Here is a 115,343-nt window from a genome sequence, read left to right as displayed (position 1 = left end):
GTTTCCTTGATGTCGGCGATGAGGGTCGCGCCGGGCCCGATCTTGACGAAGATCCGGGCGCCCAAATGAGCGGCGCGTTCGATTCCCTCCTTGAACTGAACCGGTTCGCGAACGTTCCGCCACCAGTACAGCGCGTCGAGTTCGGGGCCGGCCAGGACATCAGCTTCGACCGTGGAAATGAAAGTCACGCGGCTCCGCATTGGCGCCAGTGTCGCGAGGTCGTCATAAAGCGGCGCCTCGACGGGGCCCATGAGGTCGCTGTGAAACGGATAGACGAGGTCGAGACGCCGCACGCGCGCCTTATAAGCGCGGCTCGCCCTCGCCAATTGTTCCAGAGCGTCAAAAGGGCCTGAAATTGTGAAGTTCCGCGGCGAATTATGCGCGGCGATGACGAGTTCGGGAATTTCCGCCACCAATGCTTCGGCGGCGTCCCTCGGGCCGAACAAGACGGCGAGGCCGCCGGCGTCCCGGACCAGCTCTTGATGATGGCTGCGGTAATAGATCACACTGACGGCGCTGGCGAGGTCGAGGATGCCGGCGGCCTCGGCGGCGGCGACTTCGCCCATGCTGTGCCCAAGCGTCATCGCCGGACGCAAACCCAGGCCGGTCAGGCAATGAGCCGTCGCCGCCTGGATCGCGAAAACCAGAGGCTGCGCGATGCTCGTTCGCGCGAGATGCATTGCGATATTGGCATCGAACATCATCGCCGCGAGCGACCAGCCGGACAATGGTTGGAACAGGGCGTCGATGGCGTTGAAGCGATCGCGAAACGCGGCGTTTGCCTCGTAGGCGTGTTGGCCCATGCCAGGCCACTGACTGCCATTGCCGGAAAAGACGAAAGCGACGGGCGCGTCTTGTTCGATCGCCGACCCCAGGACGATATGCGGCGAGGCCAGTTGCCGTGAATTGTCAGCCTGTTCCGCCGCCGCATCAAGCGCCTGGATGACGGCTTTCGGCGCCCCGAGAGGAATGACGAGCCCCTCGGCGTGACGTTCGCGCCGATGCCCCGTCGCGGCGACGATTCGTTGAAAAGAATTCGGTCCAACGCCGGCGAGCCGGATCGAATAGTTCCGGGCGAGTTCTGCGAGAGCGCTTTCGGACTGTGCCGACAGGAAAAGGAACTGTGGCGCCTTGGCGGGCGCGCCGCGAGTCAGAACGGGAGCCGCGTCGGAGAGGATGACATGCGCGTTGGTGCCGCCAAAGCCGAACGAGCTGACGCCGGCGTAACGAGGGCGGCCATCGCGGGCCAGCGCGACGGGTTCGACGCTGACGGAGAGGTTGAGGTCATCAAAGGCGATGTCTGGATTGAGTTCGCTGCAATGGAGCGAACGCGGCAATTCGTCATGCTCCAGCGCCAGCATGGCTTTCATCACGCCGGCGAGACCGGAGGCCGGCTCGATGTGGCCAATATTGCTCTTGATCGATCCGATCGGCAGCGGCTGGCGTCGCCGTCGCCCGAGGACGTCGCCGATCGCGCCGGCCTCGACAGGGTCGCCGACCCGCGTCCCGGTGCCATGCGCTTCGACGAAGGCGACGTCGTCCGGATCGACGCCAGCGTCTTCGTAGACACGATCGAGCAGGGCGCTCTGATGCTTTTTCGAAGGCAGTGAAATGCCGCTCGTGCGCCCGTCGGAATTGACGCCCGAGGCGACGATCAGGGCGTGCGGCCGATCGCCTTCAACGCGTGCACGGCGAAGAGCGCGCAGGACGAGAACGACGCCGCCTTCCGCGCGCACATAGCCGTCAGCCTTTGCCGAAAAGGCGCGGCAGAGACCTGTCGGCGACAGCATTGTGGCTTGCGAAAAGCTGATGAAGCCGAAAGGACTGACCAGCGCATTGGCGCCGCCGACAATGGCCGTATCGATCGAGCCGCTCCGGATGGCGGCGACCGCGGCGTCGAGAGCGACGAGCGAGGACGAGCAAGCGGTGTCGATGGTAAAGCTCGGCCCATGCAGGTCGAACACGTAGGAGATGCGATTCGAGAGCACGGCCAGCGTATTGCCGGTCGCGAAATAGGCGTCAGCCGCCGCCGGATCGTGCAGCCGCAGATTGCCGTAGTCGAGCGAGGAACCACCGATGAACACGCCTGTGTGCGTGCCGGCGAGCGAGGATGGCGCGATTCCAGCATCCTCGATCGCTTCGAACGCGAGTTCGAGGAGGAGCCTTTGCTGCGGGTCCATCTGTTCGGCTTCGCGCGGCGAAATGCCGAAGACCGCTGGATCGAAGCCCCATGGATCATCGAGAATTCCCGCCGCCCAAGTATAGCTGCGCCCGCGCTCCTTGGGCTTTGGATGGCCAAGCCGCTCTAGCGACCATCGGTCAGCCGGCACTTGCGATATGGCGCATCGTCCCGAGGACAGCAAATCCCAAAGTGTCTCAGGAGAATTAGCGCCCGGAAGTCTGCAGGAACGTCCTATGATTGCGACTTCCGCGTCGTGTTCCACCGTTGGCGTCAGTCGGTCGCCCTCGCGATTTCTCATAAATGCTGCCAGACTCCAATACGCCCTTCTCGGGCCGAGCGAAGCTCTTCAGGAGAGCATACATGGAATTAAAGGTGCGATGATCTGCAATAATAACCTTTTTGCCCCAGTGACTCTGCAAGCGTCAAGGGCAAAGAAAGGACAAATTCCGGGCTTACCAACGAGCTTGATTATCACTTTAGCGCCGGCTTTGATGGTTATAGTGGTTTGATCCCGGAGAGAGGGAAGGAGTCGGGAGACAAAGGGCGATTCATCATCTATTATCAGTGTTATGCAAGGTTCATGCGACAAGCCGATAAAGCGTCCTGGAGCAGATCAGAAATTCAGTTGGCCAGTCAATCTGAAAGGCGCAGATCACGTTGTCATATCCGATCAGGACAGAAGCGTGCAGCATAGGAAAAATCCGGGCGATTTTCAGGCGCCGCGCCTGTTTTGTTCATCATGGCGCGGAGCGCATCGCAATCTGCGCAAAATATTCTAATGCAAACCGTCGATGAGCGTGGACGAAATGATTCTCTAATCACGCATTGTTAATGGAAGAGTAAGATTTTGTGTTCAGCAGGAAGCCTCTGCTTCGCCGGTTCTCGCCGCGAGCTTCTTGATCGCGTCGCGCAAATGTCCTCTGTCGCGAGGCGGTAGTTCCGCATGACGTCCGAAATCAGGCAAGACGCCGTTCGTCAAAGGCTCCCCGGCCCGCGTTTGGCCGTTGGCGCGATTGACGTCGGGGCAGGCGTCCGCCAATCGGTTCGGCAAATCGCCGCCATCGCCATCAAAGCTGCTGCTCTTCGGGCGCGATTGGGCTCGCGCGCAGCCGGCGCCGGCGCGAAACCCATCGATGTGGACGATGACGGACCCTGGTTTTGGCGAAGCTTTATCATCCTTGTCGTTCTGCCAGTCGCCGCGAGCTTCATTTATTTTCAATTCATCGCGTCCGATCAGTTCATTTCCGAGATGCGTTTCGCCGTCCGGGGCACGACGGAGTCGCTGCCCGGCAGCGACGCGCTGGCGGCGTCCGGTCTTGGCACGCTCGCATCTCTAAACACCAGTCAGGACGTCTTTATCGTCGCGGATTATATCCACAGCCAGACGATCATCGACGACCTGTCCAAGGCTATTGATCTGCGCGCCATATTCAGCGCGCCCGGCGCCGATTTTATTGCGCGATTTAATCCGTCAGGATCGCCGGAGGATTTCTTGCGTTACTGGCGCAAGGCGGTCGATCCATCGGTGGAAATCGCTTCGGGAATTCTGACCGTCAAGGTCAAAACGTTTTCACGCCAGGATTCCGTGCGCCTCGCAACCGCCATCCGCGCGCGTTGCGACATCGTCGTCAACGAGCTTCTGGACCGCATGCGGCGCGACATGACCGAGCGGGGAGAGGCCGAGGTCAAGGCTGCGATGGACAAGCTTGCCGTTTGGCGCGCGCGCGTCGAACAGTTCAGAAATACGCGAATGTCGATCGATCCACTCGATTCCGCCCATTCGTTGAGCGAAACCATTGGGGAATTACGGCGCGATCTCGCCGAAGTCGAAGTGAAGCTGGCGATCGCGCGCACCTCGCTCGGCGCGGACGCGCTGCAAATCAAGATCCTCCAATCGGACCGGAACATCCTGTCCTCCCAGATCTCCGCGCTCGAATCGAGGATCACGGGCGCAGGCGCCAACGGTTCGACCGCATCGGCGGCGCTGGCGGACTATGATCGGCTGGACGTTGAAAAGAAACTGGCCGAAAAAAGGGTCGAGCTGGCCGAAAAGCTGTTGGATAATGCGCGCTCGGACGCGAACAGCCGCCATATCTATCTGGTTTCCATCGAGGATCCGACAACGCCGCAAAGCTCTCTGTTTCCGCGCCGCGGCTTCGCCATCTTGGCGATCCTTATCGGCGCTTTCACAGCATGGGCGGTGATCGCGCTGACCGTCGCCGGCGTCCGCGATCACGCAAGATGAACGGGTCGGGGCAGGCGATCTTCTCATGAGCGAGACGCGTCTTGAAAGCAGGCCGGAGGATCGGGCGACCGGAGAATCTGCGGTCGAGCACTTTGTGCTCCGCGAGGATTTGCGCCGCGTCTCCGTGCCGATTGATCAATTCGGGTCATGGCGTTGGCATCAGATTTCCTTCGCTCTTTGCGTTATTCTGCCTGTTCTGATCGCCAGCCTCTATTATGGATTGATCGCCGCCGATAAATATGCCGTCGAGTTTCGCTTCAGCATCCGCTCGGCCAGCGACCTTGTCGCCGAACAAAGCATTGTATCGACGCTCATGCGCCGTGGCGGACAGAACGATATCGGACGTTTGCCTTACATGGCGGCGGACTATTTGCGAAGCCGCAATCTCGTGCGCGAACTCGACGCCGACGGCTCGCTGCGCGCGATGTTTTCGCGGCGCGAAGCGGATTGGCTTTCGCGCTTCGATGCGTCAACGAGCGATGACGCTCTGTGGCGCTATTGGCAATCGATGATTTCGGTTACTGTCGATCGCGTATCGGGGCTGGTGCTCGTGCGCGTTTTAGGCTTTACGCCCGATGACGCGCTGGCTATCGCGCGGGCCGTCGAAAAAGCCACGGAACGCATGGTCGATAGCGTCGCCGCCAGAGCGCGCAAGGACGCCCTCGCCATGGCGGAGGACGATATGCAGCGAGCCGGCGCGCGTTACGCCACCGCTCTCACCGGCCTTAGAGACGTGCGAAACAAGGAAGGAACGGTCGATCCGCAGCAGACGATCGATCTCGCGGCGGCGAGGCTCCTTGGCGTCGTAAAGGAAAAGCTGTCTCTGGAGCGCCAACGAGACGCCAATCTCAGGATTATGGCGTCGAACTCGCCGCAACAGAAAATCCTGTCCGACCAGATCGCGGCTCTTAACGCCCAGATCTTGGCGCAGACCGAGGCCCTGACCAGTCCGAAAGGCGAGGCCAAGACGGCCGCCCGAACCATCGCGCAGTTCGAGCAGCAGGAGTTGGAGCGGCGTTTTTCGGAACGTCTTCTCGAAGTCGCACAGGCAGCCTACGAGAAAGCGCGCGAGGAATCCGAGCGCCAGCACATCTATATCGCTCTTTTCGTCCCGCCGGAAAAGCCGGACGTTGCCGAATATCCGCGCCGCGCGAGATCGGTCGCTTTCGTCGGCATATGCGCCTTCGGACTCTGGGCCGTGGCGATGCTATTGATCGCCGGCATTCGAGATCGCAGGCACATCGATTAGGAAGCCGCTTCGGGCGGCCGCGCAGCAACCGGGGAGCCAATGTTATTCAGCATCGACGAAGATGTCGGCGAAAGGATCATCGGCTGGCTGATGCCGGACAATCCGGCAACGACGCCGCGAGTGATCGTTCATCTTGATGCTGACCATCATGTCGCGGTCGAGGCTTTCGTCTATCGTCCTTTGCTCAAGGAGCAGGGCCTGCACAACACCGGCATTTGCGGCTTTGTCGCCGATGAATCAAATTGCCCTGGAATTGGCGCGGCCGCGAAGCTCGAGATCACGGACGGCGAAAATAATGTGTTGATCTATCGGCGCGGCGCCGGCGGCGATCTGATCCAGCAGAAATTCCTGCGTCTTGAAACGCAATTGTTTCGGTCTTTCGCGCTCGATGAGGAGATGCTTCACCGCTTTCAGATGTCCTACCGGGCGATCGAGCTTCTTCCGGAGGAGACGACAAGATCGATTTTCGCGATGCCCTTTACGAACTCGATTTACGCGTCAGGCCGCATTTTCTGGCGGGTCTGGGAGCCGCTGCTGCACGATCGCGGATTCAAAATGGGCATTTTGCTGCGTGATCCGTTCGAGGAGATGGCGGAGCGTCTTTTGATCCTGAAATGGGCGTCGACGCCCGAGGCGAGCTCCAGCGCCAATTCCTTGATGCCCATGCTGCAGACCTGCACCGGCGCCGTTCGCGATCTCGATCTTAGCGATGCAGCTGCGCTGGAGGCGCTCTTGTCGCGCCCCTCCGACGAATTACGGACGCTGCTCTATAATCCGCTCGTCTATCAGCTCGCCGCGCCCAACGCCTTCGATCCGCCACCTTCCCCCGCGGTCGCGGCTGCCCTTGATTCGCTCGCGGAAATCGACGCCGTCGGGCTGCGCGACGATCCAGACTCGTTCCTCGCCCTCGTTGGGGCCGTGCTCGACCTGCCTCGGACCTTTGCCCCGATTTCACTCGGCTCCAGCAAGACAGTCGCAGGTTTCGCCAATATCCTGCGCGAGATGGGTTCCGCGCGCGGCTTGATCGAACAGGATCTTGAGGTCTATGCGGAAGCAAGGCGCGTTTTGACGCCGGCTTCGGTCGAGACGGTTTGACCGCAGGATGGACCCCGTCTCCGCTCGCGTCGCCGAATCAAAGCGGACGATCGTTGATTTGGTTCCGGCGCTGGACGCCGAAGGTCAGGCGCCGCACTTCGAAGCCTTGAGCACGCGGCCGTGGCTTACGATCGCGGCGCAACCGCGCCTTCCTCGTTCGCGCTGGTTCAAAATACGCTACCGGCTCAGCCTCTACGATCGTCCGGCGCGTCCGATGATCAGCTTTCGGCGCGGCTCGCAGGAAATCAGCTGGCATCTGCTGCCGGGGCCCGTGCTCGGGCGCGGGGAGGGCCTTGCCATTGCGCCCGATGAAACAACCGATATCTGGATATCGCCGGTCGCGCAAAAGGGACGGTTCAGCTTCCTCATCGAGGCGATTGAAATTCTCGATGTTGCCGAGGTTCTGCGCCTGGGGTGGCGCGGCGATAGAGGCCGGTTCATCAGCACGCTCGCGACTTTCGCTCTCGGATGGAGACCCGAAGCGGAGATGAACTTCCGTTGGGCGACGCAGCATGCGCCTCTGTCCTCTTGGCCGAGCTATCAAAAAAGACTTTCCGTCGCAGCTGATCTTGGTGGCCCGGAGCTTCCGCGCCGCGATTGGGCGAACGCGCCCATGGTGAAGCTTGTTGCGCGCCTCGATGACACAACGACGCCCGCGAGCATTGACGGCGCGATAGAGGCGTTGCGGGCGCAGATTTTTCCGCGCTGGACGCTTTTGATTGCGGGAGCGGCGGGGCAGGTCGCGCCGCTGGCAGCGAAAGACGCGCGAATCCGCCGCCTCGATGTCGATGCGCTAGCGGGCGAAGATCGTGACCTTCTTGGATTTATCGCGTTCGGCGATCGCCTGAAGCCCCATGCGCTCGCCTGTTTCATTGAGACGATGGAGCGCGCCCCAGACGCCGTCGCCGCTTATTGCGACGAAGAGATGGACCTTGCGCCGGTCTTCAAGCCGGACTGGAGCCCCCGCTTTGAAGCGCGCCGGCCCTATGTCGGCCGGTTGCTGCTCGCTCGGCTTGGATTTGCGCGCGGCCACGTTCCGCCTGCGCCCGAAGCAATCGAGGAAACCAGCTTTGCGCGCAAAATCCTGTTCGATCTCGGCCGCAAAGAGGTTTTGCACATTCCGCGTCCGCTCATCGAGACGCAATGGCGGGATCCGCTCATTTTGCCGGGCCCGCCGCGTGACAAAATGACCAGCGCGCCGCGTGTCACGATTGTCATGCCGACGCGTGATCACGCCGCCATGCTGCGTCGGAGCGTCACGACCCTGCTGGAGCGAACCGCCTACCCTGCATTCGATCTTGTCATCGTCGATAATGGCAGCACGGATCCGGCGGCTCTCGCCGCTTTGGCCACGATGGAACGCGATCCCCGCGTGACGCGCATCGACGTAGCTGGACCCTTCAATTTCTCCCGGCTCTGTAATCTTGGGGCGGCGAGAGCCACGGGTGAGGTGTTGGTGTTCTTGAACAATGACATCGAGATCACGGAGGGCCATTGGCTTGACGAACTGGTTGCTTGCGCCTGCGAACCGGCGACGGGGGCCGTCGGTTGCATGCTGCTTTACCCGGACGGGCGCATTCAGCACGCGGGGATTGTCGTCGGAATGGGCGAAGGCGGCGGCCATTGCGACGCTGGCCTTGCGGCCTCTGCCGGCGGCTGGCTTCAGCGCAACGCGGTCGTGCATGAGATCTCGGCGGTGACGGGCGCCTGTCTTGCTGTCAGGCGGGAGAAATTTCTCGCGGCGCGAGGCTTCGACGAGCTTCGATTACCGATAGAATTCAACGACATCGACCTCTGCCTGCGTCTCGAGGAGCTCGGCTATCAGACCGTCTGGACGCCGCTCGCGCGCCTGACGCATTTTGAATCGGCGAGCCGCGGAAAAGCGACTTTCCGGCGGCTTGACGCCCACGCAAAGGAGCGCGCCTATTTTCAGAGCCGTTGGGCGGATCGGCTGCGCGATGACCCCTTTTATCATCCGGGGCTGTCCCTGTTCAGTCTCGCTTGCGCTCTGGCCTGAACAGGCGGTTTGTTGATCTCACGGCCCAAAGGCGCTATCTGACCGCTTTGCCCCTCGGCTTTGCCGGTCCGATCGATCCAGCGACGGCATGGAGGAATGATTGGCCGAATTCGCCGCGAGCGCCCGCGCCAGCGAAACGCCGGCGTCGCCGCCCCAGGACGCCGCCTTTGACGACCCGATGCGCTGTGCCGCTGATGAGGCCGCGCGCGAGCGTCTCGCGCTAAAGCGCGACCTCATGATGGTGCAGGATCATCTCGCCGACGTCGAGGCGCGGCTTGCGCGGTTGACCCCTTTTTTGCGCGCGGCGTCCTTGCTGCGTATGGCGGTCAAGTTTCTCATCGGCGCATGTCTCCTCGTCTGGAAGGCCGTGACCTTTATCTGGCGTTGGCCTGCGACGGGAAAGCGGATTGAAGAAGCCACTTTCCAAAGCCAAAGGCTGACGTTCGACGCGGAGCGCGGCGAGTGGACAAAGCGTATCCGCGTCCCGGCTTTATGGCGAAATCTGCGCCGCTCGTTCGGCCTGTTCCAGCCGCCGCCCTATGCAGTCCGGCTTCGTCAGAGAATCGGTCTGGCGCGGCGTCCGCGCGTGTTGCACGCGATCGCCAATGTCTGGGTTGGAGGCTCGACCCAGCTCGTCGTCGACCTGCATGATTATCTTGGCCATCGGATCGAGATGGAGGTCATAACGTCTGCATTGCCGGCGCGCGGCTCGCACAAGGGAATGACCATCAGATTGGTCCCGCAGCCGGCCTCGTCGCATCTGGTGCGCAGCGTCTTCAGCCGCTTCCGGCCCGACATCGTCCATGTTCATTATTGGGGCGACGTCGATGAACCGTGGTATCGCGTGATCTTTGAAATGGCCGCCGAATTCGGATGTCTCATCGTGCAGAACGTCAACACGCCGGTGGCGCCTTTTTCCGATGCGCCCGTGGCTCGCAATGTGTTTGTCTCTCAAAGCGTTTTCGATCAATTTATCTCCACTGTTCCGGCGACGGTCATTCATCCGGGGATTGATCTTGCACGTTTCGCTCCGCGCTTGAGCGAGACGCCTGGGGCTTTTGATGCGATCGGCATGATCTACCGTCTGGAGAACGACAAGCTCAACGCCGATGCGATAGAGCTGTTCATCGCGGTCATCAGGAAGCGCCCGGCGACTCGAGCGATCATCATAGGCGACGGCTCCCTGTTCGCGCATTTCCGCAGCCGCGTCGAGCAGGAGGGACTGCTGCCCCATTTTGAATTTACCGGCTATGTTCCTTATGAGGAATTGCCGGCGCATCTTGCGCGCTTCAAGACATTCGTTGCGCCGGTGCGGCAGGAGAGTTTCGGCCAGGTCATCCCCTTTGCGATGAGCGCCGGGCTCGCCGTCGCCGGCTATCGCGTCGGCGCGGTGCCGGAAATTCTCCAGAGCGACGAAACCCTTGGCGAAACTCTCGAAGAAACGGCGGCGCTCATCGTTTCGCTGCTCGATGACCGCGATCGTCTCAAGGCGCTCGGCCGACGCAACCACGCCATCGCGCAAGAGCGTTTTTCCGTCGAGAAGATGGCCGTCTCCTACCACAATCTCTACCGGGATGTCGCACCGCGTGATTTTGATATGACGCCCGGACTTCCGGACGCGATTGTTTTTCCGTTGTAGGGGCGCCGCGATCATGACGGGCAAAGCCCTCGTTACCGGCGCCAGCGGTTTTCTCGGGCGAGCCCTGGTTCCAGCACTGCTCGCCTCGGGTGAAACCGTGATCGCGGCCGGACGCAAGACTAATCCCTTTGCGCCGCATCCGCGCCTTATATGGCGCCAGATCGACCTCATAGATCCAAAGGCGCCTTTGCCGGAGATCCTTTGCGGGATCGACGTGATCTATCATTTGAGCTGGTCGACGATTCCCGCCGAGGCGTCTCTCGCGCCCTCCGAGGACGCCCGCGAAAACATTGTCGGCTCCTTGCGGCTTATCGAGAGCATCGCGCCTGGAGCGGCCCTGCGTTTCGTCTTCGCATCCTCCGGCGGCGCGATCTATGGCCCTCTGCAACAGGCGCGCGCTACGGAAGATCATCCGCTGAATCCGATCTCGGCCTATGGCGTCTCGAAGCGCACCGTTGAGGCCTATCTTGATCTTTTTGCCGCCTCAAACACCATTCGTCCCGTATCGCTCCGCATTGGAAATCTCTTCGGTCCCGGACAAAACCCGGAGCGGCTTTTCGGCGCCGTCACGCAATTCAGCAAGGCGGCGTTGAGCGGCGCGCCGATCGTGCTCTTCGGCGACGGCTCGACGGTGCGGGACTATGTCTATATCGACGACGCCGTCGACGCGCTCATGCGCGCCGCCCGCGCCGGGGATTCATCTTTCGCTCTCAACATCGGCAGTGGAGAAGGGCGTTCATTGAACGACATTATAGCCATCCTCGAGCAGCATCTGCAAAGACCCGTCAAGGTCGACCGGCGTCCGGCGCGCGCGTTCGACGCGCCCTTTTCTGTCCTCGACCCTTCGCGCGCCACGCGCGAAATTGGCTGGTCGACGCGGGTCCCGTTTGCCGAGGGGATCGCGCGAACGCTCAAGAGCCTGGCAGAGCGCGCGTGAAGGATCGCTCATGAGAATCGCGCTCTACGTTCACTGTTTTTTCCCGGCGCATTTTTATGGCACCGAGGCCTATGCTCTGACGCTCGCCAAGGAGCTGATCGCTTTAGGGGAGGAGCCTGTCGTCATTACCGCGACGCTCGCTGGCGAACCGGCGCAAAAACGGCTCATCGAGGAGCGGGTCTATGATGGCGTCCGCGTCATTTCGATCGACAAGAATCTTTTTCCGAACCGCAGCGTTCGCGACACCTATGAGCAACCCTCGCTTCGTAATCTGCATGAGCGTCTGCTGCGCAAGATCCAGCCCAACGTCGTTCACGTCTGTCACCTGATCAGCCACACGACGGCTCTGCTCGACGTCGCGCGCGCCATGGGGATTCCGGTATTTGCGACGCTCACGGACTTCTTCGGCTTTTGCTACAACAACCGGCTCGAGAATGCGCAGGGAGAACTCTGCGCGGGACCCGATGAAGCCCGCGCCAATTGCATCGCCTGTTTCCTCCAGCTCGTCGGCGCGCGTCCCGACGCGAAGCCGTTAACCCGCCTCGGCGCTGACCGGCGTTTGCGGCCGTTCGTGGCAAAAGGGCTCGCACGGCTCGGCCGGCGCGAGGAAAACCCATTCAGCATCAGCGGTTTTGAGCCGAACGACATTGTCGTGCGGCCCGATATTCTGCGCCGCGCGATGGGCGTCTATTGCGAAGCGATCGCGCCGACACTTTTCTTGAAGCGCGCTTATGAGGCCAATGCGTTTCCGGCGCCGATGCACATCAGTCATTTTGGTGTCGAGATTGATCGCAGTCCCAAGCCGGCGCGCGCGCGCGGGGACAGCGTCAGACTGGGATTCATCGGGCAATTATTTCCCCATAAGGGCGCGCATCTTTTGCTCGACTCCCTTCGTGCGAGCGGACGGCAAAATCTCTCGCTGCAGATCTGGGGTCCAGATGACCAGGACCCGGCCTATTACGCGACGCTGCGGCAAAAGGCCGAGGGACTCCCTGTTCGATTTCAGGGGACCTTGCCGCGCCAGGAACTCGCCGGCGCGCTGGCGGGCCTCGACTACCTCGTCATCCCTTCCACCTGGTACGAGAACAGCCCGCTCGTGTTGCTTCAGGCGCTCGCCACCCATACGCCCGTTATCATTTCCGATGTGCTGGGCATGACGGAATTTGTGCAGGACGGCCGCAATGGTTTCCATTTTTCACGGGGGGATGTCGCCAGTCTGACGGCGGTCTTGCACAAGGTCGCCGATGATCCGGAGCTTGCAGCCCGCCTCAGCGCTGCGACGTCTTACGATCGCGCGCCAGCGGATATGGCGAAAGATGTTCTCGCCATGTATCGCGCGCATGCGCTCGGCGGCGTCGATGCGGCGGAAGCCACGGCCGCGCCGATCGAAACGGAAGGTGCGGATCAATCCGGTTCAAATCCGGCGCAGCTCGGCGTCGAGGGACCGCTCGACTCCTGGCTGGCCTATAATGAGGGCGCTCTGCACATTGATTCCGCGGAGGCCTCGCATATCGCGCCTTTCCCGCCGCTTGCATTGATGACCGCGACCTCTGGACTAAGCCGCACGGAGGATTTCACCCGGCATGGCGTCGATATCATGCGCGCTCTCGCCGCAGCGAGCCCGGCGCCGCTGGCCTCCTATCGCGCCTGGCTCGATTTCGGCGTTGGCGCCGGGCGCGTGGCGCGGCTCTTCAAGGGCTATCGCGGCGTCTATGTCGGCGTGGACGTCGACCCTCACATGGTTGAATGGGTGCGCGGCAATCTGCCGTGGGTCAAGGCCCTGCAAACTGCGCCGCGTCAACCGCTTCCCTTCGCGGATCAACGTTTCGACGCGGTCGTCAGTATTTCCGTCTTCACCCATATGAATGACGAGGATCATCGTTTTTATCTCAATGAATTATGGCGGGTGACGCGCCCTGGCGCGATTTTGATGCTGACAGTCCATGGCGATCGGGCTATCCAGCGGGCCAGCGCCGAGTCGAATATTCTTGATCTCCTATGCATACCCGCCGATGCGCTCCAGGGCGCAGGCAAGGCTTTGGCGGAAGGCGATGGATTTCACTTCACGCGCCAGAGCGGGCACCTTACGTCCTCGCTTTATGATTACGGCGTCACTTTCGTGAACAGGCGATGGATCGACGCCGTCTGGACCAAATGGTTCGATATCGAGACTATCGTTCCCGGCGCCATTCATGACTTCCAGGACATCGTGGTGGCGCGACGCAGATAACCGCGCCGGAAAAATCACGCCTCCCGCTTCGCTATCACTCTCAGCTCGGTGAGAACGCGGGCGACGAGCGCCTCACGGGCGGCCTTGTCGAGACCAGTCGAACTTTCGGCGAGAGCGCGCACATACAGCGAAACTTCCTCTTGATGCGCGAAATAGTGAGGGCGCTGCCGGCCTATGACGACCGACATTTCATGAAGAGAGTTGGCCAGAGCCTCATTCGCCGTGAAGGCCGGGCGTCCTCCCGCCAGCGCCAGCGATCGCATCTCATATTCGAACACTGTTTGAGCCAGGCTGAGCCAGACCACGCGGTTCGTACATTGAGAATGAGCGAAGATATCCTGTTTGATGACGAGCGCCTCCTGAACGCCTAAGGTCGCGCGTTCGCCGCCCTGCGTCACGCCGCCGGGTTCCTGCCTGTGCCTGTTCAACGCCTCAGGGCGAAAGGCGATCTTGCCCTGTCGCAAGCACGCGAGATAGGCCCGCCAGTCGCCGCAATATCGAAAATCCTGGATTTGTCTGATGGCGTCAACGAGCGCCGTTCGTTTGAACACGGCCGAGCTGACATTCGGAATCGTGTTCTTGATCGCGAGCGTCGTCAGGATCTCGCTAGCTCCGCTCTCGACGTATCCGGTGAGCCATTTGAGCTCGTCGAGCGTGTCGGTATAAAATCTATAGCTTTGCGCCAGGATTTCCCCCCGTGTTCCGATCACCTCTGAATCGCTATAGGCGAGAACGACGTCGGGATCCGTGAAGCTTTCCGTCATGCGTTGCAAGAAGCGAGGATCTGACGAGTCGTCGCTCTCGGCGATCCAGACGAGATCGCATTTCGCCTGCGAAACGCCTTTCGCCCATTGTTTGAACGGCGAGCCGCTGTTGCGTGGATTGGTCAAGATAGCGAATGGGATTTTCGATCTGGCTTTCGAGGCTCGCGCAATGGCAAGGCTCTCGTCATCCGACGCATCGTCGAGGAAGATAATTTCATCAGGTGGAGACTGTTGGGCGAAAATCGACTTCAGCCGCTCGTCGAGATAGCGCGCGTGATTGTAATTCGGAATGATGACAGAGATCGTCGGCCTTGGTAGCGCGCAATAGCCCGTGCGGGTATGTAGAAGTTCAGTCCACTCAGCGGTTGAACGCGCGGTGTCAACGTCAAGTCGATAATAGGGAAGGTTGAGCGCCGCACATGTTTCCGGAAGCTGTGGAATGGCGTTTTCCGCCTCGATGACGAGTGCGCGCGGGTCGCGAAATTTCAATGCGCGCAGCAGGCGGTCCACGACGACGGCGTGGTCGAGTGAGGCGAACTCGGAACGTGAAAGATCAAGCGTTGCGCCGGCGGCCTGCGCAAAGCCCGGCGGCGCGTTCGTTAATATGTGGACATCGAGTTGCGGCAAGGTGTTGAGCGCGCGGCAAAGCTCGATGTTGCGCGCTCTGGCCGATGGCGAGGGAGCAAGATCGACGATGAGAACCCGAAAGGGCGCGTCAAATCGCTCGCTCCGCGAGCCTGGGTGGCGCCATGGGAACTGTTCAAAGGCCGCGACAGGCGAATCGGGCGGCGGCAGGAAGGCATGGCTGCTTCGCCATTGCTCGCGGCCGACCTCTGCATATTCGACCAATGCGTTTTCTGGCGTGACGAGCGGATCGGATGCCTTGGCGGCATAAAAGGCGGGATCGAAACGCTCATGCGGTTTGCGGCCTTCGGCGGCGCCAAAGGCGAGATAATGGGGCAGGGGCTCAAAACCTCCATCTCGAACGTCGGCATTCTTCATGCGATACCAGGATGCATCAAAGAGCGGCCCCGGGGAGCGTCCATCGCGTGAGCCGGATGCAACGAAATGAAGGAACGGATCGAACCCGGCCTCGCGGACGTCGGAATTTTGGGAGAGGTACCAGTCGCGGTCAAAGAGGAGCGTCGGCGAGACCCCGCGCGGCAGGCCATGGGCGATGAAATGGCCGAGGGGGGTCAGGCCGCGAAGATCGCCAGCGAGCTTGCGATAATAGGAGGATGAAAAATATGGGGACGGCTCGAATCCCTCGGCGGCGCCATATTTGATGTAATCGAGCAGAGGGTTCTGGTCTCTTTGGGTCGGCGCTCGGCTTCGACGATACCAGACTGGATCGAAGAGGATGTGTGGGCGCGCCCCCTGCCGCGCGCCTTCCAGCAGATAATGAACGAGGGGACTAAAGCCTCGGGCGACGCTCTCGGGGTATTCCGTTTTGTACCAGTTCGCGTCGAAAATGCGGCTGCGCGCAATCAGCAAGAGACTTGCAAGATGGGGCGCTGCCTTAAGATTCCCGATTTTCAGCGGCATAGGCATAAGGAGTCCAAGCAATTGACATTAACGATGTTATGCCTCCCGTCAGAGTTTCCGTCGACTTTCATGCCATTGTCCCATTTTGAGATGAAGCGTCGCATGGCGAATTTTATTGGATCAAGGGTTTGTTGTGACCTATTCGCTACACCCTCAGGATAAGAGTTGTCCGGCGAGCCTCGGGGATGGCACCGAGGCGGCAGGAATGATAACGCTGAGGCTAATATGGATGGGTCGTGAATGCGGAATGATTTCTTGAATGTCGCAGGCATTCTGCTTTCCGGCGCGGCGTTGCTTGCCCTGACCGGCTGTGGGACCCTTCTCAGCGGATCTGGTCCCAGTACGGATGACGTGATCGCTCAGTCCACGTCGCCCGGCGTGCAGCGCTATGAAATTGTCGACATCAATTCTTCAGTGCTCGATATATTGCGGCATCGCGGTCCGGATAGTTTCCTCACACATTTCGGGGATTACAGGCCCTCAGTCGAGCCAAAAATCGGCGTTGGCGACACGGTTTCCGTGACCATATGGGAAGCCGGCGCCGGCGGATTGTTTTCCGCGCCGCTCGTCAGCGACAGGTTCAGCACGGGCTCAAAAAGTTCGACGATACCGGATCAGATTGTAGGCCGCGACGGCTCCATCAGCGTTCCCTACGCTGGCCGGATCAAAGTAGCCGGACGCACGACGCAGGAGGTACAGGGCATCGTCGAACATGCGCTCGCGGGAAAAGCGATCGAGCCGCAGGTTCTGATCAATATGCCGAAGTCGGTCAGCAATAGCGTCACCGTTACGGGCGAAGTCGTCAATGGCGCGCGCGTGCCCTTGAGCGTCAGGGGCGACCGGGTCATGGACGTCATCGCGACCGCGGGCGGCATCAGGGCGCCGGTGAACGAGACCTATGTTCAACTTTCGAGAGGTCAGGAGACGGTTCGCGTCGCAATGAGCCGCGTCTCCTCGGATCCGAAGGAAAATATCTATTTGCGCCCCAACGACGTGCTGACGTTGATCCGGGACCCGCAAACCTTCATCGCTTATGGCGCGACGGGCAAGAACGCCGAGATCCCGTTCGATGCCGAAGGCATCAGTCTGTCTCAGGCTCTCGCCAAGGCCGGCGGACTTATGGATTTCCGTTCCGACCCCGCCGGCGTTTTCATATTCCGCTTCGAGCCCGAGAGCGTCGTCCGCGCGTTGGCTCCCGGCTCAACGCTCGCTGCACATAATCGGGTGACGCCGGTCGTCTACAGGCTGAACCTGCGCGATGCGGCGAGCCTCTTCATCGCCCAGGGCTTCCGCATCCAGAACAGAGACCTGCTCTATGTCTCGAACGCCCCGATCACGGACGCTGAGAAAGTCATGCAAATCGTGAGCATGATATCGAGCCCGGCGCTGACGGGGCTCAGCGCCTGCGCCTATATCAAGTGTTAGTGAGTGATCTCGCGCTCTGACGGCCGGTGCGCTCATGACTTGAAATGGTCGAGCAGACGGCGGCCATATTTCGTCTTGCCGAGCTTCATTGCGAGTTGCGCGAAATCATCCTTGCTGATCCATTCGTTGAGATAGGCAATCTCTTCCGGCGCCGAGATGAGCTGGCCCTGCCGGTGTTGAAGGACGCGAACGAACTCCGCCGCCTCCATCAGGGAATCATGTGTGCCGGCGTCGAACCAGGCAAAGCCTCGACCTAGCCTTTCGAGCTTCAACCGTTGTTGACCAATATAGAGATTGTTAAGGTCGGTGATTTCGAGTTCCCCTCGCGCCGAGGGACGCAGACTGTGGGCAAGATCGACGACGTCGGCGTCGTAGAAATAGATGCCGATCGCGGCCCAGTTGGACTTCGGCTGTTGCGGCTTCTCCTCGATCGATAGCACATCGCCCGTCTCGTTGAATTCGATAACGCCGTAGCGCTCCGGTTCGTCGACGGAATAGCCGAAGACGGTGGCGCATCCGCTCGAGGCGTTGGCGCGCTGCAACGTTTCCGACAGGCCGTGGCCATAGAGGAGATTGTCGCCGAGGATCAGACATGCAGGATCGCCATCGAGAAAATCCGCGCCGATGAGAAAGGCTTGCGCCAGTCCATCGGGAGACGCCTGGACCGCATAGTCGATGCGCAGGCCCCATTGGCTTCCATCACCGATAAGATGCCTGAACGCGGCTTGATCCTGCGGCGTTGAGATGATGAGAATGTCGCGGATTCCAGCCAGCATCAATGTCGACAGCGGATAATAGATCATCGGCTTGTCATAGACGGGCAGGAGTTGTTTTGACGTCACCAGCGTCAGCGGATGTAGGCGCGTCCCGGAACCGCCCGCCAGAATGATGCCTTTACGCATGACCAATCGCCTTTTTCCGCCGCCGCCCTTGAACCGTATGGCTCCCAAAGGAACCGTATGCTTTCTTTAAAAATTCAGGCTTCATCCGTCGCCGGTGAGCAGCTTGACGATCGCATCGGTTTCTTCGCTCCAGGAATGAGCGCTAAATCCAAAGCTACGCTCGAAAAGGCCGCAATCGAACACGGAATTGGCGGGACGGCGCGCAGGCGTTGGATAGTCCGCGCTCGTTATGGCGACGACGCCAGGACGCCGCCCTGTGATGGGCGCTTGCGTGTCTACGATGCGGTTCGCAAATCCGTGCCAGGTCGTCGCTCCGGCCCCTGCAAAATGATATATGCCATATAAATTGGCGTCGGAGGCGATCCGGGGCGCGATGCGCAAAATCGCATCGGCGATATCGCGCGTCGACGTCGGACATCCACGCTGATCGGCCACCACGCGCAGCTCGTCACGCTCCCTAGCCAGTCGCAGTATGGTCTTCAAAAAATTATTGCCGAATTCCCCATAGACCCAGGAAGTGCGCAAAATAATATGATGGTCTGTCGCTTCGCGAACGGCCGCTTCGCCCGCGGCCTTGGTGCGGCCATAGACGCCGAGCGGCGAGATCGGATCGCTTTCCACGTAAGGAGCTGACTTCGCGCCATCGAAAACATAGTCGGTCGAGATGTGGATGAGCGGCGTTCGCTCTGCGGCGCAGACTCCTGCGATGATCCCCGGCCCGATCTCATTGCCGAGCCGCGCGGCCTCGATCTCTTTTTCGGCGAGGTCAACCTTGGTGTAGGCGGCGGCGTTGACGACGACGGTCGGTGTGGTTGCGTCAAGGGCGCGCGCGACGGCGCTGGCGTCGGCGATGTCAACCTCGGCGTGCGAGAACGCTCTGTGAGGAACCGCCTTGTTGGATGCGCTACGCTGAAGTTCCTGCCCGAGTTGTCCGCCGGCTCCCAATATGAGGATCACGCGACAACCCCGAGGCGTTCGCCACGATAGACGCCGGATCTGATGCGGTCCCACCAGGCGCGATTTTCAAGATACCATTCAACGGTCTGGCGCAATCCAGACTCGAAGGTTTCGCGCGGACGCCAGCCAAGCTCCACGGCGATCTTGCCCGGATCGATCGCATAGCGAAGATCGTGACCCGGACGATCCGTGACGAAAGTGATGAGCCCGGCGCGGCGTTCGATCGCAGGATCAGGGGCAAGCTCATCGACTAGCGCGCAGATCGCGTGGACTACGTCGAGGTTGCTCTTTTCATTATGTCCGCCGATGCAATAGGATTGACCGACTGCGCCTTGCGTCGCAACCGTCAGCAGCGCGCGCGCATGGTCCTCGACGAAGAGCCAATCGCGAATATTGGCGCCCGCGCCATAGACCGGCAAAGGCTTGCCTTCGAGCGCATTGATGATCGTCAGCGGGATCAGCTTTTCAGGGAAATGATAAGGGCCGTAGTTGTTCGAGCAATTGCTGATGATGGTCGGCAGCTGATAGGTGTGCCGCCACGCGTTGACGAGATGGTCGGAGGAAGCCTTCGAGGCGGAGTAGGGCGAGTTCGGACTATAGGCCGTCGTCTCGGCGAAAAAGCCCTCGTCGCCGAGCGAGCCGAAGACTTCATCGGTCGAGATATGATGAAAGCGAAATGCGCTTTGCTGCGGCTCCGTCAATGAGCGCCAGAAACCGAGCGCCGCCTGCAGCAGGGTGAAGGTTCCAACGACATTGGTTCGGATGAATTCGCCGGGCCCGTCGATCGAGCGGTCGACATGACTTTCGGCTGCGAGATGCATGACGATGTCGGGCCTGAAGGCGGCGAAAATCTCGTTCATGAGCGGGGCGTCGACGATGTCCGCACGGATGAAGGAATAGCGCGGATCGTCGGCAACGGGCGCAAGCGAATCGAGATTGCCGGCATAGGTCAGCTTGTCGACGACGAGCACGGAATGCGGCGTATGGCCGATGATCTCGCGCACAACCGCGGAGCCGATGAATCCGGCTCCACCGGTGACGAGAATGCGTCTGGCTGCGACAGTCATGGTGAGGCGGCCTCGTAGCGGAAGGGCGAAGCGAAAGCTTTGAAAGATCCGAGCTTCGCGTCCTTGTCCGAGAGGATCACGGAAGCCGGATCGATTGGCCAGTCGATGCTGAGGTCAGGGTCGTTCCAGATGAGCCCGCTGTCGCATTTCGGCGCATAGAAATCATCGACCTTATAGGCGACTTCGGCGTCGTCCTCCAGCGTGCAGAACGCATGCGCGAAGCCGCGCGGGATCAGGAGCTGTTCCCCGCCGCTGGCGGTCAGGGTTTCGCCGATCCAGCGCCCGAATGTGGGCGAGCCCTGACGCAGATCGACGGCGACGTCAAAAATGCTTCCGCGCAAGGCCCTGACGAGTTTCGTCTGCGCCGCGGGCGGCAGTTGAAAATGCAGGCCGCGGATGGTCCCAGCCTTCGCCGAGAAGGACTGGTTGTCCTGCACGAACTGGGCGCTGACGCCGGCTTCGGCAAGGCCGCGCTGGTTATAGGTTTCAACGAAGTAGCCGCGCGAATCGGCAAAGCGGCGCGGCTTCAACACGAGAACGCCGGGCAGAGCTGTTGTCTTGACTTCCATTCATCCCCCATAGCCGCGCCGGATGGTTTCCGCGATCATGGATCGTCTATTGGGCAGGTTTTGCGCTATTCGTCTACTGGTCGGCGCAAATGATCCGGCTGAAAAGCCTTGGGCGCCACGCCCGATCACGGCTTATCTCTTTGATTTGCGGCATCATCTTGTCGAAATATCGCAAGCCTCGTTTTAAGTGTGGCGGCCCGCGTTGACGGCGGCTTGCGAATGAGAAGCGTAATTTCGGGGGTTTTTGATCGCTTCTCTGATAAAAGCATTTGTGAAAACAATCCGATAAGGCGCAGGTGCGATTCTTTTGGAGCTATCATGCGCGGGAAGGAGGAAACGTGAGCGACGATCCTGGCCCCGGTAATCCTGCGCAGCAGGCGCTCAAATATGCGGTCGTCGCAGGCTCGCGGGGGCCCCGCCGCGATTTCAAGGTCACCGTCGGCCTGCGCGAGGGCTGGGACGCTGAGGGCCGCGTCTATGACATTTCGGAAGCGGTGCGGACGGCGCGCGGCTGGATGCGCCGGCGGGTCGAGGCGGGGCTGCCCGCGCTGTCAGGCATGTTCACCAGGGGCGAGGTGACCTACGCCTGGCCGCGGCCGGATGGCTCGGTCGGCTCGGACCGCGAGCCGGTGGCGATCTTCTCCGGGGAGGCGGTGCACGCCTATCTTGGCGGCCTGCTCGATGCGGAAATCGAAATAATGCTGAACGAACTCGCGGCCGAACTCGGCGCTGCGCTCGGTCAGGAGCGACTCTATGTGTCGTTTTGCGACCGCGCCTGGATTCTCGACGCGGGCGCGGAAGACTGACGGATCATGCGCCAAGGCGGAAGCCCGCGACGCGGCGACTACTCTCGTCCGTCGATGGCAAGATCGAAGGTGCTGAAGCCTTCTGCGTTCATCGGACGCTCAAGCACCTCGGGATGCCGCAGCGTTCGCACAGTGTCATTGTAGCCGGCCCGCCAGTGCTCCTCCATCGTCTGGCGGGAGAATTCATAGTCCTTGCAGGAACTCTCATATCGGCTCGCATGGTAGATGAGATGGACGATATTATAGACTTTCTCATCAGCCTCGTCTTCGAGCAGCTTCCATTCCGGATCGTTGCGGCGATCGCCGGGCAGCTGTTTCAGAAGGCCGTAGACGGCGCGGCGGAGCTGCTGTGATTTCCTGAACTGGTCTGTGCCTTGCCTGGTCCGGCTTGAGAAGCGGATCTCCTTCGCCCTGAGGTCGACCTCGGCGATGTCGCGCGGCATATCTCCCCGCGCGCTCCAGAGATCCACCTGGAAGGCGAGCGTGTCCGCGCGCGGCCGACTGTCGAGCACCCACTGCAGCGGCGTGTTCGAGACAATGCCGCCGTCCCAATAATACTCTCCCTCGATCTCGACCGGCGGAAAACCCGGCGGCAGCGCGCCGCTGGCGATAATGTGCTCGGGGCGTATCTCATGCGTCGTCGTATCGAAATAGGCGAAATTTCCAGTGCGCACATTGGTGGCGCCGACGCTGAGCCGCATCTCGCCCGCGTTGATCCGATCGAAGTCGACCAGGCGCTCGAGCGTCGCGCGGAGCGGCGTCACGTCATAAAAGCTTAAAGCTTCGAGCGCGCCGGGCGGATGCAAGAATGGCGGCAGGGCCCGCGGCTTGAAGAAATCGTTCGCGCCGGCAAGCATGATGCCGACTGCGCGAAGCTGATTGAGAGCGCTATGCACATAGTCGCCCTTCGGCTTGAAGGATTGCATGAAAGGGATGCTGAAGGGCGACGTCGTGATCTCCTCCCAGAACTGGCGCAGCCGCGCGACGCGCAACTCAGGCGCGTTTCCCGCGATCAAGGCCGAGTTCATCGAACCGATCGAGATTCCAGCCACCCAGTCGGGCTCAACATTGGCTTCCGACAGCGCCTCATAAACCCCGGCCTGGTAGGAGCCGAGCGCGCCGCCGCCTTGCAGCAACAGAGCGATGCGGTCGAATGGCGGGCGGTCCTTGGCGATGTGCGACTTCAGCTTCGGGGCGGGGATGGGCGGCATGGCGGCGCTCTTTTCATGGCGAATGGATGTGAGACAGAATGGCGCCTGCGCACCGGTGCGAATAGCGGCGGGCCGCTATCCGGGGATCGCCCGCCCAATGCTTCCTCACATTTAGCGTAAGCGTGGCTAAACTATCACAGCTTTGCCGTCCAAGGTGATGTTAGCTGTCGCAAACAATCAAACGCTGCAATCGGGCCGTTGTCCAGTGACTCACATCATCTGCGCCGCGGCGCGCCGCGACCGAAGGATGGCCACGCCCGCCGAGGCTGACATGGCCAAAGACGGCGCCCGCTCGCTCAATCGGGCGCTCCGCCGCGCGCTCGCAGCCGCATTGCTTCCCTGTTTGGCGGGCTGCGCCGTCGGGCCCGATTTCGGCCCTCCCGCGGCGCCCGTCGCCGATCACTATCTTGAGGCGCATAACCGCGCCATTGGGACAGGACGCCAAGACTACCGCGATTGGTGGAAGGTGTTTCACGATCCGGTGCTTAACCGGCTGATCGAGATCGCTTATGATCAAAATCTCACCTTGCTGAGCGCCGGAACGCGGGTGCTGCAGGCGCGGGCCGAACTCGGCGTCGCCATCGGCGAACTTTATCCGCAGCAGCAGCAGGGCGTTGGCCTCACAACCTACAACCGGCCGAGCCATGCCGACGCCGCCTCCGATCCGCAGTTGCAGCTGAATAATTTCTGGCAATCGCAGCTTGGCGCCAGGGCTGCGTGGGAGCTCGATTTCTGGGGCAAGTTCAGACGCGGCGTCGAATCGGCCGACGCCGCCTATCTCGCCACGGTCGCCAGCTATGACGACATTCTCGTGACCTTGCTCGGCGATGTCGCAAAGACCTATATCGGCATCCGTACGCTGGAAAAGCAGATCGCCATCGCAAGAGCCAATATCGTGCGCCAGAAGGAGGCGCTGCAGATCGCGCGAGACCGGTTCAGCGGGGGGACGGCGACCAAGCTAGACGTCTACCAGGCAGAGAACGTTCTCGGCCAGACCGAGGCGTCGATTCCGCAGCTGACAATGCAACTGCAGCATGGGCAAAACGCGTTGCGCGTCTTTTTGGGGATGACGCCGGAGCCGCTCGATCCCCTGCTGGCCCGATCGACGGGCAAAATACCCGTCGCTCCGGCGAAAATTTTCGTCGGCATACCGACGGATCTTCTCCGCCGCCGGCCGGACGTGCGCGCCGCCGAACTGAAGGCCGCCGCGCAGAGCGCGCAGATCGGCGTCGCGCAGTCGGAGCTCTATCCTGCGATCAGCCTCACCGGGCGGATCGGCGGCTCCGCCAGCACCATCAACGGCGCAAGGCTCAGCTCCATCTTCACGCCGGCGGGCCTTGCCTATTCCTTTGGTCCGTCGTTCCAATGGAACATCCTGAACTACGGCCAAATCACCAATAATGTGCGCTTGCAGGACGCCACCTTGCAGCAATATCTGGTCGATTATCAAAACACCGTGCTGAAAGCCCAGCAGGACGTCGAGAATGGCGTCTCCACCTATCTGCAATCAAAGATCGCGGTCGAAGCGCTCCGCCGCAGCGTCGCCGCGGCAAATGGCGCGCTCGGAATCTCCCTTCTGGAATATCAGCAAGGCACGCGCGATTACACCTCGGTGCTGACCTCCGAGCAGAACTTGCTGCAGGCGCAAAACGATCTCGTCATCGCCGAAGGAAACGTCCCGCTCGGCGTCACCATGGTCTATGAGGCGCTCGGCGGCGGCTGGCAGATTCGCGACGGCAATGATTTCGTGCCGCCCGCGACGAATGCGCAAATGCGGGCGCGCACCGATTGGGGCGACGTGCTGCCGCCCGCGGGCGCTCCGAAGCCCCCGCCGCCGGCGCTCGCCGCGCCGACGCCAGGCCTGCCCGGACCCGAAAACGAAGGCCCGACGGTGCGGGCGCCGGAATTTTAAGTCTTCAATTTGCAAAAGGGCGTTTCGCCATGAAGCCGAGGTCGATCGAAAATCAGCGCGCAAACCTTGGAAGCGAAGCGAGGGCCGGGTCAGCGCGCCGCATCGGCGCCTTGGGCGCGTTGCTCGCAGCCTGCTGCTGCTGGCACGCGCTGGCGCATGCGGCGACCAGCCAAAGCAGCAATTCCCAGCCGCCCGGCGCGTCTGCGGGGCCGGCCTATGCGGCGGGCGCGCCCGAAATTCCCGTCGTGCAGCCAAAAGTCCAATCGGTGACCGACTATGTCGAAGTCACGGGCACGGCCGCGTCTACCAATGTGGTGAAGCTTATCGCGCGCGTTGAAGGCTATCTCGATCAGATTCATTTCGCCGACGGCGCGATCGTCAAGAAAGGCGAACTCCTCTTCACGATTCAACAAGCTCAGTATAAGGCGCAGCTGCAGCAGGCGCAGGCTCAGCTGCTGTCGCAGCAGGCGGCTCTCGCTTATGCAAAGATCGAGGTCGTTCGCTACACGGCGCTGTTTCACAAGAACGCCGCGACCGCCACCGAAGTCGACAAATGGGTCTATCAGCAAAAGGCGGCGGAGGCTGGCATCCTCGGCGCGCAGGGCCAGATTGAAGTCGCTCAGCTTAATCTCGATTACACGGAAGTGCGGGCGCCGTTCGACGGATTGATGGGCAAGCATCTTGTCGACCCCGGCAACGTTGTCGGCGGCCCCGGTCAGCAGACGGCGCTGGCCGAGATCAACCAGCTTGATCCGATCTATGTGACTGCAACGTTGAGCGAACAGCAGGTTCTCGATATCCGCGCCAACCTCAATCAGCGCCGGCTTACGCCCGCCGAACTCCTCAAGATCCCGGTCGAGGTCGGTCTCGAAAATGGGACCGGCTTCCCCTATCATGGCTTCATCGAATTTGTCGCGCCACAATTCGATCCGACGACTGGCACGCTGCAGGTGCGCGGCATTTTGAAAAATCCCGACCGCAGCCTGCTGCCCGGCCTGTTCGTGCGCATGCGCCTGCCGAAGGGACGTGTGGCGCAGGGGGCCTTATTGGTTCCGGCCCGGGCCATTGGGGAAGACCAGGGCGGCCTCTATCTAATGTTGGTCAATAAAAATGACGTCGTTGAGCAACGTTATGTCAAGACGGCGCAGCAGGTCGGCGATCTGCGCGTCATCACCTCCGGCCTCAATCCCGACGATCGCATCGTCGTCGGGGATCTCTGGCGGGTCTCCCCCGGCCTCAAAGTCGTCCCCAAGCTGACGAGCATCGACGCTCAGTAGGACCTTAGGCCATGATATCGAAGTTTTTCATCGAGCATCCGGTCCTCGCCAATGTGCTGGCGATCGTCATTGTGCTGATTGGCGCCGTCGCCGTCTACACGCTGCCTGTGTCCGAATATCCGAATGTCGTTCCGCCCACCGTGCAGGTCACGACGCGCTATCCGGGAGCGAGCCCTCAGACGGTGATCGACACCGTCGCTTTGCCGATAGAATTGCAGGTCAATGGCGTCGACCGCATGCTCTATATGCAGTCGACCAGCGCCGCCGACGGCACCTATGTGCTGACGGTGACCTTCGACATCGGCACCGATCCCAACATCGACCAAGTGCTGGTGCAAAACCGCGTCAACAGCGCGATGGCGTCGCTGCCTCAGGCGGTGCAATCGCAAGGCGTTACGATCCAGAAAAAGAATACCGCGATCTTGCAGATCGTGACGCTGGATTCGCCGGATGGGCGCTATGACAGCCTGTTCATGAGCAATTATGCGACGATAAACCTCGTCAATGAGTTGTCGCGGCTGCCGGGCGTCGGCAACGTCACCGTGTTTGGCGCCAGCAATTACGCCATGCGCATCTGGCTCGATCCGGAAAAGCTCTATTCTTTCGGCTTGCAGCCGAAGGACGTCATCATGGCCGTGCGCGAGCAGAGCCAGGAAGTCGCCGCCGGCCAGGTCGGCATGCCGCCGGCGCCGAAAGATCAGCAATTCCAATACACGATTGACATCCAGTCGCGGTTGAACGATCCGGCCCAGTTCGGCGAAATCATCATCAAGGACCAGACCGCGCAGGGCGGCCGCCTCGTCCGGGTGAAGGACGTCGCCCGCGTCGACCTCGGCGCGCAAACCTATTCGCAGGATTTCAAGCTCAACGCCCGGCCCGGCGCAGGCGTCGCTATTTTTCAGACGCCCGAGGCCAATTCGATCGCCGTCGCGAAAGCGGTCAAGGCGAAAATGGAGCAGCTCTCGGCGCATTTCCCGCAGGGCCTGCGATACACCATCCCCTTTGACACCACGATCTTCGTTCAGGATTCGATCTCGGAAGTCTACACGACGCTCTACCAGGCCGGCATCCTGGTCCTCATCGTGATTCTCGTCTTTTTGCAGAATTTTCGCGCGACGCTTGTGCCGGCGACGACGGTTCCCGTCACCATCATCGGCGCTTTTGCCGGCATGGCGGCGCTCGGCTTCACCGTCAACCTTTCAACGCTGTTCGGCATCGTGCTCGCGATCGGCATCGTCGTCGACGACGCCATCGTCATCGTCGAGGGCGTCTCGAAATATATCGAGCGCGGCATGTCCGGCCATGACGCCGCGATCCGGGCGATGGACGAATTATTCGGACCCATTATCGGCATCACGCTGGTCCTGATGTCGGTGTTCATTCCAGCCGCTTTCATGCCGGGGCTCACCGGCAAAATGTTCGCTCAGTTCGCGCTGGTGATCGCCGCGACGGCCCTGATCAGCGCGATCAACGCGGCGACGTTGAAGCCGACGCAATGCGCCCTCTGGCTGCGTGAATCGACGCCGCCCGACCAGCGCAATTTTTTCTATCGGGGCTTTAATTTCGTCTACCAGAAGATGGAGAACGCCTATGCGGCCCTGATCGGCCGGATGGTGAGGCGCAGCGGACTGATGGTTCTGATCGCGATAGGTCTCGCGGGTCTTGGCTTTTGGGGCATCGCCCGCCTGCCGACGGCCTTCATCCCCAATGATGATCAGGGCTATGCCATGATCGCCGTGCAATTGCCGGACGGCGCCGCCCTGGGACGAACGACAGCCGCGCTCGCTCGCGCGACGGAGATCGCGAAGGCGACCCCGGGGGTTGAGAATGTGATCGCGATTTCAGGCGAATCCGTTCTCGACAATAATGCGACGCTCGCCAATGCCGGCGTCGAATATGTCATTTTCAAATCCTACGCCGAGCGCGAAAAAGCCAAGGGTCAAGACCTCATATCAATTCTGAAGCATATTCAGGGCGAACTCAACGGCCTGCCTGACGGAAGGGGAGTTGTGCTGGTGCCCCCGCCAATTCAAGGCATTGGTCAGGCAGGCGGATTCCAGATGCAGGTGGAACTGCTCGGGGGCAGCTTCAACTATACTCAATTGGATGAGTTGACTCAGCAGATCGTCAAATCAGCCTCCGCGAATCCTTCCCTCCAGCGCGTTCTGACGACGTTCCACCCGACCGCGCCGCACGTTGGCGTCAGCATCGACCGCGATCGGGCGCAAACACTGCGCGTTTCCGTCGGCGACGTTTTTTCAACGCTGAGCACCTTTTTGGGTTCGACCTTCGTCAATCAATTCAACAAGTTCGGCCTGACCTACCAGGTCTATGCGCAGGCCGACGCGAAATTCCGTCTGCAGCCGGAGGACATTCTCAATTTCTATGTTCGCAATACCGAACAGCAGATGGTGCCGATCAGCTCCGTCGCCTATCTCAATCACGAGGTGGCTCCGCCGCTGATCACGCTCTACAATCTGTTTCCGTCGGCGACGATCGTCGGCTCGCCGGCGCAGGGCTTCAGCTCCGGCCAATCAATGGCGACGATGGAGCAAATCGCCAAAACAACCTTGTCGAAGGACGCCGGTTTTGAATGGTCCGGCATGTCCTATCAGGAGAAGCTCGTCGGCAATCAGATCGTTTTTGTCTTCGGCCTCTCGATCCTTCTCGTCTATCTCGTCCTCGCTGGACAATATGAAAGCTGGATCCTGCCGCTCGCGGTTCTTTCCGCCGTGCCTCTCGCCTTGCTGGGCCCCGTCGTCGCCTTGACCAGTCTCGGAGTCGCCAACAATCTGTATACGCAGATCGGCCTGATGCTGCTGATCGCGCTGTCGGCGAAGAACGGCATTCTGATTGTCGAGGTGGCGAGGGAAGAGCGGGTCAAGGATGGCAAGCCGATTCTCGAAGCCGCGGTGGACGCGGCGCGGTTAAGGTTCCGCCCTATTCTCATGACGTCGTTTGCCTTCATTCTCGGGGTCGTGCCGCTCGTTACAGCGACGGGGGCGGGGGCGAACGCCCGCCGCTCGCTCGGCATCAGCGTGTTCAGCGGCATGATCGCATCGACCTGCCTTGCGGTGCTCTTCGTTCCGTCTTTCTTCACTCTCCTGCAAGGGTTCGAGGAGGGCCGCAAGGCGCGCAAGGCCAAGCCGGCGGTGCAGGCGCCGACGCCGGCCGAATGAAGGCGCTTTGGAAGCGGCGTCTTTGCGGCGAAACAGCGGGCGCGCGGCTTGCCCGGGGCGTTGGAAAATGAAGCGGTTTAGCTTGGATTATTCACTGAACGGCACAAATTATGGCTATGTGTCGCTTTGATCCTGAAGGGCCTGACGGCCATGATGATCAGCCGAAGGTAAGCCATGCGTCTGACAGCGATCATCGAGACGGCCCAATCGTCTGATTACGCGGAGATTGTCGGCTTCCTGCGCGCCGCCGAGGACGAGAAACTGTTGCCGCGTCCGGCGGACGACTATCGCCGCGCCATAGAATCCGGCCTTTTCTGCGTCGCGCGCAGCGAGGGGCGGCTCGTCGCGCTCGCCGGCGCCTTTGTGCTGAGCAAGGCTGAGCCGATCTTGATCGAAATGGGGAGCTGCTATGTCGCGCCAGCATTTCGCGGGTTCGGGCTACAAAAGCTTCTGGTCCGCGCGCGCATCGCCGCCGTTATTTCTCTCATTGACCCCGCGGCGCGCATCCTCACCGCCATCACGCCGCAAAATCTAGGCTCACGCGCGTCCATCCTGAAAGCCGGCTTCGAACCGCTGACAGAGGACCACCGGCTGCTGATGGAGCTCTGCGCCTATTGTGCGGCGCGCCCGGGCGAGGCCTCCGACCGGCTGTGTTGCTGTGATTTCTTCTATATCCCGCGCAGCCGCCAGCGCAGCGAGATCGCTGCGCTTTTGGAAGGCGGTCCGGTCACGGTTTCCCGCGCGAACGGCGATTCTTTATTGGTCACAATCGACATTGACGCCTTGCGGGGACTCCGCCGCGCTGCGCTCGAAGCATTTGCTGACGCGCGAGAACGGTCGGATCATGTCGGCGCCTAGCCGGGCGAGCGCTGCAAAGACGCCGCGGGCGGGGCTTGTGCGGCTTCGGAAGCGCGTTCGGGGCAGGCGGACATGAGCGCCGAGGAAGTCAATTTCGACGGGCTGGTCGGACCGACCCACAATTTTGGCGGCCTTTCGGAAGGAAACGTCAAATCGATCGAAAATCGCGGACGCGTGTCCAATCCGCGTGCGGCGGCCCTGCAAGGTCTGGAGAAAATGCGCCTTCTGATGGCGCTCGGCATCCCGCAGGCGGTTTTGCCTCCGCATGAACGGCCAGACACTGGCGTTTTACGGCAGATGGGCTTTTCAGGCTCGGACGCCGCCGTGCTGGAAGCGGCGTGGAAGGCCGATCCGGCGCTGGTCACAAACGTTTCCTCAGCGTCTGCGATGTGGGCCGCCAATGCGGCGACTGTTTCGCCGAGCGCGGACGCCGCCGATGGACGATTGCATGTGACGCCCGCCAATCTGGCGAGCAAATTCCATCGCTCGCTCGAGAGCGCTTTCACGGCCCATGTGTTCAAGACCATTTTCCTCGATTCCGCGCGTTTTGCCGTTCATGAACCGCTGCCGAAGGGGGGCCATTTCGGCGACGAAGGAGCAGCCAATCACATGCGGCTTGCGCCGTCTCACGGACAGGCGGGCGTCGAGATCTTTGTTTTTGGGCGCTCGGCTTTCGAGGACGGCTTTCGGCCGCGCCGCTTCGCGCCGCGGCAGTCGTTTGAAGCCTCAGAGGCGGTCGCGCGGCTGCACAAGCTCGAACCCAGGCGGACGCTGTTTATCCGGCAGGCGCAAAAGGCCATAGACGCCGGCGCCTTTCATAATGATGTCGTCGCGGTCTCCAACGGGCCGGTCATGCTGGCCCATGAGTTCGCGTTCGAGACAGGCAGCGCGGCCTTTGAGGCGATCGAAAAGGCCTGCTCCTTCGAGGCGTCTGTGATCGTTGTGCGCGAAGCGGAGGTGCCGCTCGAAGAAGCCATTCGATGCTACCTCTTCAACAGCCAGCTTGCGACGCGTCCAGGCGGCTCCGGGAGCATGGTTCTGATCCTCCCGGAAGAGGTGAAGTCGTCTCCAAAAGCGCTGGCCTTCGCAGAAAGGCTCGTATCCGGCCAAACCCCTATCGACCAGCTGATTTTTGCGGACATCCGGCAAAGCATGTGGAACGGAGGAGGGCCAGCCTGCCTTCGTCTGCGCGTTGTTTTGACGCAAGCAGAGCGCGACGCCCTCAAGGGGCGCGTCCTTTTGGATGAGTGTCTCGCCGGTCGGCTCGAAGACTGGGTGCGCCGCCATTATCGCGACCGTCTGACGGGCGCCGACCTTGGAGATCCCGCTTTGATCGAGGAAGGCCGCGCGGCGCTTGATGAACTGACCGGGATTTTAGACCTCGGCCCGATCTACGCTTTTCAAAGGCGGTAAGCGCACTGAAATCGGCGCGGCCAACGCAGTCTTGCGCGCATCGTCGAAACGAGAAGCGGGCCGGGCCATCGCGCGCGGACCCAGGCTGCTTCATCAGGACTTCAGGAGAGTATGATAACTATCTCTCCTGACGCCGGAACTGCCTATTTCCAGGGCGTGATCGGAGGCACTTTTATGCCTGGCGGAGGAGCTGCGTCCACCGTGCCGAAGTCGGCGGGACCAACGATTTCCAGATATTCCATATCCGGCGAATAATCGAAGAGATAATGCGTAATGCCTGGCCGCTGATGGACGCAATCGCCCGCCTGGACAAAGGTTTCCTTATCTTCATACATGAAGCGCGCCCATCCCTTGGTCATCAGCACGATCTGGAAGTCTGCGATGTGCCGATGCCAGCCGGTGCCTTCTTCCGGCGGATTTTTGGCGCGGACGAGATGGGCGATCACCTTTCCATTGGTCGCGTCGGCGATTCCGAGATCTCGATACTCGAAGAAATCGCGTAGCCCATCCCCATGGAATTGCGTGTCGCCCTCTTTGACATGAGAAAACTTGGTCGGGGCCGGCTCCTCAGCGTCAGCAGGCTTTTTGAGATCGACAACGCTCATGATTTTATCTCCTTCATAAAGCGAATGGGATCGCAGTTTGCTTCTAAGCGCGTTCTACAAGCGAAAAACGTGACAGTTGGCTGTCGCCGTGTGACGTCCTTCGTGGCGAGGAAAACGCGCCGTGCTTCGGGTCATCGCTTTCGCGCCACGGCGGCGGATCCGCATCTTTCCGCCGAGCCCGGACGCGATTTCTTCGCGCGCGCCCGCTTCCAGGCGGGACAACCGGCCGCCGATGAGAATAGAGGCGGCAGATGAAAGTGCAACCACGGCCGTTCGCGATCGCTCCTTCGGTGCCTGTGTGCACAAAACTTAGCTCTTGCGCCCAATATGAATGCGACGGGAAATGTGACGCCGCCGATTGTCGGAGCGCCGGCCGCAACGCTGCAATCCCTCCGCTCAAAACTCGACTTCGAGCTCTTCAAGATCGTCGGGCTCCGTTTTTGCCGCCTCGATCCATTCTTCCAGTTCCGGCATCGCTCTAATCGTTTTGCAATAAGCCGCGCTCTGCGCGTCGACCTTGACGTGATAGGTCAAAAGCCTTGTCACGACGGGGGCGTACATCGCATCGGCGATGGACCGCTCTCCGAGGAGGAAGGGGCCGCCGTAAAGATCGAGATGTTCGCGCCATATCGCGGTGACGCGGTCGATATCCGCCTGCGCGCGCGCCCATACCTTAAAATTGGGGAAATCTCCTTTGAGATTCATCGGCAAGGCCGCGCGCATCGGGCCGAAGCCGGAATGCATTTCCCCGCTGATCGAACGGCAACGCGTACGTCGCTCCAAATCGGTTGGAAGTAATTGCGCTTCAGGCTTGATTTCGTGGAGATATTCCCCAATGGCGAGCGTGTCCCATATCTTCAGGCCATTGTGCGTCAAATTCGGAATGAGGAAAGAGGACGACAGGAGGAGGAGTTCCGCTCGCATGGCCGGGTCGTCCGGCGAAATGACCTTTTCGACGAAAGGCAGGCCGGAAAACCTGGTCATCAACCACCCCCGGAGCGACCACGAGGAATAGTTCTTGCTGCTGATGGTGAGAATGGCCTCGCTCAATGAACACCTCTTCAACCGTGGACGGAAACCGTGGACTTGGGTTCTCTTGCGTATCTCGAAAAGACTGCATAGCCTTGACCTTAAGGCCCGAGCATATTGCATGCCGCGCGCCGTCGATAAATTTCTCCCCGATGGTGTATATTTCTCCAGATTTGGTGCGACTCAATGATGTACGAAGCCTATGGAGCCCAGGCTAGCATCCTCGACTTTTTCCGGCCCATAGCGGCGGCGGCTGGGGCGCTCATGCGGCAGCCCATGCCATTTTTCGGGCAGCATTTTTCCGTCCGTAAATTTGCTGGCGTGCTCGAAACCTTCGCGAACCTCGCGATCACGCATTCGCGTCTTCCCTTCGATGTCACAGAAGTCTCCGACGGCGGCCGCGTTGTGCCGGTGACGGAAGAAGTGGTTGCCTCGACGCCCTTCGCATCGCTGTTGCGCTTCAGAAAGGACGTGGACGCTCCGCAACCGCGCGTTTTGATCGTCGCTCCAATGTCGGGCCATTTCGCCACTTTGCTGAAGGCGACGGTGAAGACCATGCTGGCGCATCACGACGTGTATATTACGGACTGGCACAATATCCGCGATGTGCCGCTCGCGGCCGGCGAATTCGGCTTCGACACTTACGTCGATCATGTCATCGAATTCTTGCAGGTCATGGGGCCGGGCTCCCATGTGGTTGCTGTCTGCCAGCCCTGCGTCGCGGTGCTCGCCGCGGTCTCCATCATGGCCGAGAACGGCGATGCGGCGCAGCCGCGCAGCATGACTCTCATGGCGGGGCCGATCGATACGCGCGTCAATCCGACGAAGGTCAATGAACTCGCCAAGACGAAGCCGATCGAATGGTTTGAAAAGAATCTGATCGCCGATGTGCCTGTGGCTTATAAGGGCGCGCGCCGCAAGGTTTATCCGGGCTTCATGCAGCTTGCCGCCTTCGTCAGCATGAATCCCGACCGCCATATGCAGTCTTTCAAGGATATGGCGCAGGCGCACGCCGATAATGACATGACCAAGTTTCAGTTCATAAAATCATTCTACGAGGAATATTTCGCCGTTATGGATTTGCCAGCCGAATTCTACCTGCCGACTGTACAGATGGTTTTTCAGGATCATCTGCTGCCGCTCGGCAAGCTCAGGGTGCATGACCGCGCAGTGAAGCCGGCCGCCATCCGGCGCACCGCTTTGCTCACCATAGAAGGCGAGCGTGACGATATCTGCGGCCTCGGCCAGACGCTCGCCGCGCAAGACCTTTGCACGGGTCTGCGGCAATATATGAAGTCGCATCACGTGCAGACGGGCGTTGGGCATTACGGCACATTCAGCGGCCGCCGCTGGACGAATGAAATCTATCCGAAACTGCGCGACGTCATCGAGATGACGAACAACTGAGGGGTGGACGCGCAACGCGATCCGCCTCCTCAAAGCGCTCCTGATCGGCTCAGAGGCGGGCGAGCAGCTCAGTTTTTTTGGCGGCGAACTCCTCCTCGCTGAGGATGTTCTTCTGGCGAAGATCCGCGAGGCGTTCGATCGTTGCAAATATGTCGGCGGACGCGGGCGCGGGCGGCGGCGCCTGATTGATCCGGGATTCGACCGGCGTGAAGGAAGCGCTTGGCGGCGGCGGCGCGGAAGGTTTCGCGCTTTGCTCGGGTGAAGCCACCGGCAAGTCGCTGAGGCGAACGACGCCATACTGGCTGGTGAAAGTCAGCGTCTGGTCGCCGCCTTGCTGCTGCGAAACGCCCGAGATGTTGTGATCCCCGGAATCAAAGATGGTGATGCGATCGGCTTGCTTGATCGCCAAGCGATGAGCGTTCGGAAAATAGGCGTATTGCAAATCGTTTTGGCTCCCCGATGAAGAGGCCGCGCCGAGCCCCTCGGGCCACCAGTTTCTGCCGAAGCCTTGCGCGAACAGGCTGACGCGGGCGCCGGAGACATTATAATTTTGGGATTGCCAGGAGCTGGAAGAATTCGAGGCCGAATCCTTTTCCGGGTGGACGAAGATATGCCGGTGATGCAGCACGCCGGCGAGCTCATCGCACAGCGCGGCGACGCGCTGTTTCAGGCCTTGATTAAACATATCGCCGATCATGATCATGCCGCCCTGAGACCATTGTCCCATGCCGCCGAGTTCCGGATGATTGAACTGCGCCTGCGCGCCGTTTCCGAGCGCCAGCGCGTGAAAGAGGCTCATGACCGCCTCGCTGCTGAAGCCGCCGCGGCTGGCGATGTCGTCGATGATCCGTTGGCCCTCGGGGGTCAGCCCCTGCATCTTCGCCTCTCCAATTGTCTGAGGAATTTTGACGCGCTAACGCGGCGGCAAGCCGGCGCCGGCTTGCCCGCGAAATCCTAGCACATCGCGCGTTCAAGATTACAACATCTATGTCCGGGAGCCACCTCACTCGCAGACGTTAAGGAAGTCCAGCGCTAGAGTCGGCGCACGCCGGAGCGATGACGCGGCGGTAGAGGCGCCAGGTAGCGTGCCCGAGGATTGGCGTCACGATCGCGAGGCCGACAAGAAGCATCAGAACGCCAAGGGCGAGTGCGACAGCGACGATCAATCCCCAAAGCGCCATGACCAAAGGATTGATCAGAACAGCTTTGACGGAGGTCCAGATCGCAACCGCGGCGCCGACGTCGCGGTCCAGCATGAGCGGGAAAGAGATAACGCCGATGCTGAACGCGACGACGGCGTAGATGAAGCCTATTCCGCCCCCGAGCAAGAGAAGTCTGTGGCCCATTTGCGTCGCAACGAGCGCGTGCAGAAAATGGCTGTAGGATTGCGGCGCCCAGACGCCGAATGATGACTGATACAGCGCCTGCGCCGTCGTCAGCCACAAGAGAAAAATCACCATCAAGACGAAGCCCACCGCGAGGATCGACGGCATGGCTGGTGAACGCAACACGTCGAAGGCGTCGCGCCATCCGTGCGAAAGCCCCAGTTCGCGATTGCGGCTTACCTGATAAAGTCCGATGGCGACGAAGGGCCCGATCAGCGCGTAGCCGGAAAGAATGGGGAAGAGCAGGGGAAGCGCGTTGTCGCCCGACGTCGAGGGATAAAGCAGAACGCCGATCACGAGGTAAATAAGCGCCAGAAACAAGAGATGGGACGGCATCGCGCGAAAGTCATCGAAGCCCGCAGCCAGGGCATGTCCAATATCGGCGATTCGGATCTTTCGGACGACGGGATAGACGGGGGTTTCGGCGCTCCCCGCGATGACGTGAAAATGTGTCATGGGCGTTCCCTTCGCTGCTTCATCGTCGCCTTCAACGTTTCGCGACGCGTCGAAGCAATGTCAGATTCCGGCGTTCGCCGGTCGTCGGGCTGGTCAAGAGAACGCGTTGGCGCCGCGGTTTGTTCCGGAACTATCGGGCTTCAATCAAGGGCTCGCCGTTTGAGCATAATCTGAACAATTTCAGCGTGGCCGCCGCTGCGGCTTCTTAGCGCGGAATGGAATTGACGAGGCTCGCCGTAGGGCTAATGTACCGCGCGTCGGGCGCGCGCTTGATGAGACGCTCCTGGTACGGAAACGGCCGGCGCCGCCGCCCCGAGGTGGCAAGACGGGCGCAGGCAACGTCGTCCAGCTGTCTCATGGGAGCGTTAGGCTTCGGACCATTAAGCTTTTTCGAGGCGCGTCGAGCGCGGCGGCAAGCGAGCGGTTATGACTGCGCCACATTGTGGAGGAATGGCATGTTTGACGCAAAGCAGCTTTTGGACATGCTCGCCGGCGGGCGGCTCGGTCAAGGCGGAGACGCCGCCGTGGCCAGCGTGAATGACGCGATCGAGCGCGGCAAGTCCGCGGCAAGCGACGCCGCCTCCGTCGCCATGGATGCAACGACACAGGCGGCCAACCAGACGGCTTCAACCCTTTCGAGCGTTCTCGGCCAGGCTGAAGCCCAACTTCAGGGCACGCAGGCGGCCGAATATGTCGGAAAAGCCAAAACGCTTGTCGAACAAAATCCCGTCGGCACGCTGGCGACGCTTGGCGGATTGGCGGCGCTCATGCTCGGCACGCAAGGCGGCCGGGCGGCCACGGGCGGTCTTGTCAAGCTTGGCGGGCTCGCCGCGATCGGCGGCATCGCCTACAAGGCGTTGCGCAATTATCAGGAGGGCAAGCCGCTTACGCAGGGCGTGCCCGGCCTCGAGCAATTGACCGCGGCCCCGGAAGAAACGGCTTTCGGCGCGGGGGCGCACACCCATGACACGGCTCTGCTTCTGGTGCGTACGATGGTCGCGACGGCCGCCGCCGATGGCGATGTCGACGCCGGACAGCGGGCGCAGATCGTCGGAGAATTGAAAAACGGTGGTCTCGACGCCGAGGCAGTGCAGTTTCTGGAAAATGAAATTCATCATCCGGCGAGCGCCGCTGATATCGCGGCTGCTGTCGGGTCCTCGAAGGAGCTGGCGCTTCAGACCTACGCCGCCGCCCAGCTCGTCGCCCGCAGCGCCCCCGAAAAGGCGTTCCTTCAATCCCTCGCTCAGGCCTTGGCGCTGGATCCGGCGCTGATCGCTCACATCGACGCGACCGCGACGGCCCTCGCGCCGCCTGCGAAGTAAACCACCGGCATTCGGCGCCGGGCGGTAGCCATTCCGCTTCGAAGGATGCGGAACGGGGAGCGCCCGGCAGCGTTTATGTTGGCTTATGAGATCGACTCGGAAGCAGTTGGAGACTCCTCGAATGGCTACTTCAAGCAAGGCGGCGCGCGCCGACGACACAACCATCGCGGCCCTCGGCACCCCTTCGGATTTGGGCGGGAACGCCACGGCGGCGATCGCAGCCGAAATCAACAAGCTCGCCGCAGACGCGTTCGCGCTTTACGTAAAAACAAAGAATTTCCACTGGCACATGAGCGGACCCCATTTCCGCGACTATCATCTGCTGCTTGACGAACAAGGCGCACAGATTTTTGCGACGATCGATCCATTGGCTGAGCGCTCGCGCAAGCTCGGTCAGCCGACACTGCGCTCCATCGGCGATATAGCCAAACTTTCCCGCATCAAGGACAATGACGCGGAGTTTGTGTCGCCAGCCGATATGCTTGAAGAACTAGTCAGCGATAACAAAGCCTTTACTGCTTCGCTTCGTGCAGCGCATGAAGTTGCATCAAGCCATAATGATTCCGCGACGACGAGCATTCTTGAAGTTTATCTCGACGAATCGGAACGGCGCACCTGGTTCCTTTTCGAAGCGAGCCGCGGCGCCGATCGCACCGGCCACTGACGTTTGAGACAACCCTGAAAAAAGGCCGGCCGAAACGCCGGCCTTTCTTTTATGGTTTCAAAGAAGCGTATGAGCGGAACATGCGAATCGGGATTGATCTCGGCGGCACAAAAATCGAAGTCATAGCCCTCGACGCTTCGGGCGCGGTCCTTTTGCGCCATCGCACGCCGACACCCGCCGGCGACTATGACGGGACCCTCGCCGCCATCAGGGCGCTGGTGGATCTCGTTGAGGCAAAGACAGGGCGGAGGGGAAGCGTCGGCGTCGCAACGCCCGGCGCGCTTTCCCTGAGGACGGGCCTCATCAAAAACGCAAACAGCACTGTCCTCAATGGCAGGCCGCTGGACCGCGACCTGGCGGACTGCCTCGGACGGCCGGCGCGGATCGAAAACGACGCCAATTGCTTCGCCCTGTCGGAAGCCGCTGACGGCGCGGGCGCTGGCGCCCGCACAGTCTTTGGCGTCATACTTGGAACCGGCGTTGGCGGCGGCCTTATCGTCGATGGGCGGCTTGTTTCCGGACGTCATCACATCGCGGGCGAGTGGGGCCATAACCCGCTGCCCTGGCCAACCGACACCGAACGGCCGGGACCCGCCTGTTATTGCGGCAAGTCCGGCTGTATCGAGACATTTCTGTCTGGCCCCGCCTTCACGCGGGAATTTTTGAACCATTCAGGCCGCGATCTCAGCCCGGGAGCGATCGCTGAAGCCGCCAGCGGGGGGGACGCGGCGGCGGCATCCTGCCTCGCCCTTTATCGGGACCGTCTTGCGCGCGGGCTGGCCTCTGTCGTCAACGTGATCGATCCCGATGTCATCGTCCTCGGCGGGGGGCTTTCCAACATCGCCGCGCTCTATGAGGGCTTGCCTGCTGTGATCGCGCTCTACGCATTCTCAGACGGCGTGGATACGCCGGTCCGGCGCGCCGCGCATGGCGATTCGAGCGGCGTTCGCGGCGCGGCCTGGCTCTGGCCCGCCGGTTCGGATTGACCGCGCCAGGCATTGAACGGGCGCCGAGCAGTGTATAGCGCGCCTTCACGCCGCCAATCAGGGCTGATTCTTTTGTGAGCCGAATCATAGGCGGCTGTAAATGCGCCCGTTTTGCTGATCGGTATCACGCCTTAAAAGAAAGGCTTAAAGAGCGAAATGCGATTCCGCTTAAACGCGTTCCGCGCATGGGAATGGTGGAGCCAGACGGAATCGAACCGACGACCTCTTCAATGCCATTGAAGCGCTCTCCCAACTGAGCTATGGCCCCACTTTTCAATTTCTCATGATCCGGTTGGGCCGGACCATCGGCGCGGCCTCAAACCGCGCCGCCGCCTCGAACATTTGGCGGGGAGGGCCGCTGTATAGCCGCATCCCCGGCGCCGCACAAGCCGAAAGATCACGGTTCTTCGTCATCCTCGTGGACGTCGTCGATGAGATCAACGACGTCATCGCCATCTTCTTCCTCCTCTTCGAGGAATGTGTCGTCGGCGACTTCGATTTCGACATCCTCGTCAACGACGACGGCGAGCTTCTCGGCGTCGGCGTCGGCGTCCTCGAGAGAGACGAGTTCGACGGCGCCCCCGGGCTCTTGATCGTCGTCGTCCGCCGCGGCGGCCCTATGGGCTGCGCGCGACAAAGGCGCAGCCTGAAAAATCGTGCCGCATTTTGGGCATGTAATCGGACTTTTGTTAAGATCGAAAAATCTGGTGCCACAATTCTGACATTGATGTTTATTGCCAAGTTCTGGTTTTGCCACGGACCTACCTCTTGAAGGGACAGCAGCTGTTGGGCACAGGACGCCGTCGCAACTTTTGGTCCGGTTAGTGATCGAGCGCCCGCATGTCAAATGGAAGTTGAGCTTTGGGCTTGGCTTTGATGACAAAGCGCGGCGTAGCGTGCTACCAGCCAAAACGCGATGGCAAATTGATTGGAATGCTTTTTTCCTTGTACAACGATCCAGCACAAGAGGTTTTGATGGAGGTTTCGGCGCAACGCCTGACGGCGCGTAAGGGCGGGCCGTTGCGTGGCCGGATCAAGCCGCCGGGCGACAAATCGATTTCGCACCGGGCGCTGATCCTCGGTCTTCTCAGCGTCGGCGAAACCGCCATCGAGGGGCTGCTTGAAGGCGATGACGTTCTCCATACCGCCGATGTCTGCCGCGAGCTTGGCGCCGACGTCGTGCGGACGGGAGAGGGATGCTGGCGCGTGCGCGGCTGCGGCGTCGGCTCGCTCCTCGCCCCGCGTAAAACCCTCGACTTCGGTAATTCGGGCACGGGCATGCGTCTGATGATGGGCGTCGTCGGCGGGCACGGGATCACCGCCTCTTTCGACGGCGATGCGTCGCTGCGCAAGCGGCCGATGCGGCGCATCCTCGATCCGCTGCTTCTGATGGGGGCCGAGGTTCTGAAGCAGGCCGAGGGAGGCAGGTGCCCGCTCGTGCTGAAAGGGGCGAGCGAGCCGATTCCGATCGAATACCGGACGCCGGTCGCCTCGGCCCAGATCAAATCCGCGGTCTTGCTCGCCGGCCTGAATTCGCCTGGCCTCACGGTGGTGATCGAGCCGGAGGCGAGCCGGGATCATACCGAAAGGATGCTGAAATATTTTGGCGCTGGGATCGAAGTCGAATCTTTTGGCGAAAACGGCCGGAAAATTTCGCTTGAGGGCAGGCCGGAGCTGCGCCCGGCGCCGATCGCGGTGCCGGGCGATCCATCTTCCGCGGCGTTCGTGCTGGTCGCCGCCACAATCGTTCCGGGGTCCGACGTCATTATCGAATCGATGATGATGAATCCTTTGCGCACCGGGCTGCTGACGACTTTGCTCGAAATGGGCGCCGATGTCGAAATCAATGACCGTCGCGAGGAGGGCGGCGAAGAAGTGGCCGATCTGCGCGTCAGGGCCGCCGAACTCCGCGGCGTCGACGTGCCTGCCGGCCGCGCGCCGAGCATGATCGACGAATATCCGATCCTCGCCGTCGCCGCGGCGTTCGCCCACGGCCAGACGCGGATGCGCGGCCTCAACGAATTGCGAGTGAAGGAATCCGATCGTCTGGAGGCGGTCGCGGCTGGCCTCCGCGCAGCCGGGATCGAGCCCCGGATCATCGGCGATGATCTTATCGTCGAAGGGCGCGGCGGCGACGTTCCGGGCGGCGGCCTTGTCGCGACGCATCTCGACCATCGCATCGCCATGAGCTTTCTTTGCCTCGGGCTCGCCTCTCGCCAGCCGGTCGAAATCGATGACGCCAGCATGATTGCAACGAGTTTTCCAACCTTCAGGCCCCAGATGGAGCGTCTTGGAGCGCAATTCGCATGATCATCGCGATTGATGGTCCGGCAGCCTCGGGCAAGGGCACACTGGCGCGCCGGCTCGCCGGGCATCTCAAGCTGCCTCACCTCGACACGGGCCTTCTTTATCGCGCCACCGCGCGTGCGCTCATCGAACACGGCCACGACCTCGCCGACCGCGCCGCCGCGGTCTCGGCCGCGCGCAGCCTCGCCCTGACTGATTTCGACGAAACGCTGCTGCGCGGCCGCGAGATGGCCGAGGCGGCGTCCGTCGTCGCCGCCATTCCCGAGGTGAGGGCCGCGCTCATCGATATGCAGCGCAGCTTCGCGCGCCGTCCGGGCGGGGCTGTGCTCGATGGCCGCGACATAGGCACCGTGATCTGTCCAGAAGCAGACTGTAAAATCTTCGTCACCGCAAGCGACGAAGCGAGAGCGACGCGGCGAGCGCTGGAGTTGCGGGGGCGGGGCGAAAAAGTCGACTACGCCGCCGTAGTGGAGGACATTCGCAAGCGCGACGAGCGCGACAGCAGCCGCTCCACGGCTCCCCTGAAGCCGGCAACGGACGCCGTCATGCTCGACACCACCAAGCTCGACGTCGAGGCGGCCTTCCGGGCCGCGCTGGCGATCGTCGAGACGACTCCGGAGCAACAGCTGACCAGCCAGACCATCGCCTCGACGTAATTTCTCATTGTTGCCAGCTTTCAGTCATATTACGCGATGCTTTCGCTTCTTGAATGAATCGATTTGAGCGAAGTTGTTTGGCAGTGAATTTTTTTGCAACGGGCCGTGACGCAAGGCGCCTTTGGCCACCTTGCCCGGCCGCCTCCATATTTGGCGAGCGCGGCGTTTCGGCGGCGCCAAAAATGCTCTAGGGATGACAATTCAGTTTTTAAGGGCAGTTTTGACGCATGGAGTTGACGCCCGAGCTTCTCGACCCCGACGACCGAGAGCGAAAATCGCGCGCCGCCAACGCAGGGGCCGGCCGTCCGCGCAGCGATGATTTTGCCGCCTCTGAGGCGCTGGACGCGGACTGGAAAAACCTCGAGGCCGCGCGCGCCCGCTCGCGTCCTTACGAGCTTTGCGCTCCCGATAGAACAGCGCTGAGCGACTGTGGCCCGCCAGCGGCGCCCGTCGATCTGCCCCGCGCGGATGATCCTGAAGCGCGCTCCAATCTGGTCATCGAAGAACAAGAGCGGATTTTTGAGCCGCGATTTGGCCCGACCCCACTCGAGCGCGGCTTGCTATGGCTCCTCGCCGCGTCTTTGGCGGCGCATATGTGCCTGTTCTTGTTGTTTGCCTGGTTCAGCCCGAAATCGACCGCGGCTCAGCAGGTCAAGGAAACGCCCGTCGAGGTTGTCGTTGAGAAACCTCCGGAGCCGTCCAAGGCAACGGAAAACGCCCTGGGCTCGAAGGTGGAAAACACGTCCGAGGCCAAGGCTGCCGATTCGAAAGCATCTGATTTGCAGGTGGCGCAACAAAAGGCTGCGGAGCAAAAGGCTGCCGAGGAGAAGGCTGCTGAGCAAAAGGCCGTTGAGCAGAAGGCTGCCGAACAGAAGGCTGCGGAGGAGAAGGCTGCCGAGGAGAAGGCTGCCGAACAGAAGGCTGCCGAGGAGAAGGTTGCGGAGCAAAAGGCCGCCGAGCAAAAGGCCGCCGAGGAGAAGGCTGCCGAACAGAAGGCTGCGGAGCAGAAGGTCGCCGAGGAGAAGGCTGCGGAGCAAAAGGCGGCTGAACAGAAGCGCGTCGACAAAAAGGCGTCAGCCCAGGCGAAAGGGCGATCTCCTTCCTCGACGGCTACGGGGCAGAAGACGCCTTCCGGCAAAAGCGCGACAAAGGCGGCAGCCGCCAAACCAGCGCCGGCAACGAGCGCGGTCAATCAATCCGGCGCCTCTGGCAGCCGCTTTGGGACGCAGGCAGGACTGCAGCTGCCATTCGACAACGGACCCGATATTTTCCGCGCGGTCGCCGTCCCCTTGCCGACGGAAGGCGGCGACGAGCTGCTGAGTTACAAGGAGATCGTTTTCGGTCTTCTGGAACGCGCCAAGCAATATCCGCAGAGCGCGCGCGAGCGGGGCGCGCATGGCAGCGCCGTCGTGTCTTTTACGCTCAACGACGCGGGTGACCTCACTAATGTCTCGCTGTTGCAATCAAGCGGCGAGACGGATCTCGACATCGAAAGCCTCGCCCTTGTCTCCAGGGCGGCGCCTTTTCCAAGGCCTCCATTGGGGGCGCAGCGTAGCTTCGCGGCGGAGATTACGTTTGGGCTTGAAAGGAACGATTGAGCTTGGAAGTAGGCTATCGCGTTTACGCCTCGGCCCTTGAGCGCAAAGAAAACGCTGCGATACGCCGGCTTGCGAGCCGCTGGAATCAGACAGTCTCAACGTAAATCGCCGCATTCCCGCGAAAATGCTGAAGAGCATATTTGGTCGGAGTGAGAGGATTCGAACCTCCGACCCCCTCGTCCCGAACGAGGTGCGCTACCAGGCTGCGCTACACTCCGACGTAAGGCCAACGAGAGGTTGGCCGCTTCTGGTGGAGGTCTTATAGCGGCGTCGTCCCCTGCGGGCAAGGGCCGGACGCCGTCTTAATTTGCCTTTCCCCCGACTCGTTCCTTATTGGAAAGGAAGCGCGACAAAGCGCATTTCGCCCTGTCCATTGGCGACAAGAAGCAGCGCCGATTTCTTGCCGTCGTTCTTCAGGGCAGCGATTTTTTTCGCGACGTCCAAAGGCTCTTTGACCGGCTCCTGATTGATCTCCAAAATCACTTCGCCGCTTTGGATATGCTTGTCGGCGGCCCCGGAGTCAGGATCGACGCTGGTCACGACCACGCCCGAACCAACGCTCGACTTGATCGAATATTTCTCCCGCGCGCCGTCGCTGAGGCTGGAAAACTCCATGCCCAGCGCCTTTTCGACCGTGCTGGTCGTCTTCGGTTTGTCCGCGTCGTTCTTTTGCACGGTCAATGACGCCAGTTGCTTTTCATTATCTTCAAGGCGTCCGAGCTTGATCGTCTTTGTGATCTGTTTTCCCTGCCGCAACAGGACAATTTCGACGTACTTGCCGACGGGGGCTGAAGCGACGATCTTTGGCAGATCGTGCGACTCCTTGATATCGATCCCGTCGAATTTCAAGATGACGTCGCCGGCCTCAAGTCCGGCCGCTTTAGCTGGCCCCTTTTCATCCGTGCCGGCGATGAGAGCGCCGCGAACCGAGCCAAGATTCAGCGTCTCCGCGATCGTATCGTCGACGTTTTGAATGCGCACGCCGAGCCAGCCGCGCCGGGTTTCGCCGTATTTCTCAAGCTGGTCGATGACTGGCATCACTGTCGCAGCCGGCGTCGAGAAGCCGATGCCGATCGAGCCGCCGGATGGCGAGAGAATCGCCGTATTGATGCCGATGACCTCGCCGTCCATGTTGAACAGCGGGCCGCCGGAATTGCCCTTGTTGATGGCCGCGTCGGTCTGGAAATAATTATCGTAAGGCCCTGAGTCGATATTGCGGTTGCGCGCCGAAATGATCCCAGCCGTGACGGTTCCGCCAAGGCCGAACGGATTGCCGACGGCGACCACCCAGTCGCCGACGCGCATCTTGTCGCTGTCGCCGAATTTCGCCGCTTTTAGCGGTTTGTCGGGCTTCACGCGAAGAACGGCGACATCGACTTTCTCATCCTTGCCGACGACTTCCGCTTTCAGCTTTTGTCCATCGGTGAAAATGACCGTCACTTCATTGGCGTCGGCGATGACGTGATTATTGGTGATGATGAGGCCCGACGGGTCAATGACGAATCCTGAGCCGAGCGAGTTCGACCTCCGCTCATGCGGGGTGCGCGGCGCTGGCTGGTCAGGACCGCGTTGGCCCTGCTGACGGCGGCGGAAGAATTCTTCAAAGAGATCGTCGAAGGGCGTGCCGGGCTCCATCTGTGGCCCATTGCCGGCGCGTTTTTCGTCCATCGTCTGGGTCGCGGAAATGTTGACGACGGTGTCGCTAATGTTGGCGGCGAGGTCGGCGAGTGAATCCGGCCCCTTGGCGAAAGCCGAGGGCGTTTCCAGAACCGGCAGAATGCCGCCGCCAGCGCCAAGCGAGAGCGCGCCCGCAAGAGCCAAAGCGGAACAGGCTTTGAGCGAAAGCGACCGAACCCGGGGCGCAGGAACGAAGGCGCGGCGCCGTATATTCTGGATCAATCCCATAAAAACTCTCTCCTCCAAAGGATCGCGCGGGACGGCTATCAGGCAGCTGATCAGGCGGCGGATGAGAACATTATCCCGGCGGATCGACCATTTAACGTAATGGATCGGAAACGCGTGCGGAAATCTAGCAAAACTTCGTGAACGGCGCGCGTTTGCCGGGCCGAATTGCCTCGTTCGGCAGCGTTTCAGTCGCCCGGCGACGTTACGGATGCCGACCCCGGCAGTCGAGCGCAGAAGGAGTTCGCCTCCTGCCGCTGAAAGGCGCCTCTTCATCCAATCCGGGCATCGGCCTTCGCAGGCTCCTCCGGCAGACCTGTCGATTTGGCGATCGAGCGGACGAGGCGGGCGTGGTCTCGATCAGTCAGTATGGCATAGCTCATGGCGAAGGACGCGAGCGCCTCGTCGATCATTTCGCCTTTCCCCATGTAGCCGGCGATAAGGACGGGATCGCCTGTGCGGGCATGCGCTCGCGCCAGCGTGCGGCCGCAAAGATTTGCGTAAGCCTCCAGCGCCCTCGCCTCGATCACTTCGCCAATCGAGCCAAGGTGACGGTTCTTGAGCTGACGCACGTAAAATTGCCGCCCGCTCGCTTCGTCGCGTGTCCAGCCAAGGAAGAGATCGCTGGCGGCCTGCAACGCGCACTGGCCCTCGACGACGCGCTGGCCCTGCTCGGGAAGATCGGGCGGTGGCGCGACGATTTTCTCAAGCACCGATTGCAACGCCTGCTTGACCTGCAGGAATAAAGGCTCGCCGTCGGCCGTCAGGAAGAGGCCGACGGCGCAATAAGTTCCGACGCTGCCGACGCCGACGACCTTCATTGCAAGATCAGCGAGAACATACCGGTCAACCAATATGCGCCGCTCGGGCAGAAGCGTTTTCTGATAGGCTGCGAAAACGGAAGGAGCGTCGATCTTTTGGGCGTGCGCGGCGTCCGAGTCGAAATGATAGATCAGCGGCGGGCGATCCTCGATATGGGCCGCTCCGCCCTTCGTCGACGCGAGATGCGGAAAATTGTCGTCGGCTGCCAGGTCTTTTTTCGATTTGATCAAAAGCGACAGCAGTTGATTGCGCAATCTCTCATCGTCGATCCTGCGGACTTCGCGGTCGACGTCGATACGTGAATGCCAGACTTCAAGCGGCGGCTCTTTGGCGAGTTCGCTGAGGAAATCGCGATAGGCCTTGGCGGCGCCGCGCGCCAGGATTTTGGCCTTCTTATCGGAAATTCCGGCGTCTCGGGCGGCGACCGCGACGCTCGTGACGAGCCGCTTCAGATCGACGGTGAAGTCGACGCCGGGGAGCGTTTCATCGAAATCATTGATGTCGAAAAGCACGCGTCCTTCGGGCGTGCTGAAGGCGCCGAAGTTCATCAAATGGCAATCGCCGCAAGCCTGCACGTGAACGCCAAGCTGCGGCAGCTCCGCGAGGTCATGCGCCATCACTGCGGCCGCGCCGCGAAGAAAGGTAAAAGATGACTGCGCCATGCGCTTATAGCGGATCGGCAGCAGATTAGGCAGGCGCTGAGCATCTGTTTCGCCGAGGATTGCGACAGGATCGCGCTCCGACCCCGGCGGGCAATCCGCATGGCTTTCACGCGAAACGATATCGCGCAACGCTTTGCCGGCGCTGTAGCGTTCAGCCCGCGGTGCGGAGATTGCTGTTCCGCCTTGGGGATGCAGGTTGGACATGCGCGACCCGCTTCAAATCAGCCTTGCCGTCTCCAGAAACAAGCCAGCCTAGCCGGAACCCGATTTGAGATAAAGCGGAGCAATTGAATTGCGGTTGCGCCGGCGATCTCAACAGACCGCCGGCGGCATTGAACATCAGGGAACAGCGGCGGCCGGGACGTCGGTCGCGGCGGCGGCCGGAGCAGGGGCCGGCTCGCCTTTGGCTGAGCCGAAGAACCGGAAGAAATCCGATTTTGGGCTGAGCACCATCCTTGTATCGCTCGATTTCAGCCCGGTTTCATAGGCTTGCATCGAACGGTAAAAGGCGAAGAAACCGGGATCCTTGCCATAGGCTTCGGCAAAGATGCGGTTGCGCTCGGCGTCGCCGTCGCCGCGTGTCTGATCGGCCTGCCGCTGGGCGTTGCCTCGCAGCACGACGACGTCGCGATCGGCCGCGGCGACGATCTTTTGCGCCTGTTCCGAGCCTTGCGCGCGATATTCGGCGGCCTCGCGCGCGCGTTCCGTCTGCATCCGGCTAAACACCTTTTCCGAGATCTGCTTCGGCAGATCGGCGCGCCGGATGCGTACGTCTACGGCGTCGACGCCGAGGCGTCCGCTCTCCGAATTCACCTGATCGCGGATCTTCGCCATCAGACTTGCGCGGTCATCGCGAACGATCTGGGTGAGATTGGCTTCGCCCAACACACGACGAACGGCGGAGTTCAGGACAAAGCCAAGCTGGCTGTTCGCGCGATCGATCGTGCCGACCGTCTGATAGAATTTCAGCGGATCAACGATTTTATAACGCAGGAAAGAATCCACCTCGATCCGCGTGTTGTCGGAGGCAAGAACCTCCTGCTTCGGCGCTTCGAGATCAAGGATGCGGTTGTCGAGATAGACGACATTCTCGATGAACGGCAGTTTGAAATGAAGCCCCGGCTTAGTGATCAGCCCGCGGCCCTGGACCGGCTCGCCGAAGCGCAGCACGAGGGCCTGCTCCGTCTGCGACACGGTGAACGTCGAGGCCATCGCCACGATCAGGAAAACGATCGCGCCGGCAAGGATGGCGAATGTCGAGGCCGCCTTCATTTGCGTGATCCGTCTGAAGGCTTCGACGATAGGGCGCCAAGCGGCAGATAGGGAACGACGCCCGTTCCCTGCGCGCCCTGATCGACGATCACCTTGTCCATGCCGCCATAAACCCGCTCCATCGTTTCGAGATACATACGTTCGCGGGTCACGTCGGGCGCTTTCTTGTATTGTTCGTAGATCTTGTTGAACCGCGCGGCCTGTCCCGTCGCCTCGGCGACGGTCTGAAGCCGATAGCCTTCAGCTTCCTGGATCGTTGCGGCCGCCTTGCCCCGGGCTTCCGGCACAACGCGGTTGGCGTAGGCTTCGGCCTCGTTGCGCATCCTGTTTTGGTCCTGCTGCGCGGCGGTGACGTCGCGGAAAGCCGCGATCACTTGCTCGGGCGGATCGACAGACTGCAATTGCACCTGCAGGATCAGCACGCCGGCCTTGTACTGGTTCAGGATCTTCTGCATCAGCTCCTGCACGGCGGGCTCGATGACTTTGCGCTCGGCGGTGAGAATGCGCTGGATCTGGCTGCGGCCGATGACTTCGCGCATCGCGCTTTCGGCCACCGCCTTCACCGTTTCGCGCTGATTGGCGATATTGAAAGCGTAATCTTCCGGATGCACCGGATCGATCTGCCAAATGACGACGAATTTGACATCGGCGATATTTTCATCGCCGGTCAGCATCAGGCTTTCTTCCGGTAAATCGATCGACGTCTGCGCGTTGGGCGCGCGCATGTCCGGCCGCTGGGCGAATCCGACGTTGATGGTGTTGCGGTTAGTCACCTGCAGCTTCTGCACTTCGCCTATCGGATAGGGCAGGTTGTAATTCAGGCCGGGGCCTGTTTTGCCGGTGTACCGCCCGAATATCTTGTTCAGCCCGACTTCATTGGGCTCGACCGTATAAAACCCGGACAGCAGCCAGAAGATCACGCCGACAAGAGCCAGGGCGATAACGCCGCGCGCGCCGCCAAACCCGCCGCCGGAGCCTGGGATCCACTGCTTCAGCTTCTCTTGCCCGCGCCGGACAAAATCCTCGAAATCAGGTTGCGGCGAGCTCGGCTTTTGGCCCCAGGGTCCCCCATTGCTGGGCTTCCATGAGCCGCCATTTCCGCCTTCATTGATCCACGGCATGAAACCTCGTTTCGAAAATAGAGCCGTCCCGCTCCAACCCTTATAGGAGAGCGCCCGCCTCAGCACAAATGGGAGGCGGCGCCGCGCGCCGCAACGCCGCGGCCGCCGAATTGCCCGGAAAGCGAGCGGCTTACTGGCAAAATTTCGATTCGCCGTTCCTGCCGCGACTTTCGAGGTCGAGGTGCCAGTGGCTTGCGTGAAAGGCGTCAGCGCCAGGACCAAGAGCCGTATGGAAATAGCCGCAGGCGGCGGCGCGGACGGCGTGGTCGAAGCCCCGCTCCGCTTCATCGGCCAATTTGCCGACGTGGTAAACGCGTCCGCCAGCGAAGGTAATGCTGGCGATGTCGATCGCCAGACCATTGGCATGTTCGCTGAGTTTCGCTCCGGCGATATGGTCGCGCGTTCTGCATTCAAACCCGGGCCCCGTTTCTAGCGCAACCATCGAAGCGTTGAACGTTCCTTTGACGAGAGGCTCCAGCGCCTCGTCCACGAAATGGGCGAGGGTCTGCGCGACGGCACAATCGACAGTCGGACGATCCGGCAAATCGACGCGCTGGCCGCCTCGCAAGGCCAATGATTCAATCCTGACAGGATCCGCGATGGCGCAGCGGGAATCGCTTTGCGCCCCCATCGTTACTTTGTTCAGCGTCGCGCCTTCAGCGAGGAGAGACGCGGGGCAGTCGTTTACCGTCGCGCCGGACTCCGGCGCAGGCGGCTGCGGAAGGCTGACGGGAGCCGGGGCGAGCTCGGCGGGCCGAGGCGGCGGCAGGGGCGGCGGCAGGGGCGGCCCTGCGTCGCGCGGCGCCTCCGGCGGGGTGGCCTTCGCGGGCGCCATGGCAAGAATCCCGAGCGGCAGAATCAGCAAATAACGCCGCAAAAGAATTTGCGCGTAAGGCTTTGCGCCTGCGCCGGATACGCGTTTCGCGCCGGATTTTTCATGAATTTCAGTTATTATGGCGTTTCTCCTGATGCGGTCTGCAATGCCGCCCGGGAGAAATGGTTCGTTTTCTTGAGGGCAGAAAACGCGCCTCAGCGATCACGGGCCGATTGAAGCCTTTGAAATTCGACGAAGGCAAAGCTCGCCTCATCGGCGGGATGGGGCGGCGGGCGAATGCGCGCGCGCTCCACCCATTCCGACCAATCGATGTGCGGAAAACGCACATCGCCAGGCGGCGCGAGGTCAACCAGCGTCAGATACATTCGATCGACGCGGGTGAGCAGCGCGCCATAGAGATCACCGCCGCCCGCCAGAATGACTTCATCAGCGCCCATGGCTTCCGCGCGTCGTTGCGCCAGGGCCAGAGCCTCGTCGAGACCATAGGCGACGTGAACGCCGCTTGCGGCCACGCTGAACTCGAGGCCGCGCGTAACGATGATGGTCTCTCGCCCAGGCAGTGGGCGCCCGATTGATTCGAAGGTTTTGCGGCCCATCAGCAGGGGCTTGCCCCAGGTCAGCGCGCGGAAGCGCTTGAGATCGCTCGGCAGGCGGAAAGGCAGGCGATCGTCCGCGCCGATGACGCCGTTTTGACCAATCGCAGCGACGAGGGCGAGAGGGACGCTCATGCCGGGGGCTCAACGCCGCCAAGCTTACGAAGCGCTTCGTCTTCGACGCGGCAGATGCGCCATTGCTCCATCAGCCGCGCGCCCATGCCCTTGTAAAATCGGATGGACGGCTCGTTCCAGTCGAGCACGGACCATTCGAAGCGGCCAAGGTTCTCGTCGACGCAACGCCGCGCGACATGCCGAAGCAGGGCCTTGCCAAATCCCCTGCCGCGAAAGGCGGGGCGGACATAAAGATCCTCCAGCCAGATGCCGTGACGGCCGCGAAAGCTCGAAAATGTGTAGAACCACAGAGCGAATCCGCTGGGTTCGCCGCTAACCTCGGCTATGTCGCAGAATGCGCGAGGCGCCGGACCGAAGAGGGCCGCGGCGATGTCTTGTTCCGTCGCGAGGAGTTCGGCGGAAAGATGCTCATAATCGGCGAGTTCCGCGACGAGCTTGAAAATCAACGCGGCGTCGGCTGGCTTTGCGGCGCGGATGCGCGCGTTGGTCAGGGCGGTCATTCTTTATGTGCTCCGTCGCGATCGCGGGCCTAAGAAGATCGACAGACCCGCCGCAACGATCAGGCCCGTTCCGATCATCGTCCGCACCCCCGGAATTTCCGCGAAAATGACAACGCTGAACAAGGTCGCCCACAATAGCGCGGTATAGCCGAAAGGCGCGACGACATTGGCGGGGGCCGCGGCAAACGCCCGGATCATGCAGAAATGGCTGGCGACGCCAAGGCTTCCAAGAAAGGCCATCAGCGCGAGATCTGCGGGCTTTGGCGCGACGCCCACGAAAGGCAGAAAAGCGGCGCAGAAAATGGCGCCCACGAGCGCCGTATAGAATAGCGTCGTCAGCGGCGCGTCGCTCGTATGCAACACGCGCGTCGCGATCTGGTAGAGCGCGTTGCAAAGGGCGGCGAGCAGCGGAAACAGCATCAGGGCGGAGATATGGATGCCGCCCTCCGCGACAATGACCCAAACGCCGGCAAGGCCGATGAAAACGCTGAGCCACCCGCGCCAGCTGACCTTTTCTCCGAGGATGACGACCGAGAGAGCGGTGACAAGCACCGGCGCGACCCAGACGACGGCGGAAAAGTCGAGGAAGGGCATGACCTTCAATGCCAAAAGGCCAAAAAGCGTCGTACCGAGCAGCAGGGTCGACCGCAACATCTGCAAGACCGGCCGGCGCGAGATCATAAGCCGGGGCGCGCGCCAGGCGAGAAAACTCGCGACCAGAAGAATGTGCACGAAATAGCGCGCGAAGGCGACCTCCGTCGGCGGATAGGAGGCAAGCAAAATCCGCGACGTCGAATCCTGACACACGAACAGAAGAGTCGTGGCAAGCATCCATAAAACGCCCGCCGTGATCGAGGCTTGTCCGCCGGGAAGGAGCAGAACCTCGGGCCGATCCTCCTTGGCCGATGCTGGGTGGGTCATGACTTGCTGGGAGCCGCGAAAATTCCAAAGTGGCGCGGCGACCTATAGCGTATCGGGCGCGGCGAAGCGAATGGTCCTGCGACGATCGAGGCCCGCGTCTCACACGGCGACCGGCGCCTTGATCGCCGGGTGCGGATCGTAATTTTCGAGCACGATGTCTTCGTAGCGGAAATCAAAGATCGATTTCACCGCCGGGTTCAGCCTGACCGTCGGCGGATTTCGCGGCGTTCGCGTCAGCTGCAATCGGGCCTGCTCGAGATGATTGAGATAGAGATGGGCGTCGCCGAAGGTGTGGATGAAATCGCCTGCCTTGAGGCCGCACGCCGCCGCCAGCATTTCGGTCAGGAGAGCATAGCTGGCGATATTGAAAGGCGCCCCGAGAAAAGCGTCGCCGGAGCGCTGATAGAGCTGGAGATCGAGGCGTCGTGCTCCGTCGGCGTCGTCGCGGACGTTGAACTGAAAAAGGCAGTGGCAGGGCGCGAGCGCCATCTCGGCCAGATCGGCTGGATTCCAGGCCGAGACGATAAGGCGGCGCGAAAATGGATTGTGGGCGATCTCATCAATCACATTTGAAATCTGATCAATCGTGCGTCCGTCCGGCGCCTGCCAGGAGCGCCATTGCCGGCCGTAGACGGGGCCCAGATCGCCATTGGAATCAGCCCACTCGTCCCAGATGCCGACGCCATTTTCTTTCAGGTAAGCGATGTTGGTTTCGCCGCGCAAAAACCAAAGAAGTTCGTGCACGATCGATTTCCAGTGCAGTTTCTTGGTCGTCACCAGCGGAAATCCGGCGCTGAGGTCGAAGCGCATTTGATGTCCGAAAATCGAGCGCGTGCCCGTTCCCGTGCGGTCGGGCTTCTGAACGCCCTCCGCCAGGATTTTGGCGAGCAGATCGAGATAGGCTTGCATAAGAGGTCCTCGATTTCGGCGCATTTGGCCCGCGCGAGGATCGACAAGCGGTCCCCGCCGGTCAAGTCCTCGCGAAATCAGGCTGGGGATAAACGGCGGGCGGAGAAATTGTTCCTCTCCGTTTCGCGAACGGCGTTTGTAAATCCGCGTTTGGCGCTTATATTGGTTTTTGCAGCGTTCGCGCGGCTATGGCGATAAACGGCGTCGAAATAAGCTCTTCGGACCCGGGGGCGGTACCCGGCGCCTCCACCAAAATCCGTATTGAATCAAGCGGATTTTGGCGGGGGCGAAATAGGTTCGACGGGGAGTGTAAAGGACTGTCTTTCGCTCGGCATGGTACCGCCGTTATCGGGCTAAACCTTATAGTTGCCAATGACAACTATGCTCCGGTGGCCGTTGCTGCGTAATGCGGCAATAGTACCGAAATTAAAGCCCTTGGGGGTAGCACTCTAAGGCGGGGTTCGGAGGCACCTGGCAACAGAAGCCTCCACTTTTCAATCGCCAGCTTTTTGTTTAATCCGTATCGGCACGCTTTTCTAAGTCGCACAGAATCATACCGGGGTTTTTATGGCTGTGGATTTGATCCGGTATGATGTTCTCGTCCAGGACGCCTTGCGCGGCGTCGTCCGGAAGGTGCTGGGCGACATGGCCCGCGACGGTCTCGTCGGCGAACATCATTTCTACATTACATTCCGCACGCGTGGGCGCGGCGTCAGATTGTCGACCCGCATGCGGGAGCAATATCCGGACGAAATGACCATCATCCTTCAGCATCAGTTCTGGGATTTGAGCGTCACGGAGCACGCCTTTGAAGTTGGGCTCTCCTTCAAGAACGTTCCCGAAATGCTGCTCATCCCGTTCGACGCCATCACGCGTTTCTCCGATCCCGCCGCCGGCTTCGATCTTGAATTCAAGCTCGATGACGAGGCCGCCGAAACAAGCGCCAATGACGCCGGCTCCCCTGCCGATCTCGCGGGGGCGGCTCCTGAAGGCTCGCCGTCCTTGACCACGATCGAGCCGGCGAGGCCAAAGGATGGAGAGCCTTCACGCAGCGGCCTCCGGCCAGGTCCGATCGAGGAAGCCGCGCGGGGCGATGCGCAGGACAAGATCGTTTCGATCGACGCCTTTCGCAAGAAGACCTGATGGGCGACATCGTCAACCTGCGGCGCGCCCGCAAGAAACGCGCAAGGGATGCTTCCGAGGTCGACGCGGCTGCGAACCGGGTTGCGTTCGGTCTCGGTCGCGCCGAGCGTGCGGCGGCGAACAAGCTGCGCGGCCTCGAGCAGGACCGCCTCGACGGCCACGAGCGCGTCCATCGGGATTTAGCACCCGATGATCAATCCGAATGACGCGAGCTGCGCGGCCGGGAAGATCGTTAAGCACTCGCTGACCATCGCGGGGCACCGCACCAGCATCTCGCTGGAGCGCGCGTTCTGGGACAGGCTGAGAAGGCTCGCCGCGGAACGCGGAACATCGCTTGCGATCGTGGTCGCGGAGATCGACGCGCGGCGAGGCGAAGCCAATCTGTCTTCCGCCATTCGCGTTTTCGTGCTCGAATCGGCGCCTTGGCCGGCTCCCCCGCAAGGATAGCGCTCAATCCGCCGGCCGCGGCGGCGTTTGCGCTGCGCCCGCGTCTTCGGCGGCCTGGTTGCGCTCCCTTTCCCGGCGTCGCTCGGACCGGAGGCGTTGATAGAAGAAGGCCCGCTCATGCGCGTCGAATTCATAGGATTCAATGCGCGCGCTCTCGCGCAGGATCGCCCGGCTTGAGAGCGCGTTCGCCAGCGCCGCCGCATCGATCTGCACGCCAGGAGCCGATAGAGGCCCTTTGATGACCACGGAAACGTCGGGCGCGGGTCCGCTCCAGTCTTTAGGCAGCGCACTCAGGACGAAGTTCAGCCGCTCGGTCAAGATCGCCTGACGAAGATCGAAGGAGCCGGCGACCGTCGCGCCAAGGTTGCCGTCCGCCGGCGGCGCCAGATGTAGCATGCCTGAGGCGATGGCGACGTCGAAGGCGCGGCTCCCAGCCTTGAAATCGGCGCGCTTCAATTCGTTCGCGAGGGCGGCGGCGATCTCTTTTGCCTCGAGCGAGTGTCCTTCCTGATCGAAAGTCGCGAACACCCGGGCGAGCGCCGCGGGATCAGCGTTCGGAATCGTCAGGTCGAAGAGAATAACGTGACCCGAGCCCGCAAGGCCAGAGGCCAGCGCGTCGGGGCTTTTTCCCGTTCCTACCGCGTCGATCGCCCCGCTGACGCGTGCGCGGACAGCCGGAAGGTCAAGAGAGATGTCGGCGAGATCGAGGTGACTTTCGAGCGATGCTTCCTCTCCCGCGCGACGCAGCTTTATCTCGCCAGCCAAACGTCCGCCCCCGATGTCCATGCGCAGGTCCTGCAAATCCAGAAAGCCCGCCGAGGTCGAAAGGCTCATCCGCACGTCTTTCGCAGCCATGCCGGATGCGAAAATCGGCGCGGGAAGCGCCATGTTGTGGATCGTCAGAGCGAGGCGGGCGGCGGGCAAGTCGAAGGCCGCGGGCGCGAAGGAAAGCCCCGACCAGAGCGAGCCGGACTTCGCCGGCTCGGGAGCCCCAAGCACAAGTTCGAAAAGCGAGGCGGCGGGTAGCGTGTCCGCCACGATTGATCCCGTCAGGAGGTTTCGGTCCCCTTTTTCAGAGGCGAGGGAGCCGCTGAGAGCGGAGCCGGCGACATTCGCCTTCAGATTGTCCAGAGTGAAACCTGCTTTTGACAGGGCAATGTCGCTGGAAAGAGTGGCCGGAACTTTCGCCGCAAAATCAGGGAAGACAACGCCTGTCACGCGCATCAGAGGCGCGGCGTCGGCGCTCGAAAAGCGTAGCCGCCCTTTTATCGAAGGCTGCGTCAGATCAGCTCGGAGTTCTCCGTCAAACGCAAGGCTCGCGGCGCCAAGCGAAGCCTTTATGGATGCATGCGTTTCTTGACCCATGAGGCCGGCCGCTTGCATTTCGACATGGGCCGGCCCAAGTCCGCCCGAATCCACAAGGGGAACCCCCGCCAGGCGCAGCAGCGGCATGGCTTCCTTTGCGTCGGCGCTGGCCGACATAGTGAGATGTCCTTCCCGTTTCGGATCGCTCTCGATAAACGCCTCGATCTTTGCGCCGCCGATGCTGCCTTTCGCGGCGAGGGAACTGAGGGCGAGGGCGGAGTTCCTTTCCACGGCATCGGCGCTGAGGCTTAGATCGATCGCGGAAAGCGCGCCGACGCGGGAAAGCATGTGGTCGCCGGCGGATAGGGTGGCGCTTCTGGCGACAAGGGCGGCAAGACGTTCCGCGCGGGGCGCGGTGACCTTGGCGTCGAGATGAGCCTTCGCTGATGAAAAAAGGCCGCTCGCGGTGACGACCGCTCCATCCGATCCTTCGAACGTCAATTCATTGAGCGCGATTTGATCGCCTGACTTTGCAAAGTCCAGGTTCAAGGCGCCGATGGATTCTTTTTCTCCGAGCGTCAGCGCGTCGGCGTCGAGGCGGAGCGATCCATCGCTCGAACCGAAACTGCGGGTCCAAAATGCGCGGAGGTCGAAGCCGGGCAGGGCGCCGAGGTCGAAGGATGGCGTGGCGAGATCGGCGTCGAAGCGCGAAGGTTGCGTCCTGGACGGTGGCTGATAGGCGAGAGCGCCTGAAAAACGCGAGCCGCTGAGCCGGAGATCCAGATCGCGGAGCTCAATGGCTTTTTGCGACAGATGCGCCTTGGCGGAAAGGTCGACGGCGCCAAGGACGATATCTGGCGTCCATTGCGGCGCCAAAGGCCGCAGCCACGGTCTGATCCAGCTGGCGTCCTCCGCGCTGGCCTGAGCCGTGCCGTCGAAGCTTTCCTCCGCTCCGGCGCGCCATTGCCCGTCAAGGAACAGGCGCGACTTTCCAGGTCCTTCCGCCTCAAAGCGAAGCCACGTCGGAGCCTCCTCTGCAGATCGCCGATCGCCGAAGACCAGATTGGCGGCGATGTCCGAGAAGATCACGCCGCCAAGGGTCAGAGTTTGAGCGCTGTAGCTTAAAGCGAGAGGGGCCGGCGGCCGGAGATTCAGGTTCTCCAGAAATAGATGCGGGTCGCCGCCCGAACTTTGCCAAAGGTCGAGATCAAGCGCGTCCGAGTGCAGCGTAACGCTGGCTTTTGGCGCGCCGGAGAAATCGAACTCGGCCTCTCCCTTGGCGCTTATGGCGCGCTCTTCGCCGCCGATACGCAGCTCGGCCGCAATGAGCGCGGCTCGTTCGGCGTCGAGCGTCAGTTGGCCCGCGGCGCGCCAGGCCGACTCCGCGCCCTCGAAAGTAGCGGCTCCGGTGAAGTTTTGTCCGCCCGGCCGCAGGCTGAGCTGACCGTCCAAAGAGACGCTCGGATGCGAGCCCCGCGCGTCGGCGAAAAGCTTCAGTTTCATCTCTCCCTTCTGGGCGGCGCCGGTTGTGAACCGGAAGGGTGTGCGCTCTCCCTCGATGTCGAGCGCGCCGTGAGCTTTGAAGGGACCGTAAAGCGAATCCGCCTCCGCCTCGAAATCGAGGCCTTTCATGGTGAGAGAGCGGTTTTTCGCCGGATCGTTGACGAGGATGGCGCCATTGGCCACCCGGATTTTTTCGAACCGCAGGCGCCTCGCGATTCCATACTCTCGCGGCGGCAGCGGCAAGGATGCCCCGGGCCCCAGCGTCAGTTCAAGGCGGGGCGCCTCTAACCGCGCCTCGACGAAATCGACGTCGCCATGCAGGAGCGGGGCAATGGCGATCTCGAGGCGCAGCTTTCGCGCCGTGAGGCGCCAGGCGGACGCCGGGTCGCCCAACTCGATATCTTCGACGACAAAGTAGGGCGTCGGCAGGAGTTTAAGATCGATCGAGCCAAGAATCCTTGCCGGCGCGCCGAGGGTTGGCGTCAGCTGCGCTTCGATCCAACCGCGCTGCGCGCTCCAATCGACAAAATACGGGCCGACCAGCGCCGCGGTCAGAACAAGAATGAGGGCTATGGCGAGGACGGTCAGGCTATCGCGCAAGGTCGTCTATCTGTCTCTGGCGGGTCGCCGCCGCCCAATCGTATAATGCAATCTTGACCTCCCTCGCGCTCCGTCCGGCGCGCTTGCGCCGGACTCCTCGCATTCAGAGAGCGGCTCCGACTTTCGCCATATGTTGAAGATGCGCAAGCCCCGGTGCAAAATAATGGATCAGGCCGTCGACGGCCTCGGACTCGCCAAAGCTCGACAGACGGCGGGGACGGCCCCACATTGGAGTGGGCCGCTCCCGACCGATTCAGAGGGCCGATTGAACGGGCGCATAATGGAGCGGCGCACATGATTCGGCGGCCAGCGCGGGAAGCCGCGGGGCCGGATCGCCAAGCCGGCGACACGGCCAGTAAATGAGGAGCCGCAGCGATTTGATCGATCCATTTTCCCTCGCCGACATGGAAGCGCCAGCGCCGCAGCCTGGCGGCATCGCGGCGCGCGCCCGGGCGGCGGCGTCCGGCGGCCAGCGCTATCTCGACGGGCTGAACGGCGAGCAGCGGGCGGCTGTCGAGGCGGTCGACGGTCCCGTTCTCGTTTTGGCAGGCGCGGGGACCGGAAAAACGCGCGTCCTCACCACGAGAATCGCCCACATTATCGCTCAAGGCCGCGCGAAAGCGCAGGATATTCTCGCTGTCACCTTCACCAACAAGGCGGCGCGGGAGATGAGGGACCGCGTCGCCATGCTGGCGGGCCCCGTCGCCGAGAGCATGCCGTGGCTTGGCACCTTCCACGCGATCTCGACCAAAATCCTGCGTCGTCACGCCGAACTCGTCGGGCTGAAATCCAGCTTCACAATTCTCGACTCGGACGATCAGATCCGCCTCCTGAAACAAGTGTTGCAGGCCGAAAATATCGATGACAAACGCTGGCCGGCGCGCGCGCTCGCCTATCAGATCGACGCCTGGAAAAACCGCGGCCTTGATCCCGCGCATGTGCCGCCGGGCGAGGCGGGAGTTTTCGCCAATGGCAAGGGCGCGCAGCTTTATGCGCTGTATCAGGAGCGGCTGAAAATCCTCAACGCCGCCGATTTCGGCGATCTGCTGCTCGAATGCCTGCGCCTTTTGCGCGAAAATCCGGACGTCCTGAAGCAATATCAGGACCGGTTCAGATATATGCTCGTCGACGAATATCAGGACACAAACACAATACAATATCTTTGGCTGCGTCTGCTGGCGCAGGGGCGTCACAATATTTGCTGCGTTGGCGATGACGATCAATCCATCTACGGCTGGCGCGGGGCGGAAGTCGACAATATTTTGCGGTTTGAAAAGGATTTTCCGGGGGCCAAGGTTATTCGCCTAGAGCGCAATTATCGTTCAACCGGGCATATCCTCGCCGTCGCGGCCGGCCTCATCGCCCATAATGAAGGACGTCTCGGCAAGACCCTTTTCACCGACGATGAAGCTGGCGAAAAGCCGAGCGTTTGCGGCGTCTGGGACTCGGAGGAAGAAGCGCGCGGCGTCGGCGAAGAGATCGAGCAGCTGGCGCGCAAAGGCCATGCTTACGACGAATTCGCGATCCTTGTCCGCGCCTCGTTCCAGATGCGCGAGTTCGAGGAGCGCTTCATCACTTTGGGCCTGCCTTACCGGGTCATCGGCGGTCCGCGCTTTTATGAGCGCGCCGAAATCCGCGACGCGCTCGCCTATCTGCGCTGCGTCGCCCAGCCGGCCGACGATCTCGCCTTTGAGCGCATCTTCAATGTGCCGCGACGCGGTCTTGGCGACGCCACCTTGCAGCTCCTGCACGAATATGCCCGCGGCCAACGCCTGCCGCTGATACAGGCGGCGCAATATATGGTCGAGACAGATGAAATAAAGCCGAAGCAGCGGCAGGTTCTGCGCGACTTGCTGACGAGCTTTTCCCGTTGGGCGAGCCTCATCGATCAAAAGCCGCAAGGCGAGCTGATCGAGATGATATTGGAGGAGTCCGGCTACACCGATATGTGGCGCAAGGACCGCACAGCGGAGGCTGCCGGGCGCCTCGAAAACCTGAAAGAGCTCGTGCGCGCCATGGAGGAGTTTCCGGACCTTGGCGCCTTTCTTGAGCATATCTCGCTGGTCATGGAGGCCGAGATGAAGGACGCTGGTCCGCGCGTTTCGATCATGACGCTTCACGCGGCGAAAGGCCTCGAATTCGAGACGGTCTTTCTGCCCGGCTGGGAGGAGGGGCTGTTTCCGCATCAGCGTTCGCTCGATGAATCGGGGCGCGCGGGCCTCGAGGAAGAGCGCCGCCTCGCCTATGTCGGCGTTACCCGCGCGCGGCGGCGGGCGAAAATCTATTTCGCCACCAACCGCCGCATCCACGGGCTTTGGCAGACGACGCTTCCCTCTCGCTTTCTCGATGAGCTTCCAGCCGATCATGTCGAGGTCGTCGAAGCGGCCACCGGCTCCGCCTATGGCGGCTACGCGCAATCGCGCTTCGCGAATATGGACAGCTACGGCTCCTCTTATGAAACGCCGGGCTGGCGGCGCGCGCAGCGTCGCAACGAAGAGACGAGGCAAGGACAGGGCGCGGCGAAATCGAGCGGATTTGGGCGGCCGGCCGCCCAGCGCGGACCGCTCCAGATCGAGGGCGAACTCGTCGCGAAATCCAGCGCCCAATCAGGCTATTCCAAAGGCGCGCGGGTATTTCACCAAAAATTCGGCTATGGCGCGGTGGCGGCGGTCGACGGCAACAAGCTGACGGTCGATTTCGACAAGGCGGGCCGCAAAATGGTTTTGGAGAGTTTTGTGCAGGCCGGGTAAGCGCATTGAACTCCGTGGAACTTATCCACAATTAAATATAATTGTTACTTTTCAATATGTTACTCTGCTAATGTAGATTACAAGGGCACTCCCTAACGTCTGGCAACTATTGCTACATGCGAGATATCTTACTCACTAATCAGGCGCAGCCGAACAATCCGGAGTGTGCCGCATGCTTGCGAATAGCCGCGAAATCAAACGTCGCCTTGAACGCGACGGTTGGGTGCTTGATCGGATCAAAGGCTCGCATCATATTTTTCGCCATCCACAAACTGGTGTGGTAATTTCTCTTCCTCATCCAAAGAAGGATTTGGGTGAGGGTCTGATGCGCCAAATCTACAAATTGGCGAAGTGGCCGAAAGACTGAAGCCTATGACCCACTACGTCGCCATCGTGGAAGAAGAGCAGGGGAAAGCCGTCGGGGTGTGGTTCCCCGATCTGCCGGGCTGTTTCTCCGCTGGCGACACTGTTGACGAGGCCATGCTGAACGCGAAAGAGGCGCTTGAGCTTTGGTGCCACGCGATGCTCGAGAGCGGCCAGAAGATCCCGCCACCCAGAAGCCTGTCCGAATTAAGGGCTGACGCCGATATTGCTCAGGACTTGCATCAGTTTATGGCCGCACTGATTCCGCTTCCTGACAGCTTGCGCACGCAGGCCGCGGAATAGGGTTCGACAATCCCGCGGATTCGCTTGGATAGGCTGCGCGCTCCGCTGTCGCAGCCAGCTAACTTGACGGAGGTGTCTCTATGACGCGCGGAGTAACAGCGAGCCCATCCAAAACCATCCCCGCAGCCAGCCTGCTGGCGCTTGCACTAGGAGCGGCGGCGTTCGGGGCTATCGCTATCGGCGCCGTGGCGATTGGCCGTCTGGGGATCAGGAGGGCGCGCTTTGGCGCGTTGGAGGTCGACGAATTGACGATTCGCAAACTGTGCATCGTAGAGCATGAAAAGCCACGCTCGTAACAGCGCAGACGGCGATCGTTACTTCCGACGCAACACTACTGTACCGGCGACAAATCCCCATAGGGCGGCTTTCTCGGGTCGCGCCGCGGCTTCATAGCGGCAAGATCCGCCCGATGCGCGAAGACGACGGCGACGCCGGCCTCGCAGGTCGCCGCGTAGGAGAGCGACACGGTTCCGTCCTGATGCCTGAAGCGGCGCGTGCAGCTTTCTCGCGCGGCTTCATAGACCTTCAAAGCTGGAGGTTCGAGAGTCGACGCGAAAACCTGTTCGCATTTCTGCACGACGATATTGGCCAGGGCGACGTCGCTGCTCGAATTGGAGCGGCAGACATTCATCACCTCATAGGATTGCGCGCAGCTCGGCGCCGCCGTCACAGCCTCGGCGACATCGGCCTGATTGGCCTTGTCGACCGGGCACTTTTGCAGCCGCTCGGCGTGCGCCGCGCTCGCCATGACGATCAAGAACACGAAAAGAAGCGATCGCAGCATCGGCTTTCCTGTTACGGCGAGACGCGGCGCAATGGCGCCTCGCAAATAGCATAAATCACCGGAGGTTAGCGCTTTCGCATCATTGGCTGATGGAAAGGGAGATTTCCTAAGTCACCGCCCGCGCCGCGGGCGTGACCCAAGCCGCCGCCTCAACGCCGGCGCGCCAGGAATGAGCGCCGCAAGCAAAGGATAAGTGTTCATGAGGTCATTCGCTGGACGAACAAGCGGATCAGAGAACCTTGCCGGGATTGAGAATGCCTTGCGGATCGAGCGTTCGTTTCAAGGCGCGCATCAAATCCATCGCGACCTTATCCTTCACTTGTGGCAAAAGATCGCGCTTCAGTTGGCCTATGCCATGTTCGGCCGAGATCGAGCCGCCATAGCGGGTCACAATCGCATGCACAGCCTCGTTGATCTCGCCCCAGCGCGCCAGAAACGCTGCTCTGTCGGCGCCGACAGGCTGCGACACGTTGCAGTGTATATTGCCGTCGCCAAGATGCCCGAAGGCCACAAGCCGGGCGCCCGGGGCCGTCTCTTTGAGGACGCTCTGCACGTCTTCGAGAAAGGCGGGGGCATCGGTAATGGCGACGCTGACGTCGTGCTTGATCGAGCCGCCCTCGAATCGCTGCGCCTCTGAGAGATCCTCGCGCAATCGCCAGAAGGCGGCGCGTTGGGCCTTTGAAGCGGCGATCGCCGCATCCTCGACGAGACCGCTCTCGGCCGCGGCGGTCAGCATGTCCAGCAGACGAGGGCCAAGACCTTCCGCATTTTGCGAGCTGAGCTCCAAAAGCACATGCCATTCATGCCTTGCCGCGAGCGGATTGCGCGCGCCCTTGACGTGAGCCAGCACGAAATCGAGCCCGATGCGGGGAATCAGTTCGAATGCGGTGATCTCGCCACCGGCCTTTTCCCGCGCGAGATCGAGCAAAGCGACGGCGGCGGCGGGAGAGGGAAGGCCGATAAAAGCTGTCTCGACGGCGCGCGGCTTTGGAAAGAGTTTCAGCGTCGCCGCCGTGATGACGCCGAGCGTTCCTTCTGAGCCGATGAAGAGATCCTTCAGATCATATCCGGTGTTATCCTTTTTGAGTTTCGACAGGCCGCAGAAAATGCGCCCGTCGGCAAGGACCGCCTCGATCCCGAGCGCGAGATCGCGGGCGTTGCCGTAAGCGATCACCCCCGTGCCGCCCGCGTTGGTTGCAAGGTTGCCGCCTATGGTGCACGAGCCTTCCGAGGCGAGGGAGAGAGGAAAAAGACGTCCGGCGCGGCCGGCCTCGGCCTGCGCGTGAGCGAGGATCATGCCGGCTTCGACCGTCATCGTGTTCGATGCAAGGTCGATTTCGCGAAGAGCCCGCATGCGTTGCAGCGAAAGAACGATCGCCCCGCCGCTCCGGTCGGGAATCTGGCCGCCGACGAGGCCAGTATTGCCGCCTTGCGGCACGATCGGCGTCCGTGATTCGTTGCAAAGCCTGACGACGGCCGCGACCTCCTGCGTCGAGGCAGGACGAACAATGCCGAGCGCCACGCCCCTATAAAGATCACGCGGCTCGCTGAGATAGCCCGCCATATCGGAGGGCGTCGTCAGCACGTGCCCGGCCCCGACGATCGCCTCGAACGCTGCGACAAGGCCGGATTGGCGCGCCATTCGAGCGCCTGAGCTTCCCACCGCCAAAACTCCTTCCGACGCCAAGGGCGCCTGCGCCATGAGCCACGCAGCCCGTGAAGCCAAAGCCAAAGCTTTCGGCATTGGAACGCTTGATTTCATTCATGGCTTCAAGTTACAGATGCGTCTGCGTAGGAGTGTAGCTCAATTTGGTTAGAGCACCGGTCTCCAAAACCGGGGGTTGGGGGTTCGAGTCCCTCCTCTCCTGCCACGCAACGCCCGGTCAGCAGGCGGCCAAGCCGCTCTGCGCCGCGCGACCTTCGCTCTTTATGAGCAAACCACTTTGCCGCATTTTCTGACGTTGGCGATCTTTGCCTGAAGATCATTGTAGCCGACCGCCCCGACGACGACTTCATCGCCGATCACATAGCTCGGCGTTCCGTTGATGCTCAGGTCTTTTGCGAGCTCCATCGACTGGTCGATGGCGGCGCTGACTTCGGGCGTCTCGGCGCCTTTGTTCAATTTATCGACGTCGGCGCCGAGATCCTTGGCGACAGCGATCGCTTCCGCTTTGCCGACGGGCCCGTGCGAGCCGAGAAGCTTCTGGTGGAACTCCCAGAATTTCGCGCCTTTGAATTGATTTGTGGCGGAGTTCGCGATTTTCGCCGCCTCCACCGACCCCGGGGACAGAATCGGCAGATCGCGCAGAACCACGCGCAGATCGGGATTATCCTTCATCAATCGCGCGAGATCGCCGAGCGCGCGTTTGCAATAGCCGCAGTTGTAGTCGAAAAACTCGACCAAGGTAATGGCGCCGCCCGGATTGCCGATCACCGCCTGATTGGCGACGTCGAAGAGAGGGCTAGCAGGATCGCCGACAATCTGCTGACGCGCTTTGGTCGCGGCGAGCTTTTCGCGCGCGTCGAGTTCAGCCGCGGCGTCGCGGAGAATCTCAGGATTTTTGACGAGATAGGATTTGACGATCGATTCGATTTCGGCTTTCTGCGCCGGCGAAAACTCGTCCGCGCGGACAGGCGAGAAAGCGAAAATGCCAAGCGCGGCGAAAATCAAGGCTGCGCGGCGGGCGAAAAGCGCTAGGCTTCGCTGAAACATAAATCTGAACTCCTCGATCATATCCTCGAAATCCTAGACCAGAACGCGTTCGGGCGAAATCGCATTCCGCCCTTTAAGCCTTTGTTTTACCGCATAATGTAAGCCCCAAAGGCCTGCAACTTTTCCGCGGCGTGCTCTAGGCTATCGCAGTTTCTTTCTGAAAATCGAAAGGCCGACTCGTCGCGCGGCCTTTCGATTTCAATGACGGCGTTTGCGCTCAGCGGCGACTATCGGCTAAGGCTCGCTTTCGCGCGCTGCCACCAGCCAGAGCGCTTCGGCCGATTCGGATCCTGTTCCTGCGCCGGCTGTGTCTCGGGCTCGGCAGGTTCATGGGCGGGGACGGACGCCGGCGCTTCGGCCGCCGGAGCGCCTTGGCTAGGTTGAAGGTCGAGAACCGGCTCCGCGACCGATTCGGCGCCCTGGTGCTCCGTTAGAGCCTCGGGAGTATGGCTGACGGCGGGCGCCGTCTCGCCTTCGGCGGAGAATGGCTGCCCTTCCGCGGCGGATACATCGGCAGCCTCGGTCGGAGCCGTTGCCGCCTCGATCCCTGCCGCTGCGCGGCGCGGCGCACGGGCGCGGGGCGCACGGCGGTTGCGGCGAGCGGGCGGCGCCGCTTCAGTCTCTGCGTCAGCATTCGCCGCCGGGGCGTCTTGGGCCTGGCGCTCTAGCGCCAGCTCCGGGGCCACTCCTGCCAGCGTCTCGGCCGCCGCCTCGGCTGCTGTGTCGCGCGCTTTGACGCCTCTGCGCGACCGGCGACGCTCGCCTGCTTTGGCGGGTACGGCCTCCGCATCGGGGAGAGGAGGGGCCGTCTCGCCAACCGCTACCGTCTCGACGGGCGCTTCCGCCACGCCTTCTTCGGCGCCAAATTCTGGTTCGGCATCGGAGGTTGCTCCGCCTTCAAACGCGTTCCCGGCATTCGCACCCAAAGGTTGCAAGCCGCCGATCTGGGCCATCACCTGGAGCGCCTCATCGGACGGCTGGGGCGCATTGGCTGCAATGCCTGATCCTTCCCGATCGCTGCCCCGGCCGCGTCTGCGCCTGCGCCTGCGCCGCCGGCGGCTGTCGGCCTCGCTTTCACTCTCGCCTTCCCCGCGCTGACCGTTCTCGTCTTGCGTTTCGTCCTCGTCCTGAGCCTCGATCGCGGTGAGATGCGAGCCGGGCGCGCTTTCTTGCGGCTCCTCGAACTCCACGAGAATCTCCTCGCCGAATTCCTCGGGTGTGAAATGCGCGGGCTCGCCCGCCGCAAGGGCAAGCGGCTCATGGCCGCCCGACGCGGGTTCGCCGCGCTCGATCGCGTGATAAACGGCGCCGATCAGGCTGTCGTCGGAGTCGATCGTGACGGCGACGCCGAAGCGGCGCTCAAGATCGCGTAACGTGGCGCGCTTTTCATTGAGGATATAGAGCGCGACGGGGGTTCTGGTCTTGACGATGAGGTCGTGGCTCGCGCTCTTGATCAGCGCGTCTTCGACGACGCGCAAAACATGCAGCGCGATGGAAGCAGTGGAGCGCAGCATTCCAGATCCCGAGCAATGCGGGCAAATCTCGGTCGAGCCCTCAAGAACGCCCGTGCGAATGCGCTGCCGCGACATTTCAAGGAGGCCAAAATGGGAAATCCGGCCGACCTGAATGCGGGCCCGATCGTTTTTCAGTGCGTCCTTCAGCCGCCGCTCGACCGCGCGGTTGTTGCGGCCCTCCTCCATGTCGATGAAATCGACCACGATCAGCCCAGCGAGATCGCGCAGACGCAATTGCCGAGCGACTTCGTCGGCCGCTTCGAGATTGGTTCTGAGCGCCGTGTCCTCGATATTGTGCTCGCGGGTGGAGCGTCCGGAATTGACGTCGATCGCAACCAGAGCTTCGGTCTGGTTGATGACGATATAGCCGCCCGATTTCAGCGTGACCTGATTGAGGAACATCGCGTCGAGCTGCGCCTCGACGCCGGATTTCGAGAAAATCGGCTGCGGATCACGATAGGGCTGAACGCTGCGCGCGTGGCTCGGCATCAGCAGGCGCATGAAGTCCCGCGCCTCGCGAAAACCTTTTTCGCCCGCGACGACGATATCGTCGATGTCCTTATTGTAGAGATCGCGGATGGCGCGCTTGATCAGCGATCCTTCCTCGTAGACGAGCATGGGCGCTGTGGATTTCAGCGTCGTCTCGCGAACGGTCTCCCACATCCGCAGCAAATATTCGAAGTCGCGCTTGACCTCTGGCTTGGTGCGGCTCGCGCCCGCCGTGCGTAAAATGACGCCCATGCCTTCCGGAACTTCGAGCTCCTGGGCGATTGACTTCAGCCTCTGCCGGTCCGTCGAATCGGTGATCTTGCGCGAGATTCCGCCGCCGCGCGCCGTGTTCGGCATCAGCACGGAATAGCGGCCGGCGAGGGAGAGATAGGTGGTCAGCGCGGCGCCCTTGTTGCCGCGTTCTTCCTTGACGACCTGCACCAGAAGCACCTGACGGCGCTTGATGACTTCCTGGATCTTGTACTGCTTGCGATAGCGCTGCGGACGGAAAGGCACTTCCTCCATGGCGTCGCCGCCAAGTTGCTCCACATGCTCTTCTTCATCTTCGCCGTCTTCATCGGCGTCGGCGGAGCGGCGGTCGCTCGTGCGCGTATCGGAGCCCGCCTCGGCCTCGCCTGGCCGAAGATCGCCGCTCAAAGCCTCATCGGTCGGCTCGCTGAAGGAGGCTTCGCGTTCGGGCGCGCTTTCGTCAAAAGCCGCGCCGGCGCGCTCGGCCTCTTCATCAAGACTGCTTTCGGAAGACGCATCGCCGAAAGCCGCGCTGGCGTCGTCCGCGGCGAATGACACTTCCGCCCCGATTGCGTTGTGCGATCCCTCGTCGGCGGCGAAAAGCATCTCCGGGGCGCCAGCGGTTTCGAGAGCGCGGCTTTCATCGCTCTCCTGTACTGAAGAAGCGCCTTCCTGCGGTTCGAAAGTCGGTTCGGCGCCTGCGTTTGTGTCGGCCTCGACGTCCTGCGAGTCCGCGAAAGGCTCTGACAGCGTCTCACCATCGGCGGCGCGCTTTTCGGCGCGCCGTCCGCCTCGATCGCCACGCCGGAACCGGCGGCTGCGCCGCTGACCGCCTGTTTCTTCGTCTTCTTCGTCGCGTTGGGCTTTCGCCTCTTCGTCGATCAGCGCCTGCCGATCGACAACGGGGATCTGGTAATAGTCCGGGTGAATTTCTGAAAAGGCCAAAAATCCGTGGCGGTTGCCGCCGTAATCCACGAAGGCGGCCTGCAGCGAGGGTTCAACGCGCGTGACTTTGGCGAGGTAAATATTGCCGCGGAGCTGTTTTTTGCTGGCGGATTCAAAATCAAATTCCTCGACGCGATTACCGCGGAGGACGACCACCCGGGTTTCTTCTGGGTGGGACGCATCGATAAGCATTTTGTTGGCCATGGGAGACTCGTTCAGGCGAAACGCGCGCGGGGCCGCGGCCGCCGGTCGAAGTCTTCAATCGAGACAACGGGGCTGATTGCGGCCGACACGGGTGCGCGTCAGGCATTGGATGGGAGGGGAAAGGCGAAATCGGCGGCGGGGTCTTGTCCGCCAGGGTGAAAGCGCGACGGCTCGACCAATCCGGACAGGGGCTGCCAAGAGGGTCGCGAAGACGACGCATTGATTTTGGCGCCGAGGAATTGAGCGCCGGGGATCTCGCGCCGACAAGACATTGCGTCCGAACGAACGCGTCGCATATTTCGGCGGTGTGACTGACGGTCGTAGAGTGACGCGTCGCGGCGAAATCCATTTTCCTCTTTACCTATTCGAAACGGCTTGCTTGAAACCGTCCAGAAACACTCTCTCGGCTGGTTGGGGGGGTAGCCCGATGCAGCCCATTCCAGAGCCGTCGCATCTCTTTGAAAGGTTTCAAGATGCCGACGACCAAAATGGCGAAATCTGAACCGACGATAGCTCTGACGTCCATTTTATCTTCATAGACGCTGAGAAAAGTCGAACGCCGAGGCCAAGATTTGCGGAAAACCAAACAAAATCCGAAGGTCTCAAAACCCGCGAATCTCCAGGCCGAGAAAGAATATGCTTTCATATCGGGTTCGCAGGCCGTTTGGCAAGTTTTTAGTCGTCTGTGTCTGAGCGGCTACAGCCTGCGGCCGGCATTCCAGTGACGGTTATAAGGTGTTAACCTCGTTCATCCTATGACTTTGAGCGAGGGATCCGCGCAGGCCGCGACGGCCACAGAGGATGCTCGCCGCGGCGACAGCTTGGCGCAAGTTTTCGATCCAATCCTGTCGAAGGGCAACATATGGCGCTTGAGATGGCTGACATCGCCGCGAAAATCGCCGGTTGGAGACGGTTCGCCGCCGCCGTCTTGATGCTCTGCGCCTTGACGGCGCCCGTCGCACCGGCGCCGCGAGCCGAAGACGGCGCCTCTTCCACCGCCTCCGCCTCGAGCGCGGCCGGCGCCATCGAAGCCTCCGCCGCGGAGCTGGACGACGGCGGGGATCACGCCAGCCTCGTTTTCGAACTATCGGCTCCGGTGGAGGCTGCCGGCTTTGTCCTTGCCGACCCGGATCGCATTATCATCGACGCATCGGAGATCCGGTTCATGATAGATTCGGAGATCGGCAAAGCGTTGGCGCCCCCCCGGCGGCATGGCGATCGTGACGGCGGGGCGTCAGTCAGGACTCTCGTCAGCCCGAGGGGCCTCGTCACGTCCTTCCGTTTCGGCCAGATCGAAAAGGGACGCTCGCGCATCGTCATCGATCTTTCCGGACCGGCCCGCATTGTTCGCGCGGGGTGCGAAACGAGCGGCGGCGGCGGTAAAACGCGCCTGGTCATCGAACTGGCAAAGACCGATCGTGCGCATTTCGCGGCGGCGGCGCAGACCGCCCGCGCGGCGCTGGCGCAGCCGGCTCGAGACCGGATTGCCGAGAAAATACAGTCCGCCGCCGGCAAGCCGATCGTCATGATCGATCCCGGTCACGGCGGCATTGATCGCGGCGCGAGCGTCAATGGGTTGATCGAAAAAGACCTGGTGCTCGACTTCGCCAAGGCGCTTGCGGCAAGGCTTGATGCGGACGGGCTCTACCAGCCGGTTCTAACGCGTGAGGACGACAGCTTCATCTCCCTTAGCGAGCGCGTCAGGATGGCGCGTGACCGTAAAGTTGCGTTATTTGTCTCGATCCATGCGGACACGCTGGCCGAGGCGACGGATGTCTCTGGCGCGACGGTTTACACCGTCTCTGATCGGGCTTCCGATGCGGAAGCGGCGCGCGTCGCCGAGAAGGAGAATCAGGCCGACTCCGCCGCAGGGCTCGACCGGACGGAGGACGCCTCCGAGGTCTCCGATATTCTGTTTGATCTGACGCGGCGGGAGACGCGCGCCTATAGCCACGTCTTCGCCCACACTCTTTTGAATTATTGGAAGGTCGCCGGCAGGCTCAATAAGAATCCGCAGCGTTCGGCCGGTTTCCGCGTGCTGAAGGCGCCCGACGTCCCGTCGGTGCTGCTGGAGCTCGGCTATCTGTCGAACGAAAAGGACGATATCGCTCTGTCATCGCCGCAATGGCGTGACCAAGCCGTGAGTCGCATGGCTGAAGCGATCAATGCCTTTTTTTCTGAGCGCGGCACATCAAATTTCTCTGAGGCCGTCAAGGATCCGGCGCCTGTGGGAGCTATTTCATCGCCATCGGTCGCGACGCCAGAGCGTCCGGATGCGCCCGATGGCGATCCCGCGATCGGCAAGGCAGCCCTTCAGGCGCCTCCTGGGGAGTCCGCCAGCGATGCCCGCTGAGCCGGGAGCAGGGCGGGGCGCCGATTCGCTCTGGCGTGCGATCGCTTGACAAACTATTAACACAAAAGCGCCGCAGGGATGGGCCATCACGCTCTGCGCAGGCTCAAAGCGGCGTGTCATATTGGAGCGTAATCGTTTTATAAACCGAATCGATAACGCCGCTTGTTTGTTTGATCGCGAGGCCGAACTGGAAAAACCGCTGCTTTTGGCGGCCCCGCGCAAAATTTATGAAAAGGCCTCCGTATGCGGCTTATTGCCCGTTTTCTCGGTTTCATCTTCGCGACCGCGGCGATTTTCTTCGTCGTGGCGGCTTGCGCCGCTGGACTGGTCATTTGGAATTTTGAGAAAGACCTTCCTGATTACACGCAGTTGAAGAACTACGAGCCAAAGGTCATGACGCGGGTTCACGCCGGCGACGGATCTCTCCTTGCCGAATATGCGCGCGAGCGGCGCCTTTACCTTCCGAGCGCGGCTATTCCGCCGCTCGTGAAGGACGCCTTCATATCCGCGGAAGACAAGAATTTTTATCATCACGCCGGCGTCGATCCGGAAGGTATTTTGCGCGCCACTCTGGTTCTCGTTCAGGGTGAAAAGCACGTGCAGGGCGCCTCGACGATCACGCAGCAGGTCGCCAAGAATTTCCTCCTGACCAACGAGCGGTCTTTCGAGCGTAAGATCAAGGAAGCGCTTCTGGCGTTCCGCATCGAAGGCGCCTATTCAAAGGAAAAAATTCTCGAGCTTTACCTGAATGAGATTTATCTTGGACTAGGCAATTACGGAGTCGCCGCCGCGGCTCTAAATTACTTTGGCAAGTCGGTCAACGAGCTGACCGTCGCGCAGGCTGCCTATCTCGCCGCTCTGCCCAAGGCCCCGAATAATTATCACCCCTTCCTCAAGCGTGAGCGGGCGATCGAACGGCGCAACTGGGTCATCGATCGGATGGTCGAAAACGGCTATGTATCGCGCGCCGACGGCGAGAAGGCCAAGACCGAGCCTTTGGGCGTCAATCCGCGCGTGCTCTCGCCGAACGCTCTGTCCGCCGGCTTCTTTGCCGAGGAAGTGCGCCGCGAATTGAATGACCGCTACGGCGAAAAGAAGCTTTACGAGGGCGGTCTTTCGGTCCGCACGACGCTTGATCCGAAGATGCAGCTGATGGCGCGCCGCGCGCTGGTCGACGGCCTCGTGCGTTATGATGAAGCGCATGGCTTCCGAGGCCCGATGCGTCATATCGACATCAGTCAGGATTGGGGCGTCGCCCTCGCCGACGTGCCGGCCCTCGGCGACGTCGGATCATGGCGGCTGGCCGTTGTCATCGACGCCAACGAGAATGGCGCGCGCATCGGCCTGCAGCCACGGCGAGAAAAATCGGGCGAAATCGAACGCGAACGCGAGCTTGCAACGCTCGCCAGCAACGTGGGCTTGCATTGGACGCGGGGCGTCGGCTCGCGATCCTCGCTGACCCCTGGCGACGTCATCTATGTCGATCCGGTCGACGGCAGACCCGGACAGTATCGCCTGCGTCAGATTCCAGAAGTCAGCGGCGCCATCATCGCGATGGATCCCTACACCGGCCGCGTGTTCGCCATGGTCGGAGGATTCTCCTTCGATCAGTCCGAGTTCAACCGAGCGACGCAGGCGCTGCGGCAGCCCGGTTCATCGTTCAAACCCTTCGTCTACGCGACCGCGCTCGACAATGGCTACACCCCGTCCTCGATCGTTCTCGACGCGCCGATCGAAATCGATCAGGGGGCGGGCCTTGGTGTTTGGCGGCCGGAAAACTTCGAAGGCAAGTCGAGCGGCCCGCATACCTTGCGCTATGGCGTCGAACATTCGATCAATCAGATGACCGTGCGCCTCGCCCGCGACGTCGGCATGCCATTGATTGCGGAATACGCCAAGCGGTTTGGCATCTATGATGATTTGCCGCCCTATCTGTCGATGTCGCTCGGCTCCGGCGAAACGACGCTTTTGCGCATGACCACCGCCTATTCGATGCTGGCCAATGGCGGCAAGCGGATCAAGCCGACGCTGATCGACCGCATCCAGGACCGCTGGGGCCACACGATCTATCGCCACGACGAGCGCATCTGCGAGGGCTGCGACGCGGATAAATGGGAAAATCAGCCTGAGCCGAAACTGATCGATAAGCGTGAGCAGGTGCTGGACCCCCTGACAGCCTATCAGATCACCTCGATCATGGAGGGCGTCATCCAGCGCGGGACGGGGCAGTCGATCAAGGCCGTCGGCAAGCACCTCGCCGGCAAAACCGGCACGACCAATGAGGCGAAGGATCTCTGGTTTGTCGGCTATTCGCCCGACCTTACGGTTGGCGTCTTCATGGGCTACGACCAGCCGCGGTCGCTTGGCGATTCCGCCCAAGCCGCGCAATATACGGCGCCAATCTTCCGCGACTTCATGACGATGGCGCTGAAAGACAAGCCCGATGTGCCATTCCGCGTGCCGCCGGGCATCAAACTGATCTCGGTCGACGCCAGAACAGGCATGCGCTCAAGCGGCTCTGGCACGATCCTTGAGGCGTTCAAGCCAGGCACGGCGCCACCTGACTCCTATGCAACGAGCGACGCCTCGCCGCGCGCGCAGTCCGTCAATCCGGACGCCGACCGCGTCGTCGGAACAGGGACGGGCGGGCTGTATTGAAAGTTGACATTCTACAATGGATGGCTGAATTCCTTCAGAATGTGACTTCCATAGACGAGTTAATTTTATGCCCATGCCGCGTGTTAGAACAAGAATAGCAGTTCTTTGTTTATTGGTAGGATTGATAGTCTGGTTTGGCATTTTCGATAGGTATACTCGTTCAACCCTCACCTTAAAATTTTTGGCGTCGCCTTATGGCCTAGTAATTAGCATTGTATTGCCGCTATCTGCGTGCATTGGAGTCCTAAGTTGGAGTAAAGTGTACTTTAAGAACACATTTGTATGCTTTGCGTTAGTATTTTTAGGATGCGGACTTGTTCTTGATTTTATGAATAGCCATTCCAATTACGATGCTCTGGTTGCAACCATTTTGTTTTTTTCCATGTCCTTTGGATTATATGAGTTATCTGACTATCTAATACGGTGGTGGCGCTTCTCAAAGTCTCCGCAAACGCAAAGCTAAACGCATCATACATCCCCGCCATTTACATCGCGGGTCCGCCACCCTATGTTCCCGCCATCTCGGGGCGCATGCGTCGCTCCCTCACCAGAAAGTTCTCAAAGACATGCGCGCCGAAGCTGAAGGGTTGGTTCAAGCCATCAAGCAATCCATGGGATTGCTGAGGAGGCATCTTTGACGTCGATGTCGCTCATCGCCGCCTTGCTGAACTGAACGCCAAGGTCGAAGATCCAAATCTTTGGAACGACGCTGAGGCCGCGCAGAAAATCATGCGCGAGCGGACCGAACTCGAAGACCGGCTCGGCTCGATCAGGCGCTTCGACAACGAACTCGAAGACGCCGTCACGCTTGTCGAACTCGCCGAGGCGGAAGAAGATTCCGCTACCGAAAAGGAGGCGATCGACCAGCTGAAAAGCCTCAAAGTCGAGGCCGAGCGGCGCCAGATCGAGGCGCTTTTATCGGGCGAGGTCGATTCGAACGACACCTATGTCGAAGTTCACGCGGGAGCCGGGGGCACCGAGAGTTGCGACTGGGCGCGCATGCTGTTTCGCATGTATGCGCGCTGGGCCGAGCGCCACAAGTTCAAGGTCGAGATCATCGAAGAGACGGCGGGCGATGAAGCGGGCCTCAAATCTGGCACGCTTCTGGTCAAGGGCCATAACGCTCATGGCTGGGCCAAGACCGAATCCGGCGTGCATCGGCTCGTGCGCATCTCGCCGTTCGATTCCAACGCTCGGCGGCATACGAGCTTCGCCTCCGTGTGGGTCTATCCCGTCATCGACGACAAGATCGACATCGATGTCAAGGAAAGCGATTGCCGCATCGACACCTATCGCTCATCTGGCGCCGGCGGCCAGCACATCAACACGACCGATTCCGCTGTGCGCATCACCCATATTCCATCCGGTATCGTCGTCGCCTGTCAGGGCGAACGCTCGCAACACAAGAACAAGGCGACCGCCTGGAACATGTTGCGCGCGAGACTTTATGAGCAGGAATTGGAGCGTCGCGAGGCGGCCGCCAACGCCACTGAAGCATCAAAGACCGAAATCGGCTGGGGACATCAGATCCGCTCCTATGTGCTGCAGCCCTACCAGTTGGTGAAAGACCTCCGCACGGGCGCAACGTCCGGAACGCCAGATGATGTGCTGGACGGCGACCTAGATCCCTTCATGGAGGCGGCGCTGGCGCAGAAGCTCTCCGGAGGAGCCCCAATCGCGATGGAAGACGTCGATTAGATCCGGTCACAAAAATCTGCGCGCATTCATGTATTTTGATGCATGAATCCCAAGATCAAGGCTGCAAACATGCCCGCCGCGAGAGAACGAATTTTCAACGTGCCGGGAGTGGTCCTCGGGCTCGTCGCGATCCTCGTGATCATCCAGGCGCTCTGCGATCTGGTTTCGCCGCTGGCGCACTTCAAAATTCTCGCGCTCTTCGCCTTCGTGCCGGGGCGCTTCACTTTCGCCTTCAATCCCGACCTCGTCACAGCCGCCTTGAACGCGACGGCCGGGGGAGACGAAGACGCTTCGCAATTGGCGGTGTTCTTCCTCGGAGACGGCCGGCCACTCTGGTGGACCCCGCTCACTTACGCCTTCCTGCATGGCGGCTGGGCCCATGTCGGCACGAACAGCCTCTGGCTCGTTGCTTTCGGCTCCGCCGTGGCGCGTCGATTCGGGAATGGCCGGTTTCTGATGTTTTGCGCCGTCTGCGCCGTCGCGGGAGCGTTGACGCAGTTCCTCACGCATATGGCGGATTTGCAGCCAGTCGTCGGCGCCTCCGCCGTAGTGTCCGGCGCTATGGCGGCGGTGGTGCGCTTTGCGTTCCAACCAGGCGCGCCGCTCGGGTCCGCCTTCAGCTTCGTGGAACGCGGCGACCACACCTATCGGCTGCCGGCGCTTCCGCTGAGAGAGATCTTCTCCAACCGCAACGCGGTCATTTTTCTCATACTCTGGTTTTTCGCGAACTTCCTGTCGGGGGTCTTTCCGCAGACAATGGGCATGCCCGGCGCATCGATCGCCTGGGAAGCTCACATCGGCGGTTTTCTCGCCGGATTATTGGGGTTTCGGTGGTTCGATCCGCCGCCGCCTATCGCCCGGGACAAGCTGCCGCCCGTCAGCCCGTTCTAGTCAATGTACGCGCTCGAGCCGCCTCTTTCGCCAGATTCGGAAAAGATGCTCGGAGCTAATCTCAGCTCAATAGGCGCCGCGCTCGGGGTTTTACGCTTCGCTTGAATGTCGCGACGATTTCAAGATGCGGCGAGTAGCGAAACTGATCGACCGGCAGAACACGCTCCAGCGCATAGCCGCCTGAGCAAAGGATAGCGGCGTCGCGCGCGAAAGTTTGCGCATTGCAGGACACTGCCACGATGACCGGAACGCGGGACTTGGCGATTGCGCGCGCCTGAAGTTCGGCCCCTGCGCGCGGAGGATCGAAGATGACGGCGTCGAAAGGCGCTAATTCCTCGGCGCTCAGAGGGCGTCGAAACAGATTGCGCGTCTCGATCGTGACTGGCCGCAAGGCTGCGCTGCGCGCGGCCTTGGCGAGGGCGTCGAGCGCCGGCTCATCGGCGTCGATCGCGTGGACTGGCGCGAACGCCGCGAGCCGCAGCGAAAACGTGCCGACGCCGGCAAAAAGATCAGCGATCCGGCTCGCTCCTGTCAGCGCGGCGCAGACCTCTTCTGCGAGCGCCGCTTCGCCTGCTTCCGTCGCCTGCAAAAACGCGCCGGGCGGAACGGCGACCATCGCTTTGCCCATGAGGACGACAGGCGGGCGCTGCACGGTGACGATCGCGCCATGGTTTGAAAGGCGCGCGAGATCGTGGCGCAAGGCGAATCTCACGAGCCGTTGCGTCTCGTCTTCGTTCAGCGGCCCGTGGCCCTTGAGATCGACGTCGAGGCCTGATGCTGTCGCCGTCATCAAAATGTCGAGCGGCCTGCCGGAGGCGGCGAGCATTTGCGCCAACGCCCGCGCAATCTGTGGCGCCTCCTGCAGTGACGGGGCGAGTACAGGGCAGCCTTCGATCTCGACGATTTTGTGCGCTCGCGCCTCCATGAAGCCCGTTATTGCGCGGCCGGACGCGTCGGTGCGGGCGTGAAATGTTGCGCGGCGTCGGCCCGCTCCATGCGCATCCCTAAGCGGCTCAGCTTTGGCTTTGATCCCGGCCTGCCGCATTGCGTCCGCCAGCAGGCCTTGCTTCCATTGCGCATAGGGCTGCTCGGCCAGCGTTTGCACGGCGCAGCCGCCGCAGGCCGAAAAGTAGCGACAGATGGGTCGAATGCGGTCGGGGCTCGCAGTCCTGATTTCGACGAGCTTACCGCGCGAGCCATCCACTTCGGCGATGATGGTTTCGCCAGGCAGGGCGTAGGGCACGAAGACCGTTCCGTCCGGGCCGCGCGAGAGGCCTTCGCCACGCTGCCCAAGCCCCTCGATTTGAAGCCGCGCATTGAAACTGATCATCGCCGACTGGCGCCGATGAGAAATTCGCGATTGCCGTCGCCGCCTTCGATCGGGGAGGGAATGAGTCCTTCGACGCGCCAGCCGAGCGATTGGACCAGATCTTTGATCCGGGCGCAGACCTCCTCATGCACGGCTCTGTCCTTGACGAGGCCTTTGACGAGGTGCGCGCGGCCGGCTTCGAATTGCGGTTTGATCAAAGCGATGAGCTTGGCGTCGGCCGCCGCCAGCCGGGCGACCGCCGGAAGCACGAGCGCCAGCGAAATGAAGCTCACATCGATCGCGACGAGCCGCGGCAGGCGGGGCAGGGCGTTTGCTTCGAGGCTTCTCACATCGGTCGCCTCGCGCGACTCGACGCGTGGATCGCGTGCGATTTCGGCGCGCAACTGGCCACGCCCGACATCGACGGCGAAAACATGCGCTGCGCCACGGGTCAGAAGGACATGGGTGAAGCCCCCGGTCGAGGCGCCGACGTCCAGACACGCGAGGCCAGAGGGATCGAAGCGGAAGGCGTCAAGCGCCGCGGCGAGTTTGACACCGCCGCGCGACACCCAGGGGTATGGCGCCGAAGCTTCGACATGAGCGCCCGCGTCGACCGGCTCGGAGGCTTTGCGCAGTGTTTTGCCATCGACGCTGACCCGGCCAGCTGCAATCGCCTCCTGCGCTTTGGCGCGGCTGTCGAACAGTTTTCGCTCGACAAGGGCGACGTCCGCGCGCGGACGTGCGCCAGCCGTCGCTCCGCTTTTGGGCTTTTGTTTCATCGGACGGAGTTCAAGGGATCTTCATCCGCTTTGCTCGGAAGCTTTGGTTCAGGACGCATGCGGCGATTCCGCCTCCGCATCCTCGCGAGAGTCTTGCTGGCGCACCAGCCAATAAACACAACCCAGCGACAAGGCCGCAAAAGCAAGAGCGGCGATGGTCATGGGAGCGGTCTCCGTCAGGTCGATAATGATGAATTTTCGAGCCAGGGCGAGGAGAGCGATCAAGATCACGGTCCGCAGTTGAACGATGCTCCTTTTGCGGTGGAGGATGCTGAGGATCGTGTGGTTGAACTCCATGGCGATCAGCACTGTCATGATCATGCCGAAAATGCTCTGGAAGACGGTGTGATCAACCGGCTCCAGACCCTTGAGGTAAAGGTCCCTCGCCACGGCCCAGATGAGATCGATGACGGCGATGATGATGACAGCGCCGGTGAGGGCGGTGAGGATCAGGGCGATCGCCTGCTCGAACCAGCCGTAAAGACCAAGGCTATCCCAATTCTCCGCGGTTTCCTCAAACAGCCGGAAACGCCGCGCCCGTGGCCCGCGTTCATTCGGAGCGATATGTTCGATCATGGCCTACAGGACCTGATGGCTGCGGCGGCGGCAACCTGCATCCGCTCGCGGCGAGCATACGACCCGATTCAGCAGGCCGCCAAGCGCGAAAAGGTCGCCAGCCTTACGCAATCCGGCTCTTTAATGCGTCGCTTTCGCGGCCAAGGGTCGAAAGCACTTTGGCGACCACCGCCTTGGCGTCGAGACCTGCCTGCGCATAAAGTTTTTCCGGCTTGTCATGATCCTGGAAAACGTCGGGCAGCACCATCGAGCGAAATTTGAGCGGGCGCGAACCGGCGCCGTCGAGAACGCCTTCGTCGGTGAGCTTCTGGGCCACGAATGAGCCGAACCCGCCGACGGAGCCTTCCTCGATCGTGATCAGCACCTCATGATTGGCCGCGAGCCGCATCAGGAGATCGACATCCAGCGGCTTGGCGAAACGCGCATCGGCGACGGTCGTCGAGACGCCATAGCCGGCAAGATCTTCGGCGGCTTTCAGAACCTCGGCGAGGCGCGCGCCGAAGGAAAGAATGGCGACCTTATTGCCTTCGCGCACGATGCGGCCACGGCCGATCTCCAGCGGCTTTCCCTCAACCGGCATCTCGACGCCGACGCCTTCGCCGCGCGGATAGCGTAACGCGATGGGCCCGGCGTCATAGGCCGCGGCGGTTGCGACCATATGGACGAGTTCGGCTTCGTCGGCTGCCGCCATAACGACGATATTCGGCACGATGCCGAGGAAGGCGACGTCAAACGAACCCGCATGCGTCGCGCCGTCCGCCCCAACGAGGCCAGCGCGGTCGATCGCGAAACGCACGGGGAGATTTTGGATCGCGACGTCATGCACGACCTGATCATAACCGCGCTGGAGAAAGGTCGAGTAGAGCGCGCAGAAGGGCTTGTAGCCTTCGCTCGCGAGGCCGGCCGCGAAAGTCACCGCATGCTGCTCCGCGATGCCGACATCGAAGGTGCGATCAGGAAAGGATTTTTGGAAAATATCGAGTCCTGTGCCGCTCGGCATGGCAGCCGTGATCGCCACGATCTTGTCGTCCTTTGCCGCCTCCTTGACTAGGGCCTCCGCAAAGACATTCGTGTAGACGGGCGCGTTGGGTTTCGGCTTGACCTGTTTGCCGGTCACCACGTCGAACATATTGACCGCGTGGTATTTGTCCTTCGTCGCTTCGGCTGGAGCGTAGCCCTTGCCCTTTTGCGTCACGACATGCACGAGGATCGGTCCGGTCTCTTTGAAATCGCGGACGTTTTTCAAGACGGGCAGCATCTGGTCAAGGTTATGGCCGTCGATAGGCCCGACGTAATAAATCCCAAGCTCCTCGAACATGGTGCCGCCGGCCCAGAAATTGCGCGCGAATTCCTCGGTCTTGCGCGCCCTGTCGTAGACAAAGCGCGGCAGCAGCCTTCCCAGCTGTTTCACTGCCTCGCGGACGGAACGATAGGCGCCGCCCGACACGAGGCGGGCCAAATAGGCGGAGAGCGCTCCCGCCGGCGGAGCGATCGACATTTCATTGTCGTTCAGAATGATGATGAGGCGCGAATGCATCGCGCCGGCATTGTTCATGGCCTCATAGGCCATTCCCGCCGACATTGCGCCGTCGCCGATCACCGCTATGACGTTGCCGTTCTTGCCGGATAGGGTGTTGGCCACGGCCATGCCGAGCCCGGCCGAGATTGATGTCGAGGAATGGGCCGCCCCAAAAGGATCATATTCGCTTTCAGAGCGTCTGGTGAAACCGGAGAGTCCGCCGCCGCGACGCAGCGTCCTGATGCGCTCGCGCCGGCCGGTGAGGATTTTGTGAGGATAGGCTTGATGACCGACGTCCCAGATCAACCGATCCTGCGGCGTATCGAACACATAATGCAGGGCGACCGTCAGTTCGACGACGCCAAGACCTGCTCCAAGATGGCCGCCGGTCACCGAAACGGCGCTAATCGTCTCCTCACGCAGTTCCTTGGCGACTTGCGCGAGCTCCGACTCGGGAAGCCGCCGCAGATCGGCAGGCGAATGGATTGTATCGAGCAGGGGAGTTGTCGAAGAAGTCGTCACGCACGCCTCATAAATTATGCGAACTCTTTAAATTGCCGCGGGTTTCCGGCTAAAACCGAAGCCGAAAGCCGCACCCTTAAAGAAAAGCGAAAATCCATTCAATGCGGCAAAAACCGCCCTTTTGATCTTGCCAACCCCTCCAAAAGATGAATAACCAACAATTTTTGGCGTCGCAACGCGAACTCGCCTCCGGGGAACATTTCATCAACAGGCGCGGCCTTTGGGTCACAGTTCTCCCGCGGCGCAACTTACCTCTTTTGCAAGCGCGGCGCTGATGCGCACGGTTGAACGGCCGGGCGAGGCGTCGAACCGCTCAAACAGAGCGGCGATGTCGCGCCTCCCTTCATTTTGCAGCATCAGCTGAACCGGCCTTAGGATAAGGTTTTTCGCGGCGCCGTCGTAAAACCGTTAAGGTCCGCTTTGTCCCCCGGCGTCGGCGCGCGGCGCGCGCGTCGGACAATCGGACGGCGTGCAGCGCGTGGCTTTTACAGAGGAGCCCAGATGGCCAAATGGGTGTATACGTTCGGCGATGGTCGCGCTGAAGGGTCAAGCGCCATGCGCGATCTTTTAGGCGGGAAGGGCGCTGATCTAGCGGAGATGGCGAATCTTGGCCTGCCGGTTCCGCCTGGCTTCACGATCACAACCGACGTTTGCACCTATTTCTACGAAAACCAGAAGCGCTTTCCGTCTGAGCTCGCGGCCGACGTCGAGGCCTCTCTCGCGCATATCGGCAAGCTGACCGGCAAGACGTTCGGCGATGAAGAGGCGCCGCTGCTTGTCTCGGTCCGGTCCGGCGCGAGAGCGTCGATGCCCGGCATGATGGATACGGTCTTGAATCTCGGCCTCAATGACTTCACCGTCAGAGCCCTCGCGAAAAGCGCGGGGGATGAGCGTTTCGCCTTCGATTCCTATCGCCGGTTTATCCAGATGTATTCCAATGTCGTGCTCGGCATTGGCCATCACCATTTTGAAGACGCGCTGGAATCCTACAAAGAGGCCAGGGGCGTCTCGCTCGACACGGAGCTCCGCGCGGAGGATTGGCAAAAGCTCGTCGTCGCATTCAAGGCGACGGTCGAGGAAGAGAGCGGAAAGCCCTTTCCGCAAAGCGCGCAAGAGCAGCTCTGGGGCGCAATCGCCGCAGTGTTCGGGTCATGGCTGACCCCGCGCGCCATCATCTACCGGCGCATCCATGGCATTCCGTCCGATTGGGGCACCGCCGTCAATGTACAGGCGATGGTGTTCGGCAATATGGGACCAACGTCCGCGACAGGCGTCGCCTTCACCCGCAATCCTTCGACGGGCGCGAAGGAGCTTTATGGCGAATTCCTGATCAATGCGCAGGGAGAAGACGTCGTCTCTGGCATTAGAACGCCGCAGAATATCACCGAGACCGCCCGCCTCGCCGCCGGTTCCGGCAAGCCTTCGATGGAAACGGCGATGCCCGTTGTCTTCGCCGAATTCGTGCGGACGACGGAACTGCTCGAACGTCACTACCGGGACATGCAGGATATGGAGTTCACCGTTGAAAACGGCAAACTCTGGATGCTGCAGACCCGCAGCGGGAAGCGCACGAGTCTCGCGGCGCTGCGCATCGCCGTCGATATGACGTGCGAGGGTCTGATCAGCAAGGAGGAAGCGATCAATCGGATCGATCCGGCTTCGCTCGATCAGCTGCTGCATCCGGCGATCAGCCCGCACGCCTCGCGCAATGTCATCGCTGCCGGACTGCCGGCGTCGCCTGGAGCCGCGAGCGGCGAGATCGTGTTTTCAGCCGATGAGGCCGAGCAGCTGAGGAACATGGGCCGCAAGGTCGTCCTCGTGCGCATAGAGACATGCCCCGACGACATTCATGGCATGCACGCCGCGGAAGGCATTCTGACGACGCGGGGCGGCATGACCTCCCACGCGGCGGTGGTCGCGCGCGGCATGGGAAAACCTTGCGTCACGGGCGCCGCGACGATCCGGGTCGATTACGCCAAAGCCACAATGTCCGCGGCGGGGGTGGTCTTGAGGAAGGGCGACATGCTGACCATCGACGGCGCCACGGGCCAGGTGATTCAAGGCTCTATCCGCATGAGCCGGCCTGAATTGACGGGCGAATTCGCGATCCTGATGAAGTGGGCGGACGAAGCGCGGCGGATGGAGGTGCGCGCCAATGCAGAGACGCCGCAAGACGCTCGCGCCGCGCGGAAATTTGGCGCAGAAGGCATTGGCCTCTGCCGGACGGAGCATATGTTTTTCGAGGGTGACAGGCTGACCGCCGTGCGCGAGATGATCCTCGCCGACGATCCGCGCGGAAGGCGCGCCGCGCTCGACAAACTGCTGCCGATGCAGCGCAGCGATTTCATCGAGCTGTTCGGGATCATGGCCGGACTGCCGGTGACAATCCGGCTGCTTGACCCGCCGCTGCATGAATTCCTGCCGCACGCGCCGCAGGAAATCGAGCAGCTCGCCGTCGCGCTCGGACTCTCGTCAGAGAAAATTCTACGGCGCCTCAGCGAGCTCAAAGAAGTCAACCCGATGCTTGGCTTTCGGGGCTCGCGGCTGACGATCGCCTATCCGGAAATCACTGAGATGCAGGCGCGCGCCATCTTCGAGGCCGCCGTCGAGGTCAAACACCGGACGGGCGCCCTGGTGCGGCCCGAGATCATGGCGCCGCTGATCATCGCCAAGCATGAATTCGATCTCGTCAAGGCGAGGGTGGACGCAATCGCCAAAGCCGTCGAGACTGAATCGGGACAGACCATTCCCTATACGGTCGGCACGATGATCGAAACGCCGCGCGCCTGCCTGCGCGCCGGCGAGATCGCTGCGACGGCCGAATTTTTTTCGTTCGGAACCAATGATCTGACCCAGACTTGCCTGGCCTTGTCGCGCGACGACGCCGGCTCGTTTCTCGGGCCCTATGTCAGCTCCGGCATTCTGGCGGCCGACCCCTTCGTCACAATCGACAGGGAAGGCGTCGGCGAACTCGTCGCCATCGCCGCTCAACGAAGCCGCGCGACGCGACCGGAGATCAAGCTCGGCATTTGCGGTGAACATGGGGGCGATCCGGCCTCCATCGAATTCTGTGAAAAGCTGGCGCTGGATTACGTGTCCTGCTCGCCTTTCCGCGTGCCGATCGCAAGGCTGGCGGCGGCGCAAGCGGCGATTGCGCTGAAGAAATCGCCGGCGGTTCGAGACGCAAGCCACGCTGCGCCGCCGCAGGACAAGGCCGAGCCGTTCTCAGTTTAGCTCAGCGTTTCGAACCATTGATCCAGAAAATCCCGATGCAAGTAGAACCAGTCCAGCGGGAAACCCTCGCGGATCAGGAAATATTTGTTGGCGACAAGCAGTTGGTCAAGCTCGGCGGAAGGTCTCTCGACGCCGATGCAGTTGAATTTCCATTTATCGAAGGGAAACGCCTGTAGAATTTCAAATTCGGCCCCTTCGACGTCGAAACTGAAGTAGTCGATCGTGCTTGGAGCGTTCCATTTCGTCAGCAAATCATCGAGCGTGATTGTCTCGACAAGATAACTCTTTTGAATCGTACCGAAGGAGGGAGGCTGGAAGCCCGATCCGGCGTCATCAATATCCTCCATGACGGACAAAAGCGTATTTCCAGTGGCCGCGTCAGGATTGATCGCCACCTGGCCATTATCCTGTACTTCCAACATACGAACCGTTTTGCGGCTGCCGGCGATGGTCGCCCGTTCACAGTTCGCTTTCGGGCGATTTTTGATCATGGAATCAAAGGCGTCGGTCGGCTCGACGAGTATGCCCGACCAATCAAAAAAAGTTTCCAGAACCAGCGTGTTGGAAAGATACCGACCGTCGCCGCCGCCAATTTCAAGAAAAAATCCTTGTCTCTTTCGGCGAAAAATCTTCTCTACTACAAACCGATCCTGACCACATTGGCTGACCCAATGAATTGGAGGGCGACGCCGTTTGATGAAAGCCAGCAACTTTTCCGCCGCGAGATCTAAAATCTGTCTATATTTCAAAGCCATCATACCATCGGTCACGCTTGCGGGCACCGGAGGGGTGGGAAGCGCCTGGAACGTCGATGGCCCGGCTTGATCCGAATTCAACGGACCCGCGGAGGTATTTTTGAGTCGATCTGATTCCATGAGGGCGAAAGGCCTACTTCTGATAAAGCGATTTTCAACGCCAAATATTGACGCGATCGGATATCCGCATGCAATTTAATATTGTGACGCCTGTGCTTAACGGAGAGCAATTCATCAATGAAACTATCTTGAGCGTGGTGACTCAAGCGGGTCCATTCTCGGTGCGGTATCATCTGCAAGACGGCGGATCAACGGATTCAACGATCAAATTATTGGCGGCGTGGCAAGCCCGCCTTGCAAATGACTTTCCAATCAATTGCAAAGGCATCGAATTTTCTTTTGTCAGCGAAGGTGATCGTGGTCTCTATGACGCCGTGAACCGCGGCTTCGCCGCCTGCGGCAATGCGGATGCGATGAGCTGGATCAATGCCGACGACCGCCTGGAGCCGGGAGCTTTGGCTACCGTCGCGCGGGTATTCGAGACTAATCCGGACGTCGATTGGGTGACGGGACGTCCGACGGTCATCGCCGAAGGGGGCGAGGTGTTGCACATGTCACCGATCATAGCCTTCCCGCGAAAAGCAGTGGCCGCCGGAATCTTCGACGGCCGTTTCGCTCGACCTTTCATCCAGCAGGAAGGCACGTTCTGGCGCCCGAAGCTATGGGACGAGGTCGGCGGCCTCAACGCCAAATTCCGTTTGGCCGGCGATTTCGACCTGTGGCGGCGCTTCGCAAAGCGCGCCGATCTCGTGATCATAGACGCAATTTTAGGGTGCTTTCGGATGCGATCCGGACAGCTCTCGGAAAATCGGGTCTCTTATCACGCCGAAATCGACGCTTCGATGCAACCGGCCGAGAAGGAGTTGCGCAGCAGAGCCTCCCGTCTGTACCGGGCGCGCCGATTTTCATATCCGGTCATATTTTGGCGTGACGGCAGATGGATGCGGGAATGCTGGCCCATGGCCGTCATGCCCTGTTTTGGCGGCAAGGGCTTTGGAATGGAGCATTGGCGTCTGCGGATCTCGGGACTGTTATTCGGCGGCGGTTTACCCGACTGAGGATAGAGCCTCAGGCATGGAACGGCTTCGCGGCAGACCCAACAGGCGCTCCAGCAGCCTGCGGTCCTGGAGAAGCGCCATGCGCTCTTTCGGTTTCAGCCAGGACAGAGCTTCATCAAATGTCTCCGCCTGGTTGACCTTTGCTTCGGCGAGCGCCCATTCCGGCGATATGTCGCCGGTTCTGCGGCTTTGTCCGCCCGGGAGCCAAGCGACGTGAAGCGCCCAGAATTTCGCGTCGTCTGAAAGCGCGGCCAGCCGAGACCCGTCTTCGGCGGACTCGCCCTCGATCTGTTGCGCCAGATCATTGGCGCGGGCGACCAGCGGCGGCTTCGATTGCTCCTCCGGAGTCAAAAGCAGGCCGGCCCGGCGGAACGCAAGGCCAACGTTCAAAAGTCCCGTCGACCAGGACAAGAAAATCGCCAATATGAGGCCGAAAATCGTCGGCGACATCCAGGCGACGAGAGACGGAGAGATCAGGAACCCGGCGATCAGGGTGATGACGCCCATGGCGACGTGGGAGCGGTGACGCCTGACGATCGCCTTGAAGGGAATGGAGCCGTCATCGCGCCGTTGCGGATCCCAGCCCGTGTCGAAGCCAAACACGAAATGCATGACGTGACCCGCCTGAATCAGCATCATGCTGGGCGCCAGCAGGGCTGACATGATGATCTCAAAGAGCGTCGAGAGCACGAGCCTCACGGCCCCGCCGCTGCCGCGCCGGGTGCGGCCCTGGATAAGGGCGAGCAGCAGGCCGAAAAACTTCGGCAGCAGCAGTATCGTCATGGTCAGCGCAAAGAGGCTGAGAGACCGCGCGGCGTCGAACCGCGGCCACGCCGGAAACAGAGTGAATTCGCTGGTGAAATACTCAGGACGGATGTAGCTCGCCTGAAGCACCAGCATGATGCCGACGAACAGTTGCAGCATCCACAGCGGCGACGACACATAGGCCATGATGCCGGTGACGAAATGCTGTCGCGACGCGAGACGAAATCCTTTCGCTGGCAGCACGCGCAGATGCTGAAGATTGCCCTGGCACCAGCGCCGGTCGCGCGCGGAGAGATCGATGAGAGAAGGAGGGCTCTCCTCGAAACTGCCGCCCAGCGTCGGCAGCATGTACACAGCGTATCCGGCGCGCAGGATCAAGGCCGCTTCGACGAAATCATGACTGAGGATATGACCGCCGAAGGGAGGCCGCCCGCGGAGCGCCGGCAAGCCGCAATGGGCGGCGAAAGCCGTGGTGCGGATGATGGCATTGTGGCCCCAATAATTGCCTTCGCGCCCCATCCAGACGGATACGCCGGCGGCGATCACGGGGCCATAGATCCTGGCCGCGAATTGCTGAACGCGGGCGAAAAGGGTGTTGCGATTGATGATGAGCGGCAGCGTTTGAATGATCCCCGAGTCGGGATCATCCTCCATCGCCGCGGCGAGCGCGACAATAGACCGGCCGGTCATCAGGCTGTCGGCGTCGAGAACGACCATATGCTCATAGCGGCCGCCCCAGCGGGTGACAAAATCCTCGATGTTGCCGGCTTTCCGGTTGGTGTTTTTCGGCCGGTGCCGGTAATAGATCTGCCCCGTCAGGCCGAGCCTTTGCCGGAGGGAGATAAACGCCTGCTCCTCGGCGAGGAATACGTCGGGATCGGTGGTGTCCGACAGGAAGAACCAGTCGAAAGAGGCTCCGACCCCTGAGGTTTCGACATCCTCGTACATCGCCTGCAGGGCGCTGAATATGCGCGCCGGCGCCTCATTGTAGATCGGCATGACGATCGCCGTGCGCTCACGCAAGGAGGCCGGAAGAGCGGGCGGCTTGGGGGCGAGAAACAATAGCCAGAAGAAGCCGGCGATCGCATTGGTGAAAGCGAGCGCGATCCAGGAAAAGGTGGCGACGAAGAGGATCACCAGCGCCCACTCGAGCAGCGTCACCCCGCCGACGGCGACGACTTCGTACATTTCGTAGGCGCCATAGGCCGTCAGCGCGAAACCGCCGCCGAAGATGAACAGTCGCGCCAGCAGCACGCCCGCCCACGGGGAGCGCCTGGTCTGTTTGCGCCGGCTCGCGGGATCGAATTCCGACAGGCTCTGCGTCGGCATCTCCAGCGGCGCTTCCGGCGGCATGCAGGGAAATAGAGAGCCGACGGACAATTCCGTCACGCGCGGCTGCCGCAACGCCGCTTCGGCCTTGGTCAGGGCGTCCATCGGTAAATCCATGTCTCGCTGATTGGCTTTTGATGCGACTCGAGGACGAGGCGCAGCTCGGAAAAGGTTTCGCCGCCGGGATCGAGTTCAAACAAAACCCTGTAGGTCATCTTGTCCGCAGACATGAACGTTCGAACCGAAACGATGGATCCGGGCGAGGCGCTCAAATTCGGCCAGATGTCTTCCGGGCTTTTGATCTGACTCAAAGCTTCGCCGGAAAATTCGACCAGAAAGCGGCGCCGTTTCGCGCTTGAGCCTCGCCCTGAGCGCGACAGCGAGACGGTTGCAAGCGGCGGACGTTCCGGCGGAACCTTGCACCAGAACTGCCTGTAGGCGAAAGAGATGTCGCTCCCGGCGTTTAGCGGCTGCTTCGGCCGCCAATAAGCGATGATATTGTCGTTCACATCGGATTCAGACGGAATCTCTATGAGTTGCACGCCTCCGAAGGACCAGTCGCCAATCGGCTCGATCCACAGGGACGGGCGGTTCTCCCAGTGCTGATCGTCATCTTGATAGTGATCGAAGTCGCGATCGCGTTGCAGGAAACCGAATCCGCGCGGGTTTTCATCAATGAAGGTCGAGATTTGCAGCGTGGCCGGATTCGAAACCGGACGCCAAAGCCATTCGCCCTTTCCGGTGAGCATTTGCAGGCCATCTATTTCGCCGACCTCCGGACGAAGATCGTCGAGCCTTGTCTTATCGATCGAGCCCGACAGATGGGTCGCGCTCATCGTGGCGATGCCGTAATGGTCGAGGGCGGCGCGCGCGAATAAAGTACATTCTGTGTCAATGATTGTCGCCTCGCCCGGATGCACGGTGAAGCGATAGGCGCCGCTCACGCTTTCCGAATCGATGATGGCGTGGATGACGAGCGTATTGCCGGCCAGTGTCGGGCGCTCGATCCAGACGCTCCTGATCGCCGGAAATTCCTCGCCGCGCGGATCCGCCGTCTTGATCGAGAGGGCGCGCGCCATCGTGCCGGGCTCCTGGCCACGAGCCACCGCGCGAAAAAAACTCGCCCCCTGGAAGGTCGCCAGCTCGAAGAAGCCGCCGTGCTCCAGCGGCGCCAGCACGCGAAACCCGGAAAACCCGATGTCCCCGAGGTTGGCGGGCGGCGTCACCTTGCCAAAATCGAACAGGGCGGCGTCATACGCCAGACGGCGGGCCTGGCCGTCGGCGACGAGATTGATCTGCATCGGCGTCGAAAAGGCGAAGCCGCGATGCAAGGGCTCAAGGGCGAAGCCGATATTGTCATTGGCCCAGATCGTCGCGCTCGGGCGCAGATGGATCGAGACATACTGATCATAGGTCAAGGTCTTGAACGCGTCTGGGAGATCTTGCGGCAGGGCTTTATAGGGCTGTTTCGCGAGGGCTCTTGCGGCGTCCGTCACCATCGCGGGATCGAACGGCGTCGGCGCTCCCAAAGGGAAGCCCGTGGAAGGAGGCGAAGCGGCATCAGCGTAGGCGCCCGTCTCGACCGCTCCCGCCAAGGCGCCGAGCGCAAGTCTCAAAACGTCCCGCCGATGGACCATGAACCTGTCTGTCAGGCGCCGAGCGCGCCGATGCTTGAAGGAGTAAGGAAAGCAGCTTTATACCGCATATTGGGGCGGCGATAAGATGCTGTCCGATCTTTTGTCTGGGTTTTTTGTGCGCCGCATCTTTATAGTTAAAACACGAGGAATGCATTGGATGGGTCGCACCGAAGGGTCGCGGCCGTATCCCAGGGGACGTTCGCCTCATGGCTCTTGCTTCTAACCGAAACTCCGCCGCAAGCTTTCCAGGCCGGACTTGCCTCGCCGTCATTCTTGCCGCCGGCGATGGAACGCGCATGCGCTCCACACGTCCCAAAGCGCTGCATAAGGTTGCGGGACGGTCCATGGTGGGCCATGTCCTTTCGGCGGTCGTTGAAGCCGAAGCCGACCGTATCGTCGTGGTCGTTGCGCCAACTCACGGCGCAATCGAAGCCGAGGCTAAGACGATCGCACGCGACGCCGAGGCCGTCATCCAGACCGAGCGGCGCGGCACCGCCCACGCCGTGCTCGCCGCGCGCGAGGCGATCGCCTTCGGCTACGACGACATACTCGTCGCCTTCGCGGACACACCCCTTGTGCGGCCAGAGACGTTCGCGCTGATGCGCAAGGCGCTGGCTGACGGCGAAAGCGCGATCGTCGCTTTAGGGTTCGAGGCGAAGGATCCGACAGGCTATGGCCGGCTGATCTTGAAGGACGGCGGCCTGGAGGCGATCCGCGAGGAGCGCGACGCGAGCGCTGAAGAGCGCAAGCTGACGACTTGCAACGCCGGGCTGATGGGCGTTTCCGGCCGCCACGCCCTGGACCTCATCGAGGCCATTGGCTGCGAAAATAGCCAAAAAGAATATTATCTGACGGATATCGTCGCGATAGCGCGGGAAAGAAAGCTTGCCGCCTGCGCGCTGATCGTCTCCGAGGAGGAGGTGCTCGGCGTCAACGATCGCACGCAGCTCGCGGCGGCCGAAGCGTTATTTCAAGCGCGGCTGCGCGAGAGCGCGCTGGATGCGGGAGTCACCCTCGTTGATCCTTCGAGCGTCACTCTCGCTTTCGATACGGCGCTCGCGCAGGACGTCACCATCGAGCCCAATGTCGTGTTCGGTCCGGGGGTCGCGGTCGGCGCCGGCGCCGTCATCCGTTCTTTCTCGCATGTCGAGGGGGCGACGATCGGAGAAAATGCGACCATCGGGCCTTTTGCGCGTCTGAGGCCCGGCGCCACGCTGATGCGGGACGTTCACATCGGAAATTTCGTGGAAGTCAAGGCGTCCGAGGTCGGCGCTGGCGCAAAAATCAATCATTTGAGCTATATCGGCGACGCCAGCATAGGCGCTAAAACGAATATTGGCGCCGGAACGATCACCTGTAATTACGATGGATTCGGCAAGTTCCGGACCGAGATCGGCGAGGGCGCATTCATCGGTTCGCACACGTCGTTGGTCGCGCCCGTCAAAATCGGCGACGGCGCTTACATCGGCACGGGCTCTGTCATCACGAAGGATGTTTCCGCTGATTCCCTGGTGATTGCGCGGGAGCGCCAGATCGAAAAGCCGGGCTGGGCCATAGGCTTTCGTGAAAAAAACAGGAAGTAACGAGGGCGCCTTTAAAAGCGCTTAAAGTTGGCTAGCTAGGCCAAAGCTGCGGCGCTCGGATGTTCCGCGGTTGGGTCAGGAGAGATTCATGTGCGGCATCGTTGGCATATTGGGGCGTGGGGCTGTCGCGGGCTCGCTTCTTGACGCGCTAAGGCGGCTCGAATACCGCGGCTATGATTCCGCCGGAATCGCCACTCTCGAAGCCGGCCATCTGACGAGGCGACGCGCCAGCGGCAAACTCAGGAATCTGGAGCTGCGTCTGGCGCAGGAGCCTCTCGGCGGCGCCGTCGGGATAGGCCACACGCGCTGGGCGACGCACGGGAAGGCGACGGAAAACAACGCCCATCCGCACGCCAGTGCGAAGGTCGCCGTCGTGCATAACGGCATTATCGAGAACTTCCGCCAATTGCGTGACGAATTGCGCGCCAAGGGCCACATATTCTCGTCCGACACAGATTCGGAAGTCATCGCCCACCTCGTGACGCAGGGCCTCAACGAGGGATTCGCGCCGGTCGACGCGGTCGCCGCCAGCCTGCCGCGCCTCAAAGGCGCCTTCGCTTTCGCCATGATTTTCGAAGGCGAGGAAAACCTTTTGGTCGGCGCCAGCAAGGGCGCTCCCCTTGCAGTGGGCTTTGGCGAAGGAGAGCGCAGCGGCGAGATGTTCCTTGGCTCGGACGCGCTGGCGCTGGCGCCTTTCACCGACACGATCGCCTATCTCGAGGATGGCGATTTCGTCGCGCTGATGCACGAAGCCGCTTCCTTCAAGGACGCGGCGGGGCTGCCCGTCGAACGGCGCAGGATCAAGACGCCGGCCTCGGCTTTCCTGATCGACAAAGGCAACCACCGCCATTTCATGGCGAAGGAAATTTATGAGCAGCCCGAGGTCGTCGGACGCACGCTCGCGCACTATCTCGACATGTCCGCGGGGCGCGTCGCGCTGCCTTTCGATCTGCCTGTCGACGCGGCGCGCCTGTCGCGCCTGACGATCTGCGGTTGCGGCACCGCTTATATCGCGGGACTGATGGCGAAATATTGGTTCGAGCGTTTCGCCCTGCTGCCGGTCGAGGTCGAGATCGCCTCGGAATTTCGCTATCGCGATCCGCCGCTCGACGCCGGCGGCCTGACGATACTCGTCTCGCAATCAGGCGAAACCGCCGACACGCTCGCCGCATTGCGCTGCGCCAAGGCGAAAGGGCAAAAGGTCCTCTCGATCGTCAATGTCGCGAGCTCCACCATGGCGCGCGAAAGCGACGTCGTGGCGCCAACGCTCGCAGGCCCAGAAATAGGTGTCGCATCGACGAAAGCCTTCACCTGCCAGTTGGCTGTTTTCGCGGCGCTGGCGCTCGCCATCGGACGCGCCCGAGGAGCCATCGACGGCGAGACCGAAGCGCGGCTTGTCAGCGATCTCATGGCGATCCCGGGGCTGATGGCGCAGGCGCTGAAATGCGAGAGCGCGGTCGAGGCTTTGGCGCGCGACATAGCCAAAGTGCGCGACGTGCTCTACCTCGGCCGCGGCACGTCCTATCCGCTCGCCCTCGAGGGAGCGCTAAAGCTCAAGGAGATCTCCTATATTCATGCGGAAGGCTATGCCGCCGGCGAACTCAAACATGGGCCCATCGCGCTGGTCGACGGCGACATGCCAGTGATTGTCATCGCACCCACGGACGCGGTGATCGAAAAAACGGTTTCCAACATGCAGGAGGTGGCAGCGAGGGGAGGGCGCCTCATCCTTATCGGCGACGAGGCTCTGTCACATGATTTCGCCGGCGAAGCCGCGGCGTCGATCGTCATGCCGAACGTCGCGCCCGACTTCGCGGCCTTGATCTACGCCGTGCCGATCCAATTGATCGCCTACCATACGGCGGTGGTCATGGGTAAGGACGCGGACCAGCCGCGCAACCTCGCCAAAAGCGTGACGGTGGAGTAAGCGCGCAGACGCCCGCTTCCCTCGCCCCAAAATTCACCGGCGGCGGACACCGGCCTAACGCCGGTCGCCGGCGCTCTTCCAAGAACGCAAGGCGCCCCGCCGCACGGGCGCCCGAAAGGCCGGGGTCCGGCTCAAATGTAATACATGAGATGAGCTTCATCGCTCTCGCCCAACGCCCGCATCTCGGCCAGCGTGCGATTGTCAAGGACCGTCGAGATGGCGTTGCGCGCTTCGAGCATGATCAGCCGCACGGCGCAATGGCGCTCGTCGCTGCAGTCGTCGCAGCGGCGATAGGAGGCCCTGCTGGCGCACTGGATCGGGGCGAGCGGGCCATCGAGCACGCGAACGATATGGCCAACCCGGATCTCGCAGGCGGGCCGAGCCAGCGTGTAGCCGCCGCCCTTGCCTTTCTTTGAGTTGACAAAACCCGCGTTGCGCAGCTCTCCCAGGATGGTGTCGAGAAATTTTTTCGGAATCTGATTCGAAATTGCGATGTCGGTGACGAGCGTCGCTTCGCCGGGGAGCCGGCCCGCCAGATGAACCATCGCCTTAAGGCCATACTTGCCTTTCTTCGTGAGCATTTGAACTCCGCTGGGGTTTTTCCGAAGCGCGGTCGATAAGGTCCGCGTTTTTTCCCCCTGAAGGAAATATGAAGCCTCTGATCCATCGTCCATTGTTTTTGTAGGCTTTCAAGCTCAATCGGCCAATTTTCGGGGCGATAAGGCGGAAATCCTTTGATTCAGGGGGCGTCAGCGTCCCTCGTTGAGGGCGGCTCCCCGCGCGCTTGGGCCTGGGGCTTGTTTTGGCGTGTCGGAAATGACAAAAGGGTCCGAATTGAAAGGCGGCGCGCGGAGCGACGAGGGCGAGCCGGCGAATCACACGGCCAGATGGCCGGAGCCCGCCATTGTCGCAACGCGAATGCGTCGAGCCGCCTTAGCCAAGCGGCTGGAAACCGGCGGGAGGAGCTCGTCCGCTCTCCCGACCGAATGATGCAAACGACTGGACCCTAGATGCAGACACATGAAAACGTATCGAGCTTCCGCAAGATCGTTCTTGGCTCAAACCAGAAATTCGGGCTGACTTTTGGGTTTGTCCTGGCGCTGCTCGGCGTTTGGCCAATGGTTCACCATCATTCGCCGCGTTGGATTTTGCTTGCCATCGGCGCCATCTTCGCGGCCCTCGCGCTGTTCATGCCGGACCGTTTATCGCCTCTCAATCGCGCCTGGTTCAAATTCGGGATGCTTTTGAACCGCGTCGTCAATCCGCTCATCATGGGTCTGATGTTTTTCGCAGCCGTGACGCCGCTCGGCTGGGTGATGCGCAAAACGGGCAGCGATCTGCTCAATCTGAAAATACGGCCGGACGCCAAGTCCTACTGGATCGTGCGCGAGCCATCGCCCGAGGCCGAAAACGCCATGACGAAACAGTTTTGAGGAGAAGACATGTCCATCATAGCTGAGCTTTTTGAATTTCTCGGCGCCAGAAAGAAATTCTGGCTGCTCCCCTTGCTTGCCCTGTTCCTGATTTTCGGCGGCTTGTTCGTGCTCAGCCAAGGCTCGGTCGTCGCGCCTTTCATCTATACTCTGTTCTGACCGGTTCCAATGCTTGTTCTTGGCATTTCGGCCTTCTATCACGATAGCGCCGCCGCACTCATTCGCGACGGCGAGATCATCGCGGCAGCTCAGGAAGAGCGCTTCACGCGCAAGAAGCACGATCCGGATTTCCCAGCCAATGCGATCGCCTATTGCCTCAGGCAAGGCAAGGTCGACGCGGCCGGCATCGATCGCGTTGTCTTTTATGAAAAGCCGTTCTTAAAATTCGAGCGGCTCATCGAGACCTATCTTGCTTTCGCGCCAAAAGGCTTCGCGTCTTTCCGCAAGTCCATGCCGCTCTGGATCGGCGAGAAACTATTTCAGCGCGACCTTCTGTTGCGCGAACTCAAGGAGATAGATCCGGCGCTTGGCGACAAAGCCAAGCTTCGTTTCAGCGAACATCACTTTTCGCACGCGGCTTCGGCCTATTATCCCTCGCCCTTCCAATCGGCACTGGTTCTCACTATGGACGGCGTCGGCGAGTGGGCGACGACTTCCGCGGCGATCGGCGAAGGCTCCTCGCTGAAGATCACGAAGGAAATTCATTTTCCTCATTCGCTTGGGCTGCTCTATTCGGCGTTCACCTATTACACGGGGTTCAAGGTCAACTCCGGCGAATACAAGGTGATGGGCCTCGCCCCTTATGGCGAACCGAAATACGTCAAGGCGATCTTCGATCATTTGATCGACGTCAAGGACGACGGCTCCTTCCGGCTGAACCAGGACTATTTCGGCTATTGCACCGGCCTCACCATGACGAACGAGCGTTTCGACGCGCTGTTCGGCGGTCCGCCGCGGCGCGCCAGCGATCCGCTCGAACAACGCCACATGGATCTCGCGGCCTCGGTGCAGGCGGCGACGGAAGAGATCGTCCTGCGTCTGACGCGATCGCTCGCTAACGAGACAGGACAACGCAATCTTTGTCTTGCCGGCGGCGTCGCCCTGAATTGTGTGGCGAACGGCAAAATTTTGCGCGACGGCCGCTTCGACCAGATTTTTATCCAGCCGGCGGCGGGAGATGCGGGCGGGGCGCTCGGCGCCGCGCTGGCTGTTTATTTCAAGGAGAATGGCGAAGCCGCGATCAAGAACGCCAAACGGCCCGATTCAATGCACGGCTCTTATCTCGGGCCGAGTTACGAGCAAAGCGATATCGAGCAGAGACTCAAGGCGGCCGGGGCGGTCTTTACGGTCGTTGACGACGAACAGCTGCTTGAGAAGACCGCCGCCACGCTCGCAGCGGGGCAGGCGGTCGGCTGGCATCAGGGACGAATGGAGTTCGGACCGCGCGCGCTCGGCAATCGCTCCATCCTCGGTGATCCGCGTTCGCCCTCCATGCAGAAGGCGCTTAATCTCAAAGTCAAATACCGCGAGAGCTTTCGCCCCTTTGCGCCGTCGGTGCTGCGCGAGCATGTCGCTGATTGGTTCGAACTCGACGCGGATTCGCCTTATATGCTCCTCGTCGCGCCGGTAAAGTCAGAGCGCTGCCGCAAGATGTCGGCACAGGAGCTCGCCCTGTTTGGCATCGACAGGCTGAATGTGCAGCGCTCCGAAATTCCGGCGGTGACGCACGTCGATTATTCAGCGCGCGTGCAGACGGTGCATAAGGAAACCAACCCGCGCTATTACGATCTGATTTCGCGTTTCGAGGCGATGACTGGCTGCCCGGTGCTGATCAACACGAGCTTCAATGTTCGTGGCGAGCCGATCGTCAACACGCCGGAGGATGCGTTCCGCTGTTTTATGGGGAGCGAGATCGAGTTCCTTGCGGTCGGTAATTGCATCCTTCTCAAGGATCAGCAAAATCAGGCCCTTAAGCTCGATTACAAGAACGCGTTCGAACTCGACTGAAAACGCGTCGCGCTCTTTCGATGTCGCGGAGGGCGCTTTGGATCGTGGCTGGGGGCCGTCAGTTCAGCTGGGAATACAGCACGCCCGCCATGTTCTGTTCGATGTAACTCTTGAGCATGGCCGCCCGCATGCGGTTGGCGAGCGGCGTCGGGTGTCCGTCGCCCGGAATGCTGATCTCAGCCCCAGCGGCTTCCTCTTTTAGAAGGGAAACATCAATCACGCTGGCGCCGCCTTGCTGCAACCGCTCCATGATCGCTTCATTGGTGAAGCCTGTTCCTCGCAGGTAAGCGTCCGGGCTCCGCAGGAACGGGATCAACGTCGGCACGCCGTATTTCTCCTTGGCGAGGTCGACCGCCGCTAGCAGGATGCGGATGTACGTTTCAATGTCATCGTGACTGGCTTTGCGGCGATACGGGTCGAAGACGACGCGATAGGCGGCGGTATTCCACAGGAACTCCCGCAATCGCAGGGACGCCCCTTCGTAGCAGGCTCCCCTGAACGTGACCTTTCCGTTGTCGAGCTCGTAACGCGGCGCGTTGACGACCCACGACGCCTTGCAGGACGTTCGCTCCGCGTGCCAGGGAGAGGTCACAAAAACGAAAAGGCGAGGGTGCGGCCCGATCTCAGCGTCGAAGATGCCTGTCTCCATTTCGCGCAGGAAGTGCTGCGGTCCATAGCCGGTAAAGGCGAGATTGATGACGCGTTCCTTGGAGTCGAGGACGTCGGCGAAGCGTTGCGGCAGCGTATCGGGATCGTTGACGCCGACTCCGAAGGTCACGGAATCACCAAAGAAGGCGATCGTCGACCCTGCGTCAGTCGAGCGGGTTTGACGAAGAAGGTTCGAATCGATCGTGTATTCGGCGCTGTAGATGATCGCGCCTGTCTTTGGGTCTGTCTTTTCAGAGTGGAACCGACCAGCATGCTGGGGACCCCAGCCGATGACCGGCTGACGGACGTTCCATCCGTTCGTTGATACGATCACCTGCCTGTCTTCGAGCGTGGCGGCGGTCGCTTCTATGACGCAGAGGCCAAAGAGGAGGGAGGCGACGATCAGAAGAGCGTCGCGCAGGGCTCCCCGCGCCAGCGACGCCAGGTCGGCGGCGATGAGGAAGACCAGAACGAAACTGATGAGCCGGAAAAAGTCTGGCGAGTGACGAATTTCCACCGCTGCGATGATCGCCGCGAGGAGCGGGATCGCTGCGAGGCGCAAGACCCTGGAGAGCGCGCCGGGCCTAAGCGAATTTGGCCATCGCGCGAGCGATCGAAGAAGAACGTTCAGGATGCTTACTCCAGTTGCGACAGCACAACGCCGGACATGTGTTGCGTGATGTAGGTCTTGATGATTTCGGCGCGCCTGCGATTAGCGAGAGCGGTTGGATGCTCATCGCCCGGAATGCTGATCTCATCGCCCTCGGCTCGCTCCTTCGCCAAAGCGACATCGACGATGATGGCGCCTCCGTCCCGCAGACGCTGCATGATCTGTTGTTCTGTGAAGCCGGCGCCGGCAAGGGTTCCTGGCGGCGAATCGAGATAAGGGATCAGCGTCGCGACGTGGTACTTTTCTTTTGCAATCTTTACCGCGGCGACCAGCTCGCGGATATAGAGTTCGACGTCGTCATGCGTCACTTTCTGAAGATATGGCGCGACAAAAACGCGCCAGGCCGCCGTTTCCGTCAGAAACCGCTGCGCCTGCAGACGCCATCCTTCATAACAGCGCCCCTTGAAGGTGACTTCGCCGTTTTCGAGCACATAGCGCGGCGCGTTGAAAGCCCATGATGGTTTGCAGGCGGTTCGCTCTGCGTGCCAGGCCGCGGTCATGAAGACGAACAGCTTTGGATCCGGGCCGATGACGTCGTCCTGAAATCCCGTTTGGAGATCACGCAGAAACTGCTGCGGACTGAATCCGCCGACCGCGAGGTTGAGCACGCGTTGCTTACGTTGCAACAAATCCGCGAACGCCTGCGGCATGGTGTCGGCGTCGTTGACGCCAAAGCCGAATGTAAAAGAATCGCCGAAAAAGACGATCGGCCGCCCGCTCTGCGTCGAAATCGTGCGGCGCAGCAATTTCGAATCGAAAGTGTAGTCGGCAGCATAGATTTTTGCGCCTGTCTTCGGATCGATCCGCTCCGCGTGGTAGACCCCTGGATGTTCCACGCCCCAGCCAAGCACGGGTTCGTAGACCGACCAGCCGGGAGTCACGATCAGCAGCTGCTTCGGCTCGATGAACCTTGCTGTGGCCTCCACCACGCAAAGGCCGAAGAGACACGAGGCGAATATTACCAGCGCGTCACGCAAACCGCCTCGCGCGAGCGAGGCGAGATCCGCGATGCAGAAGAAGATGAAAACGAAGCTCAGCAGCCGAAAAATCGGAAAGGGCTGCCTCATCTCCATCCAGGCGACGAGAGCGATCAGAATGGGGACCGCTCCGATGCGGAGCCAAGTGGAGATCGTGCCTGGCATCAACTATAACTTTCCCGGTTCGTGCATTGATGGATGAGCCGCCCCAAACGTCACTTCAGCCCGCTGAGGAGGACGCCCGACATATTCTGCTTGATGTAATTCGTGATCATCTCGGCCCGCAGGCGATTGGCGAGAGGCGTCGGATGTCCGTCTCCTTGAATGCTGATCACCGCGCCGGCATTTTTTTGAGCATCGAGCGAGGCGTCGATGACGATCGCTCCCGCGTCCCTCAGGCGCGCCATGATCGCATCATCGGTGAAGCCGGTCTTGCGCAGATATTCCGGCGGCACCCGCAGATATGGAATCAGCGTCGGGACGCCATATTTGTCTTTCGCCAGCTTCACCGCGGCCTCCAATGTGCTGACATAGACATCGACATCGTCATGATTGAGCTGATGGCGATAGGGATCGATCAACCAGCGATAGGCTGCCGAATTCTCGAGCCATTCGCGCAGCAGCAGGTTGGCTCCCTCATTGCAGTCGCCCTTATAGACGATTTTGCCGTCTTCCAACGCATAGTGCGGAGCATGCGGGGTCCAATAGGCCTTGCATGCGGTTCTTTCAGCATGCCAGGGCGCGGTCAGGAAAACGAACAGTTTGGGATCAGGCCCGATAACGGCGTCGAAACGGCTCGTTTCCATTTCGCGCAGAAACTGCTGCGGACTATAACCGGTGAATCCGAGATTGAGGACGCGCTGCTTCCGATCCAGCGAATCCGCAAAGACCTGCGGCAGAGTTTCGTTGTCTTGGATGCCGTCGCCAAACGTATAGGAATCGCCAAAAAAGACGATTGCCGGCCCATGGTCGATCGAATGCGTTTCTCGCAACAGATTAGAATCGATCGTATAGTCGGCCTTATAGATGAGCGCGTTGGTTTTGGGATCGCGCTTTTCGGCGTGGGCGGTTCCGGCATGGTCGGGACCCCAGCCCATGATGGGTTGGCGGACAGACCAGCCGTGCGTTATCGTCAGGCCGCCGCCCTCTGGCTGGGCCACATTGGCGGCGCCCTCCGCGATGGCAAGGCCGAAAGCGGTCGAGGCGAGAACGATCAGGAAATCGCGCGCCTTGCCCTTCGCCGCGAAGGCGAGGCGCACGAGCAAAACGAAGACCAAGATGAAGGTGGCCAGGCGAAACATCGGAAAGGGGTGCGTCAGCTCCAGCCAGACAATGAGCCCAACTAGAATAGGTATTGCGGCAAGCTGAAGCGCAGAGGAGATCATTCTCGCCATTGACAGAACCGACCTTGATTGAGCATGAGCGGAGAAATGCGCTGATAGCCGTTTGTTGGTCTACTGTCCAGCGAAGCTCAACTTCAAGCCTTGTCAATTTTATCCCCAGTACGCAACAAAAGCGTGAGAGGCGCAGTAGAGCCGTTAAGCTGCCTGAAGGAGACGACTCAAGTGGTTGTGACCGGCGTGGAAGAAGCGCGAGCCGCCTTGGGCGAAGTGATCGGCCTCTGCGGTCGCATCGTGGCGTTTACCGGCGCTGGCATTTCGACCGAGTGCGGCGTGCCTGATTTCCGGTCGAAGGACTCGCCCTGGCGGCGCTACAAGCCGATCGACTTCGCGCTCTTCGTGTCGGACGTTTTGATGCGCGAGGAGGCATGGCGGCGGAAGTTCGCTCTCGACGACATCTGCGCCAGCGCCCAGCCAGGGCGCGGCCATTACGCCCTCGCAAACCTCGTCGCAAACGGCAAGGTCAGCGCCATTATCACGCAAAACATCGACAATTTGCATCAAGCCTCCGGCGTGCCGGAGGAGCGCATCATCGAATTGCACGGCAATGGCGCATACGCCCGCTGCCTCTCTTGCGGCGCGCGGTACGAACTTCAGCCGCTGCGCCGGGACTTCGAGGCGAGCGGCGCCGCCCCCGCCTGCTTTGAATGCGGCGGCGCCGTCAAATCCGCGACGATCTCCTTTGGCCAGCCAATGCCGCAAGCCGCGCTCGAGCGCGCGTATCAGGAAACAGTCCGTTGCGATCTGTTTCTCGCCATCGGCTCATCGCTCGTTGTTTATCCTGCGGCATCCTTTCCCTCGCTGGCGCGTCAGCGCGACGCGAAGCTTGTCATTGTGAACGGCGAAGAGACGCCGCTCGACAGTGAGGCCAATCTCGTATTGCGGGGCGATATCGGCGATATTCTGCAACCTTTTTCGAATTGAGGGGACCTGGCGCCAAGCCCGGCGATGACGTTTTCCGAAATCATCCACATCTTCCTGCGCAAGGCGGCTTTTGCCGCGCCCGCTCGATGCTATCTTGTCCCCAACCTACTCCGGGGCAGCTGATTCTGCCTGACGCCGGAGTTCAGACCGCGCCTTTCAAAGGTGGCTCCTTGGACGCAAAATCTTCCGCTAAAGATCCGAACTCGCCACGACGGGACGAGGACCCTGACCGTCAGCGGTTTGCGTCCGAGCGGATTGTTGAAATATCGGGCGAAGTCAAATGGTTCGACGTCGTCAAGGGCTATGGCTTCATTACGCCGGATGAAGGCGGTCCGGATGTGTTGTTGCATGTGACGACCTTGCGCAAGGATGGTTTTACGGCGGCGCGCGAGGGCGACCGAATCGTTTGCGAGGCGGCCTGTCGCGCCAAGGGGCTGCAGGTGTTGAAAATCACCTCGATGGAAGCAGTTGGGACCCATCCTTCTGAGACCCAGCCTCGCACCCACGTCCATGTCACGCCAGCCGGCGGCTTCGAGATCGTCGTCGTCAAATGGTTCAACCGCGCGCGGGGGTTCGGCTTTGTCACGCGCGGCGACGGCACGGAAGATATTTTTATTCACATGGAGACGTTGCGGCATTATGGGATTGGCGAGGTGCGTCCTGGCGAAAGCCTTTTGGTTCGGTTCGGCGACGGCCCAAAGGGTCTGATGGCGGCGGAAGTGCGCCTGCTCAACGTGGCTGCGCCGCGGGCGCACTAAGGGACCCGGAAACGACGTAAAGCGCCACGGCGCCTTTGGCGAGGATGATGATTTGGCCCGAACATTTTCGAGCGAAGCAAATGCCTGTTCGCGCCTAGGACATGTGATAAAAGAAGAATATAGAGCGATTTTGCCATGCCGCGGAATTGCACGATCGCCACGCCTCTCGCGCGCTGGGCGGATTGCCTGCGGGTGGCTCGATTTTCGCTGGAGCGGCCTTGGGCGGCGCGCGGGGAGGGTCCTCGCCTCGGCGCTCGTCCTGACGTTTTTGCTCGTCTTCGCAGCTCCTCAGGCAGAAGTCTTGGCGGGAGAAGCGGGCGCAAAGATCGAACATCTCGATATCGTCACGGCTAGCGGCACGCATCCTTTTCTCGTCGAAGTGATGCGCACCGAATCGGAGCGCGAGCGCGGGCTGATGTTTCGCCGAACGCTGGCGGCCGATCGCGGCATGTTGTTTGATTTCGAGACCGAGAAGCCTGTGCAGATGTGGATGAAGAATACCTATCTGCCGCTCGACATGATTTTCATTTCGAGGACCGGCAGGGTCGTCGGCTTGGCCGAAAACACAGAGCCTCTCTCCGAGGCGATTATTTCGTCCGGGGCTCCGGCCTATGGCGTTCTTGAAGTGAACGCTGGCTCTGCGGCCAGAATCGGCCTCAAGATCGGCGACAGCGTCAGGCATCCATTGTTTGGGAAATGACGCCCGGCGTCCTGCGCCGGTCCACGCGCATCGTCGAACTTGTTCGCATCGGCGACGCGTGATAGCGAGATGCGCAATGGGAAATAAGGATCGGTTTCCTATGCGGGGTATAGCGCAGTCTGGTAGCGCGGAAGTTTTGGGTACTTCAGGTCGCAGGTTCGAATCCTGCTGCCCCGACCACACCCGCTTGGCGCGGGCGCCGGCGTCGCGGCGTCTAAGCTTTGGCGGCTTGAAAAAAGCGCTGATTTTTCCGAAAAGATGCGCATGATCGGAAATTCGCAGCGCGCGCCGCGCGTCGTGACGATCGCCAAAAGATTGCAACCGGAACCATTTCACATGACCGCACGCATTTACCGGCCAGCCAAAACCGCCACGCAATCGGGCAGTGCGCGCACGAAGCAGTGGGTTCTCGAATTCGAGCCCGAATCGCCGCGTGAAATCGATCCTTTGATGGGCTGGACGAGTTCGAGCGATATGAAGAGCCAGGTCCGGTTGCGATTCGGCGATAAGGACGAAGCAGTCGCCTATGCGCAAAAACATGGGCTCGCCTATCGCGTGGAAGAGCCAAAGCCGGACCAGCGCAAAATCCTGTCCTATTCGGATAATTTCAAGTCGACCCGCCTCGGCCAATGGACCCACTGAATTCATGCGCCATAGTGAGGCGCAGCCCCAATCGACCCCGTAGCTCAGCTGGATAGAGCAGCCGCCTTCTAAGCGGCAGGTCGCAGGTTCGAACCCTGCCGGGGTCGCCATCGCCGCTCCGCGCCGCCGTGAGTTCGTCGAAACATACGGCGCATGCCTTGAGGGCGCCGCAGGCCGGGAGCACAGGGACCAAAAGGACAAAAGTGCCGGGTTTCTATGAATTCTTCGCCGGTGGCGGCATGGCGCGCGAGGGCCTCGGCCCGCAGTGGCGATGTCTTTTCGCCAATGACGTCGACGCCGGCAAAAGCGCCGCCTACCGCGCGAACTGGGGCGATGGCGAACTCAAAACCGCCGATGTCGCGGCCTTGCGGTCGACGGACCTCCCGGACGTGCGCGCAAATCTCGCCTGGGCGTCCTTTCCGTGCCAGGATTTGTCCCTCGCGGGCGTCGGCGCTGGCCTCAAAGGCGCGCGAAGCGGGACTTTCTTTTCCTTCTGGTCGCTGATCGAACAGCTGATCGAAGAGGATCGCGCGCCAGATCTCATTGTGCTCGAGAATGTGAGAGGCGCGCTGACATCGCGCGGCGGCGCGGATTTCGCCGCGCTTTGCGCTCGTCTCGATGCGGGCGGTTACGCATTCGGAGCGCTCATCATGGACGCCGCGCTTTTTCTGCCGCAATCGCGCCCGCGCGTTTTTGTCGTCGGGGTCCGCAGGGGGCTCGACATAGCGCCACAGCTCGCGGCGCCCGGCGCTACCCTGTGGCACCCGCCCGCGGTGTGCAACGCTTATGCGGCGCTTCCCCTGGCGCTCCGGCGCGCCTGGATCTGGTGGACCATGCCGTCTCCGGCGGCACACGCGGCGACGCTCTCGGATTTGATCGAGGATGACGCGGCCGTCGCGTGGCAGGCCGAGTCGGAAACTTTACGGCTGCTCGCCCTGATGAACGAGAAAAATCAGCGCAAGATCGAGGCGGCCAGAACGGCTGGACGGCGCGTCGTCGGCTGTGTTTACCGCCGCACCCGGAGCGATCCGGCCGGCGGCCGGAGGCAGCGCGCGGAAGCAAGATTCGACGGCCTCGCAGGATGCCTGCGCACGCCCGCCGGCGGTTCGAGCCGACAGGTGATTCTCGTCATTGATGGCGAGCGGGTGAGATCGCGCCTGATTTCCGCCCGCGAAACGGCCCGGCTCATGGGGCTGCCAGACGCCTATCGCCTACCGTCGAATTACAACGCGGCCTATCATCTCACTGGCGACGGCGTTGTGGTTCCGGTGGTTCGCCATTTGGCGCGCCATCTGCTCGAGCCGATTTTGGCGCGCCAGGCCGCGGCGGCGGCGTGAGGGCCGCGGGCCCCAATCGGCTGGGCGTGGCTCCGGACGCGGCGCGCAGCGCCGTCATGCGCGCGGTCAAATCGACGGACACGAAGCCCGAAATGATCGTCCGTTCAATCGCCCATCGGCTCGGGTTTCGGTTCCGCCTGCACCGCAAAAACCTGCCTGGATGTCCAGACCTCGTCTTCGTCACGCGCCGCAAGGCGATTTTCGTCAATGGCTGCTTCTGGCACGGTCATGACTGCAAGCGTGGGGCGCGCATGCCAAAAGCCAATGCCGACTACTGGCGATCCAAGATCACCCGCAACCAGGCGCGCGACCTCAGGGTCCGAGAGGATCTGGCGGCGGCCGGATGGGACGTTTTCACCATTTGGGAATGCGAAACGAAGGACCAGGGCCTTCTTCGCCAACGGATCGTCGCCTTTTTACAGGCGTGAAACCGTCTGTTTCGAGGCTCTCCGGCCTCATGCGAATCGCGTCTGTTTACCATAGCAATGCATTTGATGGCGAGCCTAATTCGCGCTTCGCGCCTGCAGCAGAGCGAATCCGCGCGACTGTTGCACGATTTCGTAAGTATCTGATTCATAATCATAATGTTGGCGTTCTTAATGCCTCGCATGACGTCCCGGTGAAGGATTTGAGCGAGAAACCAGTCGGCTTTCCCAAACTGTCGTGCATATTGTCAAGCATCCCGCCTGCCGTTAAGCCTTCGGCAACAGGTGGGTGCGAAACTCGTTTTCGGATCTCTGACCAATTTCAGCGATGGTCCGCCTCGGGACCGGCTTGGAAGCAGACAGGAAATGCGCATGGCGAGCAAACGGCTTACAGGTTTCTCATCTCACGCCTTAGCCGTAGGCTCACTGTTATCGTTCAATTCACGCGCCCCACGCGCACGCGCCGTCATGATCGCGACTCTCGCAGGCGGAGCGGCCGCGAGCCTTGGAGGATGCGCGCAACAACCGCCGCTGCAACGCGTCGCCATGCATTCCAAAGAATATTTCCCGTCCTCGAAATATGGCCCGGCCAGTCCCCGCGTCATCGCCGACGGCGAGCCGGTGCCGCATGGCGGCGGGTCCTACATGGTCGGCAAACCCTATTCGGTTGCCGGCCGCACTTACTACCCAAGCGAAAAGCGTTATGTCGCCGTGGGATTGGCCTCCTGGTACGGCGACGCGTTCCACGGACGGCGCACAGCGAACGGTGAAATATACGACCGCGACTCGATTTCCGCGGCGCATCCGACCATGCCTTTGCCGAGCTATGCCCGCGTGACCAATCTGCGCAACCATTACTCCATCATCGTCCGCGTCAATGATCGCGGGCCCTTCGCGGCCAATCGCATCATGGACGTGTCGCGCAAGACGGCCCAGGCGCTCGATTTCAGCGGCAGCGGAACAGCGCGGGTCAAGGTCGAATATATCGGGACCGCGAGCCTTGCCGGCTCGGATGATCAAAAGCTGCTGGCGACCCTACGTCTCGATGGGCCGGCGACGCTCGACGGACAGGCCCCGACCATGGTCGCGGACGCCGGATCGGAGCCCCGCCGCATGGCTTCTCTTGCGCAGCCTCGCAATGACGATCTCGGCGCCCAGGATCTTCCGAGCCGGGCAGAAGCCACGAGCCGCCAGCCACAGCGCACAGCCGAGGCTGCCGAAACGGAAGAAAGCGATGCGGCCGTTCCGACGCCTCCGCGCATTTCGCGCCCATTCGCCAGCAACGTTCCCCTGCCGCCATCCCGCCCATTTGATCTCGGTCCGCACTCGACAGGGCGCGTTCATGTTGCAATGCGGTCAAAGCAAGCCGACTAAAGGTTCTCTCTGGCGCGGCGGACCGGCCAGATATATGAATGCGACGAAGTTCGCGCCCCGGACATTGATCCCGAACCATCTGCAAATGCCTCTTCGCATTCGGTCTTCGCGGCATGCGGAGCCTGACCAATGGCTGCCCACAGGCCAAACTACGCCTTGATTGCCGGAGAAGTCGAAGCCACATTGAGGCATGTGGCGACGTTGACGCGCATTTGACGAAGGCTGTTGGAATCCATCGGCCTTGGCCAGTTTGGATGCGCGGGAAGGATCAGAGTGACCGGTCAATTTCCAACGCTCCCCCGGTGGTCTATCGCCGCCCTTATCGCGCTCGCTTTTGCTTGCGCTTCGGGTGCGGCGTCGGCGCAAACCATCCAGACCAGCGTCCCTCACGCCATTCTGGTCGACGCCGATACGCATAGCGTTCTCTTCGAAAAAGATGCGGACGCGCCCGCGGTGCCGGCCTCGACCGTAAAAATCATGACGGCGGAGGTGGTTTTCAACGAACTCGCCGAGGGACGCATCAAGCTCGACGACCAATTCCTGATTACTGAGAATGCATGGCGCACCGGCGGCGCTCCAGCGCGCTCATCCAGCATGTTCGCGGCGGTCAACAGCCGCGTCCGGGTTGAGGATTTGATTCGCGGTCTCGTCATCGATTCGGGCAATGACGCGGCGATTGCCCTTGCTGAAGGCATTGCGGGGTCCGAAGGAGCATTCGCGACATTGATGATGAAGCGTGGGCGAGAACTCGGCCTGACGCAATCCGTCTTCACCAATTCCTGGGGCAAGGATGATCCGGAGCAAAGAGTCAGCCCCCGCGAAATGACGATTTTGGCGGCGCATGTGATCGCGACCTATCCTGAGTACTATAAATATTTCGCGGAGAAAGAATTCACCTGGAACAAGATCAAACAAACGAACCGCAATCCGCTGCTGACAATGGACATTGGGGCGGATGGGCTGAAGACAGGCAATATTGACGCGAGCGGCTACGGCCTCGTTGGGTCCGCGGTGCAGAACGGCCAGCGTCTGATCCTCGCGCTTTATGGCGCGGCCAGCGCCAAGGAGCGGGCGGAGGAGGCTCGAAAGCTTCTGATGTGGGGATTTCGATCCTTCGACTCAAAAACGATCTTCGCCGCCGGCGAAACGGTCGGCTACGCCAAGGTCTATGGCGGCGTCAGTTTTGAGGCCCCGCTCGTCGCCGAACACGAGGTCAAGATCCTCGTCCCGAGGGTCGGCGGCGAGAAATTCACCGGCCGCATCGTCTACGATGGTCCGCTGATGGCTCCTGTCGCGGCGGGTAAGGAGGTCGCGCGGCTTAAGATTTTCCGGGGCTCCACAGAGGTGCTCGACCTGCCGCTGAAGACGGCCGCGGCGGTCGAAGTCGGATCGCTCCCACGGCGCGCGATGGATGCGGGGCTCGAATATATCGGCGATCTCTTCCGCAAATATGTCGGCAGCAAACTCGACAAAAAATATGTCGCCAATCAATGAAACTGGCGTCGATCGCGAACGCCCGACGCGTGGCAGGCTGATTACGCTCGAGGGCGGAGAGGGCGCGGGTAAATCGACGCAGATAAGCCTTTTATTGCGGCGTCTGCGAGAAGCTGGAGTCGACGCCATCGCCACCCGGGAACCGGGGGGTTCCGACGGCGCGGAGATCTTGCGCAAGGTTCTTCTGTCGGGCGTCGTGAAGCCTCTTGGACCGACGGCGGAGGCAATCCTTTTCGCCGCCGCCCGGATCGATCACATTGATAATACGATCGAACCGGCGCTCGCGGCTGGTATATGGGTGTTGTCTGACCGTTTCTCCGATTCCACGCGAGCCTATCAGGGCGGGGCAGGCGGCCTCGATCAGCGCCTTCTCAGCGCGCTCGAACGCGTGACGCTTGGCGGCCTGTGTCCCGACCTCACCCTGATCCTCGACCTTCCGGCCGAAGAGGGGCTTTTGCGGGCGTCTCGCCGCCGCGCGCCGGGCGAGACTCAAGATCGTTTCGAAGACGAAAGCCTGCAATTTCACGAGAGGCTGCGCGCCGCCTTTCTGGCCATTGCGGCGCAAGAACCGAATCGTTGCGCCGTCATCGACGCCAGCGCCTCCGTGACAGACGTTGCGGAGGCGATCTGGAGCGCCGTCTCGAGCCGGCTCCTTGGATCGGCAAATCTGGACATCGTTCATGGCGCCTAGACTTTCAACCGATGCAGAAGCGCCGCCGGAAGCCGATCGCTTCGAGGACGCCCCGCATCCGCGAGAAGCCTCGGCTTTCATCGGCCATGCCGAAGCCGAGGCCGAACTCTTGCGGGCCTGCGCCTCGGGACAATTGCCGCAGGCCTTTCTGATCGGCGGACCCTCGGGCGTCGGCAAAGCGACCCTCGCCTGGCGGCTGGCGCGTTTTCTTCTCGCCAATCCAGACGCTCGCGCCGCTGCGGAAGGCGCCCGAAATCTTCACGTGCCGCCTGAGCATCCGGCCGCGCGGCAAATCCATGCCTTATCGCATCCAGATCTCTTTCTTTTACGTCGCGAATGGAACGAGAAAGGCAAAAAACACTACACTGAAATCCGCGTCGAGGACGTGCGCCGCGCCATTCATACCTTCCAGCAGTCGGCCGGGCGCGGCGGCTATCGCATCTGCATCGTCGACAGCGCCGAAGACCTCAACGCGTCCGGCGCCAATGCTCTGTTGAAGCTGATCGAGGAGCCGCCTCCGCGCTCGGTTTTCATGATTGTCTCGCATAGGCCCGGCCGCGTGCTTGCGACCATTCGTTCGCGCTGCCGCAAGATCGGATTGAAAGAACTCGGCTCGGCCGACATCGCTGACGTCGTCAAGACGCTGGGAGCGCCGTGGTCTGGAGCCAAGCCGGCGGAGGTTGCGGCGGCGATCGAGCGATCACGGGAATCCCTGCATGGCGTCCTTCGGCTTCTGAATGGGCGAGGGCTGGAGCTCGACTCTTCGCTAAGGCGGATTCTGGACGATTTGCCGAGGATCGATTGGCGGGCGGCGCATGCGCTTGCCGATCAGGTCGCGCCGCGGGACGGCGGCGACGATTATGAAACGCTGCTCGCCACGGTTTTTGACTGGCTCGAGGCCAAGGTGCGCGGCGGCGCGTTGGACGGGGAGGGCGCTCCACGCCAGCTTGCGCCCTACGCCGAGGTGTGGGAAAAAGTGACCGAAGCGGCGCAGCAGACTGAAGCGCTCAATCTCGATAAACGCCCGTTCGTCCTCGCCCTTTTTGCTGATTTGGCGGCCGCCGCGCGGGCGTCTTCGCTATAATCCGGGGCCGCCGAGCGCCCCAGGACGCTCCGTCAAACTCTTAAGATTGCTGTTCCATGTCCGGCCGCCCGACCTTCTATATTACGACCGCTATCCCTTACGCCAATGGCGCGCCACACATTGGGCACGCCTATGAGCGAATTGCGACGGATGCTATCGCCCGCTTCAAGCGGCTCGACGGGTTCGAGGTGCTGTTCGTCACTGGAATGGACGAACATGGCCAGAAGATGCAGCAGACCGCCGCGCGCGAGGGCCTGACGCCGCAACAGCTCGCCGATCGCACGGCGGCGCAGTTCGCCGCGATGGGTGAGGCGTTGAACGCGAAAGCGGACGATATCGTGCGCACGACGCAGCCGCGCCATTATGCAGCGACGCAGGAAATCTGGAAGCGGATGGAGGCGGCGGGCGACATTTATATGTCGAAATATCCAGGCTGGTATTCGGTCCGCGACGAAGCGTTTTTCGATGAATCCGAGCTCACCGAAGGGCCAAACGGAACGCGCCTCGCGCCAAGCGGCGCGCCTGTCGAGTGGGTCGAGGAGGAGAGCTACTATTTCAGGCTTTCCGCCTATCAGGACCGCTTGCTGCGGCATTATCGAGATCATCCCGAATTCATCACGCCGGAAAAATATCGCAATGAGATCGTCAGCTTTGTCGAGCGGGGCCTGACCGATCTCTCAATCAGCCGTTCAACCTTCGACTGGGGCGTTCCAGTCCCCGGCGACCCGAGGCATGTGATGTATGTTTGGGTCGACGCCTTGACAAATTATATCACGGGGACGGGCTTTCCCGACGCCAACGCGCCGCGCGCGAAGTTCTGGCCGGCGAACGCCCATGTGATCGGCAAGGATATTACGCGGTTTCATGCGATCTACTGGCCGGCCTTTCTCTTGTCGGCCGGGGTTGCTTTGCCGAAGCAGATCGTCGTGCATGGCTTCCTGTTCAACCGCGGCGAGAAGATGTCGAAGTCGGTCGGCAATGTGATCGACCCCTTTGCGCTGAGCGCGCATTATGGCGTCGATCCCTTTCGTTATTTTCTGCTGCGCGAAGTGCCGTTCGGCCAGGACGGCAATTATTCGCATGAGGCGATCGTCAACCGCATCAACGCCGATCTCGCCAATGATCTTGGCAATCTCGCGCAGCGCTCGCTCTCGATGCTCGCGAAGAATTGCGGCGGCGCGCTGCCGTCTCCGGCCGCGTTGAATAAAGTCGACGAGGCGATCCTGGCGCAGGCGGTCGCTCTGGCGCCGAAAGCCCGCGCTTTCATGCAAGATTATGCCTTGCATCTGATTCTGGCTGAGATCTGGCGCGTGGTAGCGGACGCCAACCGCTATTTCGCGGCCGAAGAGCCCTGGATCAAGCGCAAGACTGACCCGGCGCGGATGGAGGCGATCCTTTATGTGACGGCCGAGGTCCTGCGCATCGTCGCTATCCTCGCGCAGCCCTTCATGCCGGCCGCGATGACGAAACTCCTCGATTTGTTGGCCGTTCCGGGCAGCGCTCGCGGATTTTCGGACGCTGAGCGCGCTCTTGGCCTCGCGCCGGGCGCCGCGCTGCCCGCGCCGTCGCCCATTTTCCCGCGTTATGTGGAGCCGGAGGTTGGCGCGCCAGTTTAGGGAGCGTTCCGCGCCCTATTCGCTGGGCAACGCCCGCTTCCATCTGACGCTCTTTTCTTGACAGGGACGAGCATCCACCTCAGGCAAAGATCGCCGATTTCGTCATCGAGCCCATTCATGCTGATCGACAGCCATTGCCACCTCGATTTTCCTGATTTCTCTCCTGAACGCGACGCCGTGGTTCAGAGAGCGCGCGCCGCCGGCGTTGCGCGTATGGTCACGATTTCGACCCGGCTCGACCGCTTCACAGAAATCAGCGCCCTCGCAGAAGCTTATGAGGACGTCTTCTGCACCGTCGGCGAACATCCGGAAAATGTGCGGGAAGGGCTCGATATCGACTTCAATCGCATCGTCGGGCTGGCGAACCATCCCAAATGCGTCGGCATTGGCGAGACGGGCCTCGATTATCATTATGACGGCGCGCCTCGAGACGTGGCCGAGCGGGCCTTTCGGACGCATATCGCCGCCGCGCGCCAGACCGGACTGCCGCTCGTCATTCATAGCCGCGAGGCGGATCAGGATATGGCGTCGATCCTCGAGGACGAGATGGGGAAGGGGCGTTTCAAGGCCGTCCTGCACTGTTTCACCTCCTCCCTGAGGCTGGCGGAAACGGGTCTTGCGCTTGGCCTGTCGATTTCTTTTTCTGGCATCGTGACCTTCAAAAAATCTCAGGAGTTGCGCGAGATCGCGCGCGTCGTGCCGATGGACCGGCTGCTGATTGAAACAGATGCGCCGTTTCTTGCGCCGGTTCCTCACCGCGGCAAGCGCAACGAACCCGCCTTCGTCGCTGCAACCGCCAAGGTGATCGCGGAGGTCAAGGGCGTTTCTCTCGTCAGCCTTGCGCAACAGACGAGTTTGAACGCGCTTCGGCTTTTCTCCAAGATGACGCCGCCCGCGGCGGGGGAAGTCGCGGCGGAATGAGTCTCGCTATCACAATTTTAGGATGTGGATCGTCGGGCGGCGTTCCTCGCGTTGGCCAAGGCTGGGGAGCTTGCGATCCGGCCAATCCCAAGAATCGGCGCCGGCGCTGTTCGATCTTCGTCGAGCAAACGGGACCGGACGGGGGCAAGACCGATGTGCTGGTCGACACCTCGCCCGACCTTCGCGAACAATTGCTGGCCCTTGGCGTCACAAAACTCGACGGAATCCTTCTGACCCACGCGCACGCCGATCATACGCATGGAATCGACGATGTCCGGCCTCTCGTCATTATGGCGCGGCGGAAGATCGACCTTCACATGGACGAGGCGACCTCCGATGTCGTGCGCTCCAATTTCGGCTATATTTTTGCAACGCCGCCCGGCAGCCAATATCCGCCCTTGCTGACCGAACGTCGCCTGAGCCCGGGCGTTGCGGTGTCGATCCTTGGCCCCGGCGGCGAACTCGATGCGACCCCATTCCGGCTCGAACATGGCGAAATGGACGCCCTCGGCTTCCGTTTTGGCAATATCGTCTATTCGCCCGATCTTAACGGCATTCCTGAGGAAAGCATTGGCTATCTCGAGGACCTTGACCTCTGGATCGTCGACGCTTTGCGCTACATGCCGCATCCGAGCCACTTTTGCCTGCGCGAAACCCTGGACTGGATTACGAAGCTAAAGCCTAAGCGTGCGATCCTTACGAATCTTCACACGGATCTCGATTTCGAGAAATTAAAAGCTGAGCTTCCGGCAAACGTCGAACCCGCTTATGACGGTATGCGCGTTACGGCGTCAGGGCGGTTCCAGACAATCTCCTAACGCTCTAGCCTTTCGTTGTTTTCATCTATGTTCCATAATATCGATTATGCGAATTGTCGGCTGATCATCCGCAATGAAGGATCGGTTGGCCGAAGGAGCCATTTGTCTCTGCCCCGACTATTCCATTCTGTTAGGCAATTAGGGTAGCCAAGCAGGCTATCTGTTGCTATGTTTTTGGGAGACACGGGGCATTAGGCATTCTTAATGAATTGCATCGGCGACAGTTGGGGCTGGCACCTGTAGGTGTCCAGCCTTTTTGCGTCGGTTAAAATCCAAGGCTTCGGAATGCGCGATCGGGCGGCGGTTACAGGCGGAGACAAGTAGGCATACCATGAGCAAAGGCAGAGATTTCCGGGGACCAAAGAAACGCGGCTTCGACGATGACGGGCCCTCACCCTATGATGCGCCGCGGCAGAGCCGTACGCCGCGCACAAGCTTCGGCGGGGGCGCGCCGGAGATGCCCATTCCGACCTCCGGGCCGAGCATCGACGCAGTCGTCAAATGGTTCAAGGGCGACAAAGGCTTCGGCTTCGTCGAATTGAGCAACGGAACGGGCGACGCGTTTTTGCACATCGGCGCGCTCCAGGCCGCTGGATATGAAACGGTGCCTCCGGGCGCAAAGCTGAAGGTCAATGTCAGCAATGGCATGAAGGGCGCTCAGGTCACGCGCGTGCTTGAAGTCGACACCGCAGGCGCTATCGAACGAGCGCCGCAGCCGCGCGCCTTTGGCGATTCGCCGCGCCCTGCCCGCCGCGCCCCGGATCCGTCGACCGCCGTGTCCGTCACCGGAACCGTGAAGTGGTTCGACGACAATAAGGGATTCGGCTTCGTGCAGTCGAACGACGGAGGAAAAGATGTGTTCGTGCACATCTCGATCCTCGGACCGTCGGGCGTTCAAAATCTCGCCGAAGGCCAGCCCGTCAGCATGCGCGTGGTTGATACGCCGAAGGGGCGCGAAGCCTTGTCGATCTCGATCGAGTGATTGGCCCTCTCTCAGTCCGGGATTGAGACGGCCGCAAGCAGACGGACGACATGATTGGCCATGCGCCGATCATGTCTGCCTCGCCTTGTAACGCCCCAGGGAAGCTTAATCGAAGGCGAACAGGGCTTCCAATGAGATTGACGCCGCTTCGCGTCAAAGCGTTGATAGCAGTTGCGCCAGTCGGCCGCCCATAACTGCTTAGGTGCGCGAGCGCCCCGTTAGATTTTGACTCTCTCCCTCAGCTTTCCTGTGCGCTCATGCAGCCGTCTTCCGACATCAAGCGCTTGCTCGACATTATGGCCGCCTTGCGCACGCCGGAGAGTGGTTGCGGCTGGGACATAGCGCAGACGTTCGAGACCATCGTTCCTTACACCATTGAAGAAGCCTATGAGATCGCGGATGCGGTGGCGCGCGGCGATATGGCGGATCTTCGGGATGAATTGGGTGATCTGCTGCTTCAGGTCGTGTTTCAAGCGAGAATCGCTGAGGAAAAAGGAGCCTTCGACTTTGGCGGAGTCGTCGAGGCGATTACGCAAAAGATGATTCGCCGGCATCCGCATGTCTTCGGTGATGCGCGGGATCTCGCCCCTGGCGAGGTTGAGGCACTCTGGGCTAGAATCAAAGCGGAGGAGAAGTCGGCAAAGGCCAGCGCGCCTGACTCCGCTCGCCATGAAGCGACAAGCGCCGGTTTGCTTCACGATGTAATCCTCGCCCTGCCCGGTCTGAGCCGCGCGGTGAAATTGCAAAACAAGGCCTCAAGCGTCGGTTTCGATTGGAACGATATCCGCGCGGTTCTTGATAAGATTCGCGAAGAAACCAATGAAATCGAAGACGTTTTGGAGGGTGGCGACCAAAACGCTTTGGAAGATGAGATCGGCGATCTCCTCTTCGCAGTCGCCAATCTCGCCCGG

General features: G+C 61.2%; 90 protein-coding genes, 5 tRNA genes and 1 other RNA gene (2 of these 96 cut by a window edge). 57 read left to right on the top strand and 39 right to left on the bottom strand.

Annotated elements, in window-relative coordinates; all coding sequences use genetic code 11:
• Window positions 1–2,480: the 5' portion of a type I polyketide synthase gene (locus tag SIN04_RS07570; protein ID WP_134487995.1), read on the bottom strand. It extends 5,011 nt beyond the left edge of the window; only the first 2,480 of its 7,491 coding nucleotides appear in the window; its start codon is at window positions 2,478–2,480; its stop codon lies beyond the left edge, outside the window.
• A gap of 645 nt (window positions 2,481–3,125) precedes the next feature.
• Between SIN04_RS07570 and SIN04_RS07565 the strand changes: the two genes are divergently transcribed.
• From SIN04_RS07565 to SIN04_RS07535, 7 genes are all read left to right on the top strand, one after another.
• On the top strand, window positions 3,126–4,427 hold the full coding sequence (locus tag SIN04_RS07565; protein ID WP_134487993.1) for a hypothetical protein: 1,302 nt from the start codon (window positions 3,126–3,128) through the stop codon (window positions 4,425–4,427).
• A gap of 25 nt (window positions 4,428–4,452) precedes the next feature.
• Window positions 4,453–5,676, top strand: a complete 1,224-nt coding sequence (locus SIN04_RS07560; RefSeq protein ID WP_341264337.1) for a hypothetical protein — start codon at window positions 4,453–4,455, stop codon at window positions 5,674–5,676.
• 39 nt (window positions 5,677–5,715) lie between these two features.
• On the top strand, window positions 5,716–6,771 hold the full coding sequence (locus tag SIN04_RS07555; RefSeq protein ID WP_134487988.1) for a hypothetical protein: 1,056 nt from the start codon (window positions 5,716–5,718) through the stop codon (window positions 6,769–6,771).
• Window positions 6,772–6,778: 7 nt separating this feature from the next.
• The gene (locus tag SIN04_RS07550; protein WP_134487986.1) at window positions 6,779–8,788 is read left to right on the top strand and encodes a glycosyltransferase family 2 protein; all 2,010 of its coding nucleotides are present in this window, start codon (window positions 6,779–6,781) and stop codon (window positions 8,786–8,788) included.
• A gap of 100 nt (window positions 8,789–8,888) precedes the next feature.
• On the top strand, window positions 8,889–10,427 hold the full coding sequence (locus tag SIN04_RS07545; RefSeq protein ID WP_134487984.1) for a glycosyltransferase family 4 protein: 1,539 nt from the start codon (window positions 8,889–8,891) through the stop codon (window positions 10,425–10,427).
• A gap of 13 nt (window positions 10,428–10,440) precedes the next feature.
• On the top strand, window positions 10,441–11,364 hold the full coding sequence (locus tag SIN04_RS07540; RefSeq protein WP_134487982.1) for an NAD-dependent epimerase/dehydratase family protein: 924 nt from the start codon (window positions 10,441–10,443) through the stop codon (window positions 11,362–11,364).
• Between the two features lie 10 nt (window positions 11,365–11,374).
• On the top strand, window positions 11,375–13,594 hold the full coding sequence (locus tag SIN04_RS07535) for a glycosyltransferase (protein ID WP_134487980.1): 2,220 nt from the start codon (window positions 11,375–11,377) through the stop codon (window positions 13,592–13,594).
• Between the two features lie 14 nt (window positions 13,595–13,608).
• Here the strand turns inward: SIN04_RS07535 and SIN04_RS07530 are convergent, their stop codons facing one another.
• The gene (locus SIN04_RS07530; protein WP_134487978.1) at window positions 13,609–15,909 is read right to left on the bottom strand and encodes a glycosyltransferase family 2 protein; all 2,301 of its coding nucleotides are present in this window, start codon (window positions 15,907–15,909) and stop codon (window positions 13,609–13,611) included.
• A gap of 234 nt (window positions 15,910–16,143) precedes the next feature.
• Between SIN04_RS07530 and SIN04_RS07525 the strand changes: the two genes are divergently transcribed.
• Window positions 16,144–17,328 carry a polysaccharide biosynthesis/export family protein gene (locus SIN04_RS07525; RefSeq protein WP_134487976.1) on the top strand — a complete coding sequence of 395 codons (1,185 nt, stop codon included), beginning with the start codon at window positions 16,144–16,146 and terminating at the stop codon, window positions 17,326–17,328.
• 32 nt (window positions 17,329–17,360) lie between these two features.
• On the opposite strand, the gene rfbA is transcribed toward SIN04_RS07525, so the two are convergent.
• The 4 genes from rfbA to rfbC form a co-directional block, all read right to left on the bottom strand.
• The gene (gene rfbA, locus SIN04_RS07520) at window positions 17,361–18,230 is read right to left on the bottom strand and encodes a glucose-1-phosphate thymidylyltransferase RfbA (protein ID WP_134487974.1); all 870 of its coding nucleotides are present in this window, start codon (window positions 18,228–18,230) and stop codon (window positions 17,361–17,363) included.
• A gap of 81 nt (window positions 18,231–18,311) precedes the next feature.
• Window positions 18,312–19,187 carry a dTDP-4-dehydrorhamnose reductase gene (gene rfbD, locus SIN04_RS07515; RefSeq protein ID WP_134487972.1) on the bottom strand — a complete coding sequence of 292 codons (876 nt, stop codon included), beginning with the start codon at window positions 19,185–19,187 and terminating at the stop codon, window positions 18,312–18,314.
• Window positions 19,184–20,254 carry a dTDP-glucose 4,6-dehydratase gene (gene rfbB, locus SIN04_RS07510; protein WP_134487970.1) on the bottom strand — a complete coding sequence of 357 codons (1,071 nt, stop codon included), beginning with the start codon at window positions 20,252–20,254 and terminating at the stop codon, window positions 19,184–19,186. Before rfbB ends, rfbD begins: the two co-directional genes overlap by 4 nt.
• Window positions 20,251–20,823 (bottom strand): dTDP-4-dehydrorhamnose 3,5-epimerase, encoded by a 573-nt coding sequence (rfbC, locus tag SIN04_RS07505; protein ID WP_134487968.1) that lies wholly within the window; start codon window positions 20,821–20,823, stop codon window positions 20,251–20,253. Before rfbC ends, rfbB begins: the two co-directional genes overlap by 4 nt.
• A 338-nt stretch (window positions 20,824–21,161) precedes the next feature.
• Here rfbC and SIN04_RS07500 point away from each other — a divergent pair, with 338 nt between their 5' ends.
• Window positions 21,162–21,629, top strand: a complete 468-nt coding sequence (locus SIN04_RS07500; protein WP_134487966.1) for a hypothetical protein — start codon at window positions 21,162–21,164, stop codon at window positions 21,627–21,629.
• Between the two features lie 38 nt (window positions 21,630–21,667).
• On the opposite strand, the gene SIN04_RS07495 is transcribed toward SIN04_RS07500, so the two are convergent.
• Window positions 21,668–22,840, bottom strand: coding sequence for a patatin-like phospholipase family protein (locus SIN04_RS07495; protein ID WP_134487964.1), 1,173 nt, complete (start codon window positions 22,838–22,840; stop codon window positions 21,668–21,670).
• Window positions 22,841–23,111: 271 nt separating this feature from the next.
• Between SIN04_RS07495 and SIN04_RS07490 the strand changes: the two genes are divergently transcribed.
• From SIN04_RS07490 to astB, 5 genes are all read left to right on the top strand, one after another.
• Window positions 23,112–24,752 carry an efflux transporter outer membrane subunit gene (locus tag SIN04_RS07490; RefSeq protein ID WP_134487962.1) on the top strand — a complete coding sequence of 547 codons (1,641 nt, stop codon included), beginning with the start codon at window positions 23,112–23,114 and terminating at the stop codon, window positions 24,750–24,752.
• A gap of 29 nt (window positions 24,753–24,781) precedes the next feature.
• On the top strand, window positions 24,782–26,029 hold the full coding sequence (locus tag SIN04_RS07485) for an efflux RND transporter periplasmic adaptor subunit (RefSeq protein WP_134487960.1): 1,248 nt from the start codon (window positions 24,782–24,784) through the stop codon (window positions 26,027–26,029).
• 11 nt (window positions 26,030–26,040) lie between these two features.
• Window positions 26,041–29,208: an efflux RND transporter permease subunit gene (locus SIN04_RS07480; RefSeq protein WP_341264336.1), complete on the top strand. Its 3,168-nt coding sequence runs from the start codon at window positions 26,041–26,043 to the stop codon at window positions 29,206–29,208.
• Between the two features lie 174 nt (window positions 29,209–29,382).
• Window positions 29,383–30,066 (top strand): GNAT family N-acetyltransferase, encoded by a 684-nt coding sequence (locus SIN04_RS07475; protein WP_134487956.1) that lies wholly within the window; start codon window positions 29,383–29,385, stop codon window positions 30,064–30,066.
• Window positions 30,067–30,138: 72 nt separating this feature from the next.
• Window positions 30,139–31,479 carry an N-succinylarginine dihydrolase gene (gene astB / locus SIN04_RS07470; protein ID WP_341264335.1) on the top strand — a complete coding sequence of 447 codons (1,341 nt, stop codon included), beginning with the start codon at window positions 30,139–30,141 and terminating at the stop codon, window positions 31,477–31,479.
• 143 nt (window positions 31,480–31,622) lie between these two features.
• Here the strand turns inward: astB and SIN04_RS07465 are convergent, their stop codons facing one another.
• Window positions 31,623–32,084, bottom strand: coding sequence for a cupin domain-containing protein (locus SIN04_RS07465; RefSeq protein WP_174511399.1), 462 nt, complete (start codon window positions 32,082–32,084; stop codon window positions 31,623–31,625).
• 396 nt (window positions 32,085–32,480) lie between these two features.
• Window positions 32,481–33,134 carry a glutathione S-transferase gene (locus SIN04_RS07460; RefSeq protein WP_134487954.1) on the bottom strand — a complete coding sequence of 218 codons (654 nt, stop codon included), beginning with the start codon at window positions 33,132–33,134 and terminating at the stop codon, window positions 32,481–32,483.
• Window positions 33,135–33,299: 165 nt separating this feature from the next.
• Between SIN04_RS07460 and SIN04_RS07455 the strand changes: the two genes are divergently transcribed.
• A complete protein-coding gene (locus SIN04_RS07455; RefSeq protein ID WP_197731950.1) occupies window positions 33,300–34,520 on the top strand; it encodes a polyhydroxyalkanoate depolymerase in 1,221 nt (406 codons plus the stop codon).
• 49 nt (window positions 34,521–34,569) lie between these two features.
• Here SIN04_RS07455 and SIN04_RS07450 read toward each other — a convergent pair whose 3' ends face one another.
• Together SIN04_RS07450 and SIN04_RS07445 are read right to left on the bottom strand one after the other, a co-directional pair.
• Window positions 34,570–35,397 (bottom strand): SHOCT domain-containing protein, encoded by an 828-nt coding sequence (locus tag SIN04_RS07450; protein ID WP_134487950.1) that lies wholly within the window; start codon window positions 35,395–35,397, stop codon window positions 34,570–34,572.
• Between the two features lie 139 nt (window positions 35,398–35,536).
• Window positions 35,537–36,361: a DUF2189 domain-containing protein gene (locus tag SIN04_RS07445; RefSeq protein WP_341264334.1), complete on the bottom strand. Its 825-nt coding sequence runs from the start codon at window positions 36,359–36,361 to the stop codon at window positions 35,537–35,539.
• 455 nt (window positions 36,362–36,816) lie between these two features.
• On the opposite strand from SIN04_RS07445, the gene SIN04_RS07440 reads away from it, so the two are divergent.
• The 3 genes from SIN04_RS07440 (at window position 36,817) to SIN04_RS07430 (ending at window position 39,333) form a co-directional block, all read left to right on the top strand.
• The gene (locus SIN04_RS07440; protein WP_341264333.1) at window positions 36,817–37,683 is read left to right on the top strand and encodes a tellurite resistance TerB family protein; all 867 of its coding nucleotides are present in this window, start codon (window positions 36,817–36,819) and stop codon (window positions 37,681–37,683) included.
• 121 nt (window positions 37,684–37,804) lie between these two features.
• The gene (locus SIN04_RS07435; protein WP_134487946.1) at window positions 37,805–38,347 is read left to right on the top strand and encodes a Dps family protein; all 543 of its coding nucleotides are present in this window, start codon (window positions 37,805–37,807) and stop codon (window positions 38,345–38,347) included.
• Window positions 38,348–38,427: 80 nt separating this feature from the next.
• Window positions 38,428–39,333 carry an ROK family protein gene (locus tag SIN04_RS07430; protein WP_134487944.1) on the top strand — a complete coding sequence of 302 codons (906 nt, stop codon included), beginning with the start codon at window positions 38,428–38,430 and terminating at the stop codon, window positions 39,331–39,333.
• A 192-nt stretch (window positions 39,334–39,525) separates the two neighbouring features.
• Here the strand turns inward: SIN04_RS07430 and SIN04_RS07425 are convergent.
• Together SIN04_RS07425 and SIN04_RS07420 are read right to left on the bottom strand one after the other, a co-directional pair.
• Window positions 39,526–39,601 (bottom strand) — tRNA-Ala (locus tag SIN04_RS07425).
• Between the two features lie 129 nt (window positions 39,602–39,730).
• On the bottom strand, window positions 39,731–40,090 hold the full coding sequence (locus SIN04_RS07420; RefSeq protein WP_134487942.1) for a TIGR02300 family protein: 360 nt from the start codon (window positions 40,088–40,090) through the stop codon (window positions 39,731–39,733).
• A gap of 218 nt (window positions 40,091–40,308) precedes the next feature.
• On the opposite strand from SIN04_RS07420, the gene aroA reads away from it, so the two are divergent.
• The 3 genes from aroA (at window position 40,309) to SIN04_RS07405 (ending at window position 43,894) form a co-directional block, all read left to right on the top strand.
• Window positions 40,309–41,643 carry a 3-phosphoshikimate 1-carboxyvinyltransferase gene (aroA, locus tag SIN04_RS07415; protein ID WP_134492340.1) on the top strand — a complete coding sequence of 445 codons (1,335 nt, stop codon included), beginning with the start codon at window positions 40,309–40,311 and terminating at the stop codon, window positions 41,641–41,643.
• A complete protein-coding gene (gene cmk, locus SIN04_RS07410; RefSeq protein WP_134487940.1) occupies window positions 41,640–42,296 on the top strand; it encodes a (d)CMP kinase in 657 nt (218 codons plus the stop codon). Before aroA ends, cmk begins: the two co-directional genes overlap by 4 nt.
• Before the next feature lie 227 nt (window positions 42,297–42,523).
• Window positions 42,524–43,894 carry a TonB family protein gene (locus tag SIN04_RS07405; protein ID WP_341264332.1) on the top strand — a complete coding sequence of 457 codons (1,371 nt, stop codon included), beginning with the start codon at window positions 42,524–42,526 and terminating at the stop codon, window positions 43,892–43,894.
• A 141-nt stretch (window positions 43,895–44,035) separates the two neighbouring features.
• Here SIN04_RS07405 and SIN04_RS07400 read toward each other — a convergent pair.
• From SIN04_RS07400 to SIN04_RS07355, 10 genes are all read right to left on the bottom strand, one after another.
• Window positions 44,036–44,112: transfer RNA gene (locus SIN04_RS07400), tRNA-Pro, on the bottom strand.
• Window positions 44,113–44,224: 112 nt separating this feature from the next.
• Window positions 44,225–45,799 (bottom strand): Do family serine endopeptidase, encoded by a 1,575-nt coding sequence (locus SIN04_RS07395; RefSeq protein WP_134487936.1) that lies wholly within the window; start codon window positions 45,797–45,799, stop codon window positions 44,225–44,227.
• Between the two features lie 269 nt (window positions 45,800–46,068).
• Window positions 46,069–47,484, bottom strand: coding sequence for a DUF2252 domain-containing protein (locus tag SIN04_RS07390; RefSeq protein ID WP_134487934.1), 1,416 nt, complete (start codon window positions 47,482–47,484; stop codon window positions 46,069–46,071).
• 135 nt (window positions 47,485–47,619) lie between these two features.
• Window positions 47,620–48,552 (bottom strand): protease modulator HflC, encoded by a 933-nt coding sequence (hflC, locus tag SIN04_RS07385; RefSeq protein WP_134487932.1) that lies wholly within the window; start codon window positions 48,550–48,552, stop codon window positions 47,620–47,622.
• Window positions 48,549–49,673, bottom strand: coding sequence for an FtsH protease activity modulator HflK (gene hflK, locus SIN04_RS07380; RefSeq protein WP_134487930.1), 1,125 nt, complete (start codon window positions 49,671–49,673; stop codon window positions 48,549–48,551). The genes hflC and hflK overlap by 4 nt, the downstream gene beginning before the upstream one ends.
• A 130-nt stretch (window positions 49,674–49,803) precedes the next feature.
• Window positions 49,804–50,508 carry an extensin family protein gene (locus SIN04_RS07375; protein WP_341264331.1) on the bottom strand — a complete coding sequence of 235 codons (705 nt, stop codon included), beginning with the start codon at window positions 50,506–50,508 and terminating at the stop codon, window positions 49,804–49,806.
• A 194-nt stretch (window positions 50,509–50,702) separates the two neighbouring features.
• Window positions 50,703–51,236, bottom strand: coding sequence for a dihydrofolate reductase (locus SIN04_RS07370; RefSeq protein WP_341264330.1), 534 nt, complete (start codon window positions 51,234–51,236; stop codon window positions 50,703–50,705).
• Window positions 51,233–51,736: a GNAT family N-acetyltransferase gene (locus SIN04_RS07365; protein WP_341264329.1), complete on the bottom strand. Its 504-nt coding sequence runs from the start codon at window positions 51,734–51,736 to the stop codon at window positions 51,233–51,235. The genes SIN04_RS07370 and SIN04_RS07365 overlap by 4 nt, the downstream gene beginning before the upstream one ends.
• A 3-nt stretch (window positions 51,737–51,739) precedes the next feature.
• Window positions 51,740–52,657: a DMT family transporter gene (locus SIN04_RS07360; RefSeq protein WP_341264328.1), complete on the bottom strand. Its 918-nt coding sequence runs from the start codon at window positions 52,655–52,657 to the stop codon at window positions 51,740–51,742.
• Between the two features lie 99 nt (window positions 52,658–52,756).
• Complete coding sequence (locus SIN04_RS07355) at window positions 52,757–53,566, bottom strand: thymidylate synthase (RefSeq protein WP_341264327.1); 810 nt, start codon at window positions 53,564–53,566, stop codon at window positions 52,757–52,759.
• A 131-nt stretch (window positions 53,567–53,697) separates the two neighbouring features.
• Here SIN04_RS07355 and ssrA point away from each other — a divergent pair.
• The 4 genes from ssrA (at window position 53,698) to SIN04_RS07335 (ending at window position 55,156) form a co-directional block, all read left to right on the top strand.
• Window positions 53,698–54,058: a transfer-messenger RNA gene (ssrA, locus tag SIN04_RS07350) on the top strand.
• Between the two features lie 75 nt (window positions 54,059–54,133).
• Window positions 54,134–54,709, top strand: coding sequence for an SspB family protein (locus tag SIN04_RS07345; protein WP_134487924.1), 576 nt, complete (start codon window positions 54,134–54,136; stop codon window positions 54,707–54,709).
• Window positions 54,709–54,915, top strand: a complete 207-nt coding sequence (locus SIN04_RS07340; protein ID WP_134487922.1) for a DUF4169 family protein — start codon at window positions 54,709–54,711, stop codon at window positions 54,913–54,915. Before SIN04_RS07345 ends, SIN04_RS07340 begins: the two co-directional genes overlap by 1 nt.
• Window positions 54,899–55,156, top strand: a complete 258-nt coding sequence (locus SIN04_RS07335) for a ribbon-helix-helix domain-containing protein (RefSeq protein WP_134487920.1) — start codon at window positions 54,899–54,901, stop codon at window positions 55,154–55,156. The genes SIN04_RS07340 and SIN04_RS07335 overlap by 17 nt, the downstream gene beginning before the upstream one ends.
• A 3-nt stretch (window positions 55,157–55,159) precedes the next feature.
• Here the strand turns inward: SIN04_RS07335 and SIN04_RS07330 are convergent, their stop codons facing one another.
• On the bottom strand, window positions 55,160–58,564 hold the full coding sequence (locus SIN04_RS07330) for an AsmA family protein (protein WP_341264326.1): 3,405 nt from the start codon (window positions 58,562–58,564) through the stop codon (window positions 55,160–55,162).
• Window positions 58,565–58,968: 404 nt separating this feature from the next.
• Between SIN04_RS07330 and SIN04_RS07325 the strand changes: the two genes are divergently transcribed.
• The 3 genes from SIN04_RS07325 (at window position 58,969) to SIN04_RS07315 (ending at window position 61,980) form a co-directional block, all read left to right on the top strand.
• Window positions 58,969–61,314, top strand: a complete 2,346-nt coding sequence (locus SIN04_RS07325; RefSeq protein WP_341264456.1) for an ATP-dependent helicase — start codon at window positions 58,969–58,971, stop codon at window positions 61,312–61,314.
• 172 nt (window positions 61,315–61,486) lie between these two features.
• Window positions 61,487–61,681, top strand: coding sequence for a type II toxin-antitoxin system HicA family toxin (locus tag SIN04_RS07320; RefSeq protein WP_134487914.1), 195 nt, complete (start codon window positions 61,487–61,489; stop codon window positions 61,679–61,681).
• 5 nt (window positions 61,682–61,686) lie between these two features.
• Window positions 61,687–61,980 (top strand): type II toxin-antitoxin system HicB family antitoxin, encoded by a 294-nt coding sequence (locus tag SIN04_RS07315; RefSeq protein ID WP_134487911.1) that lies wholly within the window; start codon window positions 61,687–61,689, stop codon window positions 61,978–61,980.
• Between the two features lie 331 nt (window positions 61,981–62,311).
• On the opposite strand, the gene SIN04_RS07310 is transcribed toward SIN04_RS07315, so the two are convergent.
• Complete coding sequence (locus SIN04_RS07310; protein WP_134487905.1) at window positions 62,312–62,764, bottom strand: hypothetical protein; 453 nt, start codon at window positions 62,762–62,764, stop codon at window positions 62,312–62,314.
• A 229-nt stretch (window positions 62,765–62,993) separates the two neighbouring features.
• Window positions 62,994–64,406, bottom strand: a complete 1,413-nt coding sequence (locus SIN04_RS07305) for an FAD-binding oxidoreductase (RefSeq protein ID WP_134487901.1) — start codon at window positions 64,404–64,406, stop codon at window positions 62,994–62,996.
• 151 nt (window positions 64,407–64,557) lie between these two features.
• On the opposite strand from SIN04_RS07305, the gene SIN04_RS07300 reads away from it, so the two are divergent.
• A tRNA-Trp gene (locus SIN04_RS07300) sits at window positions 64,558–64,635 on the top strand.
• A gap of 56 nt (window positions 64,636–64,691) precedes the next feature.
• On the opposite strand, the gene SIN04_RS07295 is transcribed toward SIN04_RS07300, so the two are convergent.
• Both SIN04_RS07295 and SIN04_RS07290 read right to left on the bottom strand, forming a co-directional pair.
• Entirely contained in the window at window positions 64,692–65,477 is a 786-nt protein-coding gene (locus SIN04_RS07295) for a DsbA family protein (RefSeq protein ID WP_134487898.1), read from the bottom strand.
• 227 nt (window positions 65,478–65,704) lie between these two features.
• Window positions 65,705–68,878: an Rne/Rng family ribonuclease gene (locus tag SIN04_RS07290; protein ID WP_134487895.1), complete on the bottom strand. Its 3,174-nt coding sequence runs from the start codon at window positions 68,876–68,878 to the stop codon at window positions 65,705–65,707.
• Between the two features lie 874 nt (window positions 68,879–69,752).
• On the opposite strand from SIN04_RS07290, the gene SIN04_RS07285 reads away from it, so the two are divergent.
• The 4 genes from SIN04_RS07285 to SIN04_RS07270 all read left to right on the top strand — a co-directional run bounded on the left by SIN04_RS07285 (window position 69,753) and on the right by SIN04_RS07270 (window position 76,478).
• A complete protein-coding gene (locus SIN04_RS07285; protein ID WP_244605704.1) occupies window positions 69,753–71,231 on the top strand; it encodes an N-acetylmuramoyl-L-alanine amidase in 1,479 nt (492 codons plus the stop codon).
• 243 nt (window positions 71,232–71,474) lie between these two features.
• On the top strand, window positions 71,475–73,889 hold the full coding sequence (locus SIN04_RS07280; RefSeq protein ID WP_134487888.1) for a penicillin-binding protein 1A: 2,415 nt from the start codon (window positions 71,475–71,477) through the stop codon (window positions 73,887–73,889).
• A gap of 566 nt (window positions 73,890–74,455) precedes the next feature.
• Window positions 74,456–75,587 (top strand): peptide chain release factor 2 gene (prfB, locus tag SIN04_RS07275; RefSeq protein ID WP_134487885.1). Its coding sequence is split into 2 segments (ribosomal slippage): window positions 74,456–74,524 and window positions 74,526–75,587, totalling 1,131 coding nucleotides; the frame shifts between segments, so codons are not numbered across the junction.
• Window positions 75,588–75,656: 69 nt separating this feature from the next.
• Entirely contained in the window at window positions 75,657–76,478 is an 822-nt protein-coding gene (locus SIN04_RS07270) for a rhomboid family intramembrane serine protease (protein WP_134487882.1), read from the top strand.
• Between the two features lie 61 nt (window positions 76,479–76,539).
• On the opposite strand, the gene SIN04_RS07265 is transcribed toward SIN04_RS07270, so the two are convergent.
• The 4 genes from SIN04_RS07265 to dxs all read right to left on the bottom strand — a co-directional run bounded on the left by SIN04_RS07265 (window position 76,540) and on the right by dxs (window position 81,183).
• The gene (locus SIN04_RS07265; RefSeq protein WP_134487879.1) at window positions 76,540–77,808 is read right to left on the bottom strand and encodes a class I SAM-dependent RNA methyltransferase; all 1,269 of its coding nucleotides are present in this window, start codon (window positions 77,806–77,808) and stop codon (window positions 76,540–76,542) included.
• A complete protein-coding gene (locus SIN04_RS07260; RefSeq protein WP_134487876.1) occupies window positions 77,805–78,566 on the bottom strand; it encodes a TlyA family RNA methyltransferase in 762 nt (253 codons plus the stop codon). Before SIN04_RS07260 ends, SIN04_RS07265 begins: the two co-directional genes overlap by 4 nt.
• A 48-nt stretch (window positions 78,567–78,614) precedes the next feature.
• Window positions 78,615–79,142: a phosphate-starvation-inducible PsiE family protein gene (locus SIN04_RS07255; protein ID WP_134487873.1), complete on the bottom strand. Its 528-nt coding sequence runs from the start codon at window positions 79,140–79,142 to the stop codon at window positions 78,615–78,617.
• A gap of 103 nt (window positions 79,143–79,245) precedes the next feature.
• Complete coding sequence (dxs, locus tag SIN04_RS07250) at window positions 79,246–81,183, bottom strand: 1-deoxy-D-xylulose-5-phosphate synthase (protein WP_134487870.1); 1,938 nt, start codon at window positions 81,181–81,183, stop codon at window positions 79,246–79,248.
• Between the two features lie 501 nt (window positions 81,184–81,684).
• Here dxs and ppdK point away from each other — a divergent pair.
• The gene (ppdK, locus tag SIN04_RS07245; RefSeq protein ID WP_134487867.1) at window positions 81,685–84,417 is read left to right on the top strand and encodes a pyruvate, phosphate dikinase; all 2,733 of its coding nucleotides are present in this window, start codon (window positions 81,685–81,687) and stop codon (window positions 84,415–84,417) included.
• On the opposite strand, the gene SIN04_RS07240 is transcribed toward ppdK, so the two are convergent.
• A complete protein-coding gene (locus SIN04_RS07240) occupies window positions 84,414–85,292 on the bottom strand; it encodes an FkbM family methyltransferase (RefSeq protein ID WP_134487864.1) in 879 nt (292 codons plus the stop codon). The genes ppdK and SIN04_RS07240 overlap by 4 nt on opposite strands.
• Window positions 85,293–85,360: 68 nt before the next feature.
• Here SIN04_RS07240 and SIN04_RS07235 point away from each other — a divergent pair, with 68 nt between their 5' ends.
• Window positions 85,361–86,290: a glycosyltransferase gene (locus SIN04_RS07235; RefSeq protein WP_134487861.1), complete on the top strand. Its 930-nt coding sequence runs from the start codon at window positions 85,361–85,363 to the stop codon at window positions 86,288–86,290.
• Here the strand turns inward: SIN04_RS07235 and mdoH are convergent.
• A complete protein-coding gene (mdoH, locus tag SIN04_RS07230) occupies window positions 86,279–88,489 on the bottom strand; it encodes a glucans biosynthesis glucosyltransferase MdoH (RefSeq protein WP_341264325.1) in 2,211 nt (736 codons plus the stop codon). The genes SIN04_RS07235 and mdoH overlap by 12 nt on opposite strands.
• Complete coding sequence (locus tag SIN04_RS07225; protein WP_134487856.1) at window positions 88,477–90,021, bottom strand: glucan biosynthesis protein; 1,545 nt, start codon at window positions 90,019–90,021, stop codon at window positions 88,477–88,479. The genes mdoH and SIN04_RS07225 overlap by 13 nt, the downstream gene beginning before the upstream one ends.
• 206 nt (window positions 90,022–90,227) lie before the next feature.
• On the opposite strand from SIN04_RS07225, the gene glmU reads away from it, so the two are divergent.
• The gene (glmU, locus tag SIN04_RS07220; RefSeq protein WP_341264324.1) at window positions 90,228–91,604 is read left to right on the top strand and encodes a bifunctional UDP-N-acetylglucosamine diphosphorylase/glucosamine-1-phosphate N-acetyltransferase GlmU; all 1,377 of its coding nucleotides are present in this window, start codon (window positions 90,228–90,230) and stop codon (window positions 91,602–91,604) included.
• 88 nt (window positions 91,605–91,692) lie between these two features.
• Window positions 91,693–93,531 carry a glutamine--fructose-6-phosphate transaminase (isomerizing) gene (gene glmS, locus SIN04_RS07215; RefSeq protein WP_341264323.1) on the top strand — a complete coding sequence of 613 codons (1,839 nt, stop codon included), beginning with the start codon at window positions 91,693–91,695 and terminating at the stop codon, window positions 93,529–93,531.
• A 131-nt stretch (window positions 93,532–93,662) separates the two neighbouring features.
• Here the strand turns inward: glmS and SIN04_RS07210 are convergent, their stop codons facing one another.
• Window positions 93,663–94,112 (bottom strand): Rrf2 family transcriptional regulator, encoded by a 450-nt coding sequence (locus SIN04_RS07210; protein ID WP_341264322.1) that lies wholly within the window; start codon window positions 94,110–94,112, stop codon window positions 93,663–93,665.
• A gap of 429 nt (window positions 94,113–94,541) precedes the next feature.
• Between SIN04_RS07210 and SIN04_RS07205 the strand changes: the two genes are divergently transcribed.
• The 3 genes from SIN04_RS07205 to SIN04_RS07195 are packed head-to-tail and all read left to right on the top strand — an operon-like array spanning window position 94,542 to window position 96,971.
• Entirely contained in the window at window positions 94,542–94,964 is a 423-nt protein-coding gene (locus SIN04_RS07205) for an SxtJ family membrane protein (protein WP_134487853.1), read from the top strand.
• Between the two features lie 9 nt (window positions 94,965–94,973).
• The gene (locus SIN04_RS07200; RefSeq protein WP_166795866.1) at window positions 94,974–95,123 is read left to right on the top strand and encodes a DUF5989 family protein; all 150 of its coding nucleotides are present in this window, start codon (window positions 94,974–94,976) and stop codon (window positions 95,121–95,123) included.
• Between the two features lie 9 nt (window positions 95,124–95,132).
• The gene (locus SIN04_RS07195) at window positions 95,133–96,971 is read left to right on the top strand and encodes a carbamoyltransferase family protein (RefSeq protein WP_134487850.1); all 1,839 of its coding nucleotides are present in this window, start codon (window positions 95,133–95,135) and stop codon (window positions 96,969–96,971) included.
• A gap of 58 nt (window positions 96,972–97,029) precedes the next feature.
• Here the strand turns inward: SIN04_RS07195 and SIN04_RS07190 are convergent, their stop codons facing one another.
• From SIN04_RS07190 to SIN04_RS07180, 3 genes are all read right to left on the bottom strand, one after another.
• Entirely contained in the window at window positions 97,030–98,181 is a 1,152-nt protein-coding gene (locus tag SIN04_RS07190) for an SGNH/GDSL hydrolase family protein (RefSeq protein ID WP_134487847.1), read from the bottom strand.
• Between the two features lie 74 nt (window positions 98,182–98,255).
• Complete coding sequence (locus tag SIN04_RS07185; RefSeq protein WP_134487844.1) at window positions 98,256–99,431, bottom strand: SGNH/GDSL hydrolase family protein; 1,176 nt, start codon at window positions 99,429–99,431, stop codon at window positions 98,256–98,258.
• Window positions 99,432–99,481: 50 nt separating this feature from the next.
• Complete coding sequence (locus tag SIN04_RS07180) at window positions 99,482–100,651, bottom strand: SGNH/GDSL hydrolase family protein (protein ID WP_244605703.1); 1,170 nt, start codon at window positions 100,649–100,651, stop codon at window positions 99,482–99,484.
• A gap of 180 nt (window positions 100,652–100,831) precedes the next feature.
• Here SIN04_RS07180 and SIN04_RS07175 point away from each other — a divergent pair, with 180 nt between their 5' ends.
• The 17 genes from SIN04_RS07175 to mazG all read left to right on the top strand — a co-directional run.
• On the top strand, window positions 100,832–101,590 hold the full coding sequence (locus tag SIN04_RS07175) for an SIR2 family NAD-dependent protein deacylase (RefSeq protein ID WP_134487838.1): 759 nt from the start codon (window positions 100,832–100,834) through the stop codon (window positions 101,588–101,590).
• 170 nt (window positions 101,591–101,760) lie between these two features.
• A complete protein-coding gene (locus SIN04_RS07170) occupies window positions 101,761–102,348 on the top strand; it encodes a cold-shock protein (protein WP_423136002.1) in 588 nt (195 codons plus the stop codon).
• A gap of 259 nt (window positions 102,349–102,607) precedes the next feature.
• Window positions 102,608–103,048 (top strand): DUF192 domain-containing protein, encoded by a 441-nt coding sequence (locus tag SIN04_RS07165; protein WP_423136017.1) that lies wholly within the window; start codon window positions 102,608–102,610, stop codon window positions 103,046–103,048.
• A 103-nt stretch (window positions 103,049–103,151) separates the two neighbouring features.
• Window positions 103,152–103,228 (top strand) — tRNA-Pro (locus SIN04_RS07160).
• Window positions 103,229–103,384: 156 nt separating this feature from the next.
• Window positions 103,385–103,690, top strand: a complete 306-nt coding sequence (locus SIN04_RS07155) for an ETC complex I subunit (protein WP_134487832.1) — start codon at window positions 103,385–103,387, stop codon at window positions 103,688–103,690.
• A 33-nt stretch (window positions 103,691–103,723) separates the two neighbouring features.
• Window positions 103,724–103,800 (top strand) — tRNA-Arg (locus SIN04_RS07150).
• A gap of 93 nt (window positions 103,801–103,893) precedes the next feature.
• Window positions 103,894–105,027: a DNA cytosine methyltransferase gene (locus SIN04_RS07145; RefSeq protein WP_134487829.1), complete on the top strand. Its 1,134-nt coding sequence runs from the start codon at window positions 103,894–103,896 to the stop codon at window positions 105,025–105,027.
• Between the two features lie 92 nt (window positions 105,028–105,119).
• Complete coding sequence (locus SIN04_RS07140) at window positions 105,120–105,455, top strand: very short patch repair endonuclease (RefSeq protein WP_423136001.1); 336 nt, start codon at window positions 105,120–105,122, stop codon at window positions 105,453–105,455.
• A 465-nt stretch (window positions 105,456–105,920) separates the two neighbouring features.
• Window positions 105,921–106,826 (top strand): septal ring lytic transglycosylase RlpA family protein, encoded by a 906-nt coding sequence (locus SIN04_RS07135; RefSeq protein ID WP_423136000.1) that lies wholly within the window; start codon window positions 105,921–105,923, stop codon window positions 106,824–106,826.
• Between the two features lie 273 nt (window positions 106,827–107,099).
• Entirely contained in the window at window positions 107,100–108,320 is a 1,221-nt protein-coding gene (locus tag SIN04_RS07130) for a D-alanyl-D-alanine carboxypeptidase family protein (RefSeq protein ID WP_197731949.1), read from the top strand.
• A complete protein-coding gene (gene tmk / locus SIN04_RS07125; protein WP_197731948.1) occupies window positions 108,304–109,011 on the top strand; it encodes a dTMP kinase in 708 nt (235 codons plus the stop codon). The genes SIN04_RS07130 and tmk overlap by 17 nt, the downstream gene beginning before the upstream one ends.
• Window positions 109,001–110,095, top strand: a complete 1,095-nt coding sequence (locus SIN04_RS07120) for a DNA polymerase III subunit delta' (protein WP_134487818.1) — start codon at window positions 109,001–109,003, stop codon at window positions 110,093–110,095. The genes tmk and SIN04_RS07120 overlap by 11 nt, the downstream gene beginning before the upstream one ends.
• Window positions 110,096–110,151: 56 nt before the next feature.
• Window positions 110,152–111,711 carry a methionine--tRNA ligase gene (gene metG / locus SIN04_RS07115; protein WP_341264320.1) on the top strand — a complete coding sequence of 520 codons (1,560 nt, stop codon included), beginning with the start codon at window positions 110,152–110,154 and terminating at the stop codon, window positions 111,709–111,711.
• 117 nt (window positions 111,712–111,828) lie between these two features.
• Entirely contained in the window at window positions 111,829–112,632 is an 804-nt protein-coding gene (locus tag SIN04_RS07110) for a TatD family hydrolase (RefSeq protein WP_134487815.1), read from the top strand.
• Window positions 112,629–113,450, top strand: a complete 822-nt coding sequence (locus tag SIN04_RS07105) for an MBL fold metallo-hydrolase (protein WP_134487812.1) — start codon at window positions 112,629–112,631, stop codon at window positions 113,448–113,450. Before SIN04_RS07110 ends, SIN04_RS07105 begins: the two co-directional genes overlap by 4 nt.
• Window positions 113,451–113,781: 331 nt before the next feature.
• Window positions 113,782–114,432 (top strand): cold-shock protein, encoded by a 651-nt coding sequence (locus tag SIN04_RS07100; RefSeq protein ID WP_134487809.1) that lies wholly within the window; start codon window positions 113,782–113,784, stop codon window positions 114,430–114,432.
• A 257-nt stretch (window positions 114,433–114,689) separates the two neighbouring features.
• Window positions 114,690–115,343, top strand: the 5' portion of a protein-coding gene (gene mazG, locus SIN04_RS07095; protein ID WP_134487806.1) for a nucleoside triphosphate pyrophosphohydrolase. It continues 207 nt past the right edge of the window; the window shows 654 of its 861 coding nt (coding positions 1–654); it begins with the start codon at window positions 114,690–114,692; its stop codon lies off the right edge, out of view.

The organism is Methylocella tundrae, from assembly GCF_038024855.1.
Classification (GTDB): Bacteria; Pseudomonadota; Alphaproteobacteria; order Rhizobiales; family Beijerinckiaceae; genus Methylocapsa; species Methylocapsa tundrae.
Note: the sequence above shows the minus strand (reverse complement) of the source record. Positions and strands in the feature narration are given on the sequence as shown.

What these genes read in the sequence shown, in the direction of transcription:
- SIN04_RS07525 (WP_134487976.1), top strand. Translation starts at nt 16,144, where the DNA reads ATGCGGAATGATTTCTTGAATGTCGCAGGCATTCTGCTTTCCGGCGCG.
- SIN04_RS07555 (WP_134487988.1), top strand. Translation starts at nt 5,716, where the DNA reads ATGTTATTCAGCATCGACGAAGATGTCGGCGAAAGGATCATCGGCTGG.
- SIN04_RS07100 (WP_134487809.1), top strand. Translation starts at nt 113,782, where the DNA reads ATGAGCAAAGGCAGAGATTTCCGGGGACCAAAGAAACGCGGCTTCGAC.
- SIN04_RS07480 (WP_341264336.1), top strand. Translation starts at nt 26,041, where the DNA reads ATGATATCGAAGTTTTTCATCGAGCATCCGGTCCTCGCCAATGTGCTG.
- SIN04_RS07260 (WP_134487876.1), bottom strand. Translation starts at nt 78,566, where the DNA reads ATGAAACAAAAGCCCAAAAGCGGAGCGACGGCTGGCGCACGTCCGCGC.
- SIN04_RS07285 (WP_244605704.1), top strand. Translation starts at nt 69,753, where the DNA reads ATGGCTGACATCGCCGCGAAAATCGCCGGTTGGAGACGGTTCGCCGCC.
- SIN04_RS07490 (WP_134487962.1), top strand. Translation starts at nt 23,112, where the DNA reads ATGGCCAAAGACGGCGCCCGCTCGCTCAATCGGGCGCTCCGCCGCGCG.
- SIN04_RS07270 (WP_134487882.1), top strand. Translation starts at nt 75,657, where the DNA reads ATGCCCGCCGCGAGAGAACGAATTTTCAACGTGCCGGGAGTGGTCCTC.
- SIN04_RS07340 (WP_134487922.1), top strand. Translation starts at nt 54,709, where the DNA reads ATGGGCGACATCGTCAACCTGCGGCGCGCCCGCAAGAAACGCGCAAGG.
- SIN04_RS07140 (WP_423136001.1), top strand. Translation starts at nt 105,120, where the DNA reads ATGATCGTCCGTTCAATCGCCCATCGGCTCGGGTTTCGGTTCCGCCTG.
- SIN04_RS07365 (WP_341264329.1), bottom strand. Translation starts at nt 51,736, where the DNA reads ATGACCGCCCTGACCAACGCGCGCATCCGCGCCGCAAAGCCAGCCGAC.
- aroA (WP_134492340.1), top strand. Translation starts at nt 40,309, where the DNA reads ATGGAGGTTTCGGCGCAACGCCTGACGGCGCGTAAGGGCGGGCCGTTG.
- SIN04_RS07535 (WP_134487980.1), top strand. Translation starts at nt 11,375, where the DNA reads ATGAGAATCGCGCTCTACGTTCACTGTTTTTTCCCGGCGCATTTTTAT.
- metG (WP_341264320.1), top strand. Translation starts at nt 110,152, where the DNA reads ATGTCCGGCCGCCCGACCTTCTATATTACGACCGCTATCCCTTACGCC.
- SIN04_RS07540 (WP_134487982.1), top strand. Translation starts at nt 10,441, where the DNA reads ATGACGGGCAAAGCCCTCGTTACCGGCGCCAGCGGTTTTCTCGGGCGA.
- SIN04_RS07390 (WP_134487934.1), bottom strand. Translation starts at nt 47,484, where the DNA reads ATGTCCAACCTGCATCCCCAAGGCGGAACAGCAATCTCCGCACCGCGG.
- rfbA (WP_134487974.1), bottom strand. Translation starts at nt 18,230, where the DNA reads ATGCGTAAAGGCATCATTCTGGCGGGCGGTTCCGGGACGCGCCTACAT.
- SIN04_RS07360 (WP_341264328.1), bottom strand. Translation starts at nt 52,657, where the DNA reads ATGACCCACCCAGCATCGGCCAAGGAGGATCGGCCCGAGGTTCTGCTC.
- SIN04_RS07110 (WP_134487815.1), top strand. Translation starts at nt 111,829, where the DNA reads ATGCTGATCGACAGCCATTGCCACCTCGATTTTCCTGATTTCTCTCCT.
- SIN04_RS07185 (WP_134487844.1), bottom strand. Translation starts at nt 99,431, where the DNA reads ATGCCAGGCACGATCTCCACTTGGCTCCGCATCGGAGCGGTCCCCATT.
- ppdK (WP_134487867.1), top strand. Translation starts at nt 81,685, where the DNA reads ATGGCCAAATGGGTGTATACGTTCGGCGATGGTCGCGCTGAAGGGTCA.
- SIN04_RS07200 (WP_166795866.1), top strand. Translation starts at nt 94,974, where the DNA reads ATGTCCATCATAGCTGAGCTTTTTGAATTTCTCGGCGCCAGAAAGAAA.
- SIN04_RS07465 (WP_174511399.1), bottom strand. Translation starts at nt 32,084, where the DNA reads ATGAGCGTTGTCGATCTCAAAAAGCCTGCTGACGCTGAGGAGCCGGCC.
- astB (WP_341264335.1), top strand. Translation starts at nt 30,139, where the DNA reads ATGAGCGCCGAGGAAGTCAATTTCGACGGGCTGGTCGGACCGACCCAC.
- SIN04_RS07180 (WP_244605703.1), bottom strand. Translation starts at nt 100,651, where the DNA reads ATGATCTCCTCTGCGCTTCAGCTTGCCGCAATACCTATTCTAGTTGGG.
- SIN04_RS07395 (WP_134487936.1), bottom strand. Translation starts at nt 45,799, where the DNA reads ATGGGATTGATCCAGAATATACGGCGCCGCGCCTTCGTTCCTGCGCCC.
- SIN04_RS07310 (WP_134487905.1), bottom strand. Translation starts at nt 62,764, where the DNA reads ATGCTGCGATCGCTTCTTTTCGTGTTCTTGATCGTCATGGCGAGCGCG.
- SIN04_RS07205 (WP_134487853.1), top strand. Translation starts at nt 94,542, where the DNA reads ATGCAGACACATGAAAACGTATCGAGCTTCCGCAAGATCGTTCTTGGC.
- SIN04_RS07325 (WP_341264456.1), top strand. Translation starts at nt 58,969, where the DNA reads ATGGAAGCGCCAGCGCCGCAGCCTGGCGGCATCGCGGCGCGCGCCCGG.
- glmS (WP_341264323.1), top strand. Translation starts at nt 91,693, where the DNA reads ATGTGCGGCATCGTTGGCATATTGGGGCGTGGGGCTGTCGCGGGCTCG.
- SIN04_RS07290 (WP_134487895.1), bottom strand. Translation starts at nt 68,878, where the DNA reads ATGGCCAACAAAATGCTTATCGATGCGTCCCACCCAGAAGAAACCCGG.
- SIN04_RS07435 (WP_134487946.1), top strand. Translation starts at nt 37,805, where the DNA reads ATGGCTACTTCAAGCAAGGCGGCGCGCGCCGACGACACAACCATCGCG.
- SIN04_RS07235 (WP_134487861.1), top strand. Translation starts at nt 85,361, where the DNA reads ATGCAATTTAATATTGTGACGCCTGTGCTTAACGGAGAGCAATTCATC.
- rfbC (WP_134487968.1), bottom strand. Translation starts at nt 20,823, where the DNA reads ATGGAAGTCAAGACAACAGCTCTGCCCGGCGTTCTCGTGTTGAAGCCG.
- SIN04_RS07345 (WP_134487924.1), top strand. Translation starts at nt 54,134, where the DNA reads ATGGCTGTGGATTTGATCCGGTATGATGTTCTCGTCCAGGACGCCTTG.
- SIN04_RS07135 (WP_423136000.1), top strand. Translation starts at nt 105,921, where the DNA reads ATGATCGCGACTCTCGCAGGCGGAGCGGCCGCGAGCCTTGGAGGATGC.
- SIN04_RS07210 (WP_341264322.1), bottom strand. Translation starts at nt 94,112, where the DNA reads ATGCTCACGAAGAAAGGCAAGTATGGCCTTAAGGCGATGGTTCATCTG.
- glmU (WP_341264324.1), top strand. Translation starts at nt 90,228, where the DNA reads ATGGCTCTTGCTTCTAACCGAAACTCCGCCGCAAGCTTTCCAGGCCGG.
- SIN04_RS07295 (WP_134487898.1), bottom strand. Translation starts at nt 65,477, where the DNA reads ATGTTTCAGCGAAGCCTAGCGCTTTTCGCCCGCCGCGCAGCCTTGATT.
- mdoH (WP_341264325.1), bottom strand. Translation starts at nt 88,489, where the DNA reads ATGGACGCCCTGACCAAGGCCGAAGCGGCGTTGCGGCAGCCGCGCGTG.
- SIN04_RS07405 (WP_341264332.1), top strand. Translation starts at nt 42,524, where the DNA reads ATGGAGTTGACGCCCGAGCTTCTCGACCCCGACGACCGAGAGCGAAAA.
- SIN04_RS07450 (WP_134487950.1), bottom strand. Translation starts at nt 35,397, where the DNA reads ATGCAGGGGCTGACCCCCGAGGGCCAACGGATCATCGACGACATCGCC.
- SIN04_RS07565 (WP_134487993.1), top strand. Translation starts at nt 3,126, where the DNA reads ATGACGTCCGAAATCAGGCAAGACGCCGTTCGTCAAAGGCTCCCCGGC.
- SIN04_RS07560 (WP_341264337.1), top strand. Translation starts at nt 4,453, where the DNA reads ATGAGCGAGACGCGTCTTGAAAGCAGGCCGGAGGATCGGGCGACCGGA.
- SIN04_RS07550 (WP_134487986.1), top strand. Translation starts at nt 6,779, where the DNA reads ATGGACCCCGTCTCCGCTCGCGTCGCCGAATCAAAGCGGACGATCGTT.
- SIN04_RS07320 (WP_134487914.1), top strand. Translation starts at nt 61,487, where the DNA reads ATGCTTGCGAATAGCCGCGAAATCAAACGTCGCCTTGAACGCGACGGT.
- SIN04_RS07485 (WP_134487960.1), top strand. Translation starts at nt 24,782, where the DNA reads ATGAAGCCGAGGTCGATCGAAAATCAGCGCGCAAACCTTGGAAGCGAA.
- SIN04_RS07315 (WP_134487911.1), top strand. Translation starts at nt 61,687, where the DNA reads ATGACCCACTACGTCGCCATCGTGGAAGAAGAGCAGGGGAAAGCCGTC.
- hflC (WP_134487932.1), bottom strand. Translation starts at nt 48,552, where the DNA reads ATGAAGGCGGCCTCGACATTCGCCATCCTTGCCGGCGCGATCGTTTTC.
- SIN04_RS07370 (WP_341264330.1), bottom strand. Translation starts at nt 51,236, where the DNA reads ATGAGCGTCCCTCTCGCCCTCGTCGCTGCGATTGGTCAAAACGGCGTC.
- SIN04_RS07255 (WP_134487873.1), bottom strand. Translation starts at nt 79,142, where the DNA reads ATGATCGAACATATCGCTCCGAATGAACGCGGGCCACGGGCGCGGCGT.
- SIN04_RS07430 (WP_134487944.1), top strand. Translation starts at nt 38,428, where the DNA reads ATGCGAATCGGGATTGATCTCGGCGGCACAAAAATCGAAGTCATAGCC.
- SIN04_RS07240 (WP_134487864.1), bottom strand. Translation starts at nt 85,292, where the DNA reads ATGGAATCAGATCGACTCAAAAATACCTCCGCGGGTCCGTTGAATTCG.
- SIN04_RS07195 (WP_134487850.1), top strand. Translation starts at nt 95,133, where the DNA reads ATGCTTGTTCTTGGCATTTCGGCCTTCTATCACGATAGCGCCGCCGCA.
- rfbB (WP_134487970.1), bottom strand. Translation starts at nt 20,254, where the DNA reads ATGACTGTCGCAGCCAGACGCATTCTCGTCACCGGTGGAGCCGGATTC.
- SIN04_RS07305 (WP_134487901.1), bottom strand. Translation starts at nt 64,406, where the DNA reads ATGGCGCGCCAATCCGGCCTTGTCGCAGCGTTCGAGGCGATCGTCGGG.
- SIN04_RS07280 (WP_134487888.1), top strand. Translation starts at nt 71,475, where the DNA reads ATGCGGCTTATTGCCCGTTTTCTCGGTTTCATCTTCGCGACCGCGGCG.
- SIN04_RS07475 (WP_134487956.1), top strand. Translation starts at nt 29,383, where the DNA reads ATGCGTCTGACAGCGATCATCGAGACGGCCCAATCGTCTGATTACGCG.
- SIN04_RS07355 (WP_341264327.1), bottom strand. Translation starts at nt 53,566, where the DNA reads ATGCAAGCCTATCTCGATCTGCTCGCCAAAATCCTGGCGGAGGGCGTT.
- SIN04_RS07530 (WP_134487978.1), bottom strand. Translation starts at nt 15,909, where the DNA reads ATGCCTATGCCGCTGAAAATCGGGAATCTTAAGGCAGCGCCCCATCTT.
- SIN04_RS07445 (WP_341264334.1), bottom strand. Translation starts at nt 36,361, where the DNA reads ATGACACATTTTCACGTCATCGCGGGGAGCGCCGAAACCCCCGTCTAT.
- SIN04_RS07105 (WP_134487812.1), top strand. Translation starts at nt 112,629, where the DNA reads ATGAGTCTCGCTATCACAATTTTAGGATGTGGATCGTCGGGCGGCGTT.
- SIN04_RS07335 (WP_134487920.1), top strand. Translation starts at nt 54,899, where the DNA reads ATGATCAATCCGAATGACGCGAGCTGCGCGGCCGGGAAGATCGTTAAG.
- tmk (WP_197731948.1), top strand. Translation starts at nt 108,304, where the DNA reads ATGTCGCCAATCAATGAAACTGGCGTCGATCGCGAACGCCCGACGCGT.
- SIN04_RS07225 (WP_134487856.1), bottom strand. Translation starts at nt 90,021, where the DNA reads ATGGTCCATCGGCGGGACGTTTTGAGACTTGCGCTCGGCGCCTTGGCG.
- hflK (WP_134487930.1), bottom strand. Translation starts at nt 49,673, where the DNA reads ATGCCGTGGATCAATGAAGGCGGAAATGGCGGCTCATGGAAGCCCAGC.
- cmk (WP_134487940.1), top strand. Translation starts at nt 41,640, where the DNA reads ATGATCATCGCGATTGATGGTCCGGCAGCCTCGGGCAAGGGCACACTG.
- SIN04_RS07120 (WP_134487818.1), top strand. Translation starts at nt 109,001, where the DNA reads ATGGCGCCTAGACTTTCAACCGATGCAGAAGCGCCGCCGGAAGCCGAT.
- SIN04_RS07455 (WP_197731950.1), top strand. Translation starts at nt 33,300, where the DNA reads ATGATGTACGAAGCCTATGGAGCCCAGGCTAGCATCCTCGACTTTTTC.
- SIN04_RS07440 (WP_341264333.1), top strand. Translation starts at nt 36,817, where the DNA reads ATGTTTGACGCAAAGCAGCTTTTGGACATGCTCGCCGGCGGGCGGCTC.
- SIN04_RS07155 (WP_134487832.1), top strand. Translation starts at nt 103,385, where the DNA reads ATGACCGCACGCATTTACCGGCCAGCCAAAACCGCCACGCAATCGGGC.
- SIN04_RS07265 (WP_134487879.1), bottom strand. Translation starts at nt 77,808, where the DNA reads ATGATCAGTTTCAATGCGCGGCTTCAAATCGAGGGGCTTGGGCAGCGT.
- SIN04_RS07375 (WP_341264331.1), bottom strand. Translation starts at nt 50,508, where the DNA reads ATGGCGCCCGCGAAGGCCACCCCGCCGGAGGCGCCGCGCGACGCAGGG.
- SIN04_RS07495 (WP_134487964.1), bottom strand. Translation starts at nt 22,840, where the DNA reads ATGCCGCCCATCCCCGCCCCGAAGCTGAAGTCGCACATCGCCAAGGAC.